This window comes from Streptomyces sp. f51 (assembly GCF_037940415.1).
In the GTDB taxonomy this organism is placed as follows: domain Bacteria; phylum Actinomycetota; class Actinomycetes; order Streptomycetales; family Streptomycetaceae; genus Streptomyces.
Genome location: NZ_CP149798.1, coordinates 3,205,334 through 3,319,494, shown reverse-complemented (window position 1 = coordinate 3,319,494; position 114,161 = coordinate 3,205,334). Strand labels below are relative to the sequence as shown.

Here is a 114,161-nt window from a genome sequence, read left to right as displayed (position 1 = left end):
GCAGTACCGCGAGCACGGCCCGCTGCTGCGGCGAGCCGAGGGGCAGTTCCGTCTCGCCCCGCCAGGCGCGCAGCGGACCCAGTAACGAGAAGCGGAGCACTCCCGCACCATCAGTGACGTTCACGGCACCAGAGAGTAGCGAGGGCCGTTACGAACACCCGGTCGATTCGGCCATTTCACAGCCACATGTTGCGTACGCGACACATGGGGTTCCTGCCGAAGGCCCTCTCGGCACGGGTGGCTCGTCCGGAATACCGGTCGCATACGGGACACTACCGGCATGGGTGAAGCAGGCCATGCGGGGTGAGCGGTTCTTCCACAGGGTGTGGATGTACGTGCGCGGTGCGCCGGGCACGTACGTCTGGCTGACGATTCTCTTCATCACCACCGTGGCCCTGCACCACATGTCCCCGGATTTCGAAGAGGACTTCCTGCGACAGCGCTCGACCAATCTCCACGAGCTGTCGAACAACCCGGTGCGGGTGCTGTTCGCGAGCGCCATGTGGATCGACGGCGGGCGCTGGCTGCCGTACGCCGTGCTCTACACCCTGTTCCAGGCACCGGCCGAACGCTGGCTGGGAACCGCCCGCTGGCTCGCCGTCAACGCGGTGGCCCATGTCGTGTCGACGCTGGTCAGCGAGGGTGCGCTGCTCTGGGCGATCCAGCACGGTGTGGCCCCGCACTCCGCGGTCGACACCCTCGACGTGGGGGTGAGCTACGCCCTGGCGGGGGTGGTCGGCGTGCTCACCTACCGGATCGCGCCGCCCTGGCGGTACGCCTATCTCGTGGTCGTGCTCGGGGTGTACGGAATTCCCCTCGTGACCGGACGGACCTTCACCGATCTCGGGCATTTCACCTCGGTTCTCCTCGGCCTGGCCTGTTATCCGTTGACCAGAGGGCGCGGAAAAGCATGGAATCCGAAGGAGACAGTCACCGCTCAGCGGAGTTAACGTCCCGGCATGAGCAGCTCGGTGGGCAAGGTCAGGAACGGTGGCGTCTCCTTCTGGTACGCGGAGGACGGTCTGCCCGCGCCCCGTGAGCCGCTGTCCGGCGACGCGACCGCGGACGTCGTGGTGGTCGGCGGCGGCTACACCGGACTGTGGACCGCGTACTACCTGAAGAAGGCGGCCCCCTCCCTGCGCGTCACCGTCCTGGAGCAGAGGTTCTGCGGCTACGGAGCCTCCGGGCGCAACGGCGGCTGGCTCTACAACGGCATCGCGGGCCGTGACCGCTACGCGCGCCTGCACGGCCGGGAGGCGGCCGTACGGCTCCAGCGGGCCATGAACGACACCGTGGACGAGGTCGTCCGGGTGGCCGCCGAGGAGGGCGTCGAGGCCGACATCCACCAGGGCGGCGTCCTGGAGGTGGCGTACACGCCCGCCCAGCTCGCGCGGCTGAAGGAGTTCCACGAGCACGAAATGTCGTTCGGCGAGAAGGACCGCGAGCTGTACGGCGCCGAGGAGACTGCCGCACGGATCCGGGTCGCGGACGCGCTGGGCTCGGCCTGGACCCCGCACGGGGCCCGGCTGCATCCGGTGAAGCTGGTCAGGGGCCTCGCCGCGGTCGTCGAGGCGCTCGGCGTCACCGTCCACGAACAGACGCCGGTCACCGAGATCGGCCCGCGGCGGGCCGTCACCCCGTACGGCACCGTCAGCGCCCCCTACGTCCTGCGCTGCACCGAGGGCTTCACCGCGAACCTCAAGGGCCAGAAGCGGACCTGGCTGCCGATGAACTCCTCCATGATCGCGACGGAGCCGCTGACCGAGGGACAGTGGGCCGAGATCGGCTGGGAGGGCCGCGAGACGCTCGGCGACATGGCCCACGCCTACATGTACGCCCAGCGCACCGCCGACGGCCGTATCGCGCTCGGCGGCCGCGGGGTCCCGTACCGCTTCGGCTCGCGCACCGACAACGACGGGCGCACCCAGCAGGCCACCGTCGACGCCCTCTACGAGATCCTCGTCCGGTTCTTCCCGTCGCTGACCGGAGTCCCGGTCGCCCACGCCTGGTCGGGAGTCCTCGGGGTCCCGCGCGACTGGTGCGCCACCGTCACCCTGGACCGCTCGACCGGCCTCGGCTGGGCGGGCGGCTATGTCGGCTCCGGCGTCGCCACCGCCAACCTCGCCGCCCGCACCCTGCGCGACCTCGTGCGCCAGGACTCCGGAGAGGCGGGTGCGACCGGGCTGACCGAGCTGCCCTGGGTCGGCCACAAGGTCCGCAAGTGGGAACCGGAGCCGTTCCGCTGGATCGGCGTCCACGGCATGTACGCGACCTACCGCACGGCCGACCGCCGCGAACTGACCACCCGCGGCGCGCGGTCGTCCGCGCTGGCCCGGATCGCGGACCGGGTGGCCGGGCGCCACTGACCCCCCGGGGCGGGCGGCGGACCGACGGTCAGCCCACCGACTCCGGGACCGCCGCGCCCGACGCCACGTGCTTGGGGGCCTTGGCCGTGACCATGAGCCCCGCGACGAGGCCGGCCAGCAGCATGAAGCCGGTGGCCCACCAGATGGCCACGGTGTACCCGTGGACGACGCCCTCGCGGACGATCAGCGCCTTCTGCGCGGGATTGCGCAGATGGGCGGTGATGTAGGCCGTGCTGGCGGTGGTGGCGATGGTGTTCAGCAGCGCCGTGCCGATCGAACCGCCCACCTGCTGCGAGGTGTTGACCGTCGCGGAGGTCACGCCCGCGTCCTGCGGGGCGACCCCGGCGGTCGCGGTGGCGAACACCGGCATGAAGGTCAGACCCATGCCGAGGCCCATCAGGATCAGGCCGGGCAGCAGTTCCCCCGCGTAGTCGGACTCGACGGTGAGCCGCGTGAACATCGCCACGCCGCCGGCGGCGAGGAGCATGCCCGGCACCATCAGCATGCGCGGTGCCACACGGGGCAGCAGCCGTGCCGAGATCTGCGTCGAACCGATGATGATCGCGACGGTCAGCGGCAGGAACGCGAGCCCCGTCTTCACCGGCGAGTACCCGAGGATGACCTGGAGGTAGTAGGTCATGAACAGGAACACGCCGAACATGCCGATGATGGCGAGCCCCATCGTCAGGAAGCAGCCCGCGCGGTTGCGGTCCTTGACGATGTGCAGCGGCAGCAGTGGGCTCGGGGCCCTGTTCTGCCACCACACGAACGCGGCCAGCAGCGCGATCCCGCCCACGATCAGGCCCAGCACCAGCGGGTCCGACCAGCCCCGCGAGTTGGCCTCGCTGACCCCGTAGACGATCGCCACGAGCCCGCCGCAGCCCAGCACCGCACCGGGCACGTCCAGCCGGACGTTCTTGTGGCCCGGCCGGTCGCGCAGCAGCCCGAACGCGCCGAAGACCGCGATGACCGCGATGGGGATGTTGACGTACAGGCACCAGCGCCAGTTCAGGTACTCCGTCAGCAGACCGCCCACGATGAAGCCGATCGCCGCCCCCGAGCCCGCCAGCGCGCCGTAGATGCCGAACGCCTTGCCGCGTTCCTTGGGGTCGGTGAAGGTCGTGGTCAGCAGGGACAGCGCCGAGGGCGCGAGCAGCGCGGCGAAGGCGCCCTGGAGCGCGCGGGCGCCGAACAGCATGCCGGACGTGGTCGCCGCGCCGCCGAGCCCCGAGGCCAGCGCGAAACCGATCAGCCCGATCACGAAGGTGCGTTTGCGCCCGACGAGGTCGGCGACCCGCCCGCCGAGCAGCAGCAGCCCGCCGAAGGCCAGCGTGTAGGCCGTGATGACCCACTGCCGGTTGCCGTCGGACATGCCGAGATCGCGCTGTGCGGAGGGGAGAGCGATGTTCACGATCGTCGCGTCCAGCACGACCATCAGCTGGGCGAGCGCGATGACCACCAGCGCCCACCAGCGATGGGGGTCGGGGCCGACCGGCGCCTGCGGTTCACCTGTCCGGGTGACACTCATTGGCTCAGAAGACCATGAATCGGAATGAGTCGCATCTTTGGACTATTTCGCCCCGCGCGGCGGGTTCGGGCCGCCCGTGATCAGGGTTCCAGCACCACCTTCCCGGTCGTCGCCCTGTTCTCCAGGGCCCGGTGCGCCGAGGCCGCCTCGGCGAGGGGGAAGCGGGTCACGGCCGGGACCAGACGCCCGGCGGCGGCCTCCGCCAGGGCCCGCAGCTCCAGGGTCCGTACGGGATCCGGGCCGCCCGCCCGGCGCATCATCACCGGTCCGAGCACCTGCTCGGACACCCCCTCCACGAGGTACGGGGAGCCGTCCCGCAGACCCGCGCCCGACCAGCCGAAGACGAGGTGCCGGCCGCCGGGGCCGAGCAGCGCGACGGCCTCCCGGGCCACGTCGCCGCCGACACCGTCGAGCACGAGGGTCGCGGCCCGTCCGCCGAGGTGCGCGCGGACCTTGCCCGGCCAGCCGGGATCGGTGTAGTCGACGGCCGGGTCGGCGCCGTTCGCGCGGGCCCTCGCCACCTTCTCCGGGCCGCCCGCGAGGCCCACCACGGTCGCGCCCGCGTGACGCGCGTACTGCACGAGCAGCGTGCCGATCCCGCCCGCGGCCGCGGGCACGACGACCACGGAGGAGGGGCCGAACTCGGCGAACTGCACGATCCCCATGACCGTACGGCCCGTCCCGATCATCGCGACGGCCTGCGCGAAGTCGAGGTTCCCGGGGATGTCGTGGAGGCGCTCGACGTCCGTGACGGCCAGCTCGGCGTACCCGCCGGGGGCGAAACCCAGGTGGGCGACGACACGTCGGCCGAGGCATAGCCCGGCGACGCCCTCGCCGAGGGACTCGACGGTTCCGGCGACCTCGCGGCCGGGCACGGTGGGCAGGACGGGCGCGGGGGCCGGGCCGCCCCGCATGCCCTCGCGCAACGCGGTGTCCAGGAGATGAACGCCCGCGGCGGCCACGGCGATCCGGACCTGGCCAGGACCCGGTTCGGGGTCCTCGGTCCGCTCGTGGACGAGATTCCCGGCGGGACCGAAGGCGTGCAGACGGATCGCGTACATCGGGGGCTCCTCGGGCTGCGGGATCTGTGCGATCTGCGGGTCTCAGGGATCCATGGGATCTGCGGGGCCGCCTCACCAGGGTTCAACCTCAAGCCCGCTTGAGGTCAAGGCGGTCCCGGAACGCGCCGGTTGTCAGTGGGGGCGGGCAGGATGGGGGCATGGCGAGCAGAGTGACGGGCGGGCGCGGCGGGACGGGTGCGAAGGCGCCGGGGGCGGGGCCGAAGGCGGCACGGCGGCCGGAGCTGCGGCTGCCCCCGCTGGAGCCGTACGACGGCGGGGGTCTTGAGCCGGACGGCGACTATGACGGCCTGGAGTTCCGGGACGCGGACCTCGCCGGGCAGGACGGCGGGGGCGCCCGCTTCATGGACTGCGCGCTGACGGGCTGCGCGCTGGACGAGACACGGCTGCACCACGCGCGGGTGCTGGACTCGGTCCTCACGGGCATCCGGGGGGTCGGCACCGACCTCGCGGAGTCGACGCTGCGCGATGTCGAGCTGGTGGACGCCCGCATGGGCGGGGTGCAGCTGCACGGCTCGGTGCTGGAGCGGGTGGTCGTGCGCGGCGGGAAGATCGACTATCTGAATCTGCGCAAGGCGCGGCTCAAGGACGTGGTCTTCGAGGGCTGCGTCCTGGTCGAGCCGGACTTCGGGGGCGCCCGTCTGGAGCGGGTGGAGTTCACGGACTGCGTCCTGAGGGGCGCGGACCTCACAGCGGCCACCCTCGTGGACGTGGACCTGCGCGCGGCGGCGGAACTGGACATCGCGCGGGGTGTGGAGCGGCTGGCGGGCGCGGTCATCAGCACCCATCAGCTCCTGGACCTGGCACCGGTGCTGGCCGCGGCTCTGGGGGTACGGGTGGACGGCGGGGCGTAGGGGAGCCGAGCCCCGCCGGCCACGCGGTCACCGGCTAGGAGACGCGGGGGAAGCGGGCCTGGAGTGTCCAGATCGCCGGGTTCTCGGCGAGGTCCTCGTGCAGGTCGGTGAGGTCGGCGAGCAGGTCGTGCAGGAAGTCGCGGGCCTCGCGGCGGAGCTCGGTGTGGGAGAAGGTCAGCGGCTCCTCGTCGCCCGGCATCCAGTCCGCCTCGATGTCCACCCAGCCGAAGCGGCGCTCGAACAGCATGCGGTCGGTGGACTCGGTGAAGTCCAGCTCGGCCTGCTGCGGCCGCGAGGCCCGGCTGCCGAGCGGGTCGCGGTCGAGCTGCTCGACGATGTCGCACAGCGCCCACGCGAAGTCGAGCACCGGCACCCAGCCCCAGCCCGTGGACACCTCGTGGTCCGTCTTGGTGTCGGCGAGGTAGACGTCGCCGCAGAACAGGTCGTGCCGCAGCGCGCGGACGTCCGCGCGGCGGTAGTCGGTCTGCGGGGGGTCGGGAAAGCGGTTGGAGAGGGCGTAGCCGATGTCGAGCACGAGGTGATGGTGTCACGCCCCGGCCGCCCCACGGCGGCCTAGGATCGCTGATGTGCCCCGATCCTCCGTCGCCGCCCCCTTTGCCCTGGCTCTCGCGCTCGTCGCCGGACTCACCGCCTGCGGCGGGGACCCCGTGCGCGGGAAGCCGGGCGCGGCGGGCGTCGGCGACCCGTACTTCCCGAAGATGGGCAACGGCGGGTACGACGTCACGCACTACGGACTCACCCTCTCCTACGATCCCGGGCACAAGCGGCTGACGGGAACGGCGGAGATCACCGCGCGGGCCCTGAAAGACCTGAGCGCCTTCCACCTCGACCTGCTGGGACTGCATGTCTCCGAGGTCGAGGTCGAGGGCCGCGGCGCCGGCTGGAGCCGGGCGGGCCAGGAGCTGACCGTGCGCCCGCGGCACGACCTCGACCAGGGCGAGACGTTCACCACGAAGGTCCGCTACTCCGGGACCCCCCGCACGATCACGGACGCCGACGCCTCCAAGGAGGGCTGGCTGCGCACGGCCGACGGCGCCCTCGGCCTCGGCGAGCCCACGGGTTCGATGGCCTGGTTCCCCGGCGACCACCACCCCTCCGACAAGGCCTCGTACGACATCAGGATCACCGTCCCGAAGGGCCTCCAGGCCGTCTCCAACGGCGAGTTGGCGAACGAGTCGACCAAGGACGGCAGGACGACGTACGCCTGGCACACCGCCGAACCGATGGCGAGCTATGTGGCGACCCTCGCGATCGGCCGGTACGACATCACCCGCTCGACGGCGAGGAACGGGCTGCCGGTCTACGTGGCGGTGGACCCGGTCCAGAAGGGGGCGAGCGAGAAGGTGCTGGGACGGATCCCCGAGATCATGGACTGGGAGGAGTACAACTTCGGTCCGTACCCCTTCTCCTCCACCGGGGCGATCGTGGACCGGCCCGACGACGTGGGCTACGCCCTGGAGACCCAGACGCGCCCGGTCTTCCCCGGCGCCCCCGACACCGCGACCCTGGTCCACGAACTGGCCCACCAGTGGTTCGGCGACTCGGTCACCCCGAGGACCTGGCGGGACATGTGGCTCAACGAGGGCTTCGCCACCTACGCGGAGTGGCTGTGGCAGGAGGACCACGGCGGCGACTCCGCCGAGAAGATCTTCGACTCCCTCTACAAGGGCGACTACTACGAGCCGGTCGACAGCAGCGAGATCTGGGCCTTCCCGCCCGCGGACCCGCCCGGCCCCGCGCAGATCTCCGACCCGCCCGTCTACTACCGCGGCGCGATGGTCCTCCAGAAGATCCGTCAACTCGTGGGCGACGACACCTTCTACGACATCGTCCAGGGCTGGGCCGCCGCCCATCGGCACGCGAACGCGGACACCGCCGAGTTCACCGCGTACGTCGAGAAGGCCGCGCCCGGCAAGGACTTCAGCGGGATCTGGAAGGACTGGCTGTACGGAAAGGGCAGACCGGCCCACCCGTGAACCGCGCACGAGAGGAGCCCCCGGCGAACCGGAGTCCGGGGGCTCTTCTCGTCATGTGCGCGTGCCGGACCGTCAGACGTTGACGCCGAAGTCCTGCGCGATGCCCACCAGGCCCGAGGCGTAGCCCTGGCCGACGGCGCGGAACTTCCACTCGGCGCCGTTGCGGTAGAGCTCGCCGAAGACCATGGCGGTCTCGGTGGCCGCGTCCTCGGAGAGGTCGTAGCGGGCGATCTCGGTGCCGCCGGCCTGGTTCACGATGCGGATGTAGGCGTTGCGGACCTGGCCGAAGTTCTGCGAGCGGGTCTCCGCGTCGTAGATGGAGACCGGGAAGACGATCTTGTCGATGTCGGCCGGGAGACCGGCCAGGTTGACGTTGATCGCCTCGTCGTCGCCGGCGCCCTCACCCGTGGTGTTGTCACCGGTGTGGACGATGGTGTTGTCCGGGGTCTGCTTGTTGTTGAAGAAGACGAAGTGGGCGTCCGAGTAGACCTTGCCCTGGGTGTTGACCGCGATGGCCGAGGCGTCGAGGTCGAAGTCGGTGCCCGTGGTGGTGCGGACGTCCCAGCCGAGGCCCACGGTGACGGCGGTCAGGCCCGGAGCCTCCTTGGTGAGCGAGACGTTGCCACCCTTGGACAGGCTTACAGCCATTGTTGGGAGTCCCTTCCCTCGTGACATACGGGCTTCGTACTGGGGACGAAGCTACCGTCACCCCTATGAACGCCAAGGGGGGTACCCGAGGTTCCGTCTGTCTTTACCATTTTTACCCGGACTCCCCCCTTCGCCCCGGCCGACCCCGAAAAAAGGGTGACGCGGACCGTCCGGGCGGGCGACCATGAACACATGTCCGGTCCCTATGTCATCCGCGGCTCCGTCTCCCTGCCCGAGGCCGAGCTCATGTGGCGTTTCTCGCGCTCCGGCGGGCCGGGCGGGCAGCACGTGAACACCAGCGACTCGCAGGTCGAGCTCCGTTTCGACCTCGCCAACACCGAGGCGCTGCCGCCCGTCTGGAAGGACCGCGCCCTCGCGAAGCTGGAGGGGCGTCTCGTCGACGGGGTCGTCAGCGTGCGCTCCTCCGAGCACCGCTCCCAGTGGCGCAACCGCGAGACGGCGGCCGTGCGCCTCGCCTCCCTGCTCGCCGAGGCCACCGCGCCGCCGCCCAAGCCGCGCCGCGCCACCCGTATCCCCCGGGGCATCAACGAACGCAGGCTGCGCGAGAAGAAGGCACGCTCCGAGACCAAGAGGGGCCGCACGGGCCGCGACTGGGGCTAGGACGCGCTCCGGCCCCCGGCCCCTCGTCCGCCTCAGCCCAGCTGGCGGTAGCGGCCCTTGAAGTACGTCAGGGGGCCGCCGTCCGCGCTCGGCACGCGGGCCGTCAGGACGCGGCCGATGACGAGGGTGTGGTCGCCCGCGGCGATCCGCTGCTCGGTGCTGCACTCCAGCGTGGCCAGCGCGCCGCCGACCAGGAGCGCCCCGGACGCCTCGCCGCGTACGTACGGGATGTCCTCGAAGAGGAGCCGGTCGCTGATACGGCCCTTCATGGAGAAGCGGCCGGCGATGTGCCGCTGGCTCTCGGCGAGCACGGAGACGCCCCACAGCGGCTGCTCGTCGAGCAGGTCGTCCATCCGGGACCCCTCGCGCAGGCTGACCAGGACGAGCGGCGGGTCGAGGGAGACGGACATGAACGCGGTCGCGGTCATGCCGACGTCCTCGCCGCGCGGGCCGTCCGGGGCCAGTGCGGGCTCGTGCGCGGTCACCAGGACCACGCCGGCGGCCAGCCGGGTCATGGCGGCGCGGAACTCGTCGTTGCTCACCCCCTCAGCATGCACGGACGGGGTGACGGGGAGAGCGGGGGAAGTCGTGAGCACGCCGAAACGCTAGTCTCCGCACCGAGGGCGCCGCATCGGACCTCGGCCCGATCCCGGACCTAGGTCCGGGGACGGAGAAGGGGCCGGGTGGCCTTACTCTCGTCCGTACGCGTCCGACGGGTACGGACGTGCACAGGTTCTGCACGGCCGGCCGACAACGCATTCTGCAAACGCACAATGAAATGCAGAAACTCCACTCAATTGCTCAGGTTACGCTGTGACTTGAGTCACAGGAGCCATATTTTGTTGACCCTGTGTACCGAGTGGGGAGCGCGCTGTGATTCAGTGGCTGAGGCGCTATGCGGGGAAGCTGCCGAACAGTACGGCGTGAAGGGGTTCCAGGGGGAGCGCCGGAGAGTCAGCAGGGAACCGACGAGCCCGAACGCCGAGGGAACCCTAGAGTTGCTGCGAGGTCCCGAGGGGAGGGCGAATGGAGACCGAGTCGGAGCCCTACGTCCGTCTTGCGACCCTGCGGCAGCTGCACCAGGTGATGGCGGACATGAACACCGCCCGGAGCCTGGCGGACACGCTTCAGACCGTCGCCGACGGCGTGGTGACCGGGCTCGGCTACGAACTGGCCTGCGTCAACCTCGTCCGCCCCGACGGTGACCTCGTGGTCGCCGCCCTCGCCGGGAACTCCGCCGCCGAGGCCCTCATCACCGGCCGTGTCGGCTCCCGCGCCTCCTGGGAGCGCCGGCTCACCATGGGCGAGTCGTGGGGCGACCTGCGGTTCATACCGCACACCGAGGGCTGGGTCCTCGACGAGGACGACGTACCGCAGTGGTACACCGACGGCCCCGCGCCCCGCTTCGAGGACGAGTGGCACCCCTCCGACCGCCTCTTCGCGCCGATGTACACCCCGAACGTCTCGGGCAGCGGCCACGGCGAGCTGATCGGCGTGCTGTCGGTGGACCGGCCGCGCAACGGCCGCAGGCCCGGCGCCTGGGGCCGCGAAGCCCTCCAGATGTACGCCTTCCAGGCCGCCATCGCGATCAGCAATGCCCGTCTACGCGCGAATATGCAGCGCGCCCTGGTCCGCCTGGAACGCGAGCAGCAGGCCCTGCGCGCCAGCGAGGAGTCCTTCCGCCAGGCCTTCGAGTACGCCCCCTCCGGCATGGCGATCGCCGAGATGGGCGGCGACCAGCACGGCCGCATCCTGCGCACCAACGACGCCCTGTGCCGGCTCCTGGGCCGTCCCGCCTCCGCGATGCGCCGCTACTCCTTCTCCGACCTCGTGCACCCCGAGGACATCGGCACCCTGCTGCGGACCTCCGCCGAGGGCGGCCGGGCCGAGCTGCGGCTCGGGCGCCGCGACGGCACGTACGTCTGGGTCCACCTGCGCAACTCGGTGGTCGCGGACGCCGCCGACGGCCCGCGCTTCCTGCTCACCCACGTCGAGGACATAGAGGACCGCAAGCGCCGTGAGCTCCAGCTCGCGCACCGCGCCTCGCACGACGCCCTCACCGGCCTGCCCAACTCCGCCGAGCTGCGCTCCCGGCTCGGTGCCCGGCTGTGCCGGCGCCCGCAGTCCCTGCCGCCGGGCGCGGTCGCCTCGCTGGACGCGGCGTACGGGCACACGGACCTCGCCGGCGACTACGACGACGGCCACCCGGCCTACGACGGGAACGGACACGGCTTCGACTTCCGGGCCGGCGCGGAGGCGTTCGAGGCCTTCGACCACCATGTCCACACCGTCGCCCCGGAGGGCGAGACGGACGACGGCACGAAGGGGCTCGCGGTTCTCTTCTGCGACCTCGACGGCTTCAAGTCGATCAACGACCGGTTCGGACACAACGCGGGTGACGAGGTTCTCATCGAGGTCGCCCGCCGCCTCACCCACGGGGTCCGCGACGGCGACACGGTGGCCCGGCTCGGCGGCGACGAGTTCGTCGTGCTCGCCGACGGCCTCGGCCGGGCGGACGCGCAGGACCTCGCCGTCCGCCTGCGGAACGCGATCATCCCTCCCATCAGGGTCGACGGGCGGGCCGTCCGCGTGGGCGCCAGTTTCGGCATCGGATGGGCCCACTGCGGGATGACGGCGGACGAGGTGTTGAAATCCGCTGACGAACGGATGTACGTCGAGAAACGTTCTCGTCCCAAACAGCATCGGCGCGCCGGATAAGACGCAGGTCAGTACGTCGATGCGGTGAAGGTCCCCCGTTTGGCCGAGCGAAACCGGGTAGGCTCGCCATTCATTCGTGTACCGCATCAGAACCGCACCCGCTGAGGAGACCAAGGGATGACGCCCGGCAACAACGGCGCGAGCACGCCCGAGGAGGACGACCCGTTCGGCTATCTGTACGCCGACGGTCAGGCCAACGGAGCCACGCCGCCCTCTGGAGGCGGTGGCTACGGCTACCCGGGCTCGGTCAACCGGGTGCGGGCGGTCGGCGAGCGCAAGTACGGCCAGCAGACCGCTCAGGGCACCTACGGCCAGCAGACGACCGCCCCGTACGGCCAGGTGCCGCAGCAGGGCGGTTACGGCCAGCCGAACGCCCACTACGGAGCCCCCGAGACCGTCCCCGGCGGCGCGCAGACCGCGCGGACGCCGATGCCCGGTCACGGTGACGGCGGCGGGCGCGGCCGTGGTCCGAACACCAAGGGTCTTCTCATCGGCGCGGTCGCCGTGGTCGCCGCGGTCGTCATCGGCATCAGCGTCGCCATGCTGGGCGGCGGGGACGGCGACAAGAAGGGCGACCAGGCGGGTCCGACCGCCTCGACCGCCCAGAGCGCCTCCCCGACCCAGTCGGAGACGAAGGGCGCCGACACGCCCGCCGAGCTCCCCAAGACGGACGCCAAGACGCTGAACCTGGGCGCGGGCGTGACCACGGCGTCGGACGTCAAGGGCGCCAAGGCGGACGGCGGCGTCTACGTCACGGGCTTCAACCACGTCGGCGCGTCGATCACCTGGAGCGTCAGCGGCATCCCGAAGGCCGGCAAGTACACGCTGGAGATCAACTACGGAGTGCCCGGCAAGGACGCCAACGCCACGCTCACGGTCAACGGCACGGCGCAGGACCGCCCCCTCAACATGAAGAACTTCGCGCAGGCCGCGGAGGGCGACTATGAGAAGGGGTGGACCAACACCTGGGCGGACATCACCCTCAACAAGGGCACCAACACCATCCAGATCTCCTGCGCGGACGGCAACCAGTGCGACGCGAACTTCGACCAGCTCTGGCTCGAATCAGGCTGGAAGTAGGTCCCTTCGAGGCCCGGCGGCTCTTCGGAGCGGCCGGGCTTTCGGCTGCCCCCGGCAGGTTGCCGTCCGTCCCCGGCTCGGTTCCCGTCGCGCAGCGCCGGCCGGCCGTGCGTCAGGCCGCGGTCGCCTCGGTCGTGATGGTGACGCGGGTCAGCAGGCTCTCGTACAGGGCCCGGTCGAACTCGCCCGCCACGGGAGCGGCCACCGTCGCCGCCGACAGGGCGACGGCGCGGGCGAGCCGCGCGGGCCAGTCCAGCTTCTCCACCAGCCCCGACAGCAGACCCGCGACGGCGGAGTCGCCCGCGCCCGTCGGGTTGCCGTGGGCCCGCACCGGCGGGGTCGCCCGCCAGTGGCCCTCGGGTGTGTGGGCGAGCAGCCCGTTCGCGCCGAGGGAGGCGACCACGGCGTGCGCGCCGCGCCGCCGGGCGTTGCGGGTGGCCTGCAACGGCTCGTGGGAGCCGGTGAGTTCGGCCAGTTCCTCGGCGTTCGGCTTGACGACGTCGGGGCGGGCCGCGACCCCCCTGCGCAACGGTTCACCGCTGGTGTCCAGCAGGACCGGCACGGCCAACGCGCGTGCGGTGCGCACGAGTTGGGCGTAGGCGCCGACCGGGACACCCGGGGGCAGGCTGCCGCACAGGGCCACCGCCGAGGCGGAGCGCAGCAGATGCTCGTACGTCTCCTGGAAGGCCGCCCACTCGGCGGGGGTTATCGCCGGACCCGGTTCGTTGAGCTGGGTCGTGTCACCGGTCGTCGTGTCGACCACGGCTATCGTGCGGCGCGTCGAGCCCTCCACCGGGACCAGCGCGTCCACCACCCCGGCCGACTCGGCCAGCAGGTCCCGCACGGTCCGCCCGGTCGCGCCGCCGGTGAACCCGGTGACCGTCACCTCGTGGCCGAGCGCGGCCAGCACCCGTCCCACGTTCAGGCCCTTGCCGCCCGGCCGTTCGGTCACCTCGCCCACCCGGTGCGTGCTGTGCGGGCGCAGCGCCCGTACGCGATAGGTGATGTCGAGAGCGGTGTTCAGCGTGACCGTGAGGATCACCTGCGACGACCTCCCCCGAAGAGTTCTGTGACCTGGGCGCCGCTCGGTGCCCGCCGGTGGTTTCCGGAGGCTCGATCATGTCAAACACAACGGCGGTCGGCCCAGTCCCCCGGGCCAACCGCCGTAAGCAACAAAGGTGTGAATCATCCCAGTTGGGGATCGACCACCCATGCGCCGCCGCGCATCACGCCCTTGAGCGCGAAGGCGGCGTCGAGGACCACGAGGTCCGCGTCCTTGCCCGGCTCCAGCGAGCCCACCCGGTCGTAGCGGCCCAGCAGGCGGGCGGGGTTGGCGGACAGGGCCGCCACGACGTCCTCGACGGGCAGCCGGTCGACCGTGACGGCGCGCTGGAAGGCGCGGTCGAGGGTCAGGGTGGAGCCGGCGATCGAGCCGCCCTCCACCAGGCGGGCGACGCCGTCCGCGACCTCGACCTCCAGCGGGCCGAGCATGTAGCGGCCGTCGCCGAAGCCCGCCGCGTCCATCGCGTCGGTGATGAACGCGACCCGGCCGGGACCCGCGTGATGGAAGGCCAGCTCCAGCGAGGCGGGGTGCAGATGCGTGCCGTCGTTGATCAGCTCGACCGTGATCCGCTCGTCCTCCAGGAGGGCGGCGATGGGACCCGGCGTCCGGTGCCCGAGCGCCGGCATCGCGTTGAACAGGTGCGTCGCCACGGTCGCGCCCGCGTCGATGGCCGCCTTCGTCTGCTCGTACGTCGCGTCGGTGTGCCCGATCGCGGCGATCACCCCGTGCTCGGCGAGCAGCCGTACGGAGTCGAGGCCGCCCGGCAGTTCGGGGGCGAGCGTGACCATGCTGGCCCGGCCGCGGGCCGCGTCGATCAGCTTGCGGACGTCCGCCGGGTCCGGGTCGCGCAGCAGTTCCTCGGAGTGGGCGCCCTTGCGGCACGGCGAGATGAACGGGCCCTCGAAGTGGATGCCCGCGAGGTCGCCCTGCTCGGCCAGCTCGGAGAGCATCCCGGCCCGCTCGGCGAGTCCGTGCATGTCGCCGGTGACGGTCGAGGCGACGACGGTCGTGGTGCCGTGCAGCCGGTGGGTGTGGATGCCCCGCAGGACCTCCTCGGTGGTTCCGGAGGTGAAGGACGCTCCGCCGCCGCCGTGGTTGTGGAGGTCCACGAAGCCGGGGACCACCCAGTGGCCGGACAGGTCGGTCACCGGCGTGTCCGCGGGGATCGCGCCGTGGCCTTCGGCCGGCCGCGGCTCGGGGGCACCCGCGGCGGCGATCCGGCCGCCGTCGATGATCACGCGGCCGTCGTGCACGATCCCGGTGGGCAGTACCACCCGGGCGCCGGCGAGAACCTTGCTAAGGGCCATCGGGTGGTTACCTCCGGGGAGTCGTAGAAGTGGAGTTCAGGAGGTCCCGGGCGAGGAGCCCGGCACCGAGGCATCCGGCGGTGTCCCCGAGGGCGGCGGGGACGATGGACGGCAGCTTCTGGAACGTGACACGCCGTTCGACCGCGGCCCGCAGGGGTGTGAACAACGTTTGCCCCGCTTCGGCGAGCCCGCCACCGATGATCAGCGTGCGCGGGTCCAGGAGAGTGAGCGCGGTGACCAGGCCGTCGGCGAGCGCGTCGACCGCCTCCTGCCAGACGGCCACCGCCCTCGGGTCGCCCGACTCGACGGCCTTGGCGCAGTCCGCCGCGTCCGCCCCGGGGTCGCCGGACGCCTCGGCCCAGGCCTGGCTGACGGCCGCAGCGGAGGCGAACCGCTCCAGACAGCCGCGCTGCCCGCACGGACACGGGGACCCGCCGGGCCGTACGACGATGTGGCCGATCTCGCCGGCGAAGCCGTGCGCGCCCTCCTCGACACCGCCGTTGATGCCGATGGCGCCCGCGATGCCGGTGCCCAGCGGCACGAACAGGAAGCGGTCCGCTCCCTGTCCCGCGCCGATCCGGCCCTCGGCGAGGCCGCCGGTGCGTACGTCGTGGCCGAGCGCGACGGGCACGCCGCCGAGCCGCTCGCCGAGCAGCCTGCGCAGCGGGACGTCGCGCCAGCCGAGGTTCGCCGCGTAGACCGCGATGCCGCCCTGGGAGTCGACGATGCCGGGGACGGCGACGCCGGCGGCCGCCGCGCTCTCGCCGAAGTGCTCCTCGCCGTGGGCGCGCAGTTCGGCGGCGAAGTCGAGGATCTCCTCGACGACGGCGTCGGGCCCGCGCTCACGGCCGGTCGCGCGGCGGGCCTGGTGCAGCAGCGCGGGGCGCCCGGGGGCCTGCCGCGGGGCGCCGGGGCGGTCCGGGGAGGGCTCGTTGTCCACCCCGACGAGGGCGGCCTTCATCCCGGTGCCGCCCACATCGAGGGCGATGACGTGTCTCACGGGGGACAGTGTCGCCCTTTACCCCTGGAAAGGTCTAGTCCACTCACGGGATAGGAGACCGTGTGTTCCGCATTCCGAGACCCGCGCCCGGGCACGGCGGCCGCGCGGTGGCCACGGACCCGGGCCCGGCGCCTGTCGGTGCCGGGGACTACCGTGCTGTCCATGGAAGAGCTGCCCGCGCGCGAACGGAGCATTCTCGCCCTGGAGCGCCGCGGTTTCCCCGGCCCCGGCGCCAAGGAGCGCGCCATACGCGAACAGCTGGGCCTGGCCCCGGTCCGCTACTACCAACTGCTCAACGCGCTGCTGAACGACCCGCGCGCCCTGGCGCACGACCCGGTGACGGTGAACAGGCTCCGCCGCGTACGGGAGGCCCGCCGGGGGGAGAGGTGAGGATCCGGCCCCTCCGGCGTTCGAGGAGCGGGGCCCCGGGAGCAGCGCCCCCGTACGGGTCGGGCAGGGGCGGAGGGGGCGAGAGAACATCTTGGTGGGGCGGGATCCGGGCATTCCGGGGGAGGGGCGCCCGGCCGGGCGGGAGTGGGGGGTGCGTCCGGCGTCGCACGGATAGGGTCGGTGCATGGGCAGCCACCCCGAATCCAAGGACTCCTTGCCGGCCCCGGTGACCCCCGCCGGACGCGAAGCTCTGGAAGCGATCCTCACGCACCCCGCCCGGACGGTCGTCGCGCTCGACTTCGACGGCACCCTCGCCCCCATCGTCCCCGACCCCGACCGGGCCAGGGCGCACCCCGACGCGGTCCCCGCGCTCGCCGCGCTCGCCCCCAAGGTCGCCTCCGTCGCCGTGGTCACAGGCCGCCCGGCCGGTGTGGCCGTGCGCCACGGCGGCTTCGCGGGCGTACCGGGCCTGGAACACCTGGTCGTCCTCGGCCACTACGGCGCCGAGCGCTGGGACGCGGTGAGCGGCACGGTCACGGCCCCCGCCCCGCACCCCGGTGTCGCCGCCGTCCGCGCCGAACTGCCCGGATTCCTCGACGGGATCGGTGCCTGGCAGGGCACCTGGATCGAGGAGAAGGGCCGGGCGGTCGCCGTGCACACCCGGCGCGCCGCCGATCCGCAGGCCGCGTTCGAGGCGTTGCGGGAGCCGCTGGGTGAGCTCGCCGCCCGGCACGGGCTGATCGTCGAGCCCGGACGCATGGTCCTGGAGCTGCGCCCGCCGGGCATGGACAAGGGCGTCGCCCTCATGGAGTACGTCCGGGAGGCCGGGGCCGAGGCCGTCCTTTACGCGGGGGACGACCTGGGTGACCTGCCCGCCTTCGCCGCCGTCGACAAGCTCCGCTCCGACGGGGTTCCGGGGCTGCTCGTGTGCAGCGGCAGCTCGGAGGTCGCCGAGCTCGCCGAACGCGCCGACCTGGTGGTCGACGGGCCCGCCGGGGTCGTCCGCCTCCTAGCCGCCCTCGCGGCCGCGCTCGGCTGACCCGGGGGCTCGTTGCCCGGCGGACCGCGCCGGGAACAGGCGTGTTTTCGCCCCCTCCGCCCCTACCCGACCCGTACCTGGGGGCCAGCCCCCGGACCCCCGCTCCTCAATCGCCGGAGGGGCTGAATGTTCCCCGGCACTCAAAGGGCGGGCCGGGGGAGGGCCACCCCCGGGGCTCCGCCCCGGACCCCGCTCCTCAAACGCCGGAGGGGCTGAATTCTCCCCGCGGCCGAAAGGCGGGCCGAGGGGCTGAACCGTCGCCGGCCGGGGCTGGAACTGTCTGGACCCTGGACCCGCACCCGGAATGGGACGCGAGGGGGCGGGCCGGTGCATCGATGGCCCGCCGTCACGACGACGCACCCGCACCCGGAATGGGACGTGAGGGGGCGGGCCGGTGCATCGATGCCCGTCGCCACCGACAGTCACTCCTCATCCAACGGCGACGGGCTGATGCACCGGCCCGTCCCCGACCCACCCACCGGCCGGACCCGCGACCGCCGCCCGCCGCTCCTCCTCAGCTCTCCAGTGCATGGAGCTGGTCCAGGAACCACTGGGCCGGGGGGAGCGCGGTGGCCGCGGCGGCCAGGCGCTTGGTGCGCTCCGCGCGTTCCCCCGGCTGCATGCCGAGTGCCTCGTGGAGCGCCCGTGCCGTCCCCGTGATGTCGTACGGGTTCACGGTGATCGCGTCCTCGCCCAGTTCCTCGTACGCCCCGGCCTCCCGTGACAGGACCAGCGCGCAGCCCTCGTCGGAGACGACCGGAACCTCCTTGGCCACGAGGTTCATGCCGTCCCTGATCGGGTTGACCAGGGCGACGTCGGCCAGCCGGTACGCGGCGAGCGAGCGCGCGAAGTCGTCCTTCACATGCAGCACCACCGGGGTCCAGCCGGGCGTCCCGTACCCGGAGTTGATCTCGTCGGCGAGCCGCTGCACCTCGGCCGTGTAGTCCCGGTAGACCGCGAGGTCCTGCCGCGAGGGATAGGCGAAGGCCACGTGGACGACCCGCTCGCGCCACTCGGGGTGGTCGTCGAGCAGCTGCCGGAACGCCAGCAGCCCCCGGACGATGTTCTTCGACAGCTCGGTCCGGTCGACCCGCACGATCGTCCTGCGGTCCGCGCCGATCTCCTCGCGCAGCGCGGCCATCCGTTCCCCGACGTCCGCCCGGTGCGAGCGCTCGCGCAGGAACTCGGCGTCCGCCCCGAGGCCGTGCACGCCGACCCGGGTCTCGCGCACGGGCGGCCGGGCGCCGTCCAGGTGCTCGATCGCGGGGGTACCGCCCGAGGGCCGCGCGGCATAGCGGCCGGGTTCGGTCTGCTCCGCGCAGCGCATGAACGCCGTGGCCCACCGCCAGGTCAGGAAGGCCACCCGGTCGGCGCCGAGCATGCCCGCCATCAGCTCCGCGCGGATGTCGTCCGGGAGCATCCGGAAGTAGTCCTCGGGTGCCCAGGGGGTGTGGGAGAAGTGGCCGATGCGCAGGTCGGGGCGCAGCTCGCGGAGCATCCCGGGCACCAGGCACAGGTGGTAGTCCTGGACCAGCACGGCCGCGCCCTCGGCCGCGTCCTCGGCCAGCGCCTCGGCGAAGGCCCGGTTGTAGGCGCGGTACGACTCCCACTGGCGCCGGAACTCCGCGTCGAAGACCGGCTCCAGCGGGGTCTGGTACAGCATGTGGTGGACGAACCACAGCACGGAGTTGGCGATGCCGTTGTACGCGTCGGCGTGCGTGTCCGCGTCGATGGCGAGCATCCGTACGCCGTCCTCGCCCACCCCGCGCCCGACCGCCTCCCGGTCGCCGTCGCCGAGGGCCGAGCAGACCCACAGGGCGCCCGCGTCCGGCCCGATCGCCGAGAGGCCCGAGACGAGTCCGCCGCCGCCGCGCCGGGCGTGCAGCGAGCCGTCCTCCCGTACCTCGTAGGTGACCGGGCCGCGGTTGGAGGCGACCAGGATCCTGTGGGCACCATGCATTGAAGCCATGCCTCGAAACCTAGCCCCGTCTCGAAACGCTCAAACGCGCCCTTCGGCCGTATGCGATGCGCGGCCGCGGGCGCCGGACTACGCGGCTCTGCGCGTCTGGTACTCGGAGATTTCGGTCATCGGCGGCCTTTCCTCGGTGTCCACGGAGTAGGTGCGCGGCCGGAAACCGTCCCGGTCGCGTTCGAACTGGGTGAGGGAGGGGCGGATCAGATGGCCGCGGGCGAGCCGGAGCTGCGCGGTGCGGTAGATCGCGGCGGCCATGCGGCCGAGCGCCTGGCCGTCCTGGTGGCGGTGCTTGCGCACCCCGACGTCGACCTGGGCGAGGGCGTCGAGGCCCACGAGGTGCAGGGCGTCGACGAGCATGCCCAGCTCGACGCCGTAGCCGACGGGGAAGGGGAGCTGTTCGAGCAGCGAGCGGCGGGCCGCGTACTCGCCGCCGAGGGGCTGGACGAAGCCCGCGAGCTGCGGCCAGTGCATGTTCAGCAGGGGGCGGGCCATCAGCTCGGTGACCCGGCCGCCCTGTCCGCCGCCGCCGGCCATCGGGCGGTCGTACATGGCCTTGACGAGGTCGACGCCCGGCTCGGTGAGCAGTGGGCCCACGATCCCCGAGACGAAGTCGGACGAGAACTCCCTGAGGTCCGCGTCGACGAAACAGACGATGTCCCCGCTCGTCACGAGGAGCGAGCGCCACAGCACCTCGCCCTTGCCGGGCACGGCCGGTATCCGCGGGAGGATGTCGTCGCGGTGCACGACCCGCGCGCCCGCGGCGGCGGCGACCGCGGAGGTGCGGTCCGTCGAGCCGGAGTCGACGACGACGATCTCGTCGACGAGGGGCACCTGCTGCATCAGGTCGTGGCGGATGATCGAGACGATCTCGCCGACCGTCTCCTCCTCGTTGAGCGCGGGCAGCACGACACTGACGGTCGAGCCGGTGATGCGTTTGGCTGCCATGAGCTTGTGGAGCGGGCGGTCGGTCACGGACCAGGAGCGTGTGCTCAGCCAGCTCTCGACTTCTCTCAGCACCGTCTGCGGCTCCTCACTGTCTGATCACACGCTCTCATCGGCGTGCCCGCTGCGGCCAGCGGCAGATCGATTGGCTCGTCTCGCGGTTCGGACGACTATCTCAACTGTCCTGGCCTTCGGTTACAGTCTTGAACAACGCGCATGACCATCGCATGTCCTGGATCGTCGGCGCGTATCGCGTTCAACAGTTCAACAATCAAATACCGCTCATCCAGAGGGGCAGAGGGATACGGCCCGATGAAGCCCCGGCAACCCTCCAGCCGGTCTCGTACCGATCGATGTCGATCGCGTCGCGAGGCTCCCGGCTCGGGAAGGTGCCAAATCCGTCTCACGGCGAAGTGCGCCGTGAGGAAGATGAGGAGAAAGGGCCTCGCCTCCATGGCTGCGCAGACAGTTGCAAGCACCACGAACTCCGCCGACTCGGTGGATCTCGGCCCGGCCGCGGCGCTTTCCTGCCGCGAGTGCGGACACCGCGTCCCGCTCGGCCCGGTCTTCGCCTGCGAGGAGTGTTTCGGCCCGCTCGAGATCGCCTACGACTTCTCGGCGTACGACACCGAGGAACTCCGCAAGCGGATCGAAGCGGGACCCGCGAACATCTGGCGCTACGCGCCGCTGCTGCCCGTCCCCGCGGACGTGGCGGACAAGCCGAACATCAACCCGGGCTGGACCAAGCTCGTCCAGGCCGACAACCTGGCCCGTGAGCTGGGTGTCGACGCCGGAAAGCTCTTCGTCAAGGACGACTCGGGCAACCCGACGCACTCCTTCAAGGACCGCGTGGTCGCCCAGGCCCTCGAAGCGGCCCGCGCCTTCGGCTTCACCACCCTCTCCTGCTCCTCCACCGGCAACCTCGCCGGAGCGGTGGGCGCCGCGGCGGCCCGCGCCGGCTTCCGTTCCTGCGTGTTCATCCCGCACGACCTGGAGCAGGGCAAGGTCGTCATGGCCGCGGTCTACGGCGGCGAGCTCGTCGGCATCGAGGGCAACTACGACGACGTGAACCGTTTCTGCTCCGAGCTGATCGGCGACCCGGCCGGCGAGGGCTGGGGCTTCGTCAACGTCAACCTGCGGCCGTACTACGCCGAGGGCTCCAAGACCCTGGCGTACGAGATCTGCGAGCAGCTCGGCTGGAGGCTCCCCGACCAGCTGGTCGTGCCGATCGCCTCCGGCTCCCAGCTCACGAAGATCGACAAGGGACTCCAGGAGCTGATCAGGCTCGGGCTGGTCGAGGACAGGCCGTACAAGATCTTCGGCGCCCAGGCCGAGGGCTGCTCCCCGGTCTCCGTCGCCTACAAGGCCGGCCACGACGTCGTACGGCCGCAGAAGCCGGACACCATCGCCAAGTCGCTCGCCATCGGCAACCCGGCGGACGGACCGTACGTCCTGGACATCGCGCGGCGCACCGGCGGCGCGGTGGAGGACGTGAACGACGGGCAGATCGTGGACGCGATCAAGCTGCTCGCGCGCACCGAGGGCATCTTCGCGGAGACCGCCGGCGGGGTGACCGTCGGTGTCACCCGCAAGCTCATCGAGAACGGTCTCCTCGACCCGACGCTGACCACCGTCGTGCTGAACACCGGCGACGGCCTCAAGACCCTGGACGCGGTGGCCTCCGACACCGGGCTGACCGCGACCATCCGCCCGAACCTGGACTCCTTCCGAGAGGCTGGCCTCGCATCATGAGCGTCAACGTCCGCATCCCCACCATCCTGCGCACCTACACCGGTGGCGCCGCCGAGGTGTCGGCCGAGGGCGCGACCCTCGCCGAGGTCATCGGCGACCTGGAGAAGAACCACACGGGCATCGCCGCGCGCGTCCTGGACGACCAGGGCAAGCTGCGCCGTTTCGTCAACGTGTACGTCAACGACGACGACGTTCGCTTCGAGCAGGGCCTGGAAACCGCGACCCCGGCGGGGTCCGGCGTCTCCATCATTCCGGCCGTCGCCGGAGGCTGATCGTTACCCTCGGTAATGCCGAACACATCGCGTTCACAGAATTGCCCCCTCCGCGAGACAAGCGGAGGGGGCAATTCTGTAGGGTTGAACGCGCTAGAGTTGGGGAAGCCCGTTCGCTTTCGATGTTGGTTTCATGCCGGACGCATATGAGTTGCTGTTCGAGCGCCGACAAGAAGTAGCCAAAGTGGCTCGCCTTTTTGGGCATTTTATGGCATTTGTGGGGCCCGACTTGCCCCGGATCCTCGCGTAATCTCCGCAAATCATTGATCGGCCATGCCCAGAATTCTCGTCCGACTGACCTGTTGCAGAGGGCAGTTGGACAGATACATTCAGCCGCGGTCGACGCGTTCCGGCGCACACCCCCAACCGTTTGGGGGGTGAGGTCTGACCCGGATCCGCGAAGTGCGGATCTGTGCAAGGGCCAGTAATAGGGGAGTTAGGCATGGCTCAGGGCACCGTCAAGTGGTTCAACGCGGAGAAGGGGTACGGCTTCATCGCGGTCGACGGTGGTGCGGACGTCTTCGTGCACTACAGCGCGATTCAGATGGACGGCTACCGCACCCTTGAAGAGGGTCAGCGAGTGGAGTTCGAGATCTCGCAGGGCCAGAAGGGTCCGCAGGCGGACATGGTCAAACTCGCCGTCTGATCCGGGCGCGAACGACCAGCGACTCAACTCACGCACGAGGGGCCCGCATCCCACCAGGGATGCGGGCCCCTCGTGCGTTCCCCGGAGGCTTCCAGGGGGCTCGCTTCGCGAGCGCACCTTGCACTCGGCGGGGTCGAGTGCTAATCATTGGCGTTAGCACTCTCCCAGTGAGAGTGACAGAACTTGGATCGGGCCGGCGAGGCTCACGGGCCTGTGGGGCAAGGAACCACAGGGTTCGAGGGCCGTCCGTCGCGGGCGCGGGCGCGATCCGGAGCAATCCACCCCGTCCGGGAGGACCACTTCACATGGCCAAGATCATCGCGTTCGACGAGGAGGCACGGCGCGGTCTCGAGCGCGGGATGAACCAGCTCGCCGACGCCGTCAAGGTCACCCTCGGCCCCAAGGGCCGTAACGTCGTCCTCGAGAAGAAGTGGGGCGCGCCCACGATCACCAACGATGGTGTTTCCATCGCCAAGGAGATCGAGCTCGAGGACCCGTACGAGAAGATCGGCGCCGAGCTGGTCAAGGAAGTCGCCAAGAAGACGGACGACGTCGCCGGTGACGGTACGACCACGGCGACCGTCCTCGCCCAGGCGCTCGTCCGCGAGGGCCTGCGCAACGTCGCCGCCGGCGCCAACCCGATGGCGCTCAAGCGCGGTATCGAGAAGGCCGTCGAGGCCGTCTCCGGTGCCCTGCTCGAGCAGGCGAAGGATGTCGAGACCAAGGAGCAGATCGCTTCCACGGCCTCCATCTCCGCCGCCGACACCCAGATCGGCGAGCTCATCGCCGAGGCGATGGACAAGGTCGGCAAGGAAGGCGTCATCACCGTCGAGGAGTCCCAGACCTTCGGTCTGGAGCTGGAGCTCACCGAGGGTATGCGCTTCGACAAGGGCTACATCTCGGCGTACTTCGCCACCGACATGGAGCGTATGGAGGCGTCGCTCGACGACCCGTACATCCTGATCGCCAACTCCAAGATCGGTTCCGTCAAGGACCTGCTCCCGCTCCTGGAGAAGGTCATGCAGTCGGGCAAGCCGCTGCTGATCATCGCCGAGGACGTCGAGGGCGAGGCCCTGTCGACCCTGGTCGTCAACAAGATCCGTGGCACCTTCAAGTCCGTCGCCGTCAAGGCCCCGGGCTTCGGTGACCGCCGCAAGGCCATGCTCGGCGACATCGCCATCCTCACGGGCGGCGAGGTCATCTCCGAGGAGGTCGGCCTCAAGCTGGAGAACGCGGGTCTGGACCTGCTGGGCCGCGCCCGCAAGGTCGTCATCACCAAGGACGAGACCACGATCGTCGACGGCTCCGGCTCCGCCGACCAGGTCGCCGGCCGTGTGAACCAGATCCGTGCCGAGATCGAGAACTCGGACTCGGACTACGACCGCGAGAAGCTCCAGGAGCGTCTGGCGAAGCTGGCCGGCGGCGTGGCCGTCATCAAGGCCGGTGCCGCCACCGAGGTCGAGCTCAAGGAGCGCAAGCACCGCATCGAGGACGCCGTTCGCAACGCGAAGGCGGCCGTCGAGGAGGGCATCGTCGCCGGTGGTGGCGTGGCCCTGCTCCAGGCCTCCTCGGTCTTCGAGAAGCTGGAGCTCACGGGCGACGAGGCGACCGGCGCCAACGCCGTGCGTCTGGCCCTTGAGGCCCCGCTCAAGCAGATCGCCGTCAACGGTGGCCTGGAGGGTGGCGTCATCGTCGAGAAGGTGCGCAACCTTCCCGTCGGCCACGGCCTGAACGCCGCGACCGGCGAGTACGTCGACATGATCGCCGAAGGCATCATCGACCCGGCGAAGGTGACCCGTTCCGCTCTTCAGAACGCCGCCTCCATCGCCGCGCTGTTCCTGACCACCGAGGCCGTCATCGCCGACAAGCCGGAGAAGGCCTCCGCGGCCGCTCCGGGCGGCATGCCGGGCGGTGACATGGACTTCTGATCGACCCCGGTCGATCACCGTCCTGACGTTCCGAGGGCGGCACCTTCCCCCAGGGGAGGGTGCCGCCCTCGGGCGTTCCCCGGCCCGGCTCCGGCGGCGGACGCGAGTACGCCGGGGGCTGGGCGTGGCCCGGATCACAGCGGCCCGCGCGGGCACCGCGGAATGCCGCGCCCGGTACGTCGGTTGACGCTGACGAGCAGTCGATGCACGTGCACATACCGTACGGAATCTCCTGCCTCGCAGACCGCTCGACGTCATACCGACCACCTCTTCGAGGAGCCCCCACGTGACCGCTGACGCCGCGTCCCGCGCCGCCGAGATCCTGTCCCGTCCCGTCTCCATCAACGGCCTGACCGTCCCGAACCGGATCGCCATGGCCCCGATGACCCGGATGTTCTCGCCGGGCGGTGTCCCGGGGGAGAACGTGGTCGGCTACTACTCCCGCCGCGCCGCCGCGGGTGTCGGTCTCATCGTGACCGAGGGCACGTACGTCGGCCACGACTCGGCCGGCCAGAGCGACGACGTGCCGCGCTTCCACGGAGAGGACCAGCTCGCCAGCTGGGCGAAGGTCGCCGACGCCGTGCACACGGCGGGCGGCACGATCGTCCCGCAGCTGTGGCACATAGGCATGGTCCGCAAGGCGGGCGAGCCGCCCATCGCGGACGCCCCGCCCGTCGGCCCCTCCGGCCTCTACAAGGACGGCGCCCAGGTCACCGGCAAGTCCATGACCCAGCAGGACCTCGACGACGTCATCGAGGCGTTCGCCAAGGCCGCCGCCGACGCCGAGCGCATCGGCTTCGACGGGGTCGAGCTGCACGGCGCCCACGGCTACCTGCTCGACCAGTTCCACTGGGCCGGCACCAACCGGCGCGAGGACGCCTACGGCGGCGACCCGGTGGCCCGTACGAAGTTCTCGGCGGAGATCGTCGCCGCGGTGCGGGCGGCCGTCTCGCCCGAGTTCCCGGTCATCTTCCGCTACTCGCAGTGGAAGCAGCAGGCCTACGACGCCCGGCTCGCGGAGACCCCGGAAGAGCTGGAGGCGATCCTCGCCCCGCTCGCCGCCGCCGGAGTGGACTCCTTCCACGCCTCCACGCGCCGCTACTGGGTGCCCGAGTTCGACGGCTCCGACCTGAACCTCGCCGGCTGGACGAAGAAGCTGACGGGCAAGCCGACCATCACCGTCGGCTCGGTCGGCCTGGACGGCGACTTCATCAAGGCGTTCGTCGGCGAGGGCTCCCCGGTCAAGGGCATCGACGACCTCCTCGACCGCATGGAGCGGGACGAGTTCGACCTCGTCGCCGTCGGCCGCGCGCTGCTCCAGGACCCGGAGTGGGCCGCGAAGGTCCTGGCCGGCCGCTTCGACGAGCTGGCCCCCTACGACGCGGCGGCGCTGGGCACGCTCAGCTGACACGGCTTCCCGGTGAACCGGGGGGAACGGGGGAGGGACGGCGCCCGCCGCGACGCGGGCGCCGTCCCTTTGTGTCAGCGGGCGCCGACGTGGCCGACGAAGGTGCTCCAGGCGGCGGCGCCGAATCCGATCACGGTCCCGGGGTTCTTGGAATCCCGTACAGGGACGAGGGCGGGGTGGCCTTCGGCAGGGGCGACTTCCAGGCAGTCGCCGCCGCTTGCTCCGCTGTAGCTGGACTTGTGCCAAGTGGCCTTGCGCAGGGCGTACTCAGGGCTGTCGCTCATGTGCGTAATCCTCTGCCACCGAGCGGATCAGAGCCAGTGATTCGTGCGGTGGGAGTGCGTCGGCCGCGAGGAGATGGAAGGTCAGGTCGTGCTGGGCGACGACGGCGGGGTCGTCCTCCAACCGGCCTGTCCCCAGGCCTTGCAGGTAGGCGAGAGGCGCAGCGCCGTCGAAGGTCATCAGCTTGAGGGAGCCTTCCATGGCCATGTGGGCTCCCGCCGCGAACGGCAGGACCTGCACGATGACCCGGTGCTCATCCGCGAGAGCGGCGATGTGACCCAGGGCCTCGGCCATGACCTGCCATGTTCCGACCCTTCGGCGCAGCACGGCCTCGTCAAGGACCGTCCACAACAACGGCCTTGTTGGATCGTCGAGCAGATGCGCACGCTCCAGCCGGGCCTCGACCAACTCGTCGATGACCTGCGCTGTTTCCGTCGGGCGGCCCCGTCGGAACATTGCCCGGGCGTACCCTCGCGTCTGCAACAGGCCGGGGACGAGCACCGGCGCATACTCCCTGATCGCCGCCGCCAAGGCCTCCGCCTCCGCTGCCTCCACGAAGTGGTCCGGGTACTTCGACCTGGCCAGGGCCCGGCAATTGCGTTCGAAGAAGCCCTTCGTCCCGAGGATCTCGTCTATCTGGACGGCGTATTCGAGCTGGAGGCGCCGTGTGCCCGACTCCAGCTGGCCGATGAACGAACCGCTGACGAAGAGGGGTTCGCCCAGCTCGGACTGGCTCAGGCCGGCGTTCTCGCGGGCGTGCCGCAGCTCGGCGCCGATCATCGCGCGCGGGGAGGCGGACGGGTCGAGGTCCTTGGGGCCGGGCATGGCGCCTCCCTGTCGAACAGATGGGGTTGTTGGACCGCCGACTCTGGCCAGGCTACGGATCTGCCGATCACTCTGGGTGGTGAACAGGAATACTCAGCGTGGAGGGATCGGTGGGATGGAGATGACGTCGGGCGAGGAGTACGCGATCGACGTGCGGGACGGGCGGCTCGGCCAGGTGATGGGGCGCGAGGGCGGCCTCGTACAACTGCGGCCGCCGGGCGGGGGAATCGAGTGGGACTGTCCGCCCGAGGCCCTCGGGGAGGCGCCGCCGGGGGAGGTGCTGCGGGCCCGGGTGCGAAGGATCAACGCGGAGGGGCGCCTGCCATGACGCCCTTCGGGGGCCGTCGGGACCGCCCGCCTACAGGTTGCCCATCGGCTCGATGTCGACCTTCACCGGCGTGCCCCAGATACGCAGCACCTCGTAGTCAGTGAATTCGTGGACGAGGCGGTACGCCATGCCGGGGCGGGGGGCCCGGCGTTCGGCGGCCAGGTAGCGCTCGGCCTCCTGGCGGTCGCGGCGGGGAGTGCCGCACAGGAGCCACGTCTGGCCGTTCCAGACCTCGGGGAGCCAGCGCTGCTGGGGCTGGGGACGGTCGCCGCGGACTCCGTAGCGGGACATCGTGCGGTCGGGCAGCTCGTCGGGGGCGGGCGCCCGGCCGTGCGCGTACGAGTCGTGGACCTCGGTGCGGCGGGCGGTGCGGCGGCGGGTCTCGCAGAGCAGACAGCGGTCGGGGGCGCTCTCGTCCACCGGGCCGTTCGGGTGCTCGGCGCAGCGGGTGGTCGGCTTGGCCGTCGTCACCGTCTCGTCGAGCAGGTCCAGGGCCCGCTTCAGGTCGGCCTTGACCTCGTGCAGCCTGGCGTCGGGGGTGTCGGCGTTCAGGGCGTCGCCGTGCTCCCCGAGCAGCCGCAGAGCACGGCCCAGGGCGGTCAGCTGTGCGTGGTTCATGCCCCCAGCGTCGCACGCGCCACCGACAGCACGGCTACACCGTGGCCTGTTCCGCCCGGCGCTCCGGTGAGGCACCGCCGAGGTCACCGCCGGGACCGGTCGCGGTGAGGCCGCCGAGGCCGAGGAAGTAGGTGGCCGCGAACCCGACGGCGTACCCGGTGAGCAGGCCGCCCGCGTAGATCGCGGCGGTGACGGCGAGGCCCCGGTTGCCGGACAGCAGCGGGAACAGGGCGAGGCCGGAGGGGCCGATGGCCGTCGAGCCGACCCGGTCGCCCAGCATCGAGAAGAAGCCGATGAAGGCACCGCCGGCCGCCCCGCCCGCGCAGGCCGTGACGAAGGGGCGGCCCAGCGGCAGGGAGACGCCGTAGATCAGGGGCTCGCCGACACCGAGGAGTCCGGCCGGGAGCGCCGATCTGATCGTCGTACGCAGTGAGGTGTCGTGGCGCAGCCGGACGTAGACCGCGAGGGCGGCGCCGACCTGACCGGCGCCCGCCATGGCGAGCACGGGCAGCAGCACGGTGTAGCCCTGCTGCTCGATGAGGGTGGTGTGGATGGGGATGAGGGCCTGGTGCAGGCCGAGCATCACCAGGGGGAGGAACAGGGCGCCGAGGACGAGCCCGGCGAAGGCGCCCGTGGTGGAGAGCAGCCAGGTGGCGGCGGTGCCGATGGCGGCGGAGAGCTGCCCGGCCGCGTACATCAGCGCGTACAGCGTCACCAGGCCGGTCAGCAGCACGGTGAGGGTGGGGGTGACCAGGACGTCGAGGGTGGGCGGCACCCAGCCGCGGCACCACTTCTCCACGTACGTCCCGAGGAGGGCCGCGGCCAGGGCGCCCAGGACCCCGCCCTGTCCGGGGGCGAGCGTCACACCGAGGACGGTCACCTTGGCGACCCCCGCGTAGACGACGACGGCGGCGACCGCGCCGCCCAGGACCGGGGTGCCGCCGAACACCTTGGCCGTGTTGTGTCCCACGAAGACGGCGATCAGGGCCATGAACCCGGAGGAGATGGCGGTCAGGGCGGGGGTGAGGCCGGTCAGCACGCCGAGGTTGACCAGCAGTCCGTTGAGGCCGGCGATCACCCCGCAGCCGATCAGGGCGGGGATCAGGGGCACGAACACGTCCGCGATCCGCCGCAGGAACAGCTTGAGGGGGGTGGCGTTGCGGCGGGTCCTGGCGGCCTTCAGCTCGGCCCCGCGCCGGGCGAGCCGGTCCGCGGTGGTGTCCGGCCCGGCGCCGGGCGGGGCGGGCGGGTCCGTGTCGGCCGTCAGCAGGGCCTCGAAGGCGGGTGACACGCGGGCGACCGTGCCGGGGCCCAGCACGATCTGGTACGAACGGTCGTCCGCGACCAGCCCGAGGACGGCGGGAAGGGCCCGCAGGCCCTCCTCGTCCACCAGGCTCCGGTCCCGCAGACCCAGCCGGAGCCGGGTCATGCAGTGGGCGACGGTGAGGACGTTCGCGGGTCCGCCCACGAGGGGGAGGATCGCCGCTGCTGTGGTGGAGTCCGGTGTGCGCACTCCCCGAGCGTGCTGCTCAGCCGGCCGAAGCCGCCAGCGCGGCGCGCAGATGGCCCTGCGACTCCTCCAGAAGGCGGGCGGCGGTGGGCCCGTCCACCCCGCCGAGGATCGTCAGGACGGCGTTCTTCACCTCGCCGTCGGTGGCGGTGAGCGCGTGCTCGATCTCCTCGTCGGAGGCGCCGGTGGCGAGGGCGACGATCCGGCGGGAGCGGGCCCGCAGCTTCTCGTTCGAGGCCCGTACGTCGACCATCAGGTTCCCGTACGTCTTGCCGAGCCGGATCATCGTGATCGTCGAGAGCATGTTCAGGACGAGTTTCTGCGCCGTGCCGGACTTCAGCCGGGTCGAGCCCGTCAGCAGCTCGGGTCCGACCACCACCTCGATGCCGTGGTCCGCGGCGGAGGCGAGGGCGCTGTGCGCGTTGCAGGACAGGCCGACCGTGAGCGCGCCCTGCTTGCGGGCGTGCTCGACCGCTCCCACCGCGTACGGGGTGCGGCCCGAGGCGGAGACGCCGACCACGGTGTCGTCGGGGGTCAGGGCGAGCGCGTCCAGGTCGGCCGCCGCCAGCTCCCGGGAGTCCTCGGCGCCCTCGATCGAGGTGACCATGGCCGTCGGGCCGCCCGCGATCACCCCGACGACCCGGGACGGGTCGGTGTTGAACGTGGGCGGGCACTCCGAGGCGTCCAGGACACCGAGCCGGCCCGCCGTTCCGGCTCCCGCGTAGATGAGCCGGCCGCCGCGCGCCATGCGCTCCGCGATGCCGTCGATGGCGGCGGCGATGAGGGGGAGCTGCGCTGCGACGGCCGCCGGGACCGTCGTGTCCTCCCCGTTCATGAGCCGGGCGATCTCCAGGGTGGGCAGACGGTCGATCTCCGAGAGTTCGGGGCGGAACGCCTCGGTGGTCAGCGTCTCCAGCTCTGCTCGAAGATCGCCGTGGTCGGACATGGAGGTCATGGAGAGGCGGCTCTTTCGGATGAGGTCGGTCGTGCGGAGCGGCTATCGGCCGGTGCGCGGGGAGTGGCGGTGGGCCAGGGCCTCGTACGAGGCGGACAGCGCGGGCGCCGCCGTCTCGTAGGTGCGCTGGGCGACCCCCACGAACAGACAGTCCACCACCAGCAGCTGGCTCGTGCGCGACGACATGGCCGCCGGGCGCAGCTCGCTCTCGCGGGCGGTGGAGGTGGTGAGGACGTGGTCGGCGTACTGCGCGACCGGTCCGTTCGGACGGCCGGTGATCGCCACCGTCGTCGCGCCGCGCTCGAAGGCGACCCGCAGCGGTTCGATGACGTCGCCGGTCGACCCGGAGTGCGTGATGGCTATGGCCACGTCCTTGGCGCGCAGCTGCACCGCGCCCGTCACCGCGAGGTGCGGGTCGCTGTGCGCGTGGGCGATGATCCCGATGCGCATGAGCTTCTGGAGGAGGTCCTGGGCGACGAGCCCGGACGCGCCGACGCCGTAGACGTCGACGCGGCGGGCGGTGGCTATGGCGGTCACGGCGGCGCCGAGCTGGACCGTGTCGAGCGCGGCGGCGGTGTCGGCGAGGGTCTGCTGCTCGTCGTAGGCCAGCTTGGCGACGACGTCCGCGATGGGGTCGTCGACGGCTATGTCGGCGGTGACGGCGGGGGCGCGGCCCGACTCCTGCTGGGCGGCGAGCCCGGCCAGCGCGAGACGCAGGTCCCGGTATCCGGGATAGCCGAGGAGGCGGGCCGTGCGGACGACCGTGGCCTCGCTGGTGCCGGTGAGCCCGGCGAGTCCGGTGACCGTGAGGGCCGCGCAGCCGGCCGGGTCACCGGCGACGGCCTCGGCGACCCGCTGCATGGAGCGGGTCATCGAGGGGGCGAGGGTGCGCACCTTGGCCGCGAGGGCCGCGGGGGCGGGCGGGGCCCCACCCGCGAAAATTTCCTTCACGTCATTGGTCACACAATGAAAGATATTTTCCTTTGGGGCATACGGTCAAGGGTGCTCACAATGGGGACATGGACCCCACCGGCAATCCCCTCAGCCCCCTGGAGCAGGCGTTGCACGCGGCACGCGCCCGTGTGCTCGCCGACCTGATCGCGGGCCAGGTGGCCGAGGCGGACGTCGTGTCCCTGGTCGAGGAGTCCGTGGCGCAGCGCCGCTGGTGGGTCGAACAGTGGCCCGACGGCGTCGAATTCGTGGCCGGGCTCGTCGCCCAGGACGTGCAGGACGCGCTTCTGGAACGGCACGGACGATGGCCGCTGTGCCCGGTGTGCACCACCGGCGGCCCGCACGCCCTGGACGTCGAGCCCGAACTGGGCCCCGACCCGCACTGGGTGTGCCACGAGGCCGGGGTGAAGATCTCCCCGGTGGGCTCGCTCGGCTCGGCGACCGGCACGAACCCGCCCTCGTGACCGTCTACATCGATCCCCCCACCTGGCCGGGGCACGGCCGCGTCTGGTCCCACCTGATCAGCGACGTCTCCTACGACGAACTCCACGCGTTCGCCGGCGAACTGGGCGCACCGCCAAGGGCCTTCGAACGCGACCACTACGACATCCCCTCGCACCGCTACGCCGACGCGGTCGCCGCCGGAGCGGTGGAGGTCAGCAGCCGTGAGGTCGTACGGCTGCTGCACGGGGCGGGACTGCGCCGCCGCAAGCGGGCGGGCTGACCCGGCGGGGCGGCGGCCCGACCCGGCGGGGCGGGCGCGCGCCCGCCCCCCGGGCCGGGCCACGGCTCAGCTCTCGCGGGCGTACAGCCGCAAGGAGTCCTCCAGGCCGTCCAGTTCGCGGGCCAGCCTCTCCGTGTCCTCGCCGACCCGGGTGAAACCGGCGCGGGCGATGACCCGTTGCGAGGGGGCGTTGTCCCGGTCGATGGCGGCGAGCAGGACCTTCACGTCGTCACGCGCGAGGGCCTGCTCGCACAGCGCGCGCAGCGCCTCGGTGGCGTAGCCGCGGCCGCGGGCGTTCTCCGCGAGGTCGTAGCCGACCTCGGCGCGCGCCTCCTCGTCGGGCAGGCCGTGGAAGCCGATCGCGCCGACCGCGAGGCCGTCCTCGCGCCGTACGAGCACGAACATGCCCCACTCCGGACGGTGCACGCCCTTCTCGTAGGCGCTCACGACCATCCCGGCGGCGTCCCGGGTGCCCTCGAACGGGCCGCCCTCGATCCACTCGAAGCCGCCCGTGCCACCCGCGCGCAGATCGGCGGCGGCGGCCGGGGTGACCCCCTGGAGGGTGAGCCGCTCGGTGCCGATCACGAGGTTGTTGTTCCAGCGCCACTCGGTGAGCGCCTCCCGGCCGGGCAGGTCGCCGCGTCCCGTGGCCCACAGGAGCGTGCTCCACGGGGCGTCGGGTTCGGGGCGCACGTGGGGGAAGATCCGGGTGAGGACCCAGTCGCACAGTCCGGCCGGCGGCTCGTACGGCAGGCCGAGTCCCTCGGCGATGTCGTGCGTGTGCAGCAGGACCTCGGCCACCCCCATCGCGGCGAAGCCCTCGCGGTTCGCGCTGCGGAACGGGTACGGATGGAAGGCGCGCACCTCGCGCGGGGTCGTGCGGACGGCCGCGGCGAGCAGGGCGCCGGTCGTCTCGATCACGTCGACGACCTCCGCGTTGCCGGTGCCCTCGTCCAGCGTGATGTCGAACGGCACGTACGCGGACTGTGGGCGCCCGGCCAACTGCCCCGCGTACGCGATGAGATCACTGGCGATGTGCTCGGCGGTCCGCCGGCAGTTCCATGCGAGACGGCCCGCCCGTACGCCGTCCCAGTCGCCTCCGGCCGCCGCCCGCAGCAGCGCCGAGCAACTCGCGACGGCTTCCTCGATCCGATCCCCGCCCATGTCTGTCATGCGGCCGAGAATAGGACGGATCACCCTTGGGGGCGTACGGGATTCTCCGCCGTTCCCGCGGTCCGCGCGTGCGGCGCCCGGCGGTGCGTCCGCAGCGCCACGAGGGTCAGGCCGACCGCGGCGGTGGTCAGCACGGCGCCCACCCACGCGGTGGCCCGGTAGCCGAGCCCCGCGTCGATGACTGCGCCGCCCAGCCAGGGACCCGCGGTGTTGCCCAGGTTGAAGGCGGCGGTCGTGGTGGCGCCCGCCAGGGTCGGGGCGGCCGCGGCGAGATGGAACATCCGGGCGTTGAGCGCGGGGGCGGTGCTGAAGCAGGCCACCCCGAGGAGGAAGGAGAGCGGGACGGCCGCGACGGCGTACCGCCCGAGCAGGGCGAACGCCACCAGCACGACGATGTCGGCGGCCATGCCGCCCAGCAGGACCCGGAAGGGATGCGCGTCGGCGAAGCGCCCGCCGATCGCCGTCCCGACGAGGGCGCCCACGCCGAACAGCGCCAGCACGGTCGGGACCCGGCTCTCGTCGAGGCCGGCGACGTCGGTGAGCAGCGGGGCGAGATAGCTGAAGGCGCAGAACACACCGGCCGCGGTGAGCGCGATCGTGGTGACGGACAGCCAGACCCGCCCGTCGCGGTAGACGAACAGTTCCCGGCGCAGCCGCGGCCGTTCGGACGGGGGAGCGATGGGCGGGACGAGGGCCAGGATGCCGGCGAGCGCGACGGCGGACGCCGCGGCCACGGCCCAGAAGGCGGCCCGCCAGCCGAGCCCCTCGCCGAGGAAGGCGCCCACGGGCACCCCCAGCACGTTCGCGACGGACAGGCCACCGATCATCACGGCCAGCGCCCGTGCCCGCGAGGTCGCCGGCACCGCCGCGACGGCCACCGCCGCGCCGACCGCCCAGAAACCCGCGCAGGCCAGGGCACTGACGATCCGCGAGGCGAAGAGCACGGGGTAGTCGGGCGCGAGGGCTCCGGCCACCTGGCCCAGCCCGAAGACCGCGACCAGGGCGACGAGGGTGGTCCGCCTCGGCAGCCGCAGGGTGGCCACCGCGAGCAGGGGCGCGCCGACGACCATGCCGATCGCGAACGCGGAAATCAGCAGACCCGCCCGGGGGATGGTGACGCGCATGTCCCGCGCGATGGCCGGCAGCAGCCCGGAGAGCATGAACTCGCTGGTGCCCAGGGCGAAGACGGACAGCGCGAGGACGTAGACGGACAGGGGCATGCGGGCCCTGCCGGGGGCGTCGTCGGGGGCAGGGGCGCGGACGGGTATGTCCGGCTTCAGGGGGCCGGGGCTGGGAGGCATGCCCCCTTCGTACGGGGTCGTACGCCGCACGTCGAATCGATTCCGCCCGCCGGTCACCCGGCCGCGTCGCCGCCGCCCCCGGTCGCCTCCTCGCCCCGTTCCGGCCAGGGACTTCTTTCGCCCCCTCCGCCCCTGCCCTTCCCGCCCACAGGGCTCCGCCCCGGACCCCGCTCCTCAAACGCCGGAGGGGCTGGAATTGCCCGGCTTCTCAGGTGCCGGAGGGGCTGGAATTGCCCGGCTTCTCAGGTGCTGGAGGGGCTGGAATTGCCCCGCTCCTCAAGCGCCGGAGGGGCTGGAATTGCCCGGCTTCTCAGGTGCCGGAGGTGGTGAGCCCCGACAGCTCCGCCTTCATGTTGCGGTGGGCCGACGCCGTCCAGGTGCGGGTGCCGTACGACGTTCTGAACAGCCGGGGGAGATCGAGGAGTTGGCGCAGCACGGCCGCGCGGCCCTGCCGGAAGGCGTCCTCGGGGACGAAGGCGTACTCCTCCCGGACGGCCGCGGTGTAGGCGGCGTACGCGGCCGGGGGCGAGGCCAGGATCGCGAGGTCCGCGTCGCACAGGACCGCACCGTCGGTGTCGTCGTCGGCGGGGTCGTGGGTGACGGTGAGCCGGACCAGCCGGGCGACCTCGGCCGTGCGCCCCGGGGCGACGCCCAGTTCGGCCAGCGCGCGCTCGGCGAGCCGGGCGGAGCGCTCCTCGTTCTCCGAGCGGTCGGGGAGGTACACGGCGTCGTGGAACCAGGCGGCCAGGCGCACGGCGGCCGGGTCGGCGGCCCGCTCGCCGTGGGACTCCAGCACGTCGATGCGGTCGAGGACCGCGAGGAGGTGGTCGGTGGTGTGGTACCGGCGCCGGGGTTCGGCCCAGCGGTCCAGGAGGTTCGCCCCGTAGGGTCCGGGCTCGGGGCCCGAGCCGCCCTCGCCGTCCCGTGCGGCCGAGACGGTGTCCGCCCAGCGCTTCGTCAGTTCCCCGTGGGCCGGGTGGCGGGTGCTCTCTGCTGCCATGCGCCCATTGTCCCCGCAGCGGAATGCTCCGTCGCGGCGCCGTCCGCGGGCGCCGCCGGGCCGGTCCGGGAGCGGAACGTGCGGCGGTAGGCGTCCGGGGGCACGCCGACCGTGCGGTTGAAGTGGCGGCGCAGGGTCGTGCCCGTGCCCATGCCGGTGGCGGCCGCGATGGTGTCGACGCCCGCGTCGGTGGTCTCCAGCAACTCCTGCGCGTGGCGGATCCGTTGGGTCAGCAGCCACTGGAGCGGGGTGGTGCCGGTCACCGACCTGAAGTGGCGGGCCAGGTGGCGCGAGCTCATCCGGGCCTGACGGGCCAGGTCCTCCACGGTCAGCGGGTGGTCCAGCCTTTCCATGACCCAGGGCAGCAGTTCGGCGAGCGGATGCCGGCCGGGTGCGGGGACCGGTGTGGTGACGAACTGGGCCTGGCCGCCGTCCCGGTGCGGGGGCACGACCAGGTTGCGGGCGACGGTGTTGGCGACCGACGAGCCGTGGTCGAGGCGCACCAGGTGCAGGCACAGATCCATGGCGGCGGCCTTGCCGGCGGAGGTGAGCACGCCGCCGTCGTCCACGTAGAGGACGTCCGGATCCACCGTCACCCGGGGATGGCGGGCGGCCAGGGCCCGGGTGTGGGCCCAGTGCGTGGTGGCGCGTCTGCCGTCCAGCAGTCCGGCGGCGGCCAGGACGAAGGCGCCGGTGCACAGGGAGGCCACGCGCGCCCCCGCCTCGTGGGCCGCGCGCACCGCGTCGACGAGGGCGGCGGGCGGCTCCCGGTCGACGTCGGCCCAGCCCGGCACGATCACCGTGTCGGCGCCGACGAGCCGGTCGAAGCCGTGGCCGGGCTCCAGCCGGAACGGGCCGACCCGCACGGGCTCGGGCCCGCAGAGCGCGAGGTCGTACCAGGGGACCTTCACGGCGTCCGGCGCGGACCCGAAGACCTCGCAGGCCAGGCCCAGTTCGAAGTGCAGCATCCCGTCGGTGACGGCCAGCGCGACAGAGGTCATGTCCGGAACTGTACGGGGTGTGTCGTTCCGGACACTCGTGCGGCGCCTTGGCTCTCGCCAGGATGTCCGTGACGGATCAAGGCAGTTCACTGCGAGCACGGGGGAGTACCCATGGTGTCGGGACAGAAGGTGACGGTGTTCGGCGCGTACGGCCACACCGGACGGTTCGTGGTGGCCGAACTGCTGGAGCGCGGGTTCGCCCCGGTCCTGTCCGGCCGGGACGCGGAGAAGCTGAAGGAACTGGCGGTCTCCCGGCCGGGTCTGGACGTCCGTCCGGCCACGGTTGGGGACCCGGCGTCCCTCGACCACGCTCTGGCCGGCGCGGCGGCGGTGGTCAACTGCGCCGGGCCCTTCGCCACGACGGCCGCCCCGGTGATCGAGGCGGCCCTGCGCGCCGGGATCCCGTACCTGGACGTGGCGGCCGAGATCGAGGCCAACCTCGACACGTTCACGCACTTCGCGGAGCGGGCCGAGGCGGCGGGGACCGTGGTCGTCCCGGCGATGGCCTTCTACGGCGGTCTCGGCGATCTGCTGGTCACCGCGGCGATGGACGAGTGGACCGCGGCCGACGAGGCGCACATCGCGTACGGGCTCAGCGGCTGGCACCCCACGGCGGGGACGCGCGCGGCCGGCGCGGTCTCGCGGGAGCGGCGCGGCGGCCGCCGGGTCCGTTTCGCCAAGCGGCGGCTGGAGTATGTCCAGGACGCCCCGCCCACCCTTGAGTGGCCGTTCCCCGAACCGCTGGGCCCGCGGTCCGTCATCGGGGAGTTCTCGATGGCCGACGTCGTGACCGTGCCCAGCCACCTCGACATCGCCGAGGTGTGCACCTACATGACCTCCGGGGCGGCCGGGGAGTTGGCGGCCCCCGACACCCCGGCCCCGAGCGCGGTCGACGCGCAGGGGCGGTCCGGGCAGACCTTCGTCGTCGACGTGGTGGTCCGCTCCGGCGGAGCCGAACGGAGGGCCGTGGCGCGGGGCCGGGACATCTACGCCGTCACCGCGCCGCTGGTGGTGGAGGCCCTGGACCGTGTCCTCACGGGACGCACCGGGACGACCGGCGTCGCCTCCGCCGGCGAGCTCTTCGACGCCCCGGACTTCCTGCGCGCGCTGTCCCCGCACGTGACCTTCGAACGGCGCGAGGGCGGGACACCGGACGGAGCCGCGCCGTGATCTTCTCGCGCCCCCGCTCCCACCCGCGTACTGTTTGATTGGACTAGACCTATAGCGGCCCAGGAGAAGAGGTCCGATGAGTGAGCGGAAGAGCGCGGTTCTGGAGGTGATCGCCCTCGACGTGGAGGACGCGGTCGCGGCCCAGGCCGGGGGTGCGGACCGGCTTGAGCTGGTCACGGACATGGCGGCCGACGGACTGACCCCCGCGGTCGGGACCTTCGCCGCGATCCGTGCCTCCGTCGACATCGCGCTGCGCGTGATGCTGCGCCTGTCCGACGGCTTCTCGGCGGGCGGCGCCCGGGGCGCCGACGCTCTCGTGCGGGCCGCGGGCGAACTGCGCGACGCGGGCGCGGACGAGTTCGTCCTCGGATTCCTCGACGAGCACGGCGGCCCCGACCTGGCCGCCGTCGAGCGGATCGTCGCCGAACTGGACGGCTGCCGCTGGACGTTCCACCGCGCGATCGACCGCGCCGCCGACCGTGACGCCCTGCGCAAGCAGCTCGCGGACCTGCCCGGCCTCGACGCCTACCTGACCGCGGGGTCCCCGGCAGGTGTCGACGACGGACTCCCCGTCCTCGCGGCCGAGGCCGCCCGCCGCGGCGAACCGGGCTACGAGGCGCGGATCATGGTGGGCGGGGGGCTGCGGCTCGGTCATCTGCCGGAGCTGCGCGCGGCGGGCCTCGACGCCTTCCACATCGGCGGTGCCGCCCGTCCGCTGGGCTGGGCGGGGCCGGTCTCCGCCGAGTCGGTGCGGGAGTGGCGGACCGCGGTCGACGCGTAGGGCCTGTCGTCGGACCGGTTCGCGGAAGCGGCCCCGGGGCGCCGCCTCGCCCGCCGGGGGCGGGTCCGGTCCGACAGGTCACGGATCCATCTCCGCAACGTAGTTGTTGTGTTGTGAGCGTCACGAGGCGATCAACGCACGGCTTTTCGCATGCATATTTGATCGTGCCCCGATCGCCTGGGGCATGACAATCACACATCTGTGCGTGCCGGCGACAGCGGTGCGGCAGCACAGCAGCCTCAGGGGGACAGGGCTTCATGCCATCCATACGCAGCCGCACGCTCGCGGCAGCCGCGGCCGTGATCGCGGCCGTCATGATCACCACAACGGCCTGTGACGGCAAGAAGGACGACACGGGGGCCGCCGCCCGGCCCTCGGCGTCCGCCCAGGCCGGCAAGGGTGCCGACAGCGGCCAGGACGACGGCTCCGTCTCGATCGGCGGCTACAAGCTGCCCTCGGGCATTCCCACCGAACTCAGCGGCGCGGCCCTGGACAAGTGGAAGAACGGAGGATGGCAGGACTACAGCCACTGGGCCTCCAAGGCCGAGGACTTCGCCAACCCGTACATCAAGGACTTCTGGTCGCCGGAGAAGATGGCCGAGGCGAAGGCCAGCATTCCCGTCGCCCAGGCGGGCAGCACCAGTTCGGGCTCGGGCAGCGGTGCCACCTCCTACCTGCCCGACGGCAGGGTGACCAAGCAGACCGCCGCCAAGGTCAGGGGCACCTACCACCACTACGCGCCGCCGGTCGGCAAGATGTTCTTCTCCTCGCCCCAGGGCAACATGGTCTGCTCGGCCGCCGTCGTCACCGACCCGGCGCACCCCGGCAAGTCCAACCTGGTGTGGACCGCGGGCCACTGCGTGCACGCGGGCAAGGGCGGCGGCTGGTACCGCAACATCGCCTTCGTCCCCTCGTACAACAACTCCGCGAACCTGAGCAGCCGGCAGATCACCGATCCGCGCGCCAAGTCCGTCTCCCCGTACGGCATCTGGTGGGCCGACTGGGCCACCACCTCCTCCCAGTGGATGACGGGCGGCGCCCACACGGGCAACGCGGCCTCCGGGTACGACTACGCCGTGCTCCACGTCAAGCCCGAGAACGGCGGCAAGTCCCTTCAGGAGCAGCTCGGTTCGGCCCTGCCGGTGTGGTTCGGGGCCCCGGCCGCCAACAAGGTCAGGTCCATGAAGGTCCGCGGCTACCCGGCCGAGGCGCCCTACGACGGCTCGAAGATGTACGACTGCCACGGCGCCACCAAGCGGTTCGTGCTCGCGAACAACGTCCCCGCCCAGTTCATGATCGGCTGCACCATGAACGGCGGCGCGTCCGGCGGCCCCTGGTTCATGACCCACAACGGCCGGACCTATCTGGTCTCCAACAACTCCCTGAGCGACCGCAAGACGTTCATCACCGGTCCGCACCTCGGCGAGAACGCCAAGCAGGTCTACCTGGCGACCAGCAGGAAGTTCAAGTAGGGCCTTGCGCACGACAGTCGACGGCCCCCGGCGTTCACGCCGGGGGCCGTTCGGCGTGGACGCCGCGCCGTGAGCCCTCGGCCGGTCAGGCCAGTTCGGCCGGGAGCGGCGCCGCGTGCGTCACGATCAGGCCCGAGACCGCACGCGTGAGCGCCACGTACAGGCGGCGCAGCCCGGTGCGTTCGTCCGGCTCGCCGTCGACGACGGCACGCGGCTCGTCCAGGACCACGTAGTCGTACTCCAGGCCCTTGGCGAGCGAGGCCGGCACCAGGGTCAGCCGGGTCTCGGCCGTCGTCTCCTCGCCCGGACCCAGATACGTCCGTCCGGCCGCCGTCAGCGCCTCGGCCAGCACGGGGACACGGGCGTCGGCGGCGATCAGCCCGACCGACCCCTCCTGGGCCAGCAACTCCTCGACCGCGTCCAGGACTTCGGTGTCCGCCGTGCTCGCGCGCACCTCGAAGAAGCCCGGGTTCTCCCGCACCGAGGCGACCGGCGTGAGACCGGGCGCGATGTGCGGCAGCAGCCGCGAGGCGTAGGTGATGACGTCCGTGGGGACACGGAAGCCGGCGGTCAGCTCCTCGACGACCGCGTCGCCCTTGCCCAGATGCCCGAGGGCCTCCTCCCAGCTCCGGGTCGCCCACGGGGTCGTCCCCTGCGCCAGGTCCCCGAGCACGGTCGCCGACCCCGTCGTGCAGCGCCGCCCCACGGCGCGGTACTGCATCGGGGAGAGGTCCTGCGCCTCGTCGAGCACCACGTGCCCCAGGGAGTGGGTGCGCTGGACCAGGTCGGTGGCCTCGTCGATCAGCACGGCGTCGGCGGCCGACCACTTCGCGCTCTTCACGCTGCGCACCGGCTTGGCCCAGAGGATCTCCTTCTGCTCGGCCTCCTCCAGCAGCCCCTCCGCGTGCTCGGCGAGGAACTCCGCGTCGCTCAGAAGCCGCAGCACGAGCTTGGCGGGGTCGACCTGCGGCCAGATCGCCTTCACGGCGGCCTTCACCGCCGCGTTGCGGGCCACGGCGTCCTGCACCCGGTCGTCCGGAGCCTCCCCGGAGCGCTCCATCTGGACCAGCACGGCGTGGGCGATGCGCTGCGGAAGGGCCTGGTGGGCCGCGCCGTAGCGGATGTCCCGGTCGAGCAGCTCCCGGACGATCTGCTCCAGCTCGTACGCGGGGACGCGCCAGCGCCGCGACCCCCTGACCACCACCACCGGCTCGGCCGGGACCGTCACGTGCGAGCGCACGGCCCGGCGCAGCACCTGGGCCATCCGGGCGTCGCCCTTGATCACGGCGGCCGGGGCGTCGTCGCTCCCGCGCACCTCGACGTGCGCGACGAGATCGTCGACGGTCGCCTGCTTGACCTCCAGCTCACCGAGGGCGGGCAGCACCTGCTCGATGTAGTGCAGGAAGGACTTGTTCGGCCCGATCACCAGGGTGCCGGTGCGGGCGAGCCGCTCCCGGTGCGCGTACAGCAGATACGCGACCCGGTGCAGGCCGACGGCGGTCTTCCCGGTGCCGGGGCCTCCCTGCACACAGACCGAGCCGGACAGCCCGGACCTGACGATCTCGTCCTGCTCCGGCTGGATCGTCGCCACGATGTCGCGCATCGGACCGACGCGCGGGCGCTCGATCTCCTGCTGGAGCAGTTTGCTGGTGGTGGCGGTCTCGGCCGGGTCGGAGAGGTGCTCGTCCTCGTAGGCCGTGAGGTCGCCGGCGGTGTAGCCGAAGCGGCGGCGCAGCCCGACGTCCATCGGGTCCTTCTTCGAGGCCCGGTAGAACGGCTGGGACACCGGCGCCCGCCAGTCGATGACCATGGGGTCCCCGTCGGCGTCGTGGACATGGCGCCGCCCGATGTAGAACCGCTCGCCCTCGGCGCCCTCGGCCAGGTCGGAGCCCGGGGCGTGCAGATAGTCGAGCCGTCCGAAGAACAGCGGGGTGTGGCTGAGGTCGGCCAGGGCCTTGATGCGCTCGGCGATCTGCCGGTGCAGCACCTCGGCGTTCACCCAGTTCGCCGTGACGTCGCGGATGTCGAGGTTCTCGGCGTCCTCGCGCATCGCGCGGAGCGCCGAACGGGAGTGGGTGAGGTGGGAACGCTCGCGGGAAAGGGGATCGTCGGACGCGGACGGGGCGCCGGACGGGCCGTCGGACAGGGTGGACACGTGGAATTGCCTCCGGGAAACCTGCTGTGGGGTGCTGCGGGAGTGCCGCGGTGCTCCGGCACATGGCTGCGCGAGTGATGCGGATCGGGAATCCCTGCGGATTTCGTTGGGAATCCGTTCGGAATCCCTGCGGAATCCGGTGTGATTCCAGGTGCCGTCCGGTTTCCGGCCGGGCGGCGGCACTCCGCGAAGGGAGGCGGGCAAGACCGACGATTCTAGGCGACGGACGGATGCGGGGGCCAATGGTTTTCCCGTCGCCCGTAAGCCGTTTCAGGGTCGGGCCCGGGGATCCCTAGGGGGCGGGGTCCGTCGTGAGGTGTACGGCGCGGGCACCGGAGCGGTACCTGAGGGGTGGGGAGGTTCGGTCCAGGGACCGACGCCGTTCGGGTCGGGACCGTCGCACCATGGAGATATGAGCGCAGCCACTTTCACCCCAGGTCCTGCCCGTCCCGGGCCCGTCGCGCGGGGCGCGACGGCCGTCACCTCCGTCGATCACCGGCACCGCCTCGGCGACGCCCTGAAGGCCGTCAAGGTGTTCGGGCGCGCGGCCATCGGGGTCGTCCTGCTGGGCGAGTACGGAGAGGAGGCGGGCGTCCGGCGCCACTGACGCCTGCGCCCGCCCCTTCGCCGGAATTCCCCGGAACTAGCTCAGTACCTCGTCGGCGTCCATGATCCGGTAGGCGTAGCCCTGTTCCGCCAGGAAGCGCTGGCGGTGGGCGGCGAAGTCCTGGTCGATCGTGTCGCGGGCCACCACCGAGTAGAAGTGGGCCTGGTGACCGTCCGCCTTCGGGCGCAGGACACGGCCCAGACGCTGGGCCTCCTCCTGGCGGGAGCCGAAGGTCCCCGAGACCTGGATCGCCACCGTGGCCTCCGGCAGGTCGATCGAGAAGTTCGCGACCTTCGACACGACGAGCACGCTGATCTCGCCCTCCCGGAACGCGTCGAACAGCTTCTCCCGCTGGGCATTGCTGGTCTCGCCCTTGATCACCGGCGCGTTCAGATGCTCACCCAGCTCGTCGAGCTGGTCGATGTACTGGCCGATCACGAGGATCTGCTGCCCCGCGAACCTGCGCACCAGCGCCTCGGTCACCTTCCGCTTGGTCGCGGTGGTGGCGCAGAAGCGGTACTTCTCCTCGTTCTCGGCGGTGGCGTACGCGAGCCGCTCGGAGTCGGTGAGGTTCACCCGCACCTCGACACAGTCCGCCGGCGCGATGTAACCCTGCGCCTCGATCTCCTTCCAGGGCGCGTCGAACCGCTTGGGCCCGATGAGCGAGAAGACGTCCGACTCGCGCCCGTCCTCCCGTACGAGCGTGGCGGTCAGCCCCAGCCGCCGCCGGGCCTGGAGGTCGGCGGTGAACTTGAACACCGGGGCGGGCAGCAGATGCACCTCGTCGTAGAGGATCAGACCCCAGTCGCGGGAGTCGAACAGCTCCAGGTGCGGGTACACGCCCTTCCGCCGGGTCGTCAGCACCTGGTAGGTGGCGATGGTGACCGGGCGGATCTCCTTGCGGGTGCCGCTGTACTCGCCGATCTCGTCCTCGGTCAGCGAGGTCCGCTTCACCAGCTCGTGCTTCCACTGCCGGGCGGAGACGGTGTTCGTGACGAGGATGAGGGTGGTCGCCTTGGCCTGCGCCATCGCACCGGCCCCGACGAGCGTCTTGCCGGCGCCGCAGGGCAGCACGACGACCCCGGAGCCGCCGTGCCAGAAGTTCTCCACGGCCTGGCGCTGGTAGGGCCGCAGCGCCCAGCCGGTCTCGTCGAGCTCGATGGCGTGCGCCTCACCGTCGACGTACCCGGCGAGGTCCTCGGCCGGCCAGCCCAGCTTCAGCAGGGTCTGCTTGATCTGGCCGCGTTCGGAGGGGTGCACGGCCACGGTGTCCGGGTCGATCCGGTTGCCGACGAGCGGGGCGACGCGCTTGGAGCGCAGCACCTCTTCGAGGACGGGCCGGTCGGTGGTGGTCAGGACGAGCCCGTGGGCCGGGTGCTTGCTCAGCGTGAGGCGTCCGTAGCGGTCCATCGTCTCGGCGATGTCCACCAGCAGCGCGTGCGGGACCGGATAGCGGCTGAACTCCACCAGCGCGTCCACGACCTGCTCGGCGTCGTGACCTGCGGCCCGAGCGTTCCACAGGCCGAGCGGGGTCACCCGGTAGGTGTGGATGTGCTCGGGAGCGCGCTCCAGCTCGGCGAAGGGGGCGATGACACGACGGCAGGCGTCGGCCAGCTCGTGATCGACTTCCAGCAGAAGCGTTTTGTCGGACTGGACGATGAGGGGTCCGTTCACACCCGTCCCTTTCTGCGTGGCGGCACCCGGCGCGGATGCTCGGCCAAACCTCCAGTGTGCCCTACCGGCGGACGGTCACGGCTGGTCGTCGGCCAGCTCCGCGACCCCCGTGACCCGGTGCAGCGGATACGTGCGGACCTCGTCGGCCGTGTGGTCGTACGCCGTGACGAAGCCGCCCTCGACCCGGATCGGGGCGATCACGCGCTGGCTGGCCGCGCCCTCGGCGTTGACGTAGCCGATCCAGACCGCCTCGCCCGTCATCACGGCCGCCTGCATGGTCGCGAGGGTCTCGGCGGAACTCGTGCGGGGCAGGGCGCCGTCACCGGGACGGCCGGTGACCGCGTCGTCCTTGCGCGGGGCCGTCGAGGCGAGGTCACCGGCCCGGATCGCGCGGATCGCGGCACCCAGGAGCGTGGCGTCGGGCACCGGCGGGCCGTCCGGGACCGGCTCGGGGGCCGTGCGCGGCGGGGTGCGGTGGGCGTGCGCCCGGCTGATCAGCACATCGCCCTCCGCCGACTCGGCGGCCGGCGCGAAGCCCATCGTCCTCAGACCGGCGAGCAGGCCCGACGGATCGCTCTGCGCGACCAGGACCGTCGGCGCGATCCGCCGCAGCCCGAACTCCTGCGACCGCTTGTCGGCGAGGATCTCGTTCAGGACCGCCTCGTCGTCGCAGCGGACGTACGCCGACGCCGCCCCGATCCGCAGATGGCCGTGCCGGCGCGCCATGTCGTCGATCAGATAGGCCAGCGGCTGCGGGACCGGCGTACGGGAGTGGGCGGCGAGGAAGGCGTGCAGGTCGGACGCGGAGCGGCCCGCGTCGAGCGCCCGGCGCACCGAGGCCGGGGTGAAGCGGTACACCGTCGCCCCGCCCTTGGACTCGACGTCCGCGAGCACCCCGAGCGTGTCGGCCAGCGGGCGCTCCAGCGGGCCCGGCGCGACCGCCGTCAGATCCGCCTGGAGCAGGACGTGGTCCAGCGGCTCGGGCAGCAGCGGCGCGAGGAGCACGGCGGCCCGGGCCGCCGCCGCGGCCTGCTCGGCCGGGGAGTGCGGCGCGGGAGCGGGAACCGGGGAGGCCGCGGGATGGCGCCGCCTGGGGTGGGCGGGAAGCCGGTCGCCGGGACCGGACGGCTGCGCCGCCCGCGTGCCCGCGGGGGCGGGCAGACCCAGCAGCGCCCGTCCCTGCGCGGACAGCGCGCCCCGGCCGGTCACCCCGAGCAGTTCGGCCTCGGACAGCGTCCAGCGGGCCAGCCGTGCCCTCAGGTCGTCCGGCGAGGGCCGGACCGAGCGCGAGGGCCGCTCCCAGTGCAGCCGGGTCAGGAGCGAGTCCGTGCCGGGGGAGGAGCCCTCGGGAAGCTCGGCGAGCAGGGCGAGGACGCGGTGGCGGACCTCGGGCGCAGCGGAGCGGTCGAGGCCGGGGCCGAGCGCCGAGAGCGTACGGTCCTTCGTGTCCCGCCCGCCGACCAGACCGGCCGTACGGGTCGCCGCGAGCCAGGCGGAGGCGAGCTTCGCCCAGCGCTCCGCGGCGGGCAGCTCCAGCCAGGAGTCGTAGGCGGGCGTGGCCGCGTACCGTTCGTCCGCCTCTCCGTCGGAGGCCACCAGGCCCGCCGCGTGGGCGAGTTCCACCCAGAAGGCGGCGACCGGTTCGGGGACGTCAAGCGCCACCGCCGTCCGCTTCAGGTCCCGCACGCTCAGGCCGCCCGCGCGCAGCACGGCGGGACCGCCCTCGTGCCAGTCCTTCAGCAGCTCCTCGACCGTCGCCAGCGTCGTGTAGGCCTGACCGGCCGCGGTGCTGTCCACAGCCTGTGGACTGTGGGCCGTCGCGGCCTCCACCGCCGGGGCCACCGGCTCCGTCACCCGGTGCGCGCGGCCCGCCCGCAGATGCAGCGCCACCTCCCGCGGCAGGACGACCGTGCCCGGCGCCGTCGGCAGCAGCAGCCCCCGGCCGATCAGCCAGCGCAGATGCGCCGCGGGTTCCGCGGTCACCTGCCCGTACGGCGGCCCCCACACCAGCCGGGACAGCACCTCGACCGCCTCCGCGGGAGCCTCGTCGAGCAGCGCCGACATCCGGCTCCGGTCGGCGAACAGTTCACTGAGCGAGGCCACCGCCGACACGGAGTCATGGGTGGACGCCAGCCCGGCCGCGGTCACGATCTCCTGGATGCGCCCCGGCGACATGCCGGCCGTCGCCTCGCCGACCGTCGGCCCGAGCCCGGTCGGGGAGGGGTGCTGCGGGGCCGGGGCGAGCAGTTCACGTGCCGTGCGCACGAGCCGGAGACGGTCGTCGGGCCCCCACAGGAGCGCCTGCTCGCGCAGCGTCCCGAGCGCGTGCGGGAAGGCCGCCGTGACCGCGGGGTCGCCGTCGTCGCCCGCCAGCAGCCCGAGCAGTTCGTCGTACGTCGCCGGTTCCCGCGCCACGGCCAGCGCCTCCGCCGTCTGGAGCGTGAAGCGGTCCAGACGCTCCAGGGCACGGACGACCGACGCCCGGGTGCCCGCCCTCGTCGCCAGCTGCGTGAGGTCCGTGGGGACAGGGGTGATCAGGTCCGGCCTGGACCGCAGCAGGGCGGACAGCGAGGCGTCGTCCCGCGCGCGGAGTGCTTCCGCCAGGGACCGCGGGGCGGTCGTCTCGGGGCTCATCCTGTCAACGGTAGCGGGTGGCACGCTCCCCGGGCCCGGCCCCCGGCCGTGAACCGCCCGCGGGCCGCGCGAACCCGCCCGCCCGCGGACCTCGTACGGCTGCCCGAGCCACGTCCGGGACGCTCAGGCGCACCGGAAAACCGGTACCTTCGTCACCGCGGGCCATCCAACGCACCAGCCCCGGAGGGGACTTCGTGGGGATCGAGAGCGACCAGCTGGTCTTCGACTATCTGAGCCGGGTCGGAGACCTGGCCCAGCAGCGGCAGTTGCCGTCGGCGACCCGCATGCGCCTGGTCACCGGACTGCGCGAGGAGATCGACCGCCGCCGGGCCGGCGCCGACAGCCCCGCCGCCGTCCGCCGCATCCTCGACCGCCTCGGAAGCCCCGACGAGATCGTCGCCGCGGCCGGGAAGGGCACCGGCACGGCCGGCGCCGAGGCCCGGCCCTGGGCCGCCGTGCCGTCCCAGCGCGCCGCCGCGGAACCCGAGGAGCGCCCCAAGGGACTGCGCCGTGTCGTCCCCCGCCCCCGCCCGGCCCCCGAGCGGCCCGCCGGGAGCGCCGGGGCCGACGTGCCCTCCCCGCCCCATCTGGCCAGCGCCTCCGAACTGGGCGGCAGCCTGACCCGGCCCGACTGGTGGCGCTCCACCGACAGCCCCTTCGGGCTCGGCGACAGCGTGCCCGGATTCGTCGGCGGCGTGGAGATCCCCGAACTGCTCAAGCCGCCCCCGGGCGACAAGGACGGCGACGCGGCGAAGCCGGCCGCCGGGACGACGGCGCCGGCCCCCGAGGCCGAACCGGCCGCCGAGGCCACCGCCGTCCGCCGCGGACCGCGCCGGCTCCTGCCGCGCCTCGGCGGCTGGACCAACCCGCTGCTCCTGCTCGCCGCAGCCCTCCTCGTCGCCGGCGCGGTCCTCGGCAACTGGCTCGCGCTCGGCCTCGGCTGGCTGATCGCCTACGGCTCGCGCCGGCTGACCCCGGCCGAGTCGAAGGCGGCCGTCCTCGTGCTGCCGGGACTGTCCGCCGCGGCGGGCATCGTCTGGCTCTGGGGCCGTTCGAGCGGACGCTGGGGCGCTCCCGTCGCCGCGGGCCACATGAACGAGGCGATGGCCCAGACCTGGCCCTTCGTCGTGCGCGGCGCGGCCGTCGCCTCGGCCCTGTACCTGGTGTGGCGCTCCCAGCGCATGCGCTGACCCCCGTCACAAACCCGTGCCCCGGCCCCGGAGGAGGCTCGGCGGGGTCCGGAGAAAAGGCCTGGACCGGGTACCCGGCGGCCTGGGCACAATGGTCCATATGACCTCACCAGCGCTGACCGTCGGCTTCGATCTCGACATGACCCTGATCGACTCCCGTCCCGGGATCCACGCCTGCTTCGAGGCGCTGTCGGCGCGGACCGGGACGTACATCGACTGCGACCTCGTGGTCACCCGGCTCGGACCCCCGCTGGAACAGGAACTCGCCCACTGGTTCCCGGCCGAGTCGATAGAGGAGACGGCCGGCGTCTACCGCGCGATGTACCCCGAACACGCGATCACCGGCACGCTCGCGATGCCCGGCGCGCGCGAGGCCGTCACGGCGGTGCGGGCGGCGGGCGGACGCGCCGTCGTCGTCACCGCGAAGTGGGAGCCCAACGCGAGACTGCACCTGGACCACCTGGGCATCGACGCGGACGAGGTCGTCGGCAACCTGTGGGCCGAGCGGAAGGCGGTGGCGCTGCGCGAGCACGGCGCCAGCGTGTACGTCGGCGACCACACCGGCGACGTACGCGGGGCGCGCACCGCGCGGGCCTACAGCGTGGCCGTGGCGACCGGTCCGTGCGACGCCGAGGAACTGCGCGAGGCGGGCGCGGACGTGGTCCTGGCCGACCTCACGGAGTTCCCGGCATGGCTGGAGAACCACCGCCGGTGAGAGACGGGGGCCGGGAGCGGGCGGGCGCCGTCAGGAACGGGCCGCGCGCGCCCGGCGGCGGCCCTCGGCGGCGGACCGGAGCACGCCCGCGGCGGCCAGCAGGAATCCCACGCCCATGAGCATGCTCAAGCCGAACATGTAGAACGGAAAGGGTTTCGTTCCGAGGAACAGCGGGGCCACGGTGACCAGTGTGGCCAACGCTCCGACGAAGAACACGATGGCACCGGCACGGATCAGCCGGTCACCGGCTTCGGCGGAATTCACTTGGGTTTTGTCACGCACCCCACCAGGGTAGTTCCCTGCGCGAAGGAACAATCCAGCGACGTCTTGTCACGAGCCGACGGACCATTAGCCTTGGTACCGGCGGGTCGGCGGACCCGCTGTAGTGCTATCCAGAGGCGTTTGAAGGGCAGTTGCCCCTGCAACCGCCCGAGCCGTTCCCCGAGAAGTTTCCGACGAGTACGAGGACGAGGACAGACGTGCCCACCGGCAAAGTCAAGTGGTTCAACACTGAGAAGGGCTTCGGCTTTCTCTCCCGTGACGACGGCGGCGACGTCTTCGTCCATTCCTCGGTCCTGCCCGCCGGAGTAGACGCCCTCAAGCCCGGCCAGCGTGTCGAGTTCGGTGTCGTGGCCGGTCAGCGCGGCGATCAGGCGCTCTCGGTGACCCTTCTGGAACCCGCCCCCTCGGTGGCGGCGGCCCAGCGCCGCAAACCGGACGAACTGGCCTCCATCGTCCAGGACCTGACGACCCTGCTCGAGAACATCACGCCCACCCTGGAACAGGGCCGCTACCCCGACAAGACCTCGGGCAAGCAGATCGCGGGTCTGCTCCGCGCGGTCGCCGACCAGCTCGACGTGTGACCGGACCCCGGCCGCGACGGCCCGGCGAGGTCCGGTGCCGGTGACCGGGGATCAGGGAAACGCCAGCGCGTCCGGCCCGAGGGGCGGCACCAGCCCCTCGGCCGCCGCGCGCGTGAGCAGCCCGCGGACCGCCGCGTATCCGGGCTCGCCCAGATCGGCCGTGAACTCGTTGACGTACAGGCCGATGTGCTGGTCCGCGACGCCCGGGTCCATCTCCTGGGCGTGTTCCAGGACGTAGGGCCGGGAGGCCTCGGGGTCGTCCCAGGCGGCGCGGACCGAGGCCCGGGCCGCCGCGGCGAGCTCCAGCAGCCGCTCCGCTCCCAGCGAACGCCTGGCGATGATCGCGCCCAGCGGGATCGGCAGCCCGGTGGTGTGCTCCCAGTGCTCGCCCATGTCGGCGAGCTTGTGCAGGCCGTAGTTCTGGTAGGTGAAACGAGCCTCGTGGATGACGAGCCCCGCGTCGACCTTCCCGTCGCGCACGGCCGGCATGATCTCGTGGAACGGCATGACCACGATCTCGCCGACCCCGCCGGGGACCGTGTCCGCCGCCCACAGCCGGAACAGCAGGTAGGCCGTCGACCGCTCGCTCGGCACGGCCACCGTACGGCCCGTGAGGTCGGCCCCGGCCTCCCTGGTCAGCACGAGCGGGCCGCAGCCGCGCCCGAGGGCGCCGCCGCAGGGCAGCAGCGCGTAGTCGTCGAGGACGTACGGCAGTACGGCGTACGACACCTTCAGTACGTCGAACTCGCCGCGTTCGGCCATCCCGTTGGTGATGTCGATGTCCGCGAACGTCACGTCGAGGGAGGGTGCTCCCGGGACCCGGCCGTGCGCCCAGGCGTCGAAGACGAAGGTGTCGTTCGGGCAGGGCGAGTAGGCGATCCGCAGGGTGTTCGCGGTGTCAGTCGGTGCGCTCATGAGGGTTCCAACTCTCCAGCAGGGGTGTCAGCTTCCCGAACGCGCCGGTGAGGGCCGCGAGGGCGGCGCCGATGTTCCACGCGGCGCGGTCGCGCGGGCCGACGGGATTGGACACCGCGCGGATCTCCAGGACCGGCACACCGTGGGCGCCGGCCGCCTCGGCGACCCCGAAGCCCTCCATCGCCTCGGCGAGGGCGCGCGGGTGCCGGGCGCGCAGTTCGTCGGCGCGTGCGGCGCTGCCGGTCACGGTCGACACCGTGAGGACGGTTCCGACACCGGCGCCGGTGGCGGCCGCGACCGCTCGTACGAGTGATTCGGGAGGCCGGTGGCTGACGGTTCCGAAGCCGAGCTCGGTGACCGGCAGGAACCCTTCAGGCGCCTCGGCGCCCAGGTCCGCCGCCACGATGTCGTCGGCGACCACGAGGGATCCCACGGGCGCGCCGGGCTGGAATCCGCCGGCGATCCCGGCGCAGACGACGAGGCCGTAGGGCGTGCCGTTGAGGGCCGCTGTGGTCAGGGCGGCGGAGACGGAGGCGGCGGCGAGGGCGGGACCGACACCGGCGGCGAGCAGATCGAGCCCGTCGGCCCGGTGGAGCGTCGCCCCCGGAAGCCGTATCTCCCGCGCCGTGCCGGACGACGCCGCGGCCACCGCTTCCCGCTCCGCGGAGACGGCGGTGGCCACGAGCACCCTCGGCCCGGCGGGGGCGATCAGTTGTCCGAGTCCTTCTTGAACTTGAAGGACCACAGGCCGGTCACCGTCTTGTCGCCCTCCTTGATGGAGACGAGCGTCGAGGTGCCGGTGGCGCCGTACTGCTGGTTGAAGAAGACGCTGCCCGGGATCGTCAGGTACGTCTTCTTGGTGCTCTCGGGCAGCAGCTGCTGCCCGTTCATCAGGATCGTCCAGCCGTTGTCGGCGATCTTCGGGTCCACGCCGAACCGCACGGTCGCGTCGGGGTCGACGTCGATCGACTTGATGTCCTTGGACCGCAGGCAGCTCGTCAGGTCCGACGTCTTCACGGCGTTGCCGTCGTTGTAGCAGTCGGCCTCGGAGCTCACCGACTTGTCGCCGACCGTGACGGTGGCCATCGGGGTCGGCTTGTCACAGGCGGACAGGGCGAGGAGTCCGGCGGAAACGGCGCCGACCGTGGCGACGGCGCGGCGACGGCGCGCAGCGCGTTGTCCATTAGCGGCTCTGCCGCGGGGCAGGGAGGTCATGACCGAAGGCTATCGGGCAGGCTCACCCGTGCCCCCACGTGGGGTGCGGCGTGCCGTACGAGGCCCCCGCGCGGCTCAGGAGACGCGGCTGCGGGCCGATCCGCCGCGGCGTGCCACCAGGAGCAGTCCCCGTACGGTCGTCAGCCACCCGACGGCGACGATCCCGGCGGCCACGGAGAGGCCGAGGGGGCCGTTGAGCGGCATCGCGATGCCGATGGCGCCGCCGAGGACCCAGGCCATCTGGAGCAGTGTCTCGGAGCGCGCGAACGCCGAATTCCGGACAAGTTCGGGGACGTCGCGCTGGATCATCGCGTCCAGGGACAGCTTCGCGAGGGCCTGGGCGAAGCCGGCGATCGCGGCGAGGGCCGCCACCATCAGCGTGCCGAAGAAGAGCGCCGCGACGATCGCGGTGGCCAGGACGAAGGCGACCACGGTCACGACGATGATCTCCGGGGCGCGCTGCTTCAGCCAGGCCCCGACGGCCGTGCCGAGCGCGTTGCCCACGCCCGCCGAGACGACGACCAGGCCGAGCGAGACCGCCGCGCTCTTGCCGGTGAGCGGGTGCTCGCGCAGCAGGAAGGCGAGGAAGAAGATCAGGAAGCCGGACAGGCAGCGCAGCGAGGCGTTGGCGCCGAGCGCGTGGGTGACGGCCGTGCCCACGGTCCGCAGTCCGGGGCGCGGGGGTTTCTTCAGGTGCGGGCCGTGCAGGTGGTCGGCGTCGGCGGCGAGCAGTGCCGTGTCCTCGCCCTTGGCGGAGTCCACCTTGGGCGGCAGCGAGAACGACAGGAAGGTGCCCAGGATGAAGATCGTGAAGGCGCCGTAGAGCGGATAGCGGGCGCCCGCCGACTGGAGCAGGGCGGCGATCGGCCCGGCCACACCGGTGGCCAGGAGCCCGCCTAGGGTGACTCTGGAATTGGCTTTGACCAGGGAGAACGTGGGTGGTAGAAGCCGGGGTACGACGGCGCTGCGCACCACGCCGTACGCCTTGGAGGCGACCAGCACGCCGAGCGCGGCCGGGTACAGCTCGAAGGTGCCGGTGACCACCGCGCTCGCCAGGATCAGGGCGAGCATCGCCCGCGCGAGCATCGAGCCCGCCATCGCGGCCCGCCGGCCGTGCGGCAGCCGGTCGAGCAGCGGGCCGATCACCGGGGCGAGGACGGCGAAGGGCGCCATCGTGATGCCCAGGTAGAGGGCGACCCTGCTGCGGGCCTCGTCGGTCGGCACGGAGAAGAACACGGTGGACGCCAGCGCCACCGTGATCATGACGTCGCCCGCGCCGTTCACCGCGTGCAGTTCGATCAGTTTCCCGAGGCCGGACTCGCCCGCTCCGTGCGCGTGGGTCGCCTTGCGGATGCCGCGCGCGGTCTTGCGCACCGGGAAGTGCAGGGCACGTCCCACCGCACGGACGGACCCGGCGAGCCGGCCCGATCCGCCACTTTGGTTGCTCCCCTTGGCGCCACCGACACCGGTTGCTCCCTGGGGTGACCTCGCGGACGCCACTCCGTCATAGTGCCCCGAGTTCGGGGTGCGTAGTGCGGTTACCGCGCGTACGGGGGCCGAGTGGGGCCCATCTGACGGCGCGGGACGGGTGGGCGGCAGGGAAATCTCCGGCCCGGAACGGCGGGGTCCGGGGCGCGTCGCGTGGCGAAGATCCTCGGCGCGGAGCACCGAAGACGGCCGCCGGTGTGGGCCCAGGGGCCAGGAGAAGGTAGCGTGCGTAACGCGCCTGCGGCGATTGTTCTCGGCCGCGCGCCTCTCGGCCATCCCGCAGAATGGATGGCGTAGGTGCGCCCGAGTGCGATCGGGCGCGGACGTCGACGCGGCCCACCGGTCCGCTCCGTCCGCACCCCCGCCGAGGACTGGCGCACCCGTGAGACGGCGTAGGAGAGAAGCGATACCTGTGAGCGCAGCGACAACGCGAAGCCGCACCCCAGACCGTCTGTGCGCCGAGGCCGTCGACCTCGCGCGCGCGGCCGCCGAGGAAGCCGCCTATCCGGGCGTCGTCGGCGAGCATCTCGGAATGGTCTCCGAGGGGGACCGCGTTGTCACGCACTACTTCGAGTGCAAGGAACCCGGGTACCGCGGCTGGCGCTGGGCGTCGACCGTGGCCCGCGCCTCCCGGGCGAAGATCGTCACCCTCGACGAGACGGTCCTGCTGCCCGGCACGGACGCCCTGCTGGCCCCGGAGTGGGTGCCGTGGAGCGAGCGGCTGCGTCCCGGTGACATGGGCCCGGGGGACCTGCTGCCCACGGACGCCGAGGATCTCCGGCTGGAGCCGGGCTACTCGGGTGAGGACGAGCCCGCGCCGAACTCCGCGGTCTCCGAGGACATGGCCGAGCTGGTGGAGGCGGAGGACGCGGAGGTGACCGCGGGGACGCCCGCGCATCTGCCGATGGTCCCGCGCCGGGGTTCGATCGCCTCCGTGGCCGAGGAACTGGGGCTGCGCCGGGCCCGGGTGCTCTCCCGGTACGGGCTGCATGTCGCGGCCGACCGCTGGGAGGAGTCGTACGGGGCCAAGACCGCGATGGCGCAGGCCGCGCCCGCGACGTGCGTCAGCTGTGGCTTCCTGAACCGGATCGGGGGCTCGCTCGGGCAGGCGTTCGGTGTCTGCGCGAACGAGTTCTCGCCTGCGGACGGGCGGGTGGTGTCGCTCGCGTACGGGTGCGGGGGGCACTCCGAGGCCGCCGTCATGCCGACGCCTCCTCGGCCGCCGCTGCCGGTGATCGACGAGACCCGGGTGGACCCGTTCCCGCTCCGTCCGTCCCCCGACTCGGGCTCGGTCCCGTCGACGACGGACGACTCCGAGGCGGAGCTGGGCCACTCCTGACTGGCCCCTGTGCCGGCACCGGCACCCGGCACGGGCGCGAGCAGCGCCTCCTCGCCCCCTCCGCCCCTACCCGACCCGTACCCGGGGCTCCGCCCGGGACCCCGCTCCTCAAACGCCGGAGGGGCTGAAACTTTTCCCCGGCCGGGGCTGAAATGCGACCGGTTGTGTCGGCCGGAGCCGGAATCTGGGCGCTCCCGCGGCCGGGATCCGGTGTGAGGGGCCGTGCCGGTACATCGATGCCCGTCGCCACCGACGGTCACTCCTCATCCAACGGCGACGGGCTGATGCACCGGCACGGCCCCGACCCCCCCACCGGACCGAACCCGGTGACGTCAGCGCGAGCGACCCCGCGCGGTACCTTCATGCCGCGACCCGGTGCACCATTCGCGGTCGCGCCAGGCGAGAGGGAGAGTGAACCCGTGAGTAAGTTCGTGCGGCCTGCTGCCGAGGGTGCGGACCCGTTCGGCACGGCGCGCCTGCGCCGCGGAGTACTGGACGCCTGGGCGACCAGCCCGGCCAGGTTCCGCGAGGACGCCAACGCCGAGGAGGACCTCGTCCTCGGCGGCTACCGCGACCGCCTCGTCGTGGAACTCGCCCAGAACGCCGCCGACGCCGCGGCCCGCGCCGACGCCCCGGGCCGGCTCCGCCTCACGCTCCGCGACGGAGTCCTCGTCGCGGCCAACACCGGCGCCCCCCTCGACGCCCCGGGCGTCGAATCCCTCGCCACCCTCAGAGCGTCCGCGAAGCGCGACGCCCCCGACACCGCCGTGGGCCGCTTCGGCGTCGGCTTCGCCGCGGTGCTCGCCGTCACCGACGAGCCCGCCGTCGTCGGCCGCGGCGGCGGCGTCCGCTGGTCGCTCGCCGAGGCCCGCGACCTCGCCGGCGGCACCGCGGCCGACAGCCCCGGCCTCGGCGAGGAGATCCGCCGCCGGGACGGCCATGTGCCGCTGCTGAGGCTGCCGTTCGCGGCCGAGGGCACCGCCCCCGACCCGTACGACACCGCGGTGATCCTCCCGTTGCGCGACACCGCCGCCGAGGACCTCGCCGAGCGCCTCCTGCGCACCGTCGACGACGCCCTCCTGCTGGCCCTGCCCGGCCTGGAGGAAGTGGTCGTCGAGATCGGCGACGGCGAGGTCCGCACCCTGCGCCGCACCCCCGCCGAGCACGGCACCGTCATCGACGACTCCCGCGACGGCACGACCCGCTACCGCACCGTCTCCGCGCACGGCCCCCTCGACCCCGCCCTGCTCGCCGACCGCCCGGTCGAGGAACGGCTGCGTCCGCGCTGGTCGGTGACCTGGGCCGTCCCGGTGGGCCCCGAGGGAGCCCCGGCCGGGCCCCGCACCAGCCCCGTCCTGCACGCGCCGACCCCGAGCGACGAAGCCCTCGGCGTGCCCGCGCTCCTCATCGCCTCCTTCCCGCTCGACACCACCCGCCGCCACGCGGCCCCCGGCCCGCTGACGGAGTTCCTGGTGGAACGCGCGGCCGACGCGTACGCCGAGCTCCTCGCCTCCTGGCGGCCGGTGGACACCGGGATCATCGACCTGGTGCCCGGCCCGCTCGGCAGGGGCGAACTCGACGGAGCGCTGCGGCAGGCGATCCTGGACCGGCTGCCCCGGACCGCGTTCCTGCCGCCCGCCGCCCCGCCGGACCGGCTGCCCACGGCCGACGCCCCCGAGGACTGGCCCGCGAGCGCGGCGGAGAACCCCGTCGCCCTGCGGCCGCGCGACGCCGAGGTCGTGGAGGGCGCGGGCGCCGAGACCGTCCGGGTGCTTGCCGAGGTGCTGACGGGACTGCTGCCCGCCGGGCTCGAACGGCGGGTGGAACTGCGCACGCTGGGCGTGGCCCGGGTCGCGCTGACCGAGGCCGTGGACCGGCTGGCCGGTCTGGAGAAGGACCCGGAGTGGTGGTACCGCCTGTACGACAGCCTCGCCGGGGTCGACCCGGACCGGCTGTCGGGACTGCCGGTGCCGCTCGCCGACGGCCGGACGACGATCGGGCCCCGCCAGATCCTGCTGCCCACCGCCGAGGGCTCCCTGGTGGCCCCCGGCACGCTCGCCCGGCTCGGCCTCAAGGTCGCGCACCCGGACGCGGCCCACCCGCTCCTGGAGAAGCTGGGCGCGCTGCCGGCCTCGCCGCGCGCGGTGCTCACCACTCCGCAGGTGCGGGCCGCCGTGGCCGCCTCGCTCGACGACGAGGGCGGGGCCTGGGACGAGGACGCCCTGGACGCGGAGGAGCTCGCGGACACCGTCCTCGCGCTGGTCCGTGACGCCGCGCTCGAACCCGGTGACGAGCCCTGGCTCGGCGCGCTCGCGCTGCCGGACGAGGAGGGCGAACTGGCGCCCGCCGGTGAACTCGTGCTGCCCAAGAGCCCGTTCGCCCGGATCATGCGCGAGGACGAACTGGCCTACGTGGACGCCGAGTTGGCCGACCGCTGGGGAGAGCAGCCGCTCGCGGCCTGCGGCGTCCTCGCGGGCTTCGCCCTGGTGCGCGCCACCGACGTCGTTCTCGATCCCGATGAACTGGAGCCGCGGGACGCGGACTTCGCCGAGCCCGACGACGCGGGCCTGCTGGACGCCGTCGACGTGTGGTGCGAGGACGTCCTCGACCGGCTGCCCGACTCGCCCGTGCCGCCCGTCGCCACCGAGATCGTGGCCGTGCGGGACCTGGACCTGGTGGACGACGACCACTGGCCGCAGGCCCTCGCACTGCTCTCCAGGCCGCCGCTGCGGGACGCGATCATCCAGCAGGTGCGCGTCCTGCTCCCGGACGGCAGGCACGAGATCGTCCGGCCGTACACGGCGTGGTGGCTGCGCGGGCACCCGGTGCTCGACGGGCGCCGCCCGGCCGGTCTGCTGGCTGCCGGCGGCGATCCGCTGCTGCGCGGTCTGTACGACGAGGCCGACGCGACCGGCTTCGACGACGAACAGGTCCTGCGGGCGCTCGGCGTCCGTACGTCCGTGGCCGCCCTGCTGGACGAGCCGGGCGGCGCGGCCGAACTACTCGACCGGCTCGCCGACCCCGACCGCCATGTCACCGGGGCCCAACTGCACGCCCTGTACGGCGCGCTGGCCGATCTCGACCCCGAACAGGTCACCCTGCCGGACGAGTTGAGGGCGGTCGTGGACGGCGAGGTGCGGGTCGTGGACGCGGCCGACGCGATGGTCGTGGACTCACCGGATCTGCTGGCCTTCACCGGCGGGGTGCCGCTGCTGCCGGTGCCTCCGGCGCGGGCCGCCGAGCTCGCCGAGCTGTTCCAGGTGCGGCGGCTGAGCGAGTCCGTCACCGGCGAGGTCACCTCCGAGGGCACCGAGCACGAGGTACCGGAGTCCGTACGGGTCCTGCTGGGCCCCGCGACCCCCGCCTCGTACGTCGAGCACGAGGAGCTGGTGGTCGACGGCACCGAACTCGACTGGCGCCGCACCCGGGACGGAGTGCTGCACGCCGCCACCCTGGAGGGCGTCGCCGCCGGACTCGCCTGGTCGGCGGCCCAGTGGCCCCGCCGCTTCGAGGTCGCCGCACTCCTGGAGGACCCGTCGCGCACAGAAGAACTGGCCCGCGACCGCTGGTTCGACTGACCTGCCCGAAGCATGCCCGGCCCGGCCCCGGACCCGTCCGGGGCCGATCGGCCGGGGCGGCCGGGGCGGTCCGGGCGGGCGGGACGGCGGAGGCGAGGGGCCGCCGAGTTCACGGTTCCTTCACCCGGTCTTCAATGTCCGGGCACTCTGGCCTTCCGTCGGCACGCGGCCCGGGGCGGCCGGGACCCAAGTGCGGTCGTCGGCGACCTCGACCGTCGCGGTGAGGCCGGCGCTACCCCCGGGCCGCGGCTGCCGTCCCCGGCGGTCAACGCCGCGGGTGACTACGTCGACGTGAGGTAGCGGTCACCCTCCGTGCGTCCGGCCCCGGGTTTTCCAGGGCCGGACCACGGATTTGCAATCCTTGCGCAAAACGTTTCGACGTCCGTACAACTGTCTCCCCAGCCGGACGATCTCCTCACGTGAGTCAACAGACTCAACGATCACTTGGGCCCCACGCCCACTTTCTCCATCAGGGGAATCATGCGTACTCGCGCCATCGTGGCCGCCGCTTCCGGCGCCCTGGCCCTCTCTGCCCTCGCCCTGCCGGCCGCCCACGCCGCCGGTTCAGCCCCGTCGTTCCGCACGGAGGCCGCGAAGGCCGTCGCCGCCGCCGGCCGTACCACGTACGCCGCCTCGGCCGGCTCGACGCTGAACGTCAGCTTCTCGAACTTCAAGATCGCCACCGCGATCAAGGTCGGCACGAGCAACCACGTCGCCGTCCCGGTCACCTACTCGATGACCTTCGACTCGACGTACAAGCTCGGAACGACCGACTACGACAACGGCCCCCTCATCTACAAGGGCTCGCTGGCCACCCCGGACAACGTGCTGATCGCCGACAACCCGGCGACCTGCACCGCGACCAGCTCCACCACGGCCAACTGCACGGGGCAGATCGACATCTACCCCGCCGCGGGCACGGCCGACGCGTCGTACGAACTGCTCAACTCCGACGCGGGCAAGTGGACGGCCGGCGCGCTGGCGGTGACCCCGGCCGACAACGTGTCCGCCCTGAAGGGCGACCTGGCCACCACCTCGGTCCAGCGCTACTCCAAGCTCACGGTCGACGCGTCCCCCGAGCCGGTGAAGAAGGGCAAGACCATCACGGTCACCGGTGCCCTCACCCGCGCCAACTGGGAGGACAACGCCTACCACGGCTACACCGTCCAGCCGGTGAAGCTCCAGTTCCGCAAGGCGGGCAGCACCACCTACACGACGCTGAAGACCGTCACCAGCAGCTCGACGGGCTCGCTGAAGACCACCGTCACGGCGACCGCCGACGGTTACTTCCGCTACAGCTTCGCGGGCACCTCGACCACCCCGGCCGTCAGCGCCGCGGGCGACTACGTCGACGTTCAGTAACACCTGATCCGCCCGGAGATCCCCGGTCCTTCCAAGGGCCGGGGATCTCCGCCGTCCGGGCCCCGGCGATCTTCGTGCGTGCTGCACAAGAATTCATTTTCCGTACAACCATTCGCGCGTCTCGGCGATCTTTCCTCACGAGTCAGCAGACTCCGCCATCACTTGGGCCCCTGTGACCACGAGCCGCGAGGAACGACCACATCCGGGCCCTGTTTCCACTGGGGGATCGCATGCGTATTCGTGCCACAGTGGCCGCCGTCTCCGGCGCCCTGGCTCTCTCCGCCTTCGTCGCGCCGGGCGCCCACGCCGCCGGCTCCAGCGACCACCGCGCGGACATCGCCAAGGTGCAGGAGGCCGCTCGCGCCGCCTCGGGCAGGACCGCGTACACCGGATCCACGGGCGCCACCACCGGCGTGCCCTACGCCCTCGACCTGTCCTTCTCCAACGTGAAGGTCAACAACGGCAAGCCGATCGTCGTCGGGACCACCAACCACGTCACCGCCCCGGTCACCTTCAGCATCAAGCACGGCGCCTCCGTCGACATCACCGCCGACGACTTCCTGCTGGACGTCGAGCTCTACCGCGGCAGCTACGACGAGCCCGTCGGCATCCTGGTCGGCGACGACTTCCCGTCGTGCACCATCACCTCGGCGACCACCGCCACCTGCAAGAGCACCATCGACATCTACCCGGGCGACGACGAACTGGTCAACGCCGACGCCACCACGTGGAAGGCGATCGGTGTCGCCATCGCCCTCAACGGCGTCGACCTGACCGACGAGAACGCCGACCTCAGCAAGGTCGGCTACATCGACCAGGACGCGCTGACCACCAGCAAGCTCCAGCGCTACTCCAAGCTGACCGTGAACGCCTCGCCGGAGCCCGTGAAGAAGGGCAAGACCGTCACGGTCACCGGCAAGCTCTCCCGCGCCAACTGGGAGGACCACAAGTACCACGGCTACACCGGCCAGTCGGTGCAGCTCCAGTTCCGCAAGAAGAACAGCACCACCTACACCACGGTCAAGACGGTCAAGACGAACAGCACCGGCGAGCTGAAGACCACCACGACGGCCACCGTCGACGGTTACTTCCGCTACAGCTTCGTGGGCACCGCGACCACCCCGGCCGTCAAGGCCACGGGTGACTACGTCGACGTGCGGTAACACCCGGACGGTCCGAAGGACCCGAAACCCCCGGCCTACGGGCCGGGGGTTTGCCTTTTCCCGCCGCCGGTCGAAAAAGTTCACCACGCGTACAACTTTTCGCATGCGCGGTCGATCTTCTCTTCCGGGTCAACAGACCCGACCATCACTTGGGCCCCACGACCACGAGCCGTCAGGACCGACCACCGTCGGGGCCCCTGTTTTACGTGGGGATCGCATGCGCATACGTGCCACTGTGGCCGCCGTCTCCGGCGCCCTGGCTCTCTCCGCCCTCGCCGTGCCCGCCGCACAGGCCGACGAGGTCCACGGGGACACCACGATCTCGAACGTCGTGGTGAACGGCGGTACGCCGGTCGTCGTCGGCGCGACCGCCAAGAAGACCATCACGGTCAGCTTCACCGCGAAGGACGCCTCGGGCGTCGACTGGGCACAGGTGATCCTGTACCACGGCGCGAACCTCGACGCGGCCGACAGCGGTGCCGTCGCCAACAGCAGCAACGGCCGTGCCACCTGCACCAAGGTCAACACCACGACGTCGACCTGCAAGTCGACCTTCGACATGAAGCCGGGCTATAACCTGATCGACGCGGTGGCCGGAGGCTGGAAGGTCTGGGCCATCGCGGCCGGCAAGGACGCCGACTACACGCAGAAGGACAACGCCAAGGGCTTCCAGGTCCAGCGTCTGTCGAAGCTGACGGTCAACGCCGCCCCGGAGCCGGTGAAGAAGGGCAAGACCGTCACGGTCACCGGCGCCCTGACCCGTGCGAACTGGGACAACGGCAAGTACCAGGGCTACACCGTCCAGCCGGTGAAGCTCCAGTTCCGCAAGAAGAACAGCACCACCTACACCACGGTCAAGACGGTCAAGACGAACAGCACCGGCGGGCTGAAGACCACCACGACGGCCACCGTCGACGGTTACTTCCGCTACAGCTTCGCGGGCACCTCGACCACGCCGGCCGTCAGCGCCGCGGGCGACTACGTCGACGTGCAGTGAGCCGCGCCGTGAACCGGTGACACCTCCCCAGGAGGTGTCCTAAGCGGGAACGCGGCGGTCGACCCATCTCCACAGGAACTCCAGGACGGCCGCCGCCACCGCCGAGATCAGCACCGCGACCCACGGCATCGTCGCGCCGACCAGCTTCAGCGCGAAGAAGTGCTGAAGCCTCGGCACCATGAGCACGAGCAGGAACGCCCCGCCCATCGAGGCGACGAGGCAGATCCGCCACCAGGTGTAGGGCCGGGCGATGATCGCGAGCACCCACATCGAGACCAGGAACAGCGTCAGTGTCGCGGCGCTCGTCTCCGCCTCCAGGGAGCCCGCACCCGTGTAGTGATGGCGTGCGATCAGATACATCACGAAGGTCGCCGTTCCCGCCACGACCCCGCCCGGGATCGAGTACCGCATCACCCGCCGCACGAAGTGGGGCTGGGCCCGCTCCTTGTTGGGGGCGAGGGCGAGGAAGAACGCCGGAATGCCGATCGTGAGGGTGGACAGCAGGGTCAGATGGCGCGGCAGGAAGGGATATTCCACCTGCCAGCACACCACCAGCACGGCCAGCAGCACCGAATAGACCGTCTTCACCAGGAACAGCGTCGCGACCCGGGTGATGTTCCCGATGACCCGGCGGCCCTCCCCGACCACCGAGGGCAGCGTCGAGAAGCTGTTGTTCAGCAGCACGATCTGGGCCACGGCGCGGGTCGCCTCGGACCCCGAGCCCATGCTCACCCCGATGTCGGCGTCCTTCAGCGCCAGCACGTCGTTCACGCCGTCGCCGGTCATCGCCACCGTGTGCCCGTGGGACTGGAGGGCGCCGACCATGTCCCGCTTCTGCTGCGGGGTGACCCGGCCGAAGACCGTGCCCTTCTCCAGGGACTCCGCCATCTCCACCGGTTCGGCCGGCAGCTCGCGCGCGTCGACCACCTCGCCGGTGAGCCCCAGCTTCCCGGCGACCGCCCCCACCGACACCGCGTTGTCGCCGGAGATGACCTTGGCCTTGACGTCCTGCTCGGCGAAATAGCGCAGGGTGTCGGCCGCGTCCGGGCGCAGCCGCTGCTCCAGCACGATGAGCGCGGCGGGCCGGGCGGCCGCGGCGACGTCCGGGTCCTCCAGGTCCTTGGTGGTCCTCGCGAGCAGCAGCACCCGCAGCCCCGCCTCGTTGAGCCGCTCGGTCTCGGCGAGTGCCGTGTCCCCGGCGGGCAGCAGCACGTCGGGGGCGCCGAGCAGCCAGGTGCTCGACTCGCCGTTGCCCTCGCTGAAGCCGGCGCCGCTGTACTTGCGGGCGGAGGAGAACGGCAGGGACTGGGTGCAGCGCCAGTCCTCGCTGTCCGGGTAGGCGGCGATGATCGCCTGGAGGGAGGCGTTCGGCCGGGGATCGGACTCGCCGAGCGCGCCGAGGACCTTGCGCAGATACGACTCGTCGGTGCCCTGGAGGGGCCGCAGCTCGGTGACGTCCATGCCGCCCTCGGTGAGGGTGCCCGTCTTGTCCAGACAGACGGTGTCGATGCGGGCGAGGCCCTCGATGGCGGGAAGTTCCTGTACGAGGCACTGTTTTCGGCCAAGGCGGATGACGCCGATCGCGAAGGCGACCGAGGTGAGCAGGACGAGCCCCTCGGGGACCATCGGGACGATCCCGCCGACGGTCCGCGCGATGGAGTCCTTGAAGCCGTGCTGCTTGACGACCAGCTGGCTGATGACCAGGCCGATGGCGGTCGGAATCATCATCCACGTCACGTACTTGAGGATCGTGGAGATGCCGCTGCGCAGCTCGGAGTGGACCAGCGTGAACCGCGAGGCGTCCTCCGCCAGCTGGGCCGCGTACGCCTCCCGGCCCACCTTCGTCGCCGTGAACGCGCCGCTTCCCGCGACCACGAAGCTGCCCGACATCACCGCGTCCCCGGCGTGCTTGACGACGGGGTCGGCCTCACCGGTGAGCAGTGATTCGTCGATCTCCAGCCCGTCGGCCTCGGCGCAGGTGCCGTCGACGGCGACCTTGTCGCCCGGTCCGATCTCGATGAGGTCCCCGAGCACGATCTGCGACGATCTCACCTCGGCGGCGACCCCGTCCCTGCGGACGGTGGGCTTCACCTCGCCGATCACCGCGAGCGAGTCCAGCGTCTTCTTGGCCCGCCATTCCTGGATGATGCCGATCCCGGTGTTGGCGATGATCACGTATCCGAACAGGCTGTCCTGGAACGGGGCCACGAACAGCATGATCAGCCACAGGACGCCGATGATCGCGTTGAACCGGGTGAACACGTTCGCCCGGACGATCTCGCCCACGGAGCGGCTGCTGCGGACGGGTACGTCGTTGACCTCGCCGCGCGCGACCCGCTCGGCCACCTCGGCGGCCGACAGTCCCTCGGCCCGCCGGGAGGCGGGTATGGGCACGGGGTGAACGGGATCGAGTCCGGCGCCCGCGTCGGTGTGGCTCATGCCATCGACGGTACGTGCCGATATGCGGCTTCACCCGCCGAGTGGACCGAAGTTCCGACCTGGGGAGGAGCACGGACGGCGGGGAATGCTGCCCTGGGTGGAGACGCGGGGCCGTCACTCCGCCGCGGGGACGGCCGGGGGGCCGCCGTTACTCCGTTACGGGGGCGGGGCGTGAGCCGGCGTCACTCCGTCACGGGAGGGGGCGCACTCCGCCACGGGAGCGGGCGCACTGCGGCACGGGGGCCGGCGTCACTCCGCCACGGGGGCCACCGGGGAGTCCGCCCCCTGGGCGCGCTTGATCGCCGCGTCGCGCTTGCGGACGTACCAGATGCCGATGAGTCCGAGGCCCGCGCCGGCCAGACAGGTCCACAGCCACCACAGGTGTCCGTGGTCGTCGAACCAGCCGTAGAAGGGCAGCTGCACCAGGAAGAGGACGAACCAGAGGATCGTGCCGCCCGTGATGGTGGCGACCACGGGGCCCTCCAGGGGCTCCGGCGCCTCGTGCTTGGGGGTCCACTTCGCCATGTGCACAGCTTACGAGGGTCGGCGACCGGTTGTGTCCGCACCCGGTCTCCCCTTGTACCGCAAGGGTCTACGCGCGGAGATAGCGATTTCCGACTCATATGTTCATACTGAAACGGTCCGAGTCTGGCCAGTTGTATTCGTATGAACCACCAACAGTGACCTGGGGGAACCTGCTGGTGAACGACCACTGACCAGGCTCGATCACATCCCGTCCCCCTGCACGTTTGAGGACCCGCATGTCCACCTCGGCCGCCACCAAGGCCCCCGCCCCGCAGGAGCCGGAGTCCCGGCCCGCGCAGAGCGCCCTCGACCGCTACTTCAAGATCTCCGAGCGGGGCTCCAGCCTCCCGCGCGAGATCCGCGGCGGTTTCGCCACCTTCTTCGCGATGGCGTACATCATCGTGCTGAACCCGATCATTCTGGGCAGCGCGAAGGACATGTACGGGCACCACCTCGACAACGGGCAGCTCGTCACCGCGACCGCGCTGACCGCGGCCTTCACCACCCTCCTCATGGGCGTCATCGGCAACGTGCCGATCGCGCTGGCGGCGGGCCTCGGCGTGAACACCGTCGTCGCCCTCCAGCTCGCGCCCCGGATGTCGTGGCCGGACGCGATGGGCATGGTCGTCCTCGCGGGCTTCGTCGTGATGCTCCTGGTCGCCACCGGTCTGCGCGAGCGCGTCATGAACGCGGTGCCGCTCGGCCTGCGCAAGGGCATCGCGATCGGCATCGGCCTGTTCATCATGCTGATCGGCCTGGTCGACTCCGGCTTCGTCACCCGCATCCCGGACGTGGCCCAGACGACGGTCCCGCTTCAGCTCGGCACCGACGGCCACCTGCACGGCTGGCCGGTCCTGATCTTCATCCTCGGCACCCTGCTGACCCTCGCGCTGATCGTGCGCAAGGTGCCCGGCGCCATCCTCATCTCGATCGTCACCATGACGGTCGCCGCGGTGATCATCAACTCCGTCACCACCATCCCGTCCTGGGGCCTGACCACGCCGAAGTGGCCGGGCAACCCGGTCGCCAGCCCGGACTTCGGCCTGATCGGCCAGTTCAGCCTGTTCGGCGGCTTCAGCAAGGTCGGCGTGCTGACCGGCATCCTCTTCGTCTTCACCGTGCTGCTGTCGTGCTTCTTCGACGCGATGGGCACGATCATGGGCATCAGCGACGAGGCCAAGCTGACGGACGCGCAGGGCAACATGCCCGGCATCAACAAGGTCCTGTTCGTCGACGGCATCGCCGTCGCCGCGGGCGGTGCCTCCTCCTCCTCGGCCACCACCTGCTTCGTGGAGTCCACGGCCGGCGTCGGCGAGGGTGCCCGCACGGGCTTCGCGAACGTGGTCACCGGCGGGCTGTTCGCCGTCGCCCTGTTCCTGACCCCCGTCGCCACGATGGTCCCGTCCCAGGCGGCCACTCCCGCGCTGATCGCGGTCGGCTTCCTGATCATGTCCCACTCGGTCAAGGAGATCGACTGGGCGGACTACACGATCGCCATCCCGGCCTTCGTGACCATGATGATGATGCCGTTCACCTACTCGATCACCAACGGCATCGGGATGGGCTTCATCACCTTCGTCGTGCTGCGCCTGGCGGCGGGCCGGGGCCGGGACATCCCGGTCGCCATGTACGTGGTGTCGGCGGTGTTCACCTTCTACTACCTCATGCCCGCCCTCGGCCTGACCTGATCGGCGGCAGGGATACGGGGTCTCACGTGACCCCGTAGAACTTCTCCGTCTCCTCAACAGCGGTCTGGAACCGCTGGTCGAAGTCGTCGCGAATGAGCGTCCGGACCACATAGTCCTGGACGCTCATTCCGCGTTTCGCGGCATGGTGGCGGAGCCGTTCGAGCAGCTCCCCGTCGATACGCAGGCTGAGCACGCTGGTCCCCATGGAGTCGAGGGTGGCCGTTTCCCGACCGGATTCGGGTCACTTTCCGGTGCGATCTCACTCATATGAGTGATCTCCGCGTCCGATGGCGCGTTTCACACGCGCCCCATTGTTCTTTAGCGAGAGTAATGAGTTACGCTAAACAACATGCCTGACCTCACCCATGGCGACGACGAGGCCGCCGTGAACGCCTTGCGCTCCGCAGTGATGCGGTTGTCGCGTCGACTCAAGCACCAGCGGGTCGACGAGTCGCTGAGCCCCACCGAGATGTCGGTGCTCGGCACCCTCGCCCGCTGCGGCAGCGCCACGCCGGGCGAGCTCGCCCGCAAGGAGCACGTGCAGCCCCCGTCGATGACCCGCATCGTCGCGCTGCTGGAGGCCAAGGAGCTCGTCAGGCTGGAGCCGCACCCCGAGGACCGGCGCCAGAAGGTGGTGACGCAGACCGACAAGGCGGAGGCCATGCTCGAAGAGAGCCGCCGCAGACGGAACGCGTTCCTGGCCGGGCTGGTCGAGGCCCTCGACGAGGACGAATGGGCCAAGCTCCGCGAGGCCGCCCCCGTCCTGGAGAAGCTCGCGCACATCTGACCGCCGGCGGCCCTCGTCCGATCGCGGATCGCACGGGACGGGGCCGCCCTCCCCCCCCCAAGCGCCGACGCCCCACACGACGCCGACGTCCCCTATGCCCTGGAGGCGAGCCCTTTTGAGTACGGGACCCGGAGCACACTCCGCCCCCGCACCAGCCACCCACGACTCCGCATCCACCCGCGACTCCCCCCGCTCCTCCTCGATGTTCAGCTCGCTGAAGATCCGGAACTACCGTCTGTTCTTCCTCGGCCAGGTCGTCTCCAACACCGGCACCTGGATGCAGCGCATCGCCCAGGACTGGCTGGTCCTCAGCCTGACCGGCTCCTCCGCCGCGGTCGGCATCACCACCGCGCTCCAGTTCCTGCCGATGCTGCTCTTCGGCCTGTACGGCGGTGTCCTGGTCGACCGTCTGCCCAAGCGCCCCACCCTGCTGGTGACCCAGACGGCGATGGCCCTCACCGGCCTCGTCCTCGCCTTCCTGACCCTGACCGGCCACGTCCAGGTCTGGCACGTCTACCTCGCCGCCTTCGCCGTCGGCATGGCCACCGTCGTCGACAACCCGGCACGCCAGTCCTTCGTCTCCGAGATGGTCGGCCCCGGCCAGCTCCAGAACGCGGTCAGCCTGAACTCGGCCAACTTCCAGTCCGCGCGACTGGTCGGACCCGCCGTCGCGGGCCTGCTGATCACCGGCGTGGGCACCGGCTGGGCCTTCCTGCTCAACGGCCTGTCCTTCGTGGCCCCGCTCGCGAGCCTGCTGCTGATGCGGTCCCGCGAACTGCACGTCGTCCAGCGGGCGCCGCGGGCCAAGGGCCAGCTCCGCGAAGGTCTCCAGTACGTCGCCGGCCGGCCCGAACTGATCTGGCCGATCGTCCTCGTCGGCTTCATCGGCACCTTCGGTTTCAACTTCCCCGTCTGGCTGTCGGCGTACGCGGACGACGTCTTCCACTCGGGCGCGGGCGCCTACAGCCTCTTCAACACACTGATGGCGATCGGGTCGCTGACCGGAGCACTGCTCGCCGCCCGGCGGGGCACGGCCCGGCTGCGGGTGCTGATCGCCGCCGCGGTGGCCTTCGGCGCGCTGGAGGTGGTGGCCGCCACGGCACCCACGCTCTGGCTGTTCTCGCTGCTGATGGTCCCGATCGGGATCTTCGGGCTGACGGTGAACGTCACCGCGAACACCTCGGTGCAGATGGCCACCGACCCGGCCATGCGCGGCCGGGTCATGGCGCTGTTCATGATGGTCTTCGTGGGCGGCACACCGCTGGGCGCGCCGCTGATCGGCTGGGTCACCGACACCTACGGGCCCCGGGTGGGCTTCGCGCTCGGCGGACTGGTCTCGGCGCTCGCGGCGACGGCGATCGGCCTGGTCCTGGCCCGCGTCGGCGGTCTGCGGGTGTCCCTCGGGTGGCATCAGGGCCGCCCCAGGATCCGCTTCGTGCCGCGCGTGCGGAGCGAGGAGCAACTGGCCACCGCGGTGTGAGCCGACGGCTTCCGAGGCGGCCGGCCGCACCCGCGACCGGCCGCCTCGGCGTACGCGGACCGTTTCGCCGGTGCCCGGACGGTCGGGCGCTCTCCTCGTCCCCTGGGCCGCTCGGCCGGTGCCCCGGGCCGTCGGCCGCCTCTGTCACCCCCGGACCGCTCGGCCGGTGCCCCGGGCCGTCGGCCGCCTCTGTCATCCCCCGGACCGCTTGGCCGACGCCCCGCCCACCTCCGGCCTCGCGGCGATACTCCCGTGTGCCGGCCCCCCTTCCCTGGAAGGCTGGGCTCCATGAGAATCTTCGCCGCGGTACTGCCCCCCGCCGATGCGGTGCGTGAACTCGCCCCGGAAGTGGACGCGTTGCAGCGGATGCCCGGTGCGGATGCCCTGCGCTGGACGGGACGCCCGGGCTGGCACTTCACCCTCGCGTTCTACGGAGAGGTGGCCGACGACCTCGTCCCCGACCTCTCGGAACGGCTGCGGCGGGCCGCCCGTCGCACCGGCCCGTTCCCGATGTCCCTGCACGGCGGCGGCCACTTCGGCGACCGCGCCCTGTGGGTCGGCGCGGCCGGGGAGATTCCGGCCCTGCGGCTGCTGGCGGACCGCGCGGAGGCGGCGGGCCGCAAGGCGGGCGTCACGATGGAGGAGCACCGTCACTACCGTCCGCATCTGACGGTGGCCCGCAGCCGCGTCTCCGCCGACCTCAAGCCGTACGTCACCGCGCTGGACGGGTTCGCCGGCGAGCCCTGGACGGTGGGTGAGCTGTGTCTCGTCCGCAGCAACCTGCCGACCTCGGGAGTGCCCCGTGAGCAGCCCCGATACGAAACGGTGGCGAGCTGGCCGCTGGGGGCGGACGACGGGAGCGCCCGGGCGGGCGGTTAACCTCGATGGCGTGAACCCCAAGACCCGCAATCGCATCATGGCCGGTGTGCTCGTGCTGATGTTCTTCGTCGTCGCCATGGCGGCGGCGGTCAGGTAACGACCGCCACCGCCGGACCGCCCGGCCACCGGGCGAACGCCCCGGGGACGGCCCCGGGGAAAGGCTCCGCTACCAGGCGAAGGCCTCGGGGGACGGTCCAGGACCCGGGAAGATCTCGTCGAGCCCTTCCAGGACGTCCTGCGACAGTTCAAGCTCCACCGCGCGCAGCGCCGACGCGAGCTGTTCCGCGGTGCGCGGGCCCACGATGGGGCCGGTGACGCCGGGACGGGTCAGCAGCCAGGCCAGCGCGGCCTCTCCGGGCTCCAGACCGTTCTTCTCCAGCAGGTCCTCGTACGCCTGGATCTGGGCGCGCTGGGCCGTGTCGGCGAGGGCGTCGGCGGCTCGGCCGCTCGCGCGCCGGCCTCCCTCGACCTCCTTCTTGATCACACCGCCCAGCAGTCCGCCGTGCAGCGGCGACCAGGGGATGACACCGAGCCCGTACTCCTCGGCCGCCGGGATGACCTCCATCTCCGCGCGGCGCTCGGCGAGGTTGTAGAGGCACTGCTCGCTGACCAGGCCGATGGTCCCGCCGCGGCGGGCGGCGATCTCGTTGGCCTGGGCGATCTTGTAGCCGGGGAAGTTGCTCGACCCCACGTAGAGGATCTTGCCCTGGCGCACCAGGACGTCGATCGCCTGCCAGATCTCCTCGAACGGCGTCGACCGGTCGACGTGGTGGAACTGGTAGATGTCGATGTAGTCGGTCTGGAGGCGCTTGAGGCTCGCGTCCACCGCCCGCCGGATGTTCAGGGCGGAGAGCTTGTCCTGGTTGGGCCACGGCTCGCCCTCGGCGCCCATGTTCCCGTACACCTTGGTCGCGAGGACCGTCCGCTCACGCCGGTCGCCGCCCTGGGCGAACCAGTTCCCGATGATCGATTCCGTACGGCCCTTGTTCTCGCCCCAGCCGTAGACGTTGGCCGTGTCGAAATAGTTGATTCCGGCGTCCAGCGCCGCGTCCATGATCGCGTGGCTGTCGGCCTCGTTCGTCTGCGGCCCGAAGTTCATCGTGCCGAGGACGAGCCGGCTGACCTTGAGCCCCGTGCGTCCGAGCTGTGTGTACTTCATGGTCCACCAGCCAACGGCGTGGAGTGCGCTCTAGGCAAGAGCGGGGCGGGTGACGGCGCCGACGGGTGGCCGGGTCGCCCGTCCGCTTCGCCGGGACCGTCAGGCCGACACCGCCGAGTACGGCTCGCCCAGGTCCCAGGACTGGTGCATCGCCTCAGCGAAGGTTTCCGCGATCTTGTGTTCGCCGGTCGCGTTCGGGTGGGTGCCGTCGTAGGTGTCGAAGTCGATGTCGTACGAGGGCGGCGGGGACGCGAGGAGCAGGGGGGAGCGGGGTTCGTCGAGGTCGGCGGCCGTCTTGGCGAGGAGCTCGTTGAAGGCGGCCACCTCGGCGGCGAAGGGGGCGTCGTCGCGGGCGCGGACGTTCGGTATCACCGGGAGCAGGACCATCCGGACGCGCGGGTTCGCGGCGCGCGCCTCCTCGACGAAGACGCGGACGTTGTCCGCGGTCTGGACGGCGTTGGTGTAGAAGCCGAGGTCGATGAGCCCGAGCGAGACCAGCAGGACGTCGGCGCGCTGCGCGCGGACGCTCTCGCGGATCAGCGGTGCCATGTGCAGCCAGCCCTCGCCCCAGCCGGCCAGATGGGCGCGGGGGAACTCCGGGTCCGCGTACTCGTACGAGTCGGGGGAGCCCGTCGCCTGGTCGTAGAGCGCCTCGCGCGGTCCGACGATCCTGAACGGGCCCCCGTACGTCGCGCGCAGGTGCTGCCACATCCGGTAGCGCCATGTGTGTTCGCCCGCGCTACCGATCGTCATGGAGTCGCCGACGGGCATGAACCTGAGCATCCGATCATCATGGACGATCGGCCCAGGTGCCACGGGCCGCGGCGGTGTGAAGCTGGACACGCCCGCCCCCGCGGATCCGGTGGGCCGCGGCGCTCTGAACGGCCCGGTGGGATGGCAGGCTTGGGGTCATGCGCCGATCGCACTCGTTCGTGTCCGGAGCCGCCGCCGGAGCCCTTGCCGGAGCGGCCCTCGTCCTCGCCCTGGCGGTGCCCGCGCTCGCCGACGGAGGTGACGGGGGATTCACCATCAAGGACCCCCGGATCAAGGAGTCCAGCGGGCTCGCGGCCTCGCGGATCCACCCGGGCGTCTACTGGACGCACAACGACAGCGACGACGGGCCCTATCTGTACGCCGTCGACAGCAGGACGGGCCGGACGCTCGCCACGATCACCATGAGCGGGGTCGGCAGGCCACGGGACGTCGAGGCGATCTCCCTCGGCCCCGACGGCGACCTCTACGCCGGTGACATCGGCGACAACCTCGGCGGCAAGTGGGACCACGTGTGGATCTACAAGCTCCCCGAGCCGAAGGTGCTCAAGGACCAGACGATCCGCGCGACCCAGTACGTCGTGAAGTACGCGGACGGCCCCCGCAACGCGGAGGCGCTGATGGTGCATCCCAGGACGGGGCGCGTGTACATCGCCGACAAGAGCGAGGACGGCGGCCACCTCTACGAAGGTCCCGCGCACCTCTCGGCCACCACCACCAACGTGTTCAGGCCCATCGCCCCCATCGACCTGTGGGTCACGGACGGCGCGTTCTCCCCCGACGGCCGTCAGCTCGCCGTGCGCGGCTACTTCGGCGGTATCGCCTACGCCTGGAACGACGGGCGGATCAAGCGTCAGGAGCGCCTGAACGTGCCCCTCCAGGGCCAGGGCGAGTCGATCACCTACACGCCCGACGGATCGAAGCTCATGTACGGCAGTGAGGGCGCCGACAGCCCCGTACAGCCCGAGGACGCGCCGGGCGCGGCGGGTTCCGGCGCCAACTCGTCGTCCAAGGGCGGCGGTTCGGCCGCGGGCGGCGGGAGCGGCGGGATGAGCGGTCAGGTCAAGGTCGGGGCCGTCGCGGTCGCGGCCCTGTTCGCCGTGGTCTTCGGCCTCAGGCGCCTGCGCCGCCGCTGACCGGCTGCCCGGGGCGGCGGAAAGGGCGAGGGGCGTCCGGCACGCTCACGCGCCGGACGCCCCTCGCCCCCGTTCCGGGGAACGGTTACAGCTTCTCGATCACGTAGTCGACGCAGCGCGTCAGCGCCTCGACGTCCGCCGGGTCGATCGCCGGGAACATGGCGACGCGCAGCTGGTTGCGGCCGAGCTTGCGGTAGGGCTCGGTGTCGACGATGCCGTTGGCGCGCAGGGCCTTGGCGACGGCGGTGGCGTCGATCTCGTCGGCGAAGTCGATCGTGCCGATGACCTGCGAGCGCTTGGCCGCGTCGGTCACGAACGGGGTGGCGTACTTGCTGTCCTCGGCCCAGCGGTACAGGCGGCTTGAGGAGTCCTTCGTACGGGCCGTGGACCAGGCGAGGCCGCCCTGGCCGTTGATCCACTCCAGCTGCTCGTTGAGCAGGAAGAGGGTGGCCAGCGCCGGGGTGTTGTACGTCTGGTTCTTGCGGGAGTTGTCGATCGCCGTGGGCAGCGAGAAGAACTCCGGTACGTGCCGGCCCGAGGCGTGGATCCGCTCGGCGCGCTCGATCGCGGCCGGGGAGAACACGCCGATCCACAGGCCGCCGTCGGAGGCGAAGGACTTCTGCGGGGCGAAGTAGTAGACGTCGGTCTCGGCGATGTCGACGGGCAGGCCGCCGGCGCCCGAGGTGGCGTCCACCAGGACGAGGGCGCCCTCGTCGGCGCCCGCGACCCGCTTGATGGGGGCGGCGACACCGGTCGAGGTCTCGTTGTGGGTGAAGGCGTAGACGTCGGCGCCCGCCTCGGCGACCGGCTCGGGGTGTGTGCCCGGGTCGGAGGAGACCACGGTCGGGTCGGCGAGCCACGGGGCCAGCTTGGCCGCCTTCGCGAACTTGGAGGAGAACTCGCCGAACGTGAGGTGCTGCGACTTGTTCTCGATCAGGCCGTGCGTCGCGACGTCCCAGAACGCGGTGGAGCCGCCGTTGCCGAGGACGACCTCGTACCCGTCGGGCAGGGAGAACAGCTCGCGTACTCCCTCGCGCACCTTGCCGACCAGGTTCTTGACCGGGGCCTGGCGGTGGGAGGTGCCGAGCAGGGAGGTGCCGGTCGCGGCCAGCGCGTCCAGTGCCTCCGTCCGCACCTTGGAGGGGCCGGCGCCGAATCGTCCGTCGGCGGGCTTGAGGTCAGCGGGGATCTGGATATCAGCCACGCCCGGAGCCTAGCCGTTCCGGGAAACCTCGGTGAAACGTCGTCCGTCGGCTGAGACGGGCCGTGTTGACGGCGGCGGCCGCCGGAGGGGCTGGACGTGCCCCTCCGGCGGCCGGCGGTCACGCCGGTTCAGTTCACTCGGCGGTGAGCCGGACCGGCAGCTCGAACAGGTCGTTCTGCGTCACCACCGGCTTGTTGCGCAGCTCCTGTGCCGGGACGGCGAGGTCCAGGGCCGGGAAGCGCTCGTACAGGGCGGGCAGGGCGACACCCGCCTCCAGACGGGACAGGGCCGCGCCGGGGCAGACGTGGGGCCCGTGGCCGAAGGAGATGTGCCGGTTGGGGCTCGTGCGGCTGACGTCGAACTCGCCGGCGGTGGGCCCGTGGGCGTTCTCGTCGCGGCCGATCGCGCCGTACGACACGATGAGGGCGTCGCCCGCGGGGATCACCTTGTCGCCGACCGGGACGTCCTCGGTGGCGAAGCGGATGAGGACGTGCGAGGTCGGGGTGGCGAAGCGCAGGGTCTCCTCGACGACCGCCGACCAGTCCACCTCGCCCGACAGGACGAGGGCGCGCTGGTCGGGGTGGGCGGAGAGGTTGACGACCGCGTTGACGATGAGGGAGATGGTCGTCTCGTGGCCGGCCGCGACCATCAGCTGGAGCGTGGAGACGATCTCCTCGTCGGTGAGGTGGTCGCCGTCCTCGGAGGCCAGGATGAGCGCGCTGGTCAGGTCGTCGCCCGGCTCGGCCCGCTTGGCCGCCACCGTCTCGGCCATGATCCCGGCGAGCTCGGTGAGCGTCGCGATGACCTCGGCGGGCGGGGTCTGCGTCGAGAAGAACTTCTCGAACAGCTCCTTGAGGCGCGGCAGCCGGGACTCCTCGATGCCCATGAGGTCGGCGATGACGTACATGGGCAGCGGGTAGGCGAAGTCGGCCTTCAGGTCGACGACGTCACCGGTGAGGTTGTCGAGCAGACTCTCCGTCATCTTCGAGATCCGCTCGCGCATCTGCTCCACCCGGCGCGGGGTCAGCGCCTGCGCCACCAGGGTGCGCATCCGCCGGTGGTCGGCGCCGTCCACGGTGAGCATGGAGCGCCCGGGGTTGGCGAGGCCGATCAGCGGCCAGTCGGGGGCGATCTCGCCCCGCTGCCAGGCGCCCCAGACGTTGATGTCCTTGACCAGACGGGGGTCCGTGAGCAGGGCGCGCGCCTCGGCGTGACGGGTGACGGCCCACACCGGGACACCGCCGGGCAGCTCGACGGCGGCGAGCGGTCCCGCGGCGCGCAGCGCGGCGCTCTCGCCGTCCAGGTCGGTGACGAAGGGGTCCAGGACGATGCGGGTCTCTTCGGTACCGGTGCTCATGCGGGGTGCCTCCAAGGGCTGAGGTGGGGGTGAAGCGTTTTCCCCCGGGGCATGGGGACAGCCCCGGGCCCCGGCCGGGCGGGGTGCGCCGGCCGGGTGCATGGGGGGTCTCAGAGGACGGGTACGGGCGTGAAGCGCACGGGCAGTTCGCTCAGGCCGCGCAGCCACGGGGAGGGGCGCCGGGTGAGGGACTCGGCGGGTACCGCCAGATCGATGTCCGGCAGCCGGTCGAGGACGACCTCGATCCCGGTCCGCGCGATGACCTCGGCGACCTCCTGGGCCGGGAACGGGCAGCGGTGCTCCCCGTGGCCGAAGGAGAAGTGGGCGTTGTTGCCGCCGGTGAGGGCGGAACTGTCGGTGCGGACCTGGGGGTCGGAGTTGGCGCCCTGGAGGCCGAGCAGCAGCAGGTCGCCGCCGCGGATCCGGCGGCCGCCGAGCTGGGTGTCGCGGGAGGCCCAGCGTCCGGCCACGTTCTGGGTGGGGGTGTCCTCCCACAGCACTTCGTTCATGGCCTCGGCGACGCTGTGCCGGCCGCCGAACAGGGAGGCCGCGAACCGTTCGTCGGTGAGCATCAGGCGCAGCGAGTTGCCGATCCAGTCGGCGGTGGGCTGGTGGCCGGCGGCCATCATGACCATGAGGTCCTGGACGATCTCCATGTCGTCGAAGCCCGCGGTGTTCGCGAGCATCCGCGAGACGACGTCCTCGGCGGGCGTCTCCTTGCGGTCGGCGATCAACCGGGCCATGGAGGAGGCGAGATGCTGTTGTCCGGCCAGCGCTCCCTCGCGCCCGTTGATCATGTCGTTCAGGGCGGTCACCAGGCCGGGACCCTGTTCGTCCGCGAAGCCGTAGAGCGTCGCGAGGACCCGTACGGGCAGCAGGGCCGCGTAGTCGCCGATCAGGTCCGTCTCGCCCTTGGGGCAGATCACGTCGATCAGTTCGTCGGCGAACTTCTCGGCGTGGGAGCGCAGTTCGAAGGGGTCGACGGCTTCGAGGGCGTCGCTGATCATCGCGGCGCGTTCGCGGTGGCGCTCGCCGACGGTGTACAGGATGGAGGGCTGTCTGCGGCCGATCATCGGCAGCAGCGGCCAGTCGTCGGGGATGCGCTCCCACTGGCTCCACAGTTCGGAGTCCCGGCTGAACAGCTGCGGATCACCGGTCACTTGGTGCAGTTCGCGGTAGCCGAGCACGAGCCAGGCCGGGACGTCCCCGTCGAGGACGACCGGCACGACGGAGCCGTGCTCGCGTCTCATCTCCCGGTACAGCTCGGCGGGTTCGGTCTGGAACCGCGGCCCGCCGAGGGGGACGGGCGCGGGGGCGGAGGCGGGGGTCACAGCGCGGGCTCCGGTGAGTGAAGGGCGCCTTCCGCGGCTGCGACGCCGTGACGGGCGGAGAGGGACTGGATGTGCTCGACCAGCGTGATCAGCACCCGCTTGCTGGACTCCCGGGAGCGGGCGTCGCAGTCGAGCAGCGGTACGTGCGGGTCGAGGTCGAGGGCCTCGCGGATCTGGGCGGGGGTGTGCGGGGGGCCGCCGAAGTCGTTGCAGGCCACGATGAAGGGCGTGCCGTGGTGCTCGAGGCGGTCGATGGCGTACCAGGACTCGTCGATGCGGCGGGTGTCGACCAGGACGATCGCCCCGAGCGTTCCGGAGAAGAGCCGGTCCCACAGGAACCAGAACCGCTCCTGCCCGGGCGCGCCGAAGAGGTACAGGATGTTGTGCGTGTCCAGGGTGATGCGTCCGAAGTCGAAGGCGACGGTGGTCGCGGACTTGCCGCGGACCTCGCTGATGTCGTCGACGGCCTCGCCGGCCTGCGTCATCGTCTCCTCGGTGTTGAGGGGGCGTATCTCGCTGACCGAGCGGACGAGGGTCGTCTTGCCGACACCGAAGCCGCCCACGATCACGATCTTGAGGCCGTTGTCGGCGGACGCGGACAGGGGCGCACGAGCGTCAGAGGTTACGGAGTCCAACGAGCACCTGCTCCAGGATGTCGGGATCGGGAAGACCGGAAGGAACAGTGGTGTGCGGGTGGCGGGCGCTGACCCGGCCCGTGGAGAGCAGGTCGCAGAGCAGGACGCGGGTGATCGACACCGGCAGTCGCAGCTCCGCCGCGATCTCCACGACCGCCGTGGGCCGTTCGCACAGCCGCAGGATCGCGGCGTGCTCGGACTGCATGCCCGCCACCGGATCGCACTCGGCGACCACCAGGGTCACCAGGTCGAAGGGGGTGTCGGGGCCGGACCGGGTGCGCCCTCCGGTGAGGGTGTAGAGGCGGTCCGGCGCGTCGTCCCTGCCAGGACGGCTCATGACGACCGGGGCGGCGCGGTCAGGTGCTCGCCGAGCTGTTCCACGAGTTCGCTCATGTTGTGTCCCACCAGTCCGGCGTCGGCGTCCTCGGCGGTGACGACGGCGAGGTGCGCTCCGTCGCCGGCCTCCACGATGAACAGCACCCCTCCGTAGAACTCGGCCATCGCCGAGCGCACGCCTCCGCTGCCGTCGCCGAACTCCACGGAGGCGCCGTGGGACAGCGACTGGATGCCCGCGGCGATGGCGGCGAGCTGGTCGGCCTGGTCGACCGACAGCTCGGGAGTGCGGCACAGCTTCAGTCCGTCGCGGGAGAGCACGAGCGCGTGCCGTGCTCCCGGGGTGCGCTCAAGGAGGCCCTCGATGAGCCAGGTGAGCTTCTCGTCGGCGGTCAGGGTGCCGGTCATGGGGTGGTGTCGCCTTCCGGGAACGCGTGCGCGGTGGGGGTGGGGGAACTGGTGGATGCGGAGGGGTCGTCCTCGGGCCGTGCCGGGGCTTGGGACGGTGGGGGAGCGTCGGCGGCCGCGGCTTCGGGGGCGCCGGGCGCGCTGCCGCGCACCGCCTGACGGAAGGTGCCGAAGCGGGCGGCCGACCGGTTCTTGGGGTCCTCGCCGGTACGGGGTTCGGCGGCGGCCGGGGGCGCGGTGTGCGAGCGGCTGCGCTCGGCGTGGGCGAGGGTGCGTCCGCGGCGGCGCTTGGGGAGGCCGCCGGTGGAGGCGGGGCCCTGCTCGTGCCGGGGGGAGTCGTGGGTCGGCACGGGATCCGGGTCGAGGTCGCCGCCCGCGCGGGCGGCGGCGTACGACACGGGGGACGCGTGGGGCGCCGCGGATTCCCGGGACGCGGGGGACTCGTGCGCTTCCGGCGACCGCCCGGGCTCCGGCTGTTCCGCGCCGTCGGGGGACCTCGGCGCGGACGTGTGGCCGTCGACGGCGGTCGGGGCCGACGGTACGGGCTCGGGTCCGGCCGCGAGCGGGGCCGCGGGGTAGGGAAGGTTCGGCTGGGTGAGGATGTCCTGCGGGATCAGCACGAGGACGCCGGTGCCGCCGCGGGCGGAGGGCCGGAAGGACACCTTCAGGCCGTGCTTGCGGGCCAGGCGGCCGACGACCGAGAGGCCGAGACGGGTGCCGGTGAGGCCGCCGAGTCCGGACCGGGGTCCGACGACGCCCGTGACGGCGCGCTCGGCGCGGCGAAGCTGCACGTCGCCCATGACCAGGCCGCTGTCCTCGACGGAGACGATGACACCCGCGGGGACCTCTTCGACGTACACGTGCACTTCGGCGGTGGGCGGCGAGAAGTTGGCTGCGTTGTCGAGGAGTTCGGCGAGCGCGTGCATGACGCCCTCGGCGGCGTGTCCGGCGACGGCGGCCTCGCTGGCGGAGTGGACCCGCACGCGCTGGTAGCCGCCGATGCGGCCCATGGCGCCGCGCAGGATGGACTCCATGACGATCGGGCGGGCCCAGCGGCGGCCCGAGCGTGCGCCGGTCAGCACGGCGACGGAGTCGGCGAGGCGGCCCGCCTGCGCGGTGCGGTGGTCGAGGTGGAGGAGGTCGGTGAGGACGTCCTCGTCGGAGTGCCGTTCCTCCATGGCCCGCAGGTCGGCCAGCATGCCGGTGGACAGCGCCTGCATCCGGGCGGCCGCGTTCGCGGTCGCCGAGATCGCGGCGGCACGGTCGGCGACGGCCCGCCGGGCCCGCTCGGAGAGTTCGGTGTTGCGCTCGGTGAGCCGGGCGCGGTCGCCCGTGAGCAGTTCGCGCTCCTCGGCGAACTCCTCGGTGAGACGGGCGTGTTCGCGGGCGGCCGTGTCGGTCAGCCGGATCCGTTCCTGGGCGGCGGCCTCGGTCAGGCGGGCGCGCTCACGGGCGGCCTCGTCGACGAGCCGGGCCCGTTCCCGGCCGAACTCCTCGGCCTGCCGGGCGCGTTCCTGGACGAGCCGGCCGACGTCCTTGGTCACGGAGTCGAGGCGTGCGAGGGCGAGCCGTCCGGCCTGTACGGCGTGGGCGGCCACCGTGACGGCGACGCACAGCAGCAGCGCGGCGGCGCCGGTGCCCCAGGCGAGGGGCACGCGGGCGGGTTCGGGGGCCAGCAGCACGGCGGCCACCACCGCGGCGGCGGCCGGGACGGCGGAGGCGAGCGCGGCCTTGGCCGTGGCGCGCGGGCGGGGTCGTTCGCCGGAGGGCGGGGTCATCAATCGGTCCTCGGTCGTGTTCCTGGGGGGGAAGAACGTGTCCTCGGTCGTGTCCTCGGTCGGTCCTGGGCGAGAAGCGACACATGATGCTCAACTCGCCGTCACTATATGAGAGTTCGCGATCCGATTGGGAGGCTTCGAAAAGCGGTTTCATGATCGCCCCGGCATATCGGGGCCTTTCGGGTGCACGTCCGCGGGGCCGTGAGCGGCGCCCGGCGGCATCCTGGAGACATGACGGATCTGGGCGGACGGCCGGCAGGGCACACGGACGAGGGGCTCGCCGGACGACTGCGGTCCGAGCTGGCGCGGGCCGTGCGCGGCGAGGTCTCCTTCGACGCGACGGCACGGGCGCTGACCACCATGGACGCCTCCAACTACCGGCGCGTACCGCTCGGTACGGTGGCCCCGCGGGACGCCGACGACGTGGCCGCGACGCTCGCCGTGTGCCGTGCGCACGGCGTGCCGGTCGTGGCGCGGGGCGGCGGCACCTCGATCGCCGGACAGGCCACGGGCACCGGCGTCGTCCTGGACTTCACCCGCCACATGAACCGGATTCTCGCGCTGGACCCGGACACCCGCACGGCCGTCGTCCAGCCCGGTGCCGTACTCGACCGCCTCCAGGAGGCCGCCGCCCCCCACGGCCTGCGCTTCGGACCCGACCCCTCCACGCACAGCCGCTGCACCCTCGGCGGGATGATCGGCAACAACTCCTGCGGCTCCCACTCGGTGGCCTGGGGCACCACGGCGGACAGCGTGCGCGAGCTCACGGTCGTCGGCGCCGGCGGGGAGACGCGCCGCCTCGGCCGCGACTGGCGGGGCGCCCCGGACGGTCTGAAGGCCCTGGTCGAGGGCGAGTTGGCGCTGCTGCGCACCGGCTTCCCCGACCTCCCGCGGCGGATCTCCGGCTACGCCCTGGACGCGCTCCTGCCCGAGCGGGGCGCGGACACGGCCCGCGCGTTCTGCGGCTCCGAGGGCACCTGGGGCCTGCTCACGGAGGCGGTCCTGCGCCTGGTCGAGGCACCCGGGGCGACGGCGCTCGCCGTCCTCGCCCACCCGGACGAGAGCGCCGCCGCGGACGCCGCCGCCGGTCTGCTGCCGTACGGCCCGCTGACCGTGGAGGGGATGGCCGCCGACCTCGTGCCCGCCGACGCGGGGCTGCCGCGCGGCGGGGCCTGGCTGTTCGTGGAGACGGGCGGCGCGACACCGGCCGAGGCACGCGCCGCCGCGGACGGGATCGTCCGGGCGGCGGACGTGCGGGACGCCCTGGTGGTCACCGACCCGGCGGAGCAGCGGGCGCTGTGGCGGCTGCGGGAGGACGCGGCCGGAACGGCGACCCGGATGCCGTACGCCGGAAAGGACGCCCCGCCCGGGGCGGGCCGCGGGCTCGGCGCCGAGGCGTGGCCCGGCTGGGAGGACTGCGCGGTGCCGCCCGCCCGGCTCGGCGCCTATCTGCGGGACTTCCGGGCCCTGCTCGCGGACCACGGGCTGCGCGGCACCCCGTACGGGCACTTCGGGGACGGCTGCATCCATGTCCGGATCGACTTCGACCTGGTCTCCGCGGCGGGCGTCGCCCGCTTCCGGCGCTTCTCGGAGGAGACCGCCCACCTCGTCGTCTCCCACGGCGGCTCGCTGTCCGGCGAGCACGGCGACGGGCAGGCACGCGCGGAACTGCTGCCGGTCATGTACGGCGCCCCGATGGTCCGCGTCTTCGAACGGGCGAAGGACCTCTGGGACCCGGACGCGCTGCTCAACCCCGGCATGCTCGCGCGCCCCCGACGGCTGGACGAGAACCTGCGGTTCGCCGTGCTGCCGAAGCGCCCGGTGGACGTGGAGTTCGGCTATCCGGCGGACGGCGGCGACTTCTCGGCGGCCGTACGCCGCTGCGTGGGCGTCGCCAAGTGCCGTACGGCGACGGCGTCCGGCGGCGCCGAGGTCATGTGCCCCTCCTTCCGGGCGACCGGCGAGGAGGCGCACTCCACGCGCGGACGGGCCAGGCTGCTGCACGAGATGCTCGCGGGTGAGATCGTCACCGACGGATGGCGCTCGACGGAGGTCCGCGACGCGCTGGACCTGTGCCTGTCGTGCAAGGGATGCAGGTCCGACTGCCCGGTCGGCGTCGACATGGCCACGTACAAGGCGGAGTTCCTCCACCACCACTACGCGGGCCGCCGCCGTCCCGCCGCCCACTACTCCCTGGGCAGGCTCCCGTTCTGGCTCGCGGCGGTGACCCGCACCCGCTCGGCCCGTCTCGTCAACTCCCTCGCCTCCGTCGGCCCGTTGGCCTCCGCCGCCAAGCGCCTCGCCGGCATCGCCCCCGGCCGGGAGATCCCACGGCTCGCACCCGAGACGTTCAGCCGGTGGTGGTCGGCCCGGTTCCGCTCACGGGCACGGGCCTCCGCACGCGAACGGAACCGGGGCCCGCTGGGCGGTCCTGAGGGCGTGGCGCGGCGGGGCGGCGGTGGGCTGTTCCCGGGGTTCGGCGGGAGGACGGTCATCCTGTGGCCCGACACCTTCACCGAGCATCTGGAGCCCTCCGTCGGCCGGGCCGCCGTACGGGTCCTGGAGGCCGCCGGACTGGCCGTGCTGCTGCCCCCGAGGACACCGTGGCGGCACGGGCCCGTCGGCGACGGCGTCACCCGCGGACCACTGCGCCCCGGCACCCTGCTCCCGCGCCCCCGCCACCGCGTCTGCTGCGGACTCACCTACGTCTCGACCGGCCAGCTCGACCGCGCCCGCGCCGTCCTGCGCCGCACCCTCGACCTCATGGAGCCCTACCTCGCCATGGACGGCGTCCCGGTCGTCGTGCTGGAGCCGAGCTGCGCCGCCGCCCTGCGCACGGACCTGCCCGAACTGCTGCCCGGCGACCCGCGCGCGGCACGGCTCGCGGCGGCGGTGACCACCTTCGCCGAGGCGCTGGAACGGCACGCGCCGCACTGGACCCCGCCCCGCCTGGACCGCCCGGCCACCGGACAGACGCACTGCCACCAGCACGCCGTCCTCGGCGACGCCGCCGAACGACGGCTGCGCGACGCGGCGGGCCTGACCGGCACCCTCGCCGGCGGCTGCTGCGGGCTCGCGGGCAACTTCGGCTTCGAGAAGGGCCACGAGGAGGTGTCCCGGGCCTGCGCGGAGGAGCGGCTGCTCCCGGCCGTCCGGGCGGCCGGCGCCGACGCGGTGATCCTCGCCGACGGCTACTCCTGCCGCACTCAGCTGGCCCAGTTGTCGGACCGCCGGGGCCGCCACCTGGCGGAGGTGCTGGCCGAGGCGCTGGACGACCGGGCCCGGAAGGACGGATCCGCGTGAACCGCGTACGTACGCTGACATCCCACCGGCCGAAGGACTCCGAGGAGCGACACGCATGACTCTCCGCCTGAAGGCGATCACTCGCGACGAACACCTCGCGTTCGTCCGCTCGCGGCCCTCGGCCAGCCATATGCAGGTGCCGTCCTGGGGCGACGTGAAGCCGGACTGGCGTGCGGAGAGCCTCGGCTGGTTCGACGCGGACGGCCGGCTCCAGGGGGCCGGTCTCGTCCTGCTGCGCCCGCTGCCGAAGCTCAAGCGGTACCTCGCGTACCTGCCCGAGGGTCCCGTCATCGACTGGCACGCCCCGGACCTCGCCGAACGCTGGCTGCGGCCGATGGTCGCGCATCTGAAGTCGCGCGGCGCGTTCACCGTGAAGATGGGTCCGCCCGTGGTCACGCGCCGCTGGAGCGCGGACACGCTCAAGACGGCCATCGCCGATCCGGCGGCGCGGCGCCTGGGCGAGGTGACGGCGACCTCGCACGAACCGGGTGCCGCCGAGATCGCCGAGCGGCTGCGGGCGATGGGCTGGAAGCGGACCGAGCCGGGCGGCGAGGACGGCTTCGCGGCGGGGCAGCCGCGCTACGTCTTCCAGGTCCCCTTCGCCGGACGCTCCCTGGAGGAGATCCACAAGGGGCTCAACCAGCAGTGGCGGCGCAACATCAAGAAGGCCGAGAAGGCCGGCGTCGAGGTGGTCAGGGGTGGCTACGACGATCTGCCCGCCTTCCACGAGCTGTACGCGGAGACGGCGGAACGCGACCGGTTCATCCCGCGCCCGCTGTCCTACTTCCAGCGGATGTGGACCTCGCTGACCGCCGAGGACCCCGACCGCATGCGGCTGTACCTCGCCCGCCACGACGGGGACGTCCTCGCGGCGGCCACCATGCTGACCGTCGGCACCCACGTCTGGTACTCCTACGGCGCCTCCACCGGCCGCAAGCGCGAGGTCCAGCCCAACAACGCCATCCAGTGGCGCATGATGACCGACGCCCACGCGCTGGGCGCCGCCGTCTACGACTTCCGCGGGATCACCGACACCCTGGACGAGAGCGACCACCTCGTCGGCCTGCTGCGCTTCAAGGCGGGCGCGGGCGGCGAGGCCGCGGAGTACCTCGGCGAGTGGGACTTCCCCATCAACCGGGTGCTGCACAAGGCGCTCGACGTCTACATGGCACGGCGCTGACCCGGAACGGGCTCCTCGGGGTCTCAGCATCCAGGACAGCTACATAAGCGGTTCACACTCCTGACGAAGTCTCTTACCCTGGACTCGGCAGTACATCGTGATGCACACCCGACTGAGCCAGCCCCCAGGACCGCCCGTGAGCACCCCCAGCGCCACCACCACCTCGTCGTCCGCAGCCGGGACGGATCACGTCCCCGTGCCCGCGGGCGGCGCGCCCGGCCGTCTCGGCTCCCTCGGGCCCGTCGGGCTGGTGCTGGCCGGGGGCATCTCGGTCCAGTTCGGCGGCGCCCTCGCGGTGACCCTCATGCCGAGGGCCGGCGCGCTCGGGGTGGTGACCCTGCGCCTGCTCGCCGCGGCGGTGATCCTGCTCGTGGTCTGCCGCCCCCGGCTGCGCGGCCACTCGCGCGCCGACTGGGGGACGGTCGCCGTCTTCGGCATCGCCATGGGCGCGATGAACGGCCTCTTCTACGAGTCGGTCGCCCGCATCCCCCTCGGCGCCGCCGTCACCCTTGAGGTGCTCGGCCCCCTCGCCCTGTCGGTGCTGGCGTCCCGGCGCGCGGTCAACGCGGTCTGGGCGGGCCTGGCCCTGTGCGGGGTCTTCCTGCTGGGCGGCGGAGGGTTCGGCGACCTGGACCCGGTGGGCGCGGCCTTCGCGCTCGGGGCGGGCGCGATGTGGGCGGCGTACATCGTCTTCAGCGCCCGCACGGGCCGCCGCTTCCCGCAGGCCGACGGACTGGCGCTGGCCATGGCGGTGGCCGCGCTGCTGTTCCTGCCGCTGGGGATCGCCGAGTCCGGCGGCCGGCTGCTGCACCCGACCACGGTGGCCCTGGGCTCGGCGGTCGCGGTCCTCTCCTCGGTCCTCCCGTACACCCTCGAACTCCTCGCCCTGCGCCGGCTGCCCGCCTCCACCTTCGCGGTCCTGATGAGCCTGGAGCCGGCCATCGCCGCGACCGCGGGCTTCCTCATCCTCGACCAGTCCCTGTCCGCCACCCAGGCGGCCGCGATCGCCCTGGTCATCGGCGCGAGCATCGGCGCGGTCCGGACCCAGGTGGGCCGGGGCAGGGCGACGATCCCACCGGTCGACGCACCCTGACGGTCCCCGCGGCACATCGCGAGGCCAACCTCCCCATGGCGTCCCCCGACACTCCCCACGGCGTGTCCGGGGACGCTTTTCTTTCCCCTGGACCACCATGGGAAGAAATTGATGCAAGCACGCTTGATTGTTTCTGAGGCCGCTGACATGCTCCCCCCATGTCCGATCCGACGCCCGTGTTCGACGATCTGCGTGACGAAAGCGAAGAACTCGACCGGCTCGTGGCCGAGTCGAGCCCGCACCAGTGGGCGCTCCCCACGCCCGCGCCCCACTGGACCGTCGCCCATCAGATCGCCCACCTCGCCTGGACCGACCACTCCGCCCTCCTGTCCGTCACGGACGCCCGCGCCTTCCACGGCCTCGTGGAGAAGGCCCTCGCGGCACCCGGGACGTTCGTGGACGACGGCGCCGACGAGGGAGCCCGGCTTCCGTCCGCCGAGCTGCTGGAGCGATGGCGCACCGGGCGCGCGGCGCTGGACCGCGCCCTGCGCGCGTCCGTGCCCGGCACCCGCTTCCCCTGGTACGGCCCACCCATGTCGGGTGCCTCCATGGCCACCGGCCGACTCATGGAGACCTGGGCCCACGGCCAGGACATCGCCGACGCCCTAGGTGTGGTCCGGACCCCTACAGACCGCCTCAGGCATGTGGTCCGCATCGGTGTGCGCACCCGGGACTTCGCCTTCGGCGCGCACGGTCTCGCCGCGCCCGCCGAGGAGTTCCGGGTGGAGATCGCCGCCCCCTCCGGCGACCTGTGGACCTACGGCCCCGAGGACGCCCCCCAGCGGGTCACCGGCCCCGCCCTCGACTTCTGTCTGCTGGTCACCCAGCGGGCGAACCGCGCCGACGTCGCCGTGACCGCCGAGGGGCCGGACGCCGAGCGCTGGCTCGGCATCGCCCAGGCCTTCGCGGGCCCGGCGGGCGACGGACGCCCGCCGAAGGGGGCGGCGGAGTGACGCTGCGCATCGGCAACGCCTCCGGCTTCTACGGCGACCGCTTCGACGCGATGCGCGAGATGCTCACCGGCGGCGAACTGGACGTCCTCACCGGCGACTACCTCGCCGAACTGACCATGCTGATCCTCGGCCGGGACCGGCTGAAGGACCCCGCCGCCGGATACGCGCGCACCTTCCTGCGCCAGCTGGAGGACTGCCTGGGCCTCGCGCACGAGCGGTCCGTGAAGATCGTGACGAACGCCGGCGGCCTCAACCCGGCCGGGCTCGCGGACGCGGTGCGGACCCTGGCCGGACGGCTCGGCATCCCGGTGCGCGTCGCCCACGTCGAGGGCGACGACCTCACCTCCTCCCACCCGGGCAGCCTCGCCGCCCACGCCTACCTCGGCGGCTTCGGCATCGCCGAGTGCCTGTCGGCGGGCGCGGACATCGTGGTCACCGGCCGGGTGACCGACGCGGCCCTGGTCACCGGGCCCGCCGCCGCCCACTTCGGCTGGCGGCCCACCGACCTCGACCGGCTCGCGGGAGCCGTCGTCGCCGGACACGTGCTGGAGTGCGGCACCCAGGCCACCGGCGGCAACTACTCCTTCTTCGGCGAGGGCGACATCCGCCGGCCCGGCTTCCCGCTCGCGGAGATCCACGAGGACGGAAGCTGCGTCGTCACCAAGCACCCCGGCACCGGCGGGTTCGTCGACGTCGGGACGGTCACCGCCCAGCTGCTGTACGAGACCGGGGGCGCCCGGTACGCGGGGCCCGACGTCACCGCCCGCCTCGACACCGTACGGCTGAGCCAGGACGGACCCGACCGGGTGCGGATCGAGGGCGTGCGCGGCGAGGCCCCGCCCCCCACGCTCAAGGTCGGCCTGAACAAGCTCGGCGGCTTCCGCAACGAGGTCACCTTCGTCCTGACCGGACTCGGCGTCGAGGCCAAGGCCGCGCTGGTGCGCGAGCAGATGGAGGACGCGCTCGCCAAGTCGCCGCCCGCGCAGACGCGGTGGGAGCTGGTGCGCACCGACCGGCCCGACGCGGACACCGAGGAGACGGCCAGCGCCCTGCTGCGGCTCGTCGTCCGCGACCCCGACCAGGCCACCGTGGGGCGCGCGCTCAGCGGTGCCGCCATCGAGCTGGCCCTCGCCAGCTACCCCGGCTTCCATGTGGTGGCCCCACCGGGGAAGGGCGCGCCTTATGGGGTCTTCGAGGATGTGTACGTCCCCCAGGGCTCCGTCGACCATGTGGCCGTCCTCCACGACGGAAGCCGGCTCTCGGTGATCCCGGCCCAGGACACCCGCGTACTCGACGACGCACCCGTACCGCCCCTCCCGGAACCCCTGCCTGCCGGGCCCACCCGCCGCGCCCCCCTCGGCCTGGTCGCGGGCGCCCGCAGCGGCGACAAGGGCGGCAACGCCAACGTCGGCGTCTGGGTCCGCACCGACGAGGCGTGGCGCTGGCTCGCCCACGAGCTGACGGCCGACCGCTTCCGGGAACTGATCCCGGAGAGCCGGGGGCTGACCGTCGTCCGGCACCCGCTGCCCCACCTCCGAGCCGTGAACTTCACGGTCGAGGGAATCCTCGGCGAAGGCGTCGCCTCCCAGGCCCGCTTCGACCCGCAGGCTAAGGCCCTCGGCGAATGGCTCCGCTCCCGTCACCTGGAAATTCCGGAGGTCCTCCTATGACGGTCCTTTCGTCCGCCCTGGACGTGGGCGGCCAGGACTACCGGGCGAACCGCGAGGCCATGCTCGCCAAGCTCGCCGGCCTGGACACCGAGCACGCCAAGGCCCTCGCGGGCGGCGGCGAGAAGTACGTCGAGCGGCACCGGGGGCGCGGCAAGCTGCTCGCCCGCGAGCGCATCGAGCTGCTCCTCGACCCGGACACCCCGTTCCTGGAGCTGTCCCCGCTGGCCGCCTGGGGCAGCGACTACGCCGTCGGCGCCTCCCTGGTCACCGGCATCGGCGTGGTCGAGGGCGTCGAGTGCCTGATCACCGCCAACGACCCGACCGTGCGCGGCGGCGCCAGCAACCCGTGGAGCCTGAAGAAGGCGCTCCGGGCCAACGACATCGCCCTCGCCAACCGGCTGCCCTGCATCAGCCTGGTCGAGTCCGGGGGCGCCGACCTGCCCTCCCAGAAGGAGATCTTCATCCCCGGGGGCGCGATCTTCCGGGACCTCACCCGGCTGTCGGCGGCCGGGATCCCCACGGTGGCCGTGGTCTTCGGCAACTCCACCGCCGGAGGCGCGTACGTCCCCGGCATGTCCGACCACGTGATCATGGTCAAGGAGAAGGCGAAGGTCTTCCTCGGCGGGCCGCCGCTGGTGAAGATGGCCACGGGCGAGGAGAGCGACGACGAGTCGCTGGGCGGCGCGGAGATGCACGCCCGCGTGTCGGGCCTCGCGGACTACTTCGCCGTCGACGAGCGGGACGCGCTGCGCCAGGCCCGCCGGGTCGTCGCCCGGCTCAACCACCGCAAGGCGCACGGCGATCCGGCCCCGGCCGAGCCGCCCAAGTACGACGAGGACGAACTGCTGGGCATCGTCCCCGGCGACCTGAAGCACCCCTTCGATCCGCGCGAGGTGATCGCCCGGATCGTCGACGGCTCGGACTTCGACGAGTTCAAGCCGCTGTACGGGACGAGCCTGACCACCGGCTGGGCGAGCCTGCACGGGTATCCCGTCGGCATCCTCGCCAACGCGCAGGGCGTGCTGTTCAGCGCCGAGTCGCAGAAGGCCGCCCAGTTCATCCAGCTCGCCAACCAGCGCGACATCCCGCTGCTCTTCCTGCACAACACCACCGGCTACATGGTCGGCAAGGAGTACGAGCAGGGCGGCATCATCAAGCACGGCGCCATGATGATCAACGCGGTGAGCAACTCGCGGGTGCCGCACCTGTCGGTGCTCATGGGCGCCTCCTACGGCGCCGGGCACTACGGCATGTGCGGGCGCGCCTACGACCCGCGGTTCCTGTTCGCCTGGCCCAGCGCCAAATCGGCCGTGATGGGACCGCAGCAGCTCGCGGGCGTCCTGTCGATCGTCGCCCGCCAGTCGGCCGCGGCGAAGGGCCACCCGTACGACGACGACGCCGACGCGGCGCTGCGCGCCATGGTGGAGCAGCAGATCGAGTCCGAGTCGCTGCCGATGTTCCTGTCCGGGCGGCTGTACGACGACGGGGTCATCGACCCGCGCGACACCCGCACCGTCCTCGGCCTGTGCCTGTCCGCGATCCACACGGCGCCCTTCGAGGGCGTGCGCGGTGGCTTCGGCGTCTTCCGGATGTGAGGGATCACGTGATTTCGAGTCTGCTGGTCGCCAACCGGGGCGAGATCGCCTGCCGGGTCTTCCGCACCTGCCGCGAGGCCGGGGTGCGCACCGTCGCGGTGTACTCGGACGCCGACGAGAACGCCCTGCACACGCGCGAGGCCGACGCGGCGGTACGGCTGCCGGGTGCGACGCCCGCCGAGACGTATCTGCGGGGTGATCTGATCGTGCGGGCCGCGCTGGAGGCGGGCGCGGACGCCGTGCACCCGGGGTACGGGTTCCTGTCGGAGAACGCGGACTTCGCGCGGGCGGTGACCGACGCGGGTCTCGTCTGGGTCGGGCCCTCCCCCGAGGCGATCGAGGCGATGGCGTCCAAGACCCGGGCCAAGAAGCTGATGGGGCTCGAACCGCTGGAGCGGGTCACCGAGGCCGACCTTCCCGTGCTGGTCAAGGCCGCCGCGGGCGGCGGCGGCCGCGGGATGCGGATCGTGCGCGAACTGGCCGACCTGGACGCCGAGCTGGAGGCGGCCCGGGCGGAGGCGCTGAGCGCCTTCGGCGACGGCGAGGTGTTCGTCGAGCCGTACGTGGAGGGCGGCCGGCACGTCGAGGTGCAGATCCTGGCCGACGCGCACGGCACGGTCTGGCCGCTGGGCACCCGGGACTGTTCCCTCCAGCGCCGTCACCAGAAGGTGATCGAGGAGGCACCCGCACCCGGACTCGGGGACGAACTCACGCGGAAGCTCTACGAGTTGTCCGTGCGGGCCGCCCGCGCGGTGGACTACGTCGGCGCCGGCACGGTCGAGTTCCTGGTCGCCGGCGGCACCGCGCACTTCCTGGAGATGAACACCCGGCTCCAGGTCGAACACCCGGTGACGGAGGCGGTGTTCGGGGTCGACCTGGTGGCGCTTCAGCTGCGGGTCGCGGAGGGGGAGCGGCTGGAGAGCGAGCCCCCGCCCGCCCGGGGCCACGCGGTCGAGGCCCGGCTGTACGCCGAGGACCCGGCGGGCAACTGGGCGCCCCAGACCGGCACCCTGCACCGGATCGCGGTCCCGGACGCCGTCCGGCTGGACACGGGCTTCGCCGACGGCGACACGGTCGGCATCCACTACGACCCGATGCTCGCGAAGGTCGTCGCGCACGGCGCCACCCGCGCGGAGGCGGTGCGGAAACTGGCCGGTGCCCTGGAGCGGGCCACGGTCCACGGCCCGGTCACCAACCGGGATCTGCTCGTACGGTCGCTGCGCCACGAGGAGTTCGCCGGGGCCCGGATGGACACGGGCTTCTACGACCGTCACCTCGCGGCGCTGACCGAGCCCTCCCCGGACCCGCACGCCCCGCTGGCCGCCGCCCTGGCCGACGCGCAGGGGCGCTCGCGGTTCGGCGGCTGGCGGAACCTGGCCTCGCAGCCGCAGGTCAAGCGCTACCGCGCGCACGGCACCGAGCACGAGGCCCGCTACCGGCACACACGGGAGGGGTTCGCGGCCGACGGGGTGCGCGTGCTGCACGTCGACGCGGGCCGTGTCGTCCTCGAAGTGGCGGGCGTGCGGCGGACGTTCGAGGTCGCGCGGTACGACGACGGCCGGATCTTCGTGAACGCGACCGCGCTGACCGAGCTGTCCCGCTTCCCCGACCCGTCCGCGGACCGGGCCCCCGGCTCGCTGCTCGCTCCGATGCCCGGCACCGTGGTCCGGGTGGCCGAGGGGCTGGCCGAGGGCGCCGTCGTGCGGGCCGGGGAGCCGCTGCTGTGGCTGGAGGCGATGAAGATGGAGCACAGGATCTCGGCGCCGACGGCGGGCACGCTCACCGCTCTGCACGCCGTCCTCGGACAGCAGGTGGAGGTGGGCGCGCTGCTGGCCGTCGTGACGGAGGAGCCGCCGCCCGGGGAGGCCCCGGCGGACGCCGCCGGGTGAACCGGCGCGGGGCACCTCGCGCACTTCTCGTACCTCGCCGACTCCTCACGCCTCACGCACCGCTCGTACTTCTCGCACCCCTCGTACTCCCGCACCTTCCTTACCTCCGTACCGAGGAGCCCTCATGAGCCCTGTCACCGAGACCGACGAACACAAGGCGCTCCGTTCCGCGGTCGCCGCCCTCGGCAAGCGCTACGGCCGCGCGTACCTCACCAAGGCCGTCGCCGAGGGCGGTCACCCCGACGAGCTGTGGGCCGAGGCGGGCAAGCTCGGCTATCTCGGCGTGAACCTCCCCGAGGAGTACGGCGGCGGAGGCGGCGGCATCGCCGAACTCTCGATCGTCCTCGAGGAGTTGGGCGCGGCCGGCTGTCCGTTGCTGATGCTCGTCGTCTCGCCCGCCATCTGCGGCACGGTCATCGCCCGTTTCGGCACCGAGGAGCAGAAGCGGGCGTGGCTGCCGGGACTGTCGGACGGCACCCGCACGATGGCGTTCGGCATCACCGAGCCCGACGCCGGATCCAACTCGCACCGCATCACCACCACCGCCCGCCGCGACGGCACCGACTGGGTCCTGAACGGCCGCAAGGTGTTCATCTCCGGCGTCGACATCGCCGACGCGACGCTGATCGTGGGCCGTACCGAGGACGCGCGCACCGGCAGCCTCAAGCCCTGCCTGTTCATCGTCCCGCATGACGCCGAGGGCTTCGGGCGGCGGCAGATCGACATGGAACTGGCCAGCGCGGAGAAGCAGTTCGAGCTCACCCTGGACGAGGTGCGGCTCCCGGCCGACGCCCTGGTGGGCGACGAGGACGCGGGGCTGCTCCAGCTGTTCGCCGGGCTCAACCCGGAGCGGGTGATGACGGCCGCGTTCGCGATCGGCATGGGCCGCTTCGCGCTCGCCAGGGCCGTCGAGTACGCGCGCGAGCGCACCGTCTGGAAGGCGCCGATCGGCGCCCACCAGGCCATCGCCCACCCCCTCGCGCAGGCCCACATCGAGCTCGAACTGGCCCGGCTGATGATGCAGAAGGCCGCGTACCTGTACGACATCGGCGACGACATCGGGGCCGGGGAGGCCGCCAACATGGCCAAGTACGCGGCCGGGGAGGCCTGCGTACGGGCCGTGGACCAGGCGGTGCACACCCTCGGGGGCAACGGCCTCACCCGGGAGTTCGGCCTCGCCTCCCTGATCACGGCGGCGCGCGTGTCTCGCATCGCGCCGGTCAGCAGGGAGATGATTCTCAACTACGTCTCCCACCAGACCCTGGGCCTGCCCAAGTCGTACTGAGCGCTCTAGGAGGAACCGTGTTCCGCAGCGAGTACGCAGATGTACCGGCCGTCGAGGAACCCATCCACGAGGCCGTCCTCGGCCGTGCCGCCGAGCGCGGCGAGACGCCCGCGCTCGTCGACGGCGTCGACGGCACCACGCTCACCTACGCACAGGTCGACCAGTACCACCGGCGGCTCGCCGCCGCGTTCGCCGAGTCGGGACTGCGCAAGGGCGACGTGCTGGCCCTGCACAGCCCCAACACCATCGCGTTCCCGGTGGTGTTCTACGGCGCCACCCGGGCGGGGGCGTCGGTCACGACCGTGCACCCGCTCGCCACGGCCGAGGAGTTCGCCAAGCAGTTGCGGGACTCCTCGGCCCGCTGGATCGTGACCGTCTCGCCGCTGCTGGAGACGGCCCGCCGGGCCGCCGAACTCGCGGGCGGCGTACGGGAGATCTTCGTCTGCGACCAGGCGGAGGGCCACCGGTCCATGCTCGACCTGCTGGGCAGCACCGCGCCCGAACCGCAGGTGGACATCGACCCCGTCGAGGACGTGGCGGCGCTCCCGTACTCCTCGGGCACCACCGGCGTCCCCAAGGGCGTGATGCTCACCCACCGTTCCATAGCAACCAACCTCGCCCAGCTCTCGCCGGCCATGCCGATGGACACGGACGACCGCATCCTCGCCGTGCTGCCGTTCTTCCACATCTACGGACTCACCGCCCTGATGAACGCGCCGCTGCGGCAGGGCGCCACCGTGGTCGTGCTGCCCCGCTTCGACCTCGACACCTTCCTCGCCGCCATCCAGAAGCACCGCATCACCGGCCTGTACGTGGCGCCGCCGATCGTCCTGGCCCTCGCCAAGCACCCCGCCGTCGCGGAGTACGACCTGTCGTCCCTGAAGTACATCCTCTGCTCGGCCGCGCCCCTGGACGCCGCGCTCGCCGCCGCCTGTTCGGCCCGGCTGGGGCTGCCGCCGGTGGGCCAGGCCTACGGCATGACCGAACTGTCGCCCGGCACGCACGTGGTCCCGCTGGACGCCGAGAACCCGCCCCCGGGCACGGTCGGCAAGCTCGTCGCGGGCACCGAGATGCGCATCGTCTCGCTCGACGACCCGGACAAGGACGTCGGCGTCGGAGAGCCCGGCGAGATCGTCGTCAGGGGACCCCAGGTCATGAAGGGCTATCTCGGCCGCCCCGACGCGACCGCCGCGATGATCGACCCGGACGGCTGGCTGCACACCGGGGACGTGGGCCATGTGGACGCCGACGGCTGGCTGTTCGTCGTGGACAGGGTCAAGGAGCTCATCAAGTACAAGGGCTTCCAGGTCGCCCCCGCCGAACTGGAGGCACTGCTGCTCACCCACCCCGGCATCGCCGACGCCGCCGTCATCGGCGCCTACAACGAGGACAACAACGAGGTCCCGCACGCCTTCGTGGTGCGCCAGCCCTCGGCCGCCGACCTCTCCGCCAACGAGGTCATGCTGTACGTCGCCGAGCGCGTCGCCCCGTACAAGCGGGTCCGTCTGGTCACCTTCATCGACGCCGTCCCGAGGGCTGTCTCCGGGAAGATCCTGCGCCGCGAACTGCGAGGCCTTTCATGACCGTCGTCCGCACCGAACACGAGCGGGGCGTCACCACGCTCACCCTGGACTCGCCCGCCACCCGCAACGCCCTGTCGGCCGTCCTCGTGGGCGAGCTCGCCGACGCCCTGACCCGCTGCGGCAAGGACGGCGACGTACGCGCCGTCGTCCTGACCCATACAGGGAACACCTTCTGCGCGGGCGCCGACCTGCGCGACCCGCCGCCACCGGAGGCCTTCGTCGGTCTGCTGCGCCGGATCGTCGAGCTGCCCAGGCCCGTCGTGGCCCGCGTGGAGGGACACGTCAGGGCCGGCGGCCTCGGGCTGCTCGGGGCCTGCGACATCGCGGCGGCGGGCCCGGCGGCGAGCTTCGCCTTCACCGAGGTACGGATCGGGGTCGCCCCCGCCGTCATCTCCCTGCCGCTGCTGCCGCGCACCGACCCGCGCGCCCTGGCCCGCTACTACCTCACCGGCGAGCGCTTCGACGCCGCCGAGGCCGTGCGCACCGGGCTCCTCACGGCGGCCGGGGACGACGTGGACGCCGTACTGGCACCCGTGCTCGACGGGCTGCGCCGGTCGGCCCCCGAAGCCCTCGCCGAGACGAAGGCGCTGCTCACGGCTAAGGTGCTGGAGACCTTCGACCGCGACGCGGCGGACCTGACCGCGCTCTCGGCCCGGCTGTTCTCCTCGCCGCAGGCCCGCGAGGGGATGACGGCCTTCCTCGAACGACGGGATCCCGCATGGGTGGTGTGAGCGCGACGGAACACGCGGCACGTACTCCGCACGTCCCCAAACAGGACCGCAGCCGGGCCACCCGGCAGCGGCTCCTGGCCGCCGCCGTGGCCTGCCTCGCCGAACACGGCTGGGCGGGCTCCACGGTCTCCGTCGTCGCCGAGCGCGCCGGGGTGTCCCGGGGCGCCGCCCAGCACCACTTCCCCACCCGCGAGGACCTCTTCACGGCGGCCGTCGAGTACGTCGCCGAGGAACGTTCCACCGCCCTGCGGGACCTCTTCCCCGACGGGCCCGCGGACCGGCGTGCCGTCGTCGCCGCGCTCGTCACGCTCTACACCGGACCGCTGTTCCGTGCCGCCCTGCATCTGTGGGTCGCGGCCTCGAACGAGGACCAGCTCCGCGCGCGGGTCACTGAGCTCGAAGGCCGGGTGGGGCGCGAGAGCCACCGGATCGCGGTGGACCTCCTGGGCGCGGACGAATCCCGGCCCGGGGTGCGCGAGACCGTGCAGGGCCTGCTCGACATGGCGCGCGGCCTCGGCCTCGCGAACCTGCTCACCGACGACACCGCGCGCCGCGAGCGGGTCGTGGCGCAGTGGGGCGCGATCGTGGAGGAGACGCTCGGCTGAGCCGCCCGGGCCCGCCGGTCAGGGGCTGAGCCGCTCGATCCGCCAGCTGCCGTCGGGCTCGGCCGCGTAGCGCAGCCGGTCGTGCAGGCGGTTCTCCCGGCCCTGCCAGAACTCGACCGTCCGCGGGGCGATCCGGAAACCGCCCCAGTGCGGCGGCACCGGCACCTGTTCCCCCTCGGGGTAGCGGGTGCTCAGCTCCGCGTACAGGGAGTCGAGCTCGTCGCGCCCGGAGATGACCTGGGACTGCGTGCTCGCCCAGGCGCCCAGCTGGGATCCGTGCGGGCGGGTGCGGAAGTACGCGGCGGTCTCGTCCCGTCCGGTGCGCCGCGCCGTCCCGGTGACGATGACCTGCCGGGCCATCGGGTGCCAGGGGAAGAGCAGCGAGATGTACGGGTTCCGGGCCAGCTCGAGGGCCTTGCGCGAGTCGTAGTTGGTGTAGAAGACGAAGCCCTGGTCGTCGTACGCCTTGAGCAGCACCGTGCGCGAGCTGGGCCGGCCCTCGGCGTCCGCCGTGGAGACGATCATCGCGTTCGGCTCGTGCACGAAGCCGCGCACCGCGGCCTGCGCCGCCTGCTTGAACCAGCGCGAGAACTGCTCCATGGGGTGCGCGGCGACATCGCCCTCGTCGAGGCCCTCGGCGCGGTAGTGGGCGCGCATGGAGGCGGGGTCGTCGGCGATCTCCTCGTGCGAGGCCTCGGCGGCCTCGGCCGCGGCCTGGATGAGGGGCTCGGTCGTGGATTCGTCCGGGAAACGATCGTTCACGCCGTCATCCTGCCGTATCCGGGCCCGCCCGCGCGGCGGGTGGCGGCGGGTGTGCTTCGTCACGCGGTGGCACTCAGTGCCGCGTACTCTCCCTAAAGATGGCACTCGGGGATATCGTGCTGATGCCGTTCCGGTTGGAGGACCGGCCGTACGGGGCATCACCGGGGTGACCGCCTTCGGACCGCGAGTCGGCGCAGACGCCCGAGGAACCTTCGGGAGTCCCCGCGGACGACCGTGGAACCGGCCGGCGCAGCGCCTCACCGTCGACCGCACCCCTGCAGGGGCGCAGGGTCACCTCAACCCCGACAACACCATCCGTCGCACACATCACGAGGAGCCGCCTGATGTCCGACTTCGTACCCGGACTCGAAGGAGTCGTCGCGTTCGAGACGGAGATCGCCGAACCCGATAAGGAGGGCGGCGCTCTTCGGTACCGGGGCGTCGACATCGAGGACCTCGTCGGCCACGTCTCCTTCGGCAACGTGTGGGGACTCCTCGTCGACGGCGCCTTCAACCCCGGTCTGCCGCCCGCCGAGCCGTTCCCGATCCCCGTCCACTCCGGTGACATCCGCGTCGACGTGCAGTCCGCGCTCGCCATGCTCGCGCCGGTCTGGGGCCTCAAACCCCTCCTCGACATCGACGCCGAGCAGGCCCGCGACGACCTCGCCCGCGCCGCCGTCATGGCCCTGTCGTACGTCGCCCAGTCCGCCCGTGGCCAGGGCCTGCCGATGGTCCCGCAGAACGAGATCGACAAGGCCCACTCGGTCGTCGAACGCTTCATGATCCGCTGGCGCGGAGAGCCGGACCCCAAGCACGTCGCCGCCGTGGACGCCTACTGGACCTCGGCCGCCGAGCACGGCATGAACGCCTCCACCTTCACCGCCCGCGTGATCGCCTCGACCGGCGCGGACGTCGCCGCGGCGCTCTCCGGGGCCGTGGGCGCCATGTCGGGCCCGCTGCACGGCGGTGCCCCCTCCCGTGTCCTCGGCATGATCGAGGAGATCGAGCGCACCGGCGACGCCGACGCCTACGTCCGGCAGGCACTCGACAAGGGCGAACGCCTGATGGGCTTCGGCCACCGCGTGTACCGCGCCGAGGACCCGCGCGCGCGGGTGCTGCGCCGTACCGCGCGCGAGCTGGGCGCCCCCCGCTTCGAGATCGCCGAGGCACTGGAGAAGGCCGCCCTCGCCGAGCTGCACGCCCGCCGCCCTGACCGCGTCCTCGCGACCAACGTCGAGTTCTGGGCGGCCATCGTCCTGGACTTCGCCGAGGTCCCGGCGCACATGTTCACGTCCATGTTCACGTGCGCCCGTACCGCGGGCTGGTCGGCGCACATCCTGGAGCAGAAGCGCACCGGCCGTCTGGTGCGCCCCTCCGCGCACTACGTGGGCCCCGGCTCGCGCGGCCCGCAGGAGATCGAGGGATACGGGGACATCGCGCACTGACCCCGGGCCGGCCGCCGGTCATCACGCCGGAGCGAGCAGCTCCGCGTGATGGCGGGCGGCGACGAGCGGGTGCGCCCGCAGCTTGCCCTTGAGCTCGTTGAGCCCGTACTCGGCGAACAGCGGGTTCGAGGGGTCGTCGGTGACGCCGGGCGCGCCGGAGGCGTGCGGGAAGGGCAGCGGCTCGACCCGGGCGTCGAGGCGCGGGTTGTAGAAGAACGGCACCGAGAACCGCTCGGTGGCACCTGCCGGGCTCACCACCCGGTGGTTGGTCGCCAGCAGGTATCCGTTCGTGGCGACCTCCAGGAGCTCGCCCAGATTGACCACGAAGGCGCCCGGCAGCGGCGGCACGTCGTGGAAACGGCCGTCCTCGCGCTGCACCTGGAGCCCGCCGACACTGTCCTGGAGCAGCAGCGTCAGGAACCCGTAGTCCTTGTGCGCGCCCACCCCCTGGCCGGCCCCGTCGCCGGAGCTCCCGGGATAGCGCACCAGCTTCAGATGCGGATGCGCCCGTTCCCCGAAGACCGGGTCGTAGAACCCGGCCGGAGCCCCGATCGAGGTCAGCAGCTCGCGCAGCAGCCGGGCCGCGACCTCGCTCAGTCGTTCCATCCAGGTCAGCGCGGCCGTCCGCAGCTCCGGCAGCGCGGCCGGCCACTGGTTCGGCCCCTGGAGCCACCAGTAGGCGGGCTCACCGGGGCGAGGAGGCCGCGCGGGCCGCTCGGCGCCTATGTCGAGCTGGTCCCGCCAGTCCTGGCTGCCGCCGGTGCGCTCATCACCCGTTCGGGTGTATCCGCGGAAGTGCGGTGAGCCGACGTTGTCGAGGGCCAGCCGCTCGGCCTCGGGGAGCGCGAAGAACCGGCGCATGGCCCGCAGCAGCGCGCCGGTCTCGGCCTCGGTCACTCCGTGCCCCACGAGCTGGAAGAAGCCCACGTCGTGGGCGGCGCTGTGGAGCTGCGCGTGCAGCAGCGCCCGCGCCTGGGGGCCGCGGTCGGCCGCCGAGAGGTCGATGATCGGAAGCTGCTGGTACGAGGGGTACGAGGGGAGCTGCCCGGTCGGGGCAGGCGTGGAAGACGTGTTCGTCGTCATGAGATGCGTCCGCGGGGTGTACGGGTACCCGGGCGGCCGCCAGGGGTGGGGCGGGGGCCACGGGTGCCGGGGGAGGGGAAGAGGCTGCGCGAAGGGGGCCGGTCAGGCGGAGCGCCGACAGCCCATGCTCGTGACGCGCACGAAATCCACGTGGCGGCGTCGGACGAGCATCGGAGGCATGGCCACAGCGTACTGCGGTCCCCGCGAAGGGCCTGTGACCCGGGTCACTTGGGCGGCCGGCTCCTCGGAACGGGGCCGGGGAACGCGAACGGTCCGGGGAGCGCGAACGGGCCGGGGGAACGCGAGCCGGCCGGGAAACGCGAACGGGCCGGGAAACGCGAACGACCCGTGAGCTCGGGTCCCTCCGCCTCGCGGCGACGGGGCCGGCCGGACGTACCGGCGAGCTCACGGGTCGGGTGACTGCGTTGGATTGGGCCGGCTGCACGCTGCACGCGTGCCGGTCCGGCGCCGAACCGAGTCCGACAACGGGCCGCTAGCCCGCAGCCACCTCGTATGTCCGGGTTTCCGTCATGAGCCGAACCACCTCCTCTCCTACGTGGGGACAACTCTAGGAACCCGTCCCGGGAGGCTCAAGCGATTTATTCGCGTCGTTCGCGGCGCACATTTTGTTCGCGGCACGCAGGGTTTTCCCTCATCTTCGAGGAACGAGGTGTGGGCTGAGTCACGTTCGAGTTGAATGGTGACGAGTGAGTGAACTGTCGCGCCCTTCGCACGGACGCAGCCAGCAGGGGGTCCAGGTGAGTGCATCCCGGCGTAGTGGGACCACCGACGAGCTGGGGCCCGACGAGCCCGAGCGGGACGGCTCGGATCTGCTCGCCGCGCTGCTGGACGGCATGGACGCGGCCCTGTGCGCCTTCGACGCCGACGGGGTCCTCACCCACTGGAACCGCGAGGCCGAGCGCATTCTCGGGTGGACGGCGGCCGAGGCGGTGGGGCGGCGCGGGTTCGCCGGCTGGGCCGTGCGGACCGCGGACGCCGAGGAGGTCGAGGGCCGGCTGATGTCCGCCATGGAGGCGCCCGGCCGACAGGTGCACGAGTTCGCGCTCCTCACCAAGGACGGCGGCCGGGTGCTCGTGCGCACCCAGTCCGCCGCCGTGCGCGGCCCGGACGGCAAGCCCGCCGGCGTGTACTGCGCCTTCAGCGAGGTGCACACCCAGATCGACCTCGAACGCTCGATCGCCCTGAGCGAGGCGCTGTTCGCGGACGCCGCCTGGGGCGTGGTGCTGGTGGACGCCGACCTGCGGCCCGCCGTTGTCAACGCCCACGCCGCCCAGGCCCTCGGCGCCGGACGCGGCTCCGTCCTCGGCCGGCCCCTGGGCGACCTGCTCTCCCAGGGGGTCGAGGAGCTGGAGGGCGCCCTCACCCACGTCCTGTCCGAAGGCGCGCCCCCGGCTCCCGCCGAGATGTGGGTGAACGTGCGCTCGCCGGAGGGCGACAGCCGGCGGTGCTGGCTCAGCGGCTTCGTGCGGCTGGCCTCGCCGCTCGCCGAGGAACCCGTGCCCCTCGGCGTCGGCTGGCTCTTCCAGGACGTCACCGAGGCCAAGCAGACCGAGCAGGAGGCGGCGCTGCTGCGCTTCCGCGCCAACCAGCTGCACCGTGCCGCGCGGGCCGCGGCCGAGTGCGAGAACCCGGGCGAGGCGGCCGCCGTCCACCTCGACTTCGCCCTCGCGGGCTTCGCCGACCACGCCCTGGTCGACCGGGTGGCCGGGGGCGGCCCGCCGGACGGGGAGGGGCCCGTACGGCTCGTCCGGACGGTGGCGACGCCCGCCGGGGCGCCCGGGCCGAGCCACATCACCGGCAAGGCCGGACTGCCCCTGCGCTACGGCGAGGGGCACCCCGCCCTCCAGTGCGTGGACCGCGCCGGTTCGGTCCGGGCCGACGCGGCCGCCGCCGACCCCGAGCAGGCGCGCGAGTGGGCCCTGGCCCGGCAGTGGCCGCGCGACTCCGTGCACGCCCTGTGCGCGGTGCTGCGCAGCCGGGGACGGACGCTCGGGGTGGTGACGTTCCTGCGCAGTGCGGGCCGCAGCCGGTTCGAGCGCGCGGACGCGATGTACGCGGAGGACGTGGCCGTACGGATCGCGATGGCCCTGGACCTGGAGGAGCTGGCCGGCGAGCCCTGAGGACGCGGGCGCCGCCCTCCGCCGAGCCCCTCCCGCCGGGCCCCTCCCGCCGTGGCCCTCGGCGCCCTACGCGGTCAGCGCCGGTAGAAGATCCGGTCCCCGTACTCCGTCATGACCCGGGTGTTCCACTCGTGGCCGCCGTCGACGTTGCCCGAGCGGAGCAGGGGCGGTTCGACGCCGCGGTCCGCGAGGTCGCCGGCCGCGGTGGCCATGACGGCCTGGAGAAGGGCCGAGGTGACGACGGTCGACGCGGGGGCGAAGGGCGCCTCGATGGAGTCGAGGGTGAGCTCGGCGTCGCCGATGGGGATGCGCGAGTCGAGGACGACGTCGCAGTGGTCCTTGAGGTAGGTGCCGGACACGTGCCGTGACGAGGTCTCGGTGGCATAGGCGACGGAGGTGACGCCGATGACCTTCACCCCCAGGGCGCGCGCCTTCATGGCCATCTCCACGGGGAGCGCGTTGCGGCCCGAGAGCGAGATGATCACCAGCAGGTCGCCGGAGCGCAGCGGACTGGAGTCGAGGACCGCGCTCGCCAGCCCGTCGACCCGCTCCAGGGCGGAGCCCAGGGTCGCGGGCATCACGTCGACGCCGACCACTCCCGGCACCGTGAGGAGGTTCATCAGGGCCAGGCCGCCCGCGCGGTAGACGATGTCCTGCGCGGCGAGCGAGGAGTGACCGGCGCCGAAGGCGAAGAGCCGGCCGCCGTCCACGACGGTGTCGGCGATCAGCGTCCCGGCCGCCTCGATCTCCCCGGCGTCCTCGTCCCGCACCTGCCGCAGCAGACCGATCGCGGCGTCGAAGAACTGCCCGGCCAGCTTGCTGTCGCTCATCGGCGAAGCCCCTTAGAAGTCTCGTCGGCTTGGACGTCTCGTCGGCGCAGGGCGGGTGGACGGCTGAACCGGTCGCCCGGCGTGGCCGTACTCCCGTCGTGTCGCGGATCACGTTGCGGTCTGGACCACTGCCCTGTCAATACGGCTTGCGGCGGCGCTCCGGGGCGCGGTCACGGGGCGTGCACGGGTGGGTCCCGCGCCCTGTCCCAGGGGATTCCGGGGCGATCGGTGACAAGCGGTTCGAACGGCGAGGCACGGTTGTCAGTGCTATGCGTCAGAATTGAGTTCAGGGCCAGCGCACACGCCGGTGGGCCATCGAGTCTCCGGCAGAGCTAATCGAGGGGCACGAATGTCCGGACTGATCGACACCACGGAGATGTATCTCCGCACCATCCTCGAGCTGGAGGAGGAAGGCGTTGTCCCCATGCGCGCCCGGATCGCGGAACGGCTCGACCAGAGCGGCCCGACCGTGAGCCAGACCGTGGCGCGGATGGAGCGCGACGGTCTGGTGGCGGTGGCGAGCGACCGGCATCTGGAGCTCACGGACGAGGGGCGCAGGCTGGCCACCCGGGTCATGCGCAAGCACCGGCTCGCCGAGTGCCTGCTCGTCGACGTGATCGGCCTGGAGTGGGAGCAGGTGCACGCGGAGGCCTGCCGCTGGGAGCACGTGATGAGCGAGGCGGTGGAGCGGCGGGTGCTGGAGCTGCTGCGCCACCCGACGGAGTCGCCGTACGGAAACCCGATCCCGGGCCTCGAGGAGCTGGGCGAGAAGGACGGCGCGGACCCGTTCCTGGACGAGGGCATGGTCTCGCTGTCCGAGCTGGACCCGGGTGTCGACGGCAAGACCGTGGTCGTGCGCCGGATCGGGGAGCCGATCCAGACGGACGCCCAGCTGATGTACACGCTGCGGCGGGCGGGCGTGCAGCCCGGCTCCGTGGTCAGCGTGACGGAGTCGGCCGGCGGGGTCCTCGTCGGCAGCGGCGGTGAAGCCGCGGAGCTGGAGCCGGACATCGCCTCGCACGTGTTCGTCGCCAAGCGCTGACTCCTTCCGGTACCCGCGAGGGGCAGCTCCCGGGCGCAGACCCGGAGGCCGGCAGCCGCTGACCTCCACGTCGGCGTCCGGGAGCACGCCGGACACCCTGGGACCCACCCGTCCCGTACCGCCTCGGGCGCGTCAACTGCTGTGACGACAGGGGCAGTTGTGATGTTTTCGCGACCTTGTCGAAACCAAGATTCAGTGTGCCGAATCGCAGCGCCGCGACCGTTTGCGTGCGAGGCTGTCGCGTGAGGCATATGACCTGAGGGCTCTTGACCGTGTCCGGGAGCGATGGTGCGCGGTCGGGGAGGGGGCGCAAGGATGTGCCGCAGACGTGGCGAGGGCCCCGGCGCCTTCCGGCGCCGGGGCCTGTCCTCCCCTGTGCTGACCCGGAGCCCCGAGCTCCCAGGGTCATTCCCTTCGGACCGTTTTCCCCGAGCGGTCCGCCTCCCGCAGAAGATCTCCCCCGGGCGACGGCCGTCAATCCTGGTGGGCGGTCACTCGAACGAGGGGTGTTGCGGCCGGAAAGGCCAGTTTCGAATCCGCATTCGATAACGTGACGATGTGGCGGGAGCGCACGAGGGACATCGACCGGCACGGCGGGACAGCGGCAGGAAGCGGTACGGATGGACCGGCCGGGAGGAAGTGCTGGTGCGAGGTCCGAGCGAGCTAGGGGGGTGCCATTACCGATGGTGCGGCGCATCGACGTGACGGGAGCGGGCGGAGTACGCCTGGCTGCCTGGGAGTTCGCCGATCCTCCCAAGGACGAGGACCCGAGGGCGCCCGGCGTGCTGTTACTGCACGGCCTCATGGGCCGCGCCTCGCACTGGGCGTCCACCGCCCGCTGGCTCTCCGAGCGGCACCGCGCGGTCGCCCTCGACCAGCGCGGCCACGGCCAGAGCGACAAGGCCCCGGAGGCCGAGTACACCCGTGAGGCCTATGTCGAGGACGCCGAAGCCGCCCTCGACCAGCTCGGCCTCGGACCGGCCGTCGTGGTCGGCCACGCGATGGGCGCCCTGACCGGCTGGCAGCTCGCCGCCAAACGCCCCGACCTCGTCCGCGCCCTGATCATCTGTGACATGCGGGCCTCCGCGCTCGGCGCCGCCTCCCAGCGCGAGTGGGAGGACTGGTTCAAGGCCTGGCCCGTCCCCTTCGCCACCCTCGCCGACGTCCGGAAGTGGTTCGGCGAGGACGATCCCTGGGTGGAGCGCCGCAATCCGGCCCGCGGCGAGTTCTACGCCGAGGTGATGCACGAGTCCTCCGACGGCTGGCGCCCCGTCTTCGAACCCGAACAGATGCTCAAGTCCCGCCAGACCTGGGTGTACGACGCCCACTGGGAGGAGCTCGCCCAGGTCCGGTGCCCCGCCCTGGTCGTCCGCGGCCTGGACGGCGAGCTCGGCCGGGCCGAGTCCCAGGAGATGGTCCGGGTCCTGCCGCGCGGCCAGTACGCGGAGGTCGCGGACGCCGGCCACCTCGTCCACTACGACCGGCCCGAGGCCTGGCGCGGCGCGATCGAGCCGTTCCTCGACGGTGTGCTCACCGGCGGAAGCCGATGAGCCTCACCCCTTGCTGACGGCCGCCAGGATCTCCGGCAGCCGCCCCGCCGTCCGGGGCGCCGCGAGCCTGAGCCCCGCCAGCGTGATCAGTGCCCCGTAGCCGGCGCCCACGGGCAGCAGCAGCCAGGTCCAGCGGTCGCCGCCGGCGCTGACGTTCAGCCAGATCGTCAGGGCGATGACGGGCGCGGCGAGCAGCGCCGCCGAGATCATGCCGCCGAAAATGGCGATCCAGGCGAGACCGCCCTGACCGGGGGCCACGTTCTTGTAACCCTCCTGGGGGATCGAGTACGGGAAGCGGGCCGAGGACCAGGCGCCGGTGGCCAGCATCGCGCCGAGCAGCGCGAAGGACAGGCCGAGCACCTCGGGCAGCTTCGCCCACGCGCCGAGCAGCCCGGTCGTCACCACGGTCACGAGGGTCGCGTACGGCAGGGTGATCAGCAGCAGGGCCAGCGCGCGCCCGCGCAGTTCGACGTAGGCGTCGCGGGTCGAGGAGATCGTCAGCGCGACCATCCAGAACGCGGACGTGTCCTGCCCGAACTGGTTGTACATCTGGATCCCGAGCATCCCGGCCGCGAAGCACGCGAAGTACACCGAGCCGGTGCCCTGGAGCGCGTTGAACACCGGCACGATCAGACCGATGGCCAGCGAGGTCACCCAGGCCGCCTTCGTCTTGGGATCACGCCACACGTACCGCAGGCTGCGTTCCATGACCGTGCCGGTGCGTCCGGCCGGCAGCAGGCGCCGGAGCCCCGACGGGCCGCGCTCGCGGCCCGCCGGTTCGGCAGCCTGGAGCGTGGACCCGTCGGGCGAGGTCATCAGCCGGGTCAGATGGCGGGACCACAGCGCCAGCAGCCCCGCCAGGGCCGCCGCGCACAGCGCGAGCTGGACGATCCCGGCCGCGTACGATCCCTCGCTCACCGAGTCCACCGCGCCGATCGCCGACCCGGGCGGGATCCAGCGCAGCACGTCCGTCACCGGGTCCAGCTTCGACAGCCCGCCCGCCGAACCGAGCCGCTGCGCGCCGAAGTTGACCAACTGGGCGCCGATCGCGACGACCAGCCCGCTGAGCACCGCCAGATCGCGGCCCTTGCGGCTGGACAGCAGCCGGATGTTGGCGGCGGCGACGGCCCGGGCGAGGGCCACGCAGACCAGCAGGGCGAGACCGAGGGCGACCACCGCCGTCGCGTAGGCCGCCGCCCCGTGCGCGACCGAGATCACCGCGCCGAGCAGCAGACAGAACGTGAAGAGCGGGCCGATGCCGACCAGGGAGGCGGCCAGCAGCGCCCGGACGAGCGGCCGCGGCCGCAGCGGCAGCATCACCAGCCGGGTCGGATCGAGGGTCTCGTCGCCGCTGGGGAAGAACAGCGGCATCACGGTCCACCCGACCGCCAGGATCACCGTGAGCAGGACCCCGACGGCCTGGGCGTGCGTGTTCCCGCGCAGCGCGATCAGGCCGATCAGCTGGAGCACGGCGAAGAGCAGCACGAGCACCGTGGAGGCGATGAACGCGGCCCGCCGCCCGGCCGACTGCCGCAGCCCGTTGCGCAGGAGCGCCAGCTTCAGACGGACGACGACGGGAGTGAGGGACGCGCCGGAGACGCCGGTCGCGGCGCTCACCGGGGTGCCCCGCCGCCCAGCCAGTCCAGGTCGGCCCCGGTCCCGCGGCCGTGCGCGCCGACAAGCTCCAGGAAGGCCTGCTGGAGCGAGGGCGCGCCGCCGCGTACGTCCGCGAGCGGGCCGTGCGCGCGGATGCGTCCGGCCGCCATGACGGCGACCCAGTCGCACAGCGACTCGACCAGCTCCATCACGTGGGAGGAGAAGACGACGGTGGCGCCGGAGGCGGTGTACCGCTCCAGAACGCCCCGGATGATCTGCGCGGAGACCGGGTCCACCCCCTCGAACGGCTCGTCCAGGAACAGGACTTCGGGGTTGTGCAGGAGCGCGCAGGCCAGGCCGATCTTCTTGCGCATGCCGGTCGAGTAGTCGACGACGAGTTTGTGCTGGGCGCCCGCGAGGTCGAGGACGTCGAGGAGCTGGGTGGCGCGCTTGTCGACCTCGGCGCCGGGAAGGCCCCGCAACCGCCCGTTGTACGCCAGCAGTTCGCGGCCCGAGAGCCGCTCGAAGAGCCGCAGCCCCTCGGGCAGCACACCGATCCGGGCCTTGACCTCCACCGGGTCGCGCCAGACGTCGTGACCGGCCACCTCGACGGTGCCCTGATCGGGCCTGAGCAGCCCGGTCACCATCGACAGCGTGGTGGTCTTGCCCGCCCCGTTCGGCCCGACGAGCCCGATGAACTGCCCCGAGGGAAGCTCCAGATCGATCCCGGCCACGGCGACCTGCTCGCCGAACCGTTTCCAGAGCCCCCGCACACGTACGGCGGGCACACCGCCGTCCTTCGCTCCCTCGCTCATACAGGCACCCTAAGCGCCCATGACCGCCAAGAACCCGTTCCCGCCGGGTCCCGGCCGATCCGCCGGACTCGCGCCGGTCCGCCCCGCCCGCTACCGGTCCCGCCCGCACGCGTACGCCAGCGGGGAGATCAGCTCCTCCGCGTCCGGGAGCCAGCGGTTGGCGGGGGTCGGACGGCAGGCCCACTGCACGGCGCCCCGGGAGCCGACCCGGGTCGGCGGCGCGGCCACGTAGGAGCCCTCGCCGAGCGTGGTGAGGTCGAGCGAGGCCGGCGTCCAGCCCAGCGCCCGTACGAGATCGGGGATCTTCGCCACCGCCCCGGGCAGCACGAAGAACTGCATCCGGCGGTCCGGGGTGCAGGTCACCGGGCCGAGGGCGAGCTCCATCCGCCGCATACGGGCGAGCGCCAGGAACCCGGCCGACTCGGGCACGTCGATCGCGTCGAACGTGCGGCCCGTCGGCAGCAGGATCGACGCGGACGGCTGCAAGGACCAGAGCCGCCCCGCGACGGTCACGCTCCCGGTGGCCAGGGTCGCCCAGTCCTCGCGCGCGGGGTGCGCGCCGGGGGCGGCGCAGGCGGGGTCGCCGCAGGAACAGAGCTGCACTCCGCCGGCCGCTTCCAGCCAGGTGCCGGGGAACACGTCCCAGTGGCGTTCCTCGGCATAGCGCACGGCGGTTTCCCGCAGCGACTCGCCACGCTGCTGGGGGATCTGTGCGGACTCGGTGCCTGCGATGGTCTCTTCCACGTGGATCTCAACTCCCGCGTCCGGCCCGGGTTACGGGGGACACGCGCGCGGGGGAGGAGCATCGATTCCCCGCCTGGGGCGCATGGATGCACGTGTGGGGGCGCGCGGGAGGAACGGCAGCCGGTAGCGGGTAACCAGGGGTGGGGTCGGGCGATCGCCCCCGCCCCGGCAATCCTCACATGTCTCGCATCTTCGGTATGTCCGCGGGGCATTGATCTTCCTGGCCGGTCGCCCGGACGCGACCGGCCGGTGAGGGCACGTCAACTCGGTGCGCGGGCAGGCACCGCAGCCACAGGGGGGTACGCCATGGCCGCAAGGCCTCTGATCGCCAGGCAGCCGAACGAGCGGCTTCAGGCGCTCATCCAGGAAGCGGGATGCTCGAACGCCGGGCTGGCCCGCCGGGTGAACATGTGCGGAGCGGAGCACGGGCTCGACCTGCGCTATGACAAGACGTCCGTCGCGCGCTGGCTGCGCGGCCAGCAGCCCCGGGGGCGCGCTCCGGCGATCATCGCCGAGGCGCTGGGGCGCAAGCTCGGCAGGACGGTCACGATCGACGAGATCGGCATGGCCAACGGCAAGAACCTGGCGTCCGGCGTCGGTCTCCAGTTCTCGCCGACGATACTGGGCGCCATCGAGCAGGTCTGCGAGCTGTGGCGCAGCGACGTGGGACGGCGGGACTTCCTGTCCGGGTCGTCCGTCGCCGCCTCCGCGCTCGTCGAGCCGAGCCGCGACTGGCTGATCTCCTCCCCCGACTCGCAGGTGGCCCGCTCGGCCGGGCCGCGTGTCGGGCTCTCGGACGTGGCGGCGGTCCGCGCCATGACCCAGGCCCTCGTCGACCTGGACCACCAGTACGGCAGCGGGCACGTGCGCCCGGTCGTCGTGCACTACCTGAACAGCGTGGTCTCCGGGCTGCTCGCCGGCTCCTACCGCGAGGCGGTCGGACGCGAGCTGTTCGCGGCCGTGTCCCGGCTGACGGAGCTCGCCGGCTACATGGCCATCGACACCGGCCAGCCCGGGCTCGCCCAGCGTTACTACATCCAGGCGCTGCGGCTCGCCCAGGCGGCGGGCGACCGCGGTTACGGCGGCTACGTCCTGGCCGCGTCCATGAGCCACCTGGCCGCCCAGCTCGGGAACCCGCGCGAGATCGCGCAGCTGGCCCGCGCGGCCCAGGAAGGGGCGCGCGGCCGGGTGACTCCGCGGGCGGAGTCGATGTTCCACGCCGCCGAGGCGCGCGGGCACGCGCTGCTGGGCGACGCGCGCGCCGCCCAGGTGGCGTCCGGCCGGGCCGTCACGGCCCTGGAGAACGCGGACGCGGCCTCCGGGGACGATCCGGCGTGGATCGCGCACTTCGACGAGGCCTATCTGGCCGACGAGCTGGCCCACTGCCACCGTGACCTCGGCCAGGCCGAGGCCGCCGCGCGGTGCGCCGAGGAGTCGCTGGCCGGCCATCCCGAGTCGCGTGCCCGCCGCCGGGCCATCGGTTATGTGCTGCTCGCCACGGCACAGGTGCAGAAGCGCGAGGTGGAGCAGGCCTGTCACACCGGTCTGCGCGCGGTCGAACTCCTCGGCACGCTCCGCTCCAACCGGGGCGCCGAGTATCTGGAGGACCTCCAACAGCGCCTCCAGCCCTTCCGTGACGAGGCCGTGGTGCGGGAGTTCGGGGCGCGCATGGAGCTGCAAGCGGCGGCGTGAGCGGTCACGGGGGCGGGGCCCTGCGGGAGGCCGGGCAGGAGGACCGGGGCCGCCGGCGCGCGGTGTGATCATTTCTCTTCCGCGGCTTCCGGCTCCGCTCCCGTGAACATATGGCTCGTACTGACGTGAACTCCGGGAAAACGAGGGCGCCGTGGGGGAAGGGAGTGAGATACAGCGCAATCGGGGGCGGATTCGTTACCCGTGTCACACGGTGCGGAGGTCACTCCAGGTGCTGCGTAGCAGCGGGTCGCGGGGACCCGGTAGCGTGAGCCGATGATTCCGAAGGTCCCCCATTCGTAGGAGTCCCGGTGACGCAGAGTGGACAGGGCGAGGAGCCCTCGGCGCAGCCCGCGCGCGAAGGCATCGTGCTGCCCTCCGACGGCAGCGAGCCGCTGCTGCCGGGCACGACGGGTGACAGTGCCACCCCGGCCGGCGGTCCGGCCTGGGGCGGGCAGTGGGGCCCCGGCCAGTCGGCCTCCCAGGCCCCGCAGTCCGGTGACGGCTGGGGCGCGCCGGTGAACGCCACCCAGTCGTGGGGTGCCTCCGTACCCTCCGATTCCCAGGGCTGGTCGGCGCCGGACGCGCACGGCGCACAGCAGGCGCAGGGCTTCGGGCAGCCGGGATCCGGCTCCGCGCCGCTCCCGCCCGAGAGCGCTCCGTCCTCGGCGTACGGCGCGGGGAACGGCTATGCGCCGGGGGCGCACGGCTCGCACGCGGCCGCCGGATACGACGGCTACGCCGCCTACGGGTCCCAGGAGCAGCAGGGCGTTCCGCTTCCCCCCGGCGGCGAGGACGGCGCCACCCAGTACATCCCGTTCACACCGGCCGCCCCGGGCGCCGACGAGGGGGCGACGCAGTTCATCCCGCCGGTCGCCGCCGCGCCGGACGAGGGCGCCACCCAGTTCATCCCGCCGGTCGGTCCGGGCGCGCTGCCGCCGGAGATCGGGACCGGAGCCCCGCAGTACCTCGGACAGACGGCGCAGGGCGGTTCGGACGCCGACGCCACGCAGTACATCCCGCCCGTGCCCGCGCAGCCGTCGGGGGGCTACGGCATACCCGCCGGCGCGCCCGGCGAGCGGCAGCCCCCGGCGGAGTTCGACAACCTCTTCCGCAGCGAGCCGGCCGCGGCCGGCTCGACGCAGATGCTGCCCCGTATCGACGGCGGCGCCCCCAAGCCCCCGCACGGCGCGGGTGACATGTACGGCGCCCAGCCCGGCCCCGGCGGGCTCGGCGGCCGGGCTGCCGGGCGGCGTGGCGGTCCGTCCGACGGTGGCGGTGGTGGCCGCGGCGGCTCGCGCGTTCCGGTGATCGCGGCCGTCGGTGTGGGCATCATCGTGCTCGGTGTCGGCGCCGGCGCCCTGCTCAGCGGCGGCGGAGGCGGTGGCGGCGGTACGGACGACACCGGCAAGACGGTGGCCGCGACCGCGCCCGCGGGCCAGGGCTCGCCCGCGCCGGGCACCGACCCCGTGAAGGCGCAGGCCGTCGAGCTGGACAAGCTCCTCGCGGACAGCTCCAGCAGCCGCGGCTCGGTGATCAACGCCGTGGCGAACGTGAAGGCGTGCAACAACCTCGGCCAGGCGGCCAGTGATCTGCGGGACGCCGCCAAGCAGCGCGGCGAGCTGGTCACCCGGCTCGCCTCCGTCGCGGTCGACAAGCTGCCGAACCACGACCAGCTGTCGACCTCTCTCACCAACGCGTGGAAGGCCTCCGCGGCGGCCGACAACCACTACGCGGCCTGGGCCGACCAGGTCGGCAACGGCAAGAAGGGCTGCCACAAGGGGCAGGCCCGCACCACAGGGCAGACCCAGGCCGGTGACGCGGCCAGCGGCACGGCCTCCGCGGAGAAGGAGAAGGCCGCCAGGCTCTGGAACTCCATCGCGTCCAAGTACGGCCTGACGCAGCGGACCCGCACCCAGCTGTGACCCGTGCGAAAAGCCCGGCCCCCTCACCGAACGGCGAGGGGGCCGGGCTTTCGTCGTCACCGCCCGGTCCCGACTGCCGGGAACGGAACCGGGAGGACCGCTCTAGTCGGCGGTGGCCAGCGTCTTCGCCATGTTGACGAAACCGCCCCGCTGCGAGGTCAGCTGACCGTTGCGGATGACCTGGAAGGTGACGTCGGCGTTGACCAGGCGCGGGAAGTCGGCGGCCGCGGTCTGGGCGTCGAAGCGCCAGCTGAGGGTGGGCGTGAGCCCGCCCGTGTTCACCTTGAGGCCGTCGTCGAGCTCGCGCCGGATGGTGAGGGGCGAGATCTCCCCCGCGCCGAGCGACTCGATGACCTTCCTCAGCACGGTGTAGGCGATCCAGGTGGTCTGCACCCCGGCGTCGGCGGGGTCGATCCGGTTGTCGCCGAACGCCTGCTCCTTGAGCATCGCGCGCATCGGGTACCAGCGCGCGTCGTTCGCGGTCGGGTACCAGCCGGTGACGTACGAACCCTCGTAGGGGCCAGACTTGCCGCCGGTGGCGTCGATCTGCGACTGGTCGATGCTGCCGATGACCGTCCCCGTGTGCACCTTCCGGTAGTCCGTGCTGTCGCGCCGGAACGAGTCCATGAAGGTGTTCGTGCGGTCGCCGAGCGCGGGGACCACGCAGCCCTGGCGACTCGGCTCGGACGTCGCGTGCTGGAGCGCCAGCTGCGTCGGCCGGGAGTACTCGGTGGCGTCCTCGGCCGCCCGCTGGTCCGCGGCCTGCGGGTGCCCCAGCGCCTTCAGGCCGGCGTCGAGCAGCACCGGCAGCTCGTCACCCGCGATGGTGTCCGGGCGTATCAGCGAGACCGGTCCGCAGTTCTTGCCGAGCTGCTCGCCGAGGCCCGCCAGCAGGACGCCCTGGCCGCCGTTGACGGGATAGGACACGGGGCTCGTGAACTCGTCGTCGGTGACGCCGAAGCCTCCGATGTACGGGATGCCCGCGCTCTCCAGCGGGGAGAGGAACGCGCGGCTGTGCTGGCTGTAGGACCCCACGACCGCGACGACCTTCTCGTCCGCGGCCCGCTCCGCGCAGTGCGAGGCGGCGACCGGGTCGTTGTGGTCGTTGCAGGTGAGGACCTCCAGCTGCCGGCCGTTGATGCCGCCGTGGGCGTTGACCCAGCGGGCGTACGCCTTCGCCAGCGCCGGCATGCCGGGCTTGTTCGTCGCGTTGGTCTTCTCGGGGGCCCAGGTCATCACCTTGACGGGGCCATCCCCGGAGCCCCCCGTGGCACCAGGGATGACCCCGCATCCGACGGCGACCGACGCGCATGCGACTAAGGCGCTCGCGTACAGCAGCTTGGCCTTGCGGGGCCGGGGCGGAGTGGGGGAGGTGGTGCGAGTACGTCGCCTACCGGTCATGGGCATGCACGATTCCCCCACACCAGAAACCCTTGTGTGACCACCGGTCGACACCGGGTGACGCAGAGGTGAATTGCAGGGGTCGATGAACTGTTTTTCACAGGGAACGTACGATCGGTGACCGTGCAAGACTCGGAGAACTCTTCCCGTCGCGGCCGTCGCTCATCCACCATGGGCGGCATGCCACTGAACGACATGCCGTGGTGGCGCTGGCGCAGCAATGTGCGTTCCGCGCTGCACATGCTTTCCGACCCCGTGTTCCAGAGAGACGTCTGGCTCGCCGGCGTCGACGGGTACGGCGACGTCACGGACGCCGTGTACCGCCTGGTGGAGGACACCTGGCTGGACAACTGGTCGGCCGAGAAATACGTCGGCACGATCTTCCGGGACTCCCAGGAGGCCGCCCTCGTGGACAGCGCCGTCCTGCGGGTCCTGCGGATCATGCACCAGGTCGGTCCCGACGCGCCGGTCTCCGCCTATCTCGACCACCAGGCGTGGCCCGACGCCCTCCAGGCCGCGCGTGCCGCGCACGTACGGATGGCGTCGAGCGACGGCGAGGACCCGGACACGCCTCCGCGCACGCTGGAAGTCCTGCGCATCATGACGCGGTCCGCCTAGCCGCAGTACCGCCGTCGGCCCTGGTCCGGCGGCCGTCGGGCGCGCCCGGAGGCGTCCGGGTGGCGGGACGGCACTCCTGCGCGGGCGCCCGGTGTGAAACCCTGTCCCGCATGAATGAGCCGTC

General features: G+C 72.3%; 101 protein-coding genes and 1 riboswitch (2 of these 102 running past the window's edge). Of the genes, 53 read left to right on the top strand and 48 right to left on the bottom strand.

All coding sequences use genetic code 11. The features are described from left to right. A protein-coding gene (locus WJM95_RS14485; protein ID WP_339130114.1) for a BTAD domain-containing putative transcriptional regulator crosses the window boundary here: on the bottom strand, positions 1-124 show its 5' portion. 2,834 nt of this gene lie to the left of the window's left edge; only the first 124 of its 2,958 coding nucleotides appear in the window; it begins with the start codon at positions 122-124; the stop codon falls past the left edge of the window. Positions 125-296: 172 nt separating this feature from the next. On the opposite strand from WJM95_RS14485, the gene WJM95_RS14480 reads away from it, so the two are divergent. Together WJM95_RS14480 and WJM95_RS14475 are read left to right on the top strand one after the other, a co-directional pair. Continuing rightward, a complete protein-coding gene (locus tag WJM95_RS14480) occupies positions 297-950 on the top strand; it encodes a rhomboid-like protein (protein WP_339135565.1) in 654 nt (217 codons plus the stop codon). Positions 951-959: 9 nt separating this feature from the next. Then, on the top strand, positions 960-2,366 hold the full coding sequence (locus WJM95_RS14475) for an FAD-dependent oxidoreductase (protein WP_339130113.1): 1,407 nt from the start codon (positions 960-962) through the stop codon (positions 2,364-2,366). Positions 2,367-2,394: 28 nt separating this feature from the next. Here the strand turns inward: WJM95_RS14475 and WJM95_RS14470 are convergent, their stop codons facing one another. Then, the gene (locus tag WJM95_RS14470; RefSeq protein WP_339130111.1) at positions 2,395-3,894 is read right to left on the bottom strand and encodes an MFS transporter; all 1,500 of its coding nucleotides are present in this window, start codon (positions 3,892-3,894) and stop codon (positions 2,395-2,397) included. Positions 3,895-3,974: 80 nt separating this feature from the next. Further along, complete coding sequence (locus tag WJM95_RS14465) at positions 3,975-4,955, bottom strand: zinc-binding dehydrogenase (RefSeq protein ID WP_339130110.1); 981 nt, start codon at positions 4,953-4,955, stop codon at positions 3,975-3,977. Between the two features lie 158 nt (positions 4,956-5,113). On the opposite strand from WJM95_RS14465, the gene WJM95_RS14460 reads away from it, so the two are divergent. Then, on the top strand, positions 5,114-5,827 hold the full coding sequence (locus tag WJM95_RS14460; protein ID WP_339130109.1) for a pentapeptide repeat-containing protein: 714 nt from the start codon (positions 5,114-5,116) through the stop codon (positions 5,825-5,827). A gap of 34 nt (positions 5,828-5,861) precedes the next feature. Here the strand turns inward: WJM95_RS14460 and WJM95_RS14455 are convergent, their stop codons facing one another. Continuing rightward, positions 5,862-6,362, bottom strand: a complete 501-nt coding sequence (locus WJM95_RS14455) for a hypothetical protein (RefSeq protein WP_339130108.1) — start codon at positions 6,360-6,362, stop codon at positions 5,862-5,864. Between the two features lie 52 nt (positions 6,363-6,414). On the opposite strand from WJM95_RS14455, the gene WJM95_RS14450 reads away from it, so the two are divergent. Continuing rightward, positions 6,415-7,824 carry a M1 family metallopeptidase gene (locus WJM95_RS14450; RefSeq protein ID WP_339130106.1) on the top strand — a complete coding sequence of 470 codons (1,410 nt, stop codon included), beginning with the start codon at positions 6,415-6,417 and terminating at the stop codon, positions 7,822-7,824. 72 nt (positions 7,825-7,896) lie between these two features. Here the strand turns inward: WJM95_RS14450 and WJM95_RS14445 are convergent, their stop codons facing one another. After that, positions 7,897-8,472 carry a TerD family protein gene (locus tag WJM95_RS14445; protein WP_339130105.1) on the bottom strand — a complete coding sequence of 192 codons (576 nt, stop codon included), beginning with the start codon at positions 8,470-8,472 and terminating at the stop codon, positions 7,897-7,899. A gap of 192 nt (positions 8,473-8,664) precedes the next feature. On the opposite strand from WJM95_RS14445, the gene arfB reads away from it, so the two are divergent. Next, positions 8,665-9,093: an alternative ribosome rescue aminoacyl-tRNA hydrolase ArfB gene (gene arfB, locus WJM95_RS14440; protein WP_339130103.1), complete on the top strand. Its 429-nt coding sequence runs from the start codon at positions 8,665-8,667 to the stop codon at positions 9,091-9,093. 32 nt (positions 9,094-9,125) lie between these two features. On the opposite strand, the gene WJM95_RS14435 is transcribed toward arfB, so the two are convergent. Beyond that, complete coding sequence (locus WJM95_RS14435) at positions 9,126-9,608, bottom strand: flavin reductase family protein (RefSeq protein WP_339135563.1); 483 nt, start codon at positions 9,606-9,608, stop codon at positions 9,126-9,128. A 511-nt stretch (positions 9,609-10,119) separates the two neighbouring features. Here WJM95_RS14435 and cdgB point away from each other — a divergent pair. Continuing rightward, complete coding sequence (gene cdgB, locus WJM95_RS14430) at positions 10,120-11,811, top strand: diguanylate cyclase CdgB (protein ID WP_339130101.1); 1,692 nt, start codon at positions 10,120-10,122, stop codon at positions 11,809-11,811. Between the two features lie 117 nt (positions 11,812-11,928). Continuing rightward, positions 11,929-12,891, top strand: coding sequence for a CBM35 domain-containing protein (locus tag WJM95_RS14425; RefSeq protein WP_339130099.1), 963 nt, complete (start codon positions 11,929-11,931; stop codon positions 12,889-12,891). A gap of 112 nt (positions 12,892-13,003) precedes the next feature. Here WJM95_RS14425 and WJM95_RS14420 read toward each other — a convergent pair whose 3' ends face one another. The 3 genes from WJM95_RS14420 to WJM95_RS14410 form a co-directional block, all read right to left on the bottom strand. Continuing rightward, complete coding sequence (locus WJM95_RS14420) at positions 13,004-13,933, bottom strand: 1-phosphofructokinase family hexose kinase (RefSeq protein ID WP_339130098.1); 930 nt, start codon at positions 13,931-13,933, stop codon at positions 13,004-13,006. A 143-nt stretch (positions 13,934-14,076) separates the two neighbouring features. After that, positions 14,077-15,261: an N-acetylglucosamine-6-phosphate deacetylase gene (gene nagA / locus WJM95_RS14415; RefSeq protein WP_339130097.1), complete on the bottom strand. Its 1,185-nt coding sequence runs from the start codon at positions 15,259-15,261 to the stop codon at positions 14,077-14,079. Positions 15,262-15,268: 7 nt separating this feature from the next. Beyond that, positions 15,269-16,261 (bottom strand): ROK family protein, encoded by a 993-nt coding sequence (locus WJM95_RS14410; RefSeq protein ID WP_339130096.1) that lies wholly within the window; start codon positions 16,259-16,261, stop codon positions 15,269-15,271. 162 nt (positions 16,262-16,423) lie between these two features. Between WJM95_RS14410 and WJM95_RS14405 the strand changes: the two genes are divergently transcribed. Both WJM95_RS14405 and otsB read left to right on the top strand, forming a co-directional pair. After that, positions 16,424-16,651, top strand: a complete 228-nt coding sequence (locus tag WJM95_RS14405) for a DUF3263 domain-containing protein (RefSeq protein ID WP_339130095.1) — start codon at positions 16,424-16,426, stop codon at positions 16,649-16,651. A gap of 184 nt (positions 16,652-16,835) precedes the next feature. Beyond that, positions 16,836-17,690, top strand: coding sequence for a trehalose-phosphatase (otsB, locus tag WJM95_RS14400; protein ID WP_339130094.1), 855 nt, complete (start codon positions 16,836-16,838; stop codon positions 17,688-17,690). Positions 17,691-18,204: 514 nt separating this feature from the next. On the opposite strand, the gene WJM95_RS14395 is transcribed toward otsB, so the two are convergent. Together WJM95_RS14395 and WJM95_RS14390 are read right to left on the bottom strand one after the other, a co-directional pair. Continuing rightward, positions 18,205-19,659 carry a trehalose-6-phosphate synthase gene (locus WJM95_RS14395; RefSeq protein ID WP_339130093.1) on the bottom strand — a complete coding sequence of 485 codons (1,455 nt, stop codon included), beginning with the start codon at positions 19,657-19,659 and terminating at the stop codon, positions 18,205-18,207. A gap of 78 nt (positions 19,660-19,737) precedes the next feature. Beyond that, a complete protein-coding gene (locus WJM95_RS14390; protein ID WP_339130092.1) occupies positions 19,738-20,682 on the bottom strand; it encodes a glucosyl-3-phosphoglycerate synthase in 945 nt (314 codons plus the stop codon). A gap of 204 nt (positions 20,683-20,886) precedes the next feature. Continuing rightward, positions 20,887-21,043: riboswitch (SAM riboswitch) on the top strand. A gap of 17 nt (positions 21,044-21,060) precedes the next feature. Here WJM95_RS14390 and thrC point away from each other — a divergent pair. From thrC to WJM95_RS14365, 5 genes are all read left to right on the top strand, one after another. After that, a complete protein-coding gene (thrC, locus tag WJM95_RS14385; protein WP_339130091.1) occupies positions 21,061-22,359 on the top strand; it encodes a threonine synthase in 1,299 nt (432 codons plus the stop codon). After that, positions 22,356-22,631 (top strand): MoaD/ThiS family protein, encoded by a 276-nt coding sequence (locus tag WJM95_RS14380; RefSeq protein ID WP_339130090.1) that lies wholly within the window; start codon positions 22,356-22,358, stop codon positions 22,629-22,631. The genes thrC and WJM95_RS14380 overlap by 4 nt, the downstream gene beginning before the upstream one ends. Before the next feature lie 442 nt (positions 22,632-23,073). Next, positions 23,074-23,277: a cold-shock protein gene (locus WJM95_RS14375; RefSeq protein WP_005315736.1), complete on the top strand. Its 204-nt coding sequence runs from the start codon at positions 23,074-23,076 to the stop codon at positions 23,275-23,277. 305 nt (positions 23,278-23,582) lie between these two features. After that, complete coding sequence (gene groL / locus WJM95_RS14370; RefSeq protein ID WP_339130088.1) at positions 23,583-25,205, top strand: chaperonin GroEL; 1,623 nt, start codon at positions 23,583-23,585, stop codon at positions 25,203-25,205. Between the two features lie 286 nt (positions 25,206-25,491). After that, positions 25,492-26,613 carry an NADH:flavin oxidoreductase gene (locus WJM95_RS14365; RefSeq protein ID WP_339130087.1) on the top strand — a complete coding sequence of 374 codons (1,122 nt, stop codon included), beginning with the start codon at positions 25,492-25,494 and terminating at the stop codon, positions 26,611-26,613. Positions 26,614-26,687: 74 nt separating this feature from the next. Here the strand turns inward: WJM95_RS14365 and WJM95_RS14360 are convergent, their stop codons facing one another. Together WJM95_RS14360 and WJM95_RS14355 are read right to left on the bottom strand one after the other, a co-directional pair. Beyond that, complete coding sequence (locus tag WJM95_RS14360; protein ID WP_339130086.1) at positions 26,688-26,897, bottom strand: DUF397 domain-containing protein; 210 nt, start codon at positions 26,895-26,897, stop codon at positions 26,688-26,690. Beyond that, positions 26,881-27,720: a helix-turn-helix transcriptional regulator gene (locus tag WJM95_RS14355; RefSeq protein WP_339130084.1), complete on the bottom strand. Its 840-nt coding sequence runs from the start codon at positions 27,718-27,720 to the stop codon at positions 26,881-26,883. Before WJM95_RS14355 ends, WJM95_RS14360 begins: the two co-directional genes overlap by 17 nt. 121 nt (positions 27,721-27,841) lie before the next feature. Between WJM95_RS14355 and WJM95_RS14350 the strand changes: the two genes are divergently transcribed. Next, positions 27,842-28,048, top strand: coding sequence for a hypothetical protein (locus WJM95_RS14350; RefSeq protein ID WP_339135561.1), 207 nt, complete (start codon positions 27,842-27,844; stop codon positions 28,046-28,048). A 30-nt stretch (positions 28,049-28,078) separates the two neighbouring features. Here the strand turns inward: WJM95_RS14350 and WJM95_RS14345 are convergent, their stop codons facing one another. The 4 genes from WJM95_RS14345 to WJM95_RS14330 are packed head-to-tail and all read right to left on the bottom strand — an operon-like array spanning position 28,079 to position 32,094. After that, positions 28,079-28,666 carry a hypothetical protein gene (locus tag WJM95_RS14345; protein WP_339130082.1) on the bottom strand — a complete coding sequence of 196 codons (588 nt, stop codon included), beginning with the start codon at positions 28,664-28,666 and terminating at the stop codon, positions 28,079-28,081. Between the two features lie 34 nt (positions 28,667-28,700). After that, positions 28,701-30,179, bottom strand: coding sequence for a PTS transporter subunit EIIC (locus WJM95_RS14340; RefSeq protein WP_339130081.1), 1,479 nt, complete (start codon positions 30,177-30,179; stop codon positions 28,701-28,703). 16 nt (positions 30,180-30,195) lie between these two features. Further along, the gene (murQ, locus tag WJM95_RS14335; protein ID WP_339130079.1) at positions 30,196-31,131 is read right to left on the bottom strand and encodes an N-acetylmuramic acid 6-phosphate etherase; all 936 of its coding nucleotides are present in this window, start codon (positions 31,129-31,131) and stop codon (positions 30,196-30,198) included. A gap of 42 nt (positions 31,132-31,173) precedes the next feature. Beyond that, a complete protein-coding gene (locus WJM95_RS14330) occupies positions 31,174-32,094 on the bottom strand; it encodes a MurR/RpiR family transcriptional regulator (RefSeq protein ID WP_339130077.1) in 921 nt (306 codons plus the stop codon). 56 nt (positions 32,095-32,150) lie between these two features. On the opposite strand from WJM95_RS14330, the gene WJM95_RS14325 reads away from it, so the two are divergent. Beyond that, complete coding sequence (locus WJM95_RS14325; protein WP_339130075.1) at positions 32,151-32,546, top strand: hypothetical protein; 396 nt, start codon at positions 32,151-32,153, stop codon at positions 32,544-32,546. Continuing rightward, positions 32,543-32,806 carry a DUF4031 domain-containing protein gene (locus tag WJM95_RS14320; RefSeq protein ID WP_339130074.1) on the top strand — a complete coding sequence of 88 codons (264 nt, stop codon included), beginning with the start codon at positions 32,543-32,545 and terminating at the stop codon, positions 32,804-32,806. The genes WJM95_RS14325 and WJM95_RS14320 overlap by 4 nt, the downstream gene beginning before the upstream one ends. Positions 32,807-32,872: 66 nt before the next feature. On the opposite strand, the gene WJM95_RS14315 is transcribed toward WJM95_RS14320, so the two are convergent. From WJM95_RS14315 to WJM95_RS14300, 4 genes are all read right to left on the bottom strand, one after another. Next, positions 32,873-33,979 carry a GNAT family N-acetyltransferase gene (locus tag WJM95_RS14315; protein WP_339130072.1) on the bottom strand — a complete coding sequence of 369 codons (1,107 nt, stop codon included), beginning with the start codon at positions 33,977-33,979 and terminating at the stop codon, positions 32,873-32,875. Between the two features lie 20 nt (positions 33,980-33,999). Beyond that, positions 34,000-35,199 carry a Cmx/CmrA family chloramphenicol efflux MFS transporter gene (locus tag WJM95_RS14310; protein ID WP_339135559.1) on the bottom strand — a complete coding sequence of 400 codons (1,200 nt, stop codon included), beginning with the start codon at positions 35,197-35,199 and terminating at the stop codon, positions 34,000-34,002. A 391-nt stretch (positions 35,200-35,590) separates the two neighbouring features. Next, positions 35,591-36,280, bottom strand: coding sequence for a hypothetical protein (locus WJM95_RS14305; RefSeq protein ID WP_339130071.1), 690 nt, complete (start codon positions 36,278-36,280; stop codon positions 35,591-35,593). After that, positions 36,238-37,281, bottom strand: coding sequence for a helix-turn-helix domain-containing protein (locus tag WJM95_RS14300; RefSeq protein ID WP_339130070.1), 1,044 nt, complete (start codon positions 37,279-37,281; stop codon positions 36,238-36,240). Before WJM95_RS14300 ends, WJM95_RS14305 begins: the two co-directional genes overlap by 43 nt. A 111-nt stretch (positions 37,282-37,392) precedes the next feature. Between WJM95_RS14300 and WJM95_RS14295 the strand changes: the two genes are divergently transcribed. The 3 genes from WJM95_RS14295 (at position 37,393) to WJM95_RS14285 (ending at position 40,704) form a co-directional block, all read left to right on the top strand. Next, positions 37,393-38,451, top strand: a complete 1,059-nt coding sequence (locus tag WJM95_RS14295) for a saccharopine dehydrogenase NADP-binding domain-containing protein (RefSeq protein WP_339130068.1) — start codon at positions 37,393-37,395, stop codon at positions 38,449-38,451. A 76-nt stretch (positions 38,452-38,527) separates the two neighbouring features. After that, positions 38,528-39,232: a copper homeostasis protein CutC gene (locus WJM95_RS14290; protein ID WP_339130067.1), complete on the top strand. Its 705-nt coding sequence runs from the start codon at positions 38,528-38,530 to the stop codon at positions 39,230-39,232. A 257-nt stretch (positions 39,233-39,489) separates the two neighbouring features. Continuing rightward, entirely contained in the window at positions 39,490-40,704 is a 1,215-nt protein-coding gene (locus tag WJM95_RS14285) for a hypothetical protein (protein ID WP_339130066.1), read from the top strand. 85 nt (positions 40,705-40,789) lie between these two features. On the opposite strand, the gene WJM95_RS14280 is transcribed toward WJM95_RS14285, so the two are convergent. After that, the gene (locus tag WJM95_RS14280; protein ID WP_339130065.1) at positions 40,790-42,859 is read right to left on the bottom strand and encodes an ATP-binding domain-containing protein; all 2,070 of its coding nucleotides are present in this window, start codon (positions 42,857-42,859) and stop codon (positions 40,790-40,792) included. Positions 42,860-43,271: 412 nt separating this feature from the next. Between WJM95_RS14280 and WJM95_RS14275 the strand changes: the two genes are divergently transcribed. Then, positions 43,272-43,466: a hypothetical protein gene (locus WJM95_RS14275; RefSeq protein WP_339130064.1), complete on the top strand. Its 195-nt coding sequence runs from the start codon at positions 43,272-43,274 to the stop codon at positions 43,464-43,466. Positions 43,467-43,502: 36 nt separating this feature from the next. Here WJM95_RS14275 and WJM95_RS14270 read toward each other — a convergent pair whose 3' ends face one another. Together WJM95_RS14270 and WJM95_RS14265 are read right to left on the bottom strand one after the other, a co-directional pair. Then, positions 43,503-45,140: a DNA repair helicase XPB gene (locus WJM95_RS14270; protein WP_339130063.1), complete on the bottom strand. Its 1,638-nt coding sequence runs from the start codon at positions 45,138-45,140 to the stop codon at positions 43,503-43,505. Positions 45,141-45,215: 75 nt separating this feature from the next. Next, positions 45,216-47,774: a helicase C-terminal domain-containing protein gene (locus WJM95_RS14265; protein ID WP_339130062.1), complete on the bottom strand. Its 2,559-nt coding sequence runs from the start codon at positions 47,772-47,774 to the stop codon at positions 45,216-45,218. Positions 47,775-47,968: 194 nt separating this feature from the next. Between WJM95_RS14265 and WJM95_RS14260 the strand changes: the two genes are divergently transcribed. Next, on the top strand, positions 47,969-48,964 hold the full coding sequence (locus WJM95_RS14260; RefSeq protein WP_339130061.1) for a hypothetical protein: 996 nt from the start codon (positions 47,969-47,971) through the stop codon (positions 48,962-48,964). Between the two features lie 91 nt (positions 48,965-49,055). Beyond that, positions 49,056-49,679, top strand: coding sequence for an HAD family hydrolase (locus WJM95_RS14255; protein ID WP_339130060.1), 624 nt, complete (start codon positions 49,056-49,058; stop codon positions 49,677-49,679). 30 nt (positions 49,680-49,709) lie between these two features. Here WJM95_RS14255 and WJM95_RS14250 read toward each other — a convergent pair whose 3' ends face one another. Then, on the bottom strand, positions 49,710-49,961 hold the full coding sequence (locus WJM95_RS14250) for a hypothetical protein (protein WP_339130058.1): 252 nt from the start codon (positions 49,959-49,961) through the stop codon (positions 49,710-49,712). A gap of 197 nt (positions 49,962-50,158) precedes the next feature. Here WJM95_RS14250 and WJM95_RS14245 point away from each other — a divergent pair, with 197 nt between their 5' ends. Continuing rightward, positions 50,159-50,542, top strand: coding sequence for a cold-shock protein (locus WJM95_RS14245; protein WP_339130057.1), 384 nt, complete (start codon positions 50,159-50,161; stop codon positions 50,540-50,542). Positions 50,543-50,593: 51 nt separating this feature from the next. On the opposite strand, the gene WJM95_RS14240 is transcribed toward WJM95_RS14245, so the two are convergent. The 4 genes from WJM95_RS14240 to WJM95_RS14225 form a co-directional block, all read right to left on the bottom strand. Further along, positions 50,594-51,457: a 1,4-dihydroxy-6-naphthoate synthase gene (locus WJM95_RS14240; RefSeq protein ID WP_339130056.1), complete on the bottom strand. Its 864-nt coding sequence runs from the start codon at positions 51,455-51,457 to the stop codon at positions 50,594-50,596. After that, positions 51,441-52,145, bottom strand: a complete 705-nt coding sequence (locus tag WJM95_RS14235) for a futalosine hydrolase (RefSeq protein ID WP_339135557.1) — start codon at positions 52,143-52,145, stop codon at positions 51,441-51,443. Before WJM95_RS14235 ends, WJM95_RS14240 begins: the two co-directional genes overlap by 17 nt. A 20-nt stretch (positions 52,146-52,165) precedes the next feature. Next, positions 52,166-52,672, bottom strand: coding sequence for a DUF2771 domain-containing protein (locus WJM95_RS14230; RefSeq protein ID WP_339130054.1), 507 nt, complete (start codon positions 52,670-52,672; stop codon positions 52,166-52,168). A gap of 75 nt (positions 52,673-52,747) precedes the next feature. Beyond that, positions 52,748-54,172, bottom strand: coding sequence for an MFS transporter (locus tag WJM95_RS14225; protein WP_339130053.1), 1,425 nt, complete (start codon positions 54,170-54,172; stop codon positions 52,748-52,750). Positions 54,173-54,572: 400 nt separating this feature from the next. On the opposite strand from WJM95_RS14225, the gene WJM95_RS14220 reads away from it, so the two are divergent. From WJM95_RS14220 to WJM95_RS14200, 5 genes are all read left to right on the top strand, one after another. Continuing rightward, positions 54,573-55,499, top strand: coding sequence for a DUF3027 domain-containing protein (locus tag WJM95_RS14220; protein ID WP_339130052.1), 927 nt, complete (start codon positions 54,573-54,575; stop codon positions 55,497-55,499). A gap of 419 nt (positions 55,500-55,918) precedes the next feature. Further along, the gene (locus WJM95_RS14215; RefSeq protein ID WP_339130051.1) at positions 55,919-59,077 is read left to right on the top strand and encodes a molecular chaperone Hsp90; all 3,159 of its coding nucleotides are present in this window, start codon (positions 55,919-55,921) and stop codon (positions 59,075-59,077) included. 480 nt (positions 59,078-59,557) lie between these two features. Continuing rightward, positions 59,558-60,439 (top strand): hypothetical protein, encoded by an 882-nt coding sequence (locus WJM95_RS14210; protein WP_339130050.1) that lies wholly within the window; start codon positions 59,558-59,560, stop codon positions 60,437-60,439. Positions 60,440-60,669: 230 nt separating this feature from the next. Further along, positions 60,670-61,602, top strand: a complete 933-nt coding sequence (locus tag WJM95_RS14205) for a hypothetical protein (protein ID WP_339130049.1) — start codon at positions 60,670-60,672, stop codon at positions 61,600-61,602. A gap of 217 nt (positions 61,603-61,819) precedes the next feature. After that, positions 61,820-62,599 (top strand): calcium-binding protein, encoded by a 780-nt coding sequence (locus WJM95_RS14200; protein WP_339130047.1) that lies wholly within the window; start codon positions 61,820-61,822, stop codon positions 62,597-62,599. A gap of 39 nt (positions 62,600-62,638) precedes the next feature. Here WJM95_RS14200 and WJM95_RS14195 read toward each other — a convergent pair whose 3' ends face one another. Then, positions 62,639-65,038, bottom strand: coding sequence for a cation-translocating P-type ATPase (locus tag WJM95_RS14195; RefSeq protein WP_339130046.1), 2,400 nt, complete (start codon positions 65,036-65,038; stop codon positions 62,639-62,641). A 249-nt stretch (positions 65,039-65,287) separates the two neighbouring features. Further along, positions 65,288-65,563: a DUF2530 domain-containing protein gene (locus WJM95_RS14190; protein ID WP_339130045.1), complete on the bottom strand. Its 276-nt coding sequence runs from the start codon at positions 65,561-65,563 to the stop codon at positions 65,288-65,290. Between the two features lie 236 nt (positions 65,564-65,799). Between WJM95_RS14190 and WJM95_RS14185 the strand changes: the two genes are divergently transcribed. Further along, positions 65,800-67,251, top strand: coding sequence for an NCS2 family permease (locus tag WJM95_RS14185; protein ID WP_339130044.1), 1,452 nt, complete (start codon positions 65,800-65,802; stop codon positions 67,249-67,251). Between the two features lie 22 nt (positions 67,252-67,273). On the opposite strand, the gene WJM95_RS14180 is transcribed toward WJM95_RS14185, so the two are convergent. Further along, positions 67,274-67,456, bottom strand: coding sequence for a ribbon-helix-helix protein, CopG family (locus tag WJM95_RS14180; protein ID WP_339130043.1), 183 nt, complete (start codon positions 67,454-67,456; stop codon positions 67,274-67,276). Positions 67,457-67,600: 144 nt separating this feature from the next. Between WJM95_RS14180 and WJM95_RS14175 the strand changes: the two genes are divergently transcribed. From WJM95_RS14175 to thpR, 3 genes are all read left to right on the top strand, one after another. Next, positions 67,601-68,038: a MarR family transcriptional regulator gene (locus WJM95_RS14175; protein WP_339130041.1), complete on the top strand. Its 438-nt coding sequence runs from the start codon at positions 67,601-67,603 to the stop codon at positions 68,036-68,038. A 202-nt stretch (positions 68,039-68,240) separates the two neighbouring features. After that, on the top strand, positions 68,241-69,518 hold the full coding sequence (locus tag WJM95_RS14170) for an MFS transporter (protein ID WP_339130040.1): 1,278 nt from the start codon (positions 68,241-68,243) through the stop codon (positions 69,516-69,518). 288 nt (positions 69,519-69,806) lie between these two features. Beyond that, positions 69,807-70,397, top strand: a complete 591-nt coding sequence (thpR, locus tag WJM95_RS14165) for an RNA 2',3'-cyclic phosphodiesterase (RefSeq protein WP_339130039.1) — start codon at positions 69,807-69,809, stop codon at positions 70,395-70,397. A 166-nt stretch (positions 70,398-70,563) separates the two neighbouring features. On the opposite strand, the gene WJM95_RS14160 is transcribed toward thpR, so the two are convergent. After that, the gene (locus tag WJM95_RS14160) at positions 70,564-71,556 is read right to left on the bottom strand and encodes an aldo/keto reductase (protein ID WP_339130038.1); all 993 of its coding nucleotides are present in this window, start codon (positions 71,554-71,556) and stop codon (positions 70,564-70,566) included. Between the two features lie 99 nt (positions 71,557-71,655). Continuing rightward, entirely contained in the window at positions 71,656-72,339 is a 684-nt protein-coding gene (locus WJM95_RS14155) for an SGNH/GDSL hydrolase family protein (RefSeq protein WP_339130037.1), read from the bottom strand. A gap of 128 nt (positions 72,340-72,467) precedes the next feature. On the opposite strand from WJM95_RS14155, the gene WJM95_RS14150 reads away from it, so the two are divergent. Then, positions 72,468-73,463, top strand: coding sequence for a WD40 repeat domain-containing protein (locus WJM95_RS14150; RefSeq protein WP_339130036.1), 996 nt, complete (start codon positions 72,468-72,470; stop codon positions 73,461-73,463). Between the two features lie 85 nt (positions 73,464-73,548). Here WJM95_RS14150 and serC read toward each other — a convergent pair whose 3' ends face one another. The 7 genes from serC to WJM95_RS14115 all read right to left on the bottom strand — a co-directional run bounded on the left by serC (position 73,549) and on the right by WJM95_RS14115 (position 80,509). Continuing rightward, positions 73,549-74,667 carry a phosphoserine transaminase gene (serC, locus tag WJM95_RS14145; protein ID WP_339130035.1) on the bottom strand — a complete coding sequence of 373 codons (1,119 nt, stop codon included), beginning with the start codon at positions 74,665-74,667 and terminating at the stop codon, positions 73,549-73,551. Positions 74,668-74,800: 133 nt separating this feature from the next. Continuing rightward, positions 74,801-76,024, bottom strand: coding sequence for a cytochrome P450 (locus WJM95_RS14140; protein ID WP_339130034.1), 1,224 nt, complete (start codon positions 76,022-76,024; stop codon positions 74,801-74,803). Positions 76,025-76,134: 110 nt separating this feature from the next. Further along, entirely contained in the window at positions 76,135-77,355 is a 1,221-nt protein-coding gene (locus WJM95_RS14135; RefSeq protein ID WP_339130033.1) for a cytochrome P450, read from the bottom strand. Further along, a complete protein-coding gene (locus WJM95_RS14130; RefSeq protein ID WP_339130032.1) occupies positions 77,352-77,990 on the bottom strand; it encodes an ATP/GTP-binding protein in 639 nt (212 codons plus the stop codon). Before WJM95_RS14130 ends, WJM95_RS14135 begins: the two co-directional genes overlap by 4 nt. Next, positions 77,971-78,327, bottom strand: coding sequence for a DUF742 domain-containing protein (locus WJM95_RS14125; protein WP_339130031.1), 357 nt, complete (start codon positions 78,325-78,327; stop codon positions 77,971-77,973). The genes WJM95_RS14130 and WJM95_RS14125 overlap by 20 nt, the downstream gene beginning before the upstream one ends. After that, on the bottom strand, positions 78,324-78,731 hold the full coding sequence (locus WJM95_RS14120) for a roadblock/LC7 domain-containing protein (RefSeq protein ID WP_339130030.1): 408 nt from the start codon (positions 78,729-78,731) through the stop codon (positions 78,324-78,326). The genes WJM95_RS14125 and WJM95_RS14120 overlap by 4 nt, the downstream gene beginning before the upstream one ends. Next, complete coding sequence (locus tag WJM95_RS14115) at positions 78,728-80,509, bottom strand: ATP-binding protein (RefSeq protein ID WP_339130028.1); 1,782 nt, start codon at positions 80,507-80,509, stop codon at positions 78,728-78,730. The genes WJM95_RS14120 and WJM95_RS14115 overlap by 4 nt, the downstream gene beginning before the upstream one ends. A gap of 231 nt (positions 80,510-80,740) precedes the next feature. Here WJM95_RS14115 and WJM95_RS14110 point away from each other — a divergent pair, with 231 nt between their 5' ends. From WJM95_RS14110 to WJM95_RS14060, 11 genes are all read left to right on the top strand, one after another. Then, positions 80,741-83,812: an FAD-binding and (Fe-S)-binding domain-containing protein gene (locus tag WJM95_RS14110; RefSeq protein ID WP_339130027.1), complete on the top strand. Its 3,072-nt coding sequence runs from the start codon at positions 80,741-80,743 to the stop codon at positions 83,810-83,812. Positions 83,813-83,867: 55 nt separating this feature from the next. Next, on the top strand, positions 83,868-84,992 hold the full coding sequence (locus WJM95_RS14105) for a peptidoglycan bridge formation glycyltransferase FemA/FemB family protein (protein ID WP_339130026.1): 1,125 nt from the start codon (positions 83,868-83,870) through the stop codon (positions 84,990-84,992). A 136-nt stretch (positions 84,993-85,128) separates the two neighbouring features. Beyond that, entirely contained in the window at positions 85,129-86,085 is a 957-nt protein-coding gene (locus tag WJM95_RS14100; RefSeq protein WP_339130025.1) for an EamA family transporter, read from the top strand. A gap of 158 nt (positions 86,086-86,243) precedes the next feature. Next, positions 86,244-87,038, top strand: coding sequence for a TIGR03084 family metal-binding protein (locus WJM95_RS14095; protein ID WP_339130024.1), 795 nt, complete (start codon positions 86,244-86,246; stop codon positions 87,036-87,038). Next, a complete protein-coding gene (locus tag WJM95_RS14090; protein ID WP_339130023.1) occupies positions 87,035-88,708 on the top strand; it encodes an acyclic terpene utilization AtuA family protein in 1,674 nt (557 codons plus the stop codon). The genes WJM95_RS14095 and WJM95_RS14090 overlap by 4 nt, the downstream gene beginning before the upstream one ends. Further along, a complete protein-coding gene (locus WJM95_RS14085; protein ID WP_339130022.1) occupies positions 88,705-90,303 on the top strand; it encodes a carboxyl transferase domain-containing protein in 1,599 nt (532 codons plus the stop codon). Before WJM95_RS14090 ends, WJM95_RS14085 begins: the two co-directional genes overlap by 4 nt. 8 nt (positions 90,304-90,311) lie before the next feature. Next, positions 90,312-92,192: a biotin carboxylase N-terminal domain-containing protein gene (locus WJM95_RS14080; RefSeq protein WP_339130021.1), complete on the top strand. Its 1,881-nt coding sequence runs from the start codon at positions 90,312-90,314 to the stop codon at positions 92,190-92,192. Positions 92,193-92,316: 124 nt separating this feature from the next. Next, on the top strand, positions 92,317-93,477 hold the full coding sequence (locus tag WJM95_RS14075; protein ID WP_339130020.1) for an acyl-CoA dehydrogenase family protein: 1,161 nt from the start codon (positions 92,317-92,319) through the stop codon (positions 93,475-93,477). Between the two features lie 17 nt (positions 93,478-93,494). Then, complete coding sequence (locus WJM95_RS14070; protein WP_339130019.1) at positions 93,495-95,060, top strand: 4-coumarate--CoA ligase family protein; 1,566 nt, start codon at positions 93,495-93,497, stop codon at positions 95,058-95,060. Continuing rightward, entirely contained in the window at positions 95,057-95,791 is a 735-nt protein-coding gene (locus WJM95_RS14065; RefSeq protein WP_339130018.1) for an enoyl-CoA hydratase family protein, read from the top strand. The genes WJM95_RS14070 and WJM95_RS14065 overlap by 4 nt, the downstream gene beginning before the upstream one ends. After that, entirely contained in the window at positions 95,779-96,396 is a 618-nt protein-coding gene (locus WJM95_RS14060; RefSeq protein WP_339130016.1) for a TetR/AcrR family transcriptional regulator, read from the top strand. Before WJM95_RS14065 ends, WJM95_RS14060 begins: the two co-directional genes overlap by 13 nt. An 18-nt stretch (positions 96,397-96,414) precedes the next feature. Here WJM95_RS14060 and pdxH read toward each other — a convergent pair whose 3' ends face one another. Beyond that, the gene (gene pdxH / locus WJM95_RS14055; RefSeq protein WP_339135555.1) at positions 96,415-97,053 is read right to left on the bottom strand and encodes a pyridoxamine 5'-phosphate oxidase; all 639 of its coding nucleotides are present in this window, start codon (positions 97,051-97,053) and stop codon (positions 96,415-96,417) included. Positions 97,054-97,502: 449 nt separating this feature from the next. Here pdxH and WJM95_RS14050 point away from each other — a divergent pair, with 449 nt between their 5' ends. Further along, the gene (locus WJM95_RS14050; RefSeq protein ID WP_339130015.1) at positions 97,503-98,603 is read left to right on the top strand and encodes a citrate synthase 2; all 1,101 of its coding nucleotides are present in this window, start codon (positions 97,503-97,505) and stop codon (positions 98,601-98,603) included. Between the two features lie 21 nt (positions 98,604-98,624). Here the strand turns inward: WJM95_RS14050 and WJM95_RS14045 are convergent, their stop codons facing one another. After that, entirely contained in the window at positions 98,625-99,686 is a 1,062-nt protein-coding gene (locus WJM95_RS14045) for a 2-oxoglutarate and iron-dependent oxygenase domain-containing protein (protein ID WP_339130014.1), read from the bottom strand. A gap of 758 nt (positions 99,687-100,444) precedes the next feature. Between WJM95_RS14045 and WJM95_RS14040 the strand changes: the two genes are divergently transcribed. Further along, the gene (locus WJM95_RS14040; protein WP_339130013.1) at positions 100,445-101,827 is read left to right on the top strand and encodes a PAS domain-containing protein; all 1,383 of its coding nucleotides are present in this window, start codon (positions 100,445-100,447) and stop codon (positions 101,825-101,827) included. A 74-nt stretch (positions 101,828-101,901) separates the two neighbouring features. Here WJM95_RS14040 and WJM95_RS14035 read toward each other — a convergent pair whose 3' ends face one another. Then, positions 101,902-102,657 (bottom strand): SIS domain-containing protein, encoded by a 756-nt coding sequence (locus WJM95_RS14035; protein WP_339130012.1) that lies wholly within the window; start codon positions 102,655-102,657, stop codon positions 101,902-101,904. Between the two features lie 349 nt (positions 102,658-103,006). On the opposite strand from WJM95_RS14035, the gene WJM95_RS14030 reads away from it, so the two are divergent. Continuing rightward, positions 103,007-103,699 (top strand): metal-dependent transcriptional regulator, encoded by a 693-nt coding sequence (locus WJM95_RS14030; RefSeq protein WP_339130011.1) that lies wholly within the window; start codon positions 103,007-103,009, stop codon positions 103,697-103,699. A gap of 683 nt (positions 103,700-104,382) precedes the next feature. Continuing rightward, positions 104,383-105,249 carry an alpha/beta hydrolase gene (locus tag WJM95_RS14025; protein WP_339130010.1) on the top strand — a complete coding sequence of 289 codons (867 nt, stop codon included), beginning with the start codon at positions 104,383-104,385 and terminating at the stop codon, positions 105,247-105,249. A 3-nt stretch (positions 105,250-105,252) separates the two neighbouring features. On the opposite strand, the gene WJM95_RS14020 is transcribed toward WJM95_RS14025, so the two are convergent. The 3 genes from WJM95_RS14020 to WJM95_RS14010 all read right to left on the bottom strand — a co-directional run bounded on the left by WJM95_RS14020 (position 105,253) and on the right by WJM95_RS14010 (position 108,404). Next, the gene (locus WJM95_RS14020; protein ID WP_339130009.1) at positions 105,253-106,866 is read right to left on the bottom strand and encodes a transporter; all 1,614 of its coding nucleotides are present in this window, start codon (positions 106,864-106,866) and stop codon (positions 105,253-105,255) included. Beyond that, positions 106,863-107,660, bottom strand: coding sequence for an ABC transporter ATP-binding protein (locus tag WJM95_RS14015; protein WP_339130008.1), 798 nt, complete (start codon positions 107,658-107,660; stop codon positions 106,863-106,865). Before WJM95_RS14015 ends, WJM95_RS14020 begins: the two co-directional genes overlap by 4 nt. A 90-nt stretch (positions 107,661-107,750) precedes the next feature. After that, the gene (locus WJM95_RS14010) at positions 107,751-108,404 is read right to left on the bottom strand and encodes a bifunctional DNA primase/polymerase (RefSeq protein ID WP_339130006.1); all 654 of its coding nucleotides are present in this window, start codon (positions 108,402-108,404) and stop codon (positions 107,751-107,753) included. A gap of 306 nt (positions 108,405-108,710) precedes the next feature. Here WJM95_RS14010 and WJM95_RS14005 point away from each other — a divergent pair, with 306 nt between their 5' ends. Next, positions 108,711-110,096: a transcriptional regulator gene (locus tag WJM95_RS14005; protein ID WP_339130005.1), complete on the top strand. Its 1,386-nt coding sequence runs from the start codon at positions 108,711-108,713 to the stop codon at positions 110,094-110,096. Between the two features lie 308 nt (positions 110,097-110,404). Further along, on the top strand, positions 110,405-112,018 hold the full coding sequence (locus tag WJM95_RS14000) for a hypothetical protein (RefSeq protein ID WP_339130004.1): 1,614 nt from the start codon (positions 110,405-110,407) through the stop codon (positions 112,016-112,018). A gap of 102 nt (positions 112,019-112,120) precedes the next feature. Here WJM95_RS14000 and WJM95_RS13995 read toward each other — a convergent pair whose 3' ends face one another. Then, entirely contained in the window at positions 112,121-113,419 is a 1,299-nt protein-coding gene (locus WJM95_RS13995; RefSeq protein WP_339135553.1) for an ABC transporter substrate-binding protein, read from the bottom strand. A gap of 117 nt (positions 113,420-113,536) precedes the next feature. Between WJM95_RS13995 and WJM95_RS13990 the strand changes: the two genes are divergently transcribed. Together WJM95_RS13990 and purU are read left to right on the top strand one after the other, a co-directional pair. Beyond that, entirely contained in the window at positions 113,537-114,037 is a 501-nt protein-coding gene (locus tag WJM95_RS13990) for a hypothetical protein (protein WP_339130002.1), read from the top strand. A gap of 110 nt (positions 114,038-114,147) precedes the next feature. Continuing rightward, positions 114,148-114,161, top strand: partial view of a formyltetrahydrofolate deformylase gene (gene purU, locus WJM95_RS13985; RefSeq protein ID WP_339130000.1) — the start only. The gene runs 871 nt beyond the window's last position; only the first 14 of its 885 coding nucleotides appear in the window; the start codon lies at positions 114,148-114,150; its stop codon lies off the right edge, out of view.

Excerpts from the sequence above, each read along its gene's own strand:
- WJM95_RS14155 (WP_339130037.1), bottom strand. The coding sequence starts at position 72,339 with ATGCTCAGGTTCATGCCCGTCGGCGACTCCATGACGATCGGTAGCGCG.
- WJM95_RS14115 (WP_339130028.1), bottom strand. The coding sequence starts at position 80,509 with ATGACCCCGCCCTCCGGCGAACGACCCCGCCCGCGCGCCACGGCCAAG.
- WJM95_RS14425 (WP_339130099.1), top strand. The coding sequence starts at position 11,929 with ATGACGCCCGGCAACAACGGCGCGAGCACGCCCGAGGAGGACGACCCG.
- WJM95_RS14025 (WP_339130010.1), top strand. The coding sequence starts at position 104,383 with ATGGTGCGGCGCATCGACGTGACGGGAGCGGGCGGAGTACGCCTGGCT.
- WJM95_RS14275 (WP_339130064.1), top strand. The coding sequence starts at position 43,272 with ATGAGCGCAGCCACTTTCACCCCAGGTCCTGCCCGTCCCGGGCCCGTC.
- WJM95_RS14460 (WP_339130109.1), top strand. The coding sequence starts at position 5,114 with ATGGCGAGCAGAGTGACGGGCGGGCGCGGCGGGACGGGTGCGAAGGCG.
- WJM95_RS14470 (WP_339130111.1), bottom strand. The coding sequence starts at position 3,894 with ATGAGTGTCACCCGGACAGGTGAACCGCAGGCGCCGGTCGGCCCCGAC.
- WJM95_RS14345 (WP_339130082.1), bottom strand. The coding sequence starts at position 28,666 with ATGAACCACGCACAGCTGACCGCCCTGGGCCGTGCTCTGCGGCTGCTC.
- WJM95_RS14395 (WP_339130093.1), bottom strand. The coding sequence starts at position 19,659 with ATGGCTTCAATGCATGGTGCCCACAGGATCCTGGTCGCCTCCAACCGC.
- WJM95_RS14205 (WP_339130049.1), top strand. The coding sequence starts at position 60,670 with ATGCGTATTCGTGCCACAGTGGCCGCCGTCTCCGGCGCCCTGGCTCTC.
- WJM95_RS14230 (WP_339130054.1), bottom strand. The coding sequence starts at position 52,672 with ATGACCTCCCTGCCCCGCGGCAGAGCCGCTAATGGACAACGCGCTGCG.
- WJM95_RS14300 (WP_339130070.1), bottom strand. The coding sequence starts at position 37,281 with ATGACCTCTGTCGCGCTGGCCGTCACCGACGGGATGCTGCACTTCGAA.
- WJM95_RS14310 (WP_339135559.1), bottom strand. The coding sequence starts at position 35,199 with ATGCCCCTGTCCGTCTACGTCCTCGCGCTGTCCGTCTTCGCCCTGGGC.
- WJM95_RS14475 (WP_339130113.1), top strand. The coding sequence starts at position 960 with ATGAGCAGCTCGGTGGGCAAGGTCAGGAACGGTGGCGTCTCCTTCTGG.
- WJM95_RS14435 (WP_339135563.1), bottom strand. The coding sequence starts at position 9,608 with ATGACCCGGCTGGCCGCCGGCGTGGTCCTGGTGACCGCGCACGAGCCC.
- WJM95_RS14015 (WP_339130008.1), bottom strand. The coding sequence starts at position 107,660 with ATGAGCGAGGGAGCGAAGGACGGCGGTGTGCCCGCCGTACGTGTGCGG.
- WJM95_RS14290 (WP_339130067.1), top strand. The coding sequence starts at position 38,528 with ATGAGTGAGCGGAAGAGCGCGGTTCTGGAGGTGATCGCCCTCGACGTG.
- pdxH (WP_339135555.1), bottom strand. The coding sequence starts at position 97,053 with ATGCGCGCCCACTACCGCGCCGAGGGCCTCGACGAGGGCGATGTCGCC.
- WJM95_RS14035 (WP_339130012.1), bottom strand. The coding sequence starts at position 102,657 with ATGAGCGACAGCAAGCTGGCCGGGCAGTTCTTCGACGCCGCGATCGGT.
- WJM95_RS14200 (WP_339130047.1), top strand. The coding sequence starts at position 61,820 with ATGCGCATACGTGCCACTGTGGCCGCCGTCTCCGGCGCCCTGGCTCTC.
- WJM95_RS14060 (WP_339130016.1), top strand. The coding sequence starts at position 95,779 with ATGGGTGGTGTGAGCGCGACGGAACACGCGGCACGTACTCCGCACGTC.
- WJM95_RS14125 (WP_339130031.1), bottom strand. The coding sequence starts at position 78,327 with ATGAGCCGTCCTGGCAGGGACGACGCGCCGGACCGCCTCTACACCCTC.
- murQ (WP_339130079.1), bottom strand. The coding sequence starts at position 31,131 with ATGACCTCCATGTCCGACCACGGCGATCTTCGAGCAGAGCTGGAGACG.
- WJM95_RS14185 (WP_339130044.1), top strand. The coding sequence starts at position 65,800 with ATGTCCACCTCGGCCGCCACCAAGGCCCCCGCCCCGCAGGAGCCGGAG.
- WJM95_RS14380 (WP_339130090.1), top strand. The coding sequence starts at position 22,356 with ATGAGCGTCAACGTCCGCATCCCCACCATCCTGCGCACCTACACCGGT.
- WJM95_RS14405 (WP_339130095.1), top strand. The coding sequence starts at position 16,424 with ATGGAAGAGCTGCCCGCGCGCGAACGGAGCATTCTCGCCCTGGAGCGC.
- WJM95_RS14360 (WP_339130086.1), bottom strand. The coding sequence starts at position 26,897 with ATGAGCGACAGCCCTGAGTACGCCCTGCGCAAGGCCACTTGGCACAAG.
- WJM95_RS14050 (WP_339130015.1), top strand. The coding sequence starts at position 97,503 with ATGTCCGACTTCGTACCCGGACTCGAAGGAGTCGTCGCGTTCGAGACG.
- WJM95_RS14105 (WP_339130026.1), top strand. The coding sequence starts at position 83,868 with ATGACTCTCCGCCTGAAGGCGATCACTCGCGACGAACACCTCGCGTTC.
- WJM95_RS14265 (WP_339130062.1), bottom strand. The coding sequence starts at position 47,774 with ATGAGCCCCGAGACGACCGCCCCGCGGTCCCTGGCGGAAGCACTCCGC.
- WJM95_RS14240 (WP_339130056.1), bottom strand. The coding sequence starts at position 51,457 with ATGAGCGCACCGACTGACACCGCGAACACCCTGCGGATCGCCTACTCG.
- thrC (WP_339130091.1), top strand. The coding sequence starts at position 21,061 with ATGGCTGCGCAGACAGTTGCAAGCACCACGAACTCCGCCGACTCGGTG.
- WJM95_RS14445 (WP_339130105.1), bottom strand. The coding sequence starts at position 8,472 with ATGGCTGTAAGCCTGTCCAAGGGTGGCAACGTCTCGCTCACCAAGGAG.
- WJM95_RS14110 (WP_339130027.1), top strand. The coding sequence starts at position 80,741 with ATGACGGATCTGGGCGGACGGCCGGCAGGGCACACGGACGAGGGGCTC.
- groL (WP_339130088.1), top strand. The coding sequence starts at position 23,583 with ATGGCCAAGATCATCGCGTTCGACGAGGAGGCACGGCGCGGTCTCGAG.
- WJM95_RS14085 (WP_339130022.1), top strand. The coding sequence starts at position 88,705 with ATGACGGTCCTTTCGTCCGCCCTGGACGTGGGCGGCCAGGACTACCGG.
- WJM95_RS14175 (WP_339130041.1), top strand. The coding sequence starts at position 67,601 with ATGCCTGACCTCACCCATGGCGACGACGAGGCCGCCGTGAACGCCTTG.
- WJM95_RS14355 (WP_339130084.1), bottom strand. The coding sequence starts at position 27,720 with ATGCCCGGCCCCAAGGACCTCGACCCGTCCGCCTCCCCGCGCGCGATG.
- WJM95_RS14170 (WP_339130040.1), top strand. The coding sequence starts at position 68,241 with ATGTTCAGCTCGCTGAAGATCCGGAACTACCGTCTGTTCTTCCTCGGC.
- cdgB (WP_339130101.1), top strand. The coding sequence starts at position 10,120 with ATGGAGACCGAGTCGGAGCCCTACGTCCGTCTTGCGACCCTGCGGCAG.
- WJM95_RS14255 (WP_339130060.1), top strand. The coding sequence starts at position 49,056 with ATGGTCCATATGACCTCACCAGCGCTGACCGTCGGCTTCGATCTCGAC.
- WJM95_RS14150 (WP_339130036.1), top strand. The coding sequence starts at position 72,468 with ATGCGCCGATCGCACTCGTTCGTGTCCGGAGCCGCCGCCGGAGCCCTT.
- WJM95_RS14295 (WP_339130068.1), top strand. The coding sequence starts at position 37,393 with ATGGTGTCGGGACAGAAGGTGACGGTGTTCGGCGCGTACGGCCACACC.
- WJM95_RS14140 (WP_339130034.1), bottom strand. The coding sequence starts at position 76,024 with ATGAGCACCGGTACCGAAGAGACCCGCATCGTCCTGGACCCCTTCGTC.
- WJM95_RS14030 (WP_339130011.1), top strand. The coding sequence starts at position 103,007 with ATGTCCGGACTGATCGACACCACGGAGATGTATCTCCGCACCATCCTC.
- WJM95_RS14375 (WP_005315736.1), top strand. The coding sequence starts at position 23,074 with ATGGCTCAGGGCACCGTCAAGTGGTTCAACGCGGAGAAGGGGTACGGC.
- WJM95_RS14190 (WP_339130045.1), bottom strand. The coding sequence starts at position 65,563 with ATGGCGAAGTGGACCCCCAAGCACGAGGCGCCGGAGCCCCTGGAGGGC.
- WJM95_RS14480 (WP_339135565.1), top strand. The coding sequence starts at position 297 with ATGCGGGGTGAGCGGTTCTTCCACAGGGTGTGGATGTACGTGCGCGGT.
- WJM95_RS14075 (WP_339130020.1), top strand. The coding sequence starts at position 92,317 with ATGAGCCCTGTCACCGAGACCGACGAACACAAGGCGCTCCGTTCCGCG.
- WJM95_RS14285 (WP_339130066.1), top strand. The coding sequence starts at position 39,490 with ATGCCATCCATACGCAGCCGCACGCTCGCGGCAGCCGCGGCCGTGATC.
- arfB (WP_339130103.1), top strand. The coding sequence starts at position 8,665 with ATGTCCGGTCCCTATGTCATCCGCGGCTCCGTCTCCCTGCCCGAGGCC.
- WJM95_RS14315 (WP_339130072.1), bottom strand. The coding sequence starts at position 33,979 with ATGACAGACATGGGCGGGGATCGGATCGAGGAAGCCGTCGCGAGTTGC.
- thpR (WP_339130039.1), top strand. The coding sequence starts at position 69,807 with ATGAGAATCTTCGCCGCGGTACTGCCCCCCGCCGATGCGGTGCGTGAA.
- WJM95_RS14210 (WP_339130050.1), top strand. The coding sequence starts at position 59,558 with ATGCGTACTCGCGCCATCGTGGCCGCCGCTTCCGGCGCCCTGGCCCTC.
- WJM95_RS14350 (WP_339135561.1), top strand. The coding sequence starts at position 27,842 with ATGACGTCGGGCGAGGAGTACGCGATCGACGTGCGGGACGGGCGGCTC.
- WJM95_RS14195 (WP_339130046.1), bottom strand. The coding sequence starts at position 65,038 with ATGAGCCACACCGACGCGGGCGCCGGACTCGATCCCGTTCACCCCGTG.
- WJM95_RS14305 (WP_339130071.1), bottom strand. The coding sequence starts at position 36,280 with ATGGCAGCAGAGAGCACCCGCCACCCGGCCCACGGGGAACTGACGAAG.
- WJM95_RS14160 (WP_339130038.1), bottom strand. The coding sequence starts at position 71,556 with ATGAAGTACACACAGCTCGGACGCACGGGGCTCAAGGTCAGCCGGCTC.
- WJM95_RS14005 (WP_339130005.1), top strand. The coding sequence starts at position 108,711 with ATGGCCGCAAGGCCTCTGATCGCCAGGCAGCCGAACGAGCGGCTTCAG.
- WJM95_RS14065 (WP_339130018.1), top strand. The coding sequence starts at position 95,057 with ATGACCGTCGTCCGCACCGAACACGAGCGGGGCGTCACCACGCTCACC.
- WJM95_RS14325 (WP_339130075.1), top strand. The coding sequence starts at position 32,151 with ATGGACCCCACCGGCAATCCCCTCAGCCCCCTGGAGCAGGCGTTGCAC.
- WJM95_RS14095 (WP_339130024.1), top strand. The coding sequence starts at position 86,244 with ATGTCCGATCCGACGCCCGTGTTCGACGATCTGCGTGACGAAAGCGAA.
- WJM95_RS14465 (WP_339130110.1), bottom strand. The coding sequence starts at position 4,955 with ATGTACGCGATCCGTCTGCACGCCTTCGGTCCCGCCGGGAATCTCGTC.
- nagA (WP_339130097.1), bottom strand. The coding sequence starts at position 15,261 with ATGGCCCTTAGCAAGGTTCTCGCCGGCGCCCGGGTGGTACTGCCCACC.
- WJM95_RS14180 (WP_339130043.1), bottom strand. The coding sequence starts at position 67,456 with ATGGGGACCAGCGTGCTCAGCCTGCGTATCGACGGGGAGCTGCTCGAA.
- WJM95_RS14120 (WP_339130030.1), bottom strand. The coding sequence starts at position 78,731 with ATGACCGGCACCCTGACCGCCGACGAGAAGCTCACCTGGCTCATCGAG.
- WJM95_RS14045 (WP_339130014.1), bottom strand. The coding sequence starts at position 99,686 with ATGACGACGAACACGTCTTCCACGCCTGCCCCGACCGGGCAGCTCCCC.
- otsB (WP_339130094.1), top strand. The coding sequence starts at position 16,836 with ATGGGCAGCCACCCCGAATCCAAGGACTCCTTGCCGGCCCCGGTGACC.
- WJM95_RS13995 (WP_339135553.1), bottom strand. The coding sequence starts at position 113,419 with ATGACCGGTAGGCGACGTACTCGCACCACCTCCCCCACTCCGCCCCGG.